General features: G+C 61.0%; 108 protein-coding genes and 1 pseudogene (2 of these 109 only partly in view). 53 read left to right on the forward strand and 56 right to left on the reverse strand.

Annotation, left to right across the window (positions count from 1 at the left end):
• On the forward strand, positions 1 to 1,166 hold the 3' portion of the coding sequence (locus tag QLG12_RS22485) for a lysozyme inhibitor LprI family protein (protein WP_282475253.1). The gene continues 202 nt to the left of window position 1, outside the view; 1,166 of the gene's 1,368 nt are visible here — the last part of the coding sequence; the start codon falls outside the window, past its left edge; the stop codon is at positions 1,164 to 1,166.
• Positions 1,167 to 1,218: 52 nt separating this feature from the next.
• Here QLG12_RS22485 and QLG12_RS22490 read toward each other — a convergent pair whose 3' ends face one another.
• On the reverse strand, positions 1,219 to 1,587 hold the full coding sequence (locus QLG12_RS22490; RefSeq protein ID WP_282475254.1) for a DUF6124 family protein: 369 nt from the start codon (positions 1,585 to 1,587) through the stop codon (positions 1,219 to 1,221).
• A 587-nt stretch (positions 1,588 to 2,174) separates the two neighbouring features.
• Here QLG12_RS22490 and QLG12_RS22495 point away from each other — a divergent pair.
• Positions 2,175 to 2,558 (forward strand): SCP2 sterol-binding domain-containing protein, encoded by a 384-nt coding sequence (locus tag QLG12_RS22495; RefSeq protein WP_096817262.1) that lies wholly within the window; start codon positions 2,175 to 2,177, stop codon positions 2,556 to 2,558.
• A gap of 71 nt (positions 2,559 to 2,629) precedes the next feature.
• On the opposite strand, the gene QLG12_RS22500 is transcribed toward QLG12_RS22495, so the two are convergent.
• The 6 genes from QLG12_RS22500 to exbB form a co-directional block, all read right to left on the reverse strand.
• Positions 2,630 to 4,030, reverse strand: a complete 1,401-nt coding sequence (locus QLG12_RS22500) for an aminoacyl-tRNA deacylase and HDOD domain-containing protein (RefSeq protein ID WP_282475255.1) — start codon at positions 4,028 to 4,030, stop codon at positions 2,630 to 2,632.
• A gap of 79 nt (positions 4,031 to 4,109) precedes the next feature.
• Positions 4,110 to 6,185 (reverse strand): ATP-dependent DNA helicase RecG, encoded by a 2,076-nt coding sequence (gene recG / locus QLG12_RS22505; RefSeq protein WP_282475256.1) that lies wholly within the window; start codon positions 6,183 to 6,185, stop codon positions 4,110 to 4,112.
• Between the two features lie 9 nt (positions 6,186 to 6,194).
• Positions 6,195 to 7,124, reverse strand: a complete 930-nt coding sequence (locus tag QLG12_RS22510; RefSeq protein ID WP_064379831.1) for a hydrogen peroxide-inducible genes activator — start codon at positions 7,122 to 7,124, stop codon at positions 6,195 to 6,197.
• Positions 7,125 to 7,299: 175 nt separating this feature from the next.
• Positions 7,300 to 8,049, reverse strand: coding sequence for an energy transducer TonB (locus tag QLG12_RS22515; RefSeq protein ID WP_197868885.1), 750 nt, complete (start codon positions 8,047 to 8,049; stop codon positions 7,300 to 7,302).
• The gene (gene exbD, locus QLG12_RS22520; protein WP_197868884.1) at positions 8,046 to 8,474 is read right to left on the reverse strand and encodes a TonB system transport protein ExbD; all 429 of its coding nucleotides are present in this window, start codon (positions 8,472 to 8,474) and stop codon (positions 8,046 to 8,048) included. Before exbD ends, QLG12_RS22515 begins: the two co-directional genes overlap by 4 nt.
• A gap of 6 nt (positions 8,475 to 8,480) precedes the next feature.
• Positions 8,481 to 9,434, reverse strand: coding sequence for a tonB-system energizer ExbB (gene exbB, locus QLG12_RS22525; RefSeq protein WP_282475257.1), 954 nt, complete (start codon positions 9,432 to 9,434; stop codon positions 8,481 to 8,483).
• 188 nt (positions 9,435 to 9,622) lie between these two features.
• On the opposite strand from exbB, the gene QLG12_RS22530 reads away from it, so the two are divergent.
• Entirely contained in the window at positions 9,623 to 10,480 is an 858-nt protein-coding gene (locus QLG12_RS22530; protein WP_197868882.1) for an SDR family oxidoreductase, read from the forward strand.
• A 137-nt stretch (positions 10,481 to 10,617) separates the two neighbouring features.
• On the opposite strand, the gene QLG12_RS22535 is transcribed toward QLG12_RS22530, so the two are convergent.
• The 6 genes from QLG12_RS22535 to QLG12_RS22560 all read right to left on the reverse strand — a co-directional run bounded on the left by QLG12_RS22535 (position 10,618) and on the right by QLG12_RS22560 (position 15,927).
• Positions 10,618 to 11,358 carry a hypothetical protein gene (locus QLG12_RS22535; RefSeq protein WP_011336562.1) on the reverse strand — a complete coding sequence of 247 codons (741 nt, stop codon included), beginning with the start codon at positions 11,356 to 11,358 and terminating at the stop codon, positions 10,618 to 10,620.
• A 72-nt stretch (positions 11,359 to 11,430) separates the two neighbouring features.
• Positions 11,431 to 11,811 (reverse strand): RidA family protein, encoded by a 381-nt coding sequence (locus tag QLG12_RS22540; protein WP_003229509.1) that lies wholly within the window; start codon positions 11,809 to 11,811, stop codon positions 11,431 to 11,433.
• A gap of 24 nt (positions 11,812 to 11,835) precedes the next feature.
• The gene (gene spoT, locus QLG12_RS22545; protein WP_007954439.1) at positions 11,836 to 13,941 is read right to left on the reverse strand and encodes a bifunctional GTP diphosphokinase/guanosine-3',5'-bis pyrophosphate 3'-pyrophosphohydrolase; all 2,106 of its coding nucleotides are present in this window, start codon (positions 13,939 to 13,941) and stop codon (positions 11,836 to 11,838) included.
• Positions 13,942 to 13,998: 57 nt separating this feature from the next.
• On the reverse strand, positions 13,999 to 14,262 hold the full coding sequence (gene rpoZ, locus QLG12_RS22550; RefSeq protein WP_085731376.1) for a DNA-directed RNA polymerase subunit omega: 264 nt from the start codon (positions 14,260 to 14,262) through the stop codon (positions 13,999 to 14,001).
• A gap of 168 nt (positions 14,263 to 14,430) precedes the next feature.
• On the reverse strand, positions 14,431 to 15,051 hold the full coding sequence (gene gmk / locus QLG12_RS22555) for a guanylate kinase (RefSeq protein WP_011336561.1): 621 nt from the start codon (positions 15,049 to 15,051) through the stop codon (positions 14,431 to 14,433).
• A gap of 12 nt (positions 15,052 to 15,063) precedes the next feature.
• Complete coding sequence (locus tag QLG12_RS22560) at positions 15,064 to 15,927, reverse strand: YicC/YloC family endoribonuclease (protein WP_236192300.1); 864 nt, start codon at positions 15,925 to 15,927, stop codon at positions 15,064 to 15,066.
• A 267-nt stretch (positions 15,928 to 16,194) separates the two neighbouring features.
• Between QLG12_RS22560 and rph the strand changes: the two genes are divergently transcribed.
• Positions 16,195 to 16,917: a ribonuclease PH gene (gene rph, locus QLG12_RS22565; protein ID WP_003229494.1), complete on the forward strand. Its 723-nt coding sequence runs from the start codon at positions 16,195 to 16,197 to the stop codon at positions 16,915 to 16,917.
• Between the two features lie 29 nt (positions 16,918 to 16,946).
• Complete coding sequence (locus tag QLG12_RS22570; RefSeq protein ID WP_007954441.1) at positions 16,947 to 17,315, forward strand: DUF4870 domain-containing protein; 369 nt, start codon at positions 16,947 to 16,949, stop codon at positions 17,313 to 17,315.
• Between the two features lie 63 nt (positions 17,316 to 17,378).
• Here the strand turns inward: QLG12_RS22570 and QLG12_RS22575 are convergent, their stop codons facing one another.
• On the reverse strand, positions 17,379 to 18,158 hold the full coding sequence (locus QLG12_RS22575; protein WP_007920349.1) for an exodeoxyribonuclease III: 780 nt from the start codon (positions 18,156 to 18,158) through the stop codon (positions 17,379 to 17,381).
• A gap of 82 nt (positions 18,159 to 18,240) precedes the next feature.
• On the opposite strand from QLG12_RS22575, the gene pyrE reads away from it, so the two are divergent.
• Positions 18,241 to 18,885 carry an orotate phosphoribosyltransferase gene (gene pyrE, locus QLG12_RS22580; protein ID WP_011336558.1) on the forward strand — a complete coding sequence of 215 codons (645 nt, stop codon included), beginning with the start codon at positions 18,241 to 18,243 and terminating at the stop codon, positions 18,883 to 18,885.
• Between the two features lie 71 nt (positions 18,886 to 18,956).
• Here pyrE and argB read toward each other — a convergent pair whose 3' ends face one another.
• From argB to coaBC, 4 genes and pseudogenes are all read right to left on the reverse strand, one after another.
• Positions 18,957 to 19,862 (reverse strand): acetylglutamate kinase, encoded by a 906-nt coding sequence (gene argB, locus QLG12_RS22585; RefSeq protein WP_007954443.1) that lies wholly within the window; start codon positions 19,860 to 19,862, stop codon positions 18,957 to 18,959.
• Positions 19,863 to 19,886: 24 nt separating this feature from the next.
• Positions 19,887 to 21,263: pseudogene (locus tag QLG12_RS22590) on the reverse strand (phosphomannomutase/phosphoglucomutase); the annotation flags it as partial.
• 261 nt (positions 21,264 to 21,524) lie between these two features.
• Positions 21,525 to 21,980 (reverse strand): dUTP diphosphatase, encoded by a 456-nt coding sequence (gene dut / locus QLG12_RS22595; protein WP_011336556.1) that lies wholly within the window; start codon positions 21,978 to 21,980, stop codon positions 21,525 to 21,527.
• 5 nt (positions 21,981 to 21,985) lie between these two features.
• Entirely contained in the window at positions 21,986 to 23,194 is a 1,209-nt protein-coding gene (gene coaBC / locus QLG12_RS22600) for a bifunctional phosphopantothenoylcysteine decarboxylase/phosphopantothenate--cysteine ligase CoaBC (protein ID WP_197868878.1), read from the reverse strand.
• Between the two features lie 135 nt (positions 23,195 to 23,329).
• Here coaBC and radC point away from each other — a divergent pair, with 135 nt between their 5' ends.
• Positions 23,330 to 24,004 (forward strand): DNA repair protein RadC, encoded by a 675-nt coding sequence (radC, locus tag QLG12_RS22605; protein WP_197868877.1) that lies wholly within the window; start codon positions 23,330 to 23,332, stop codon positions 24,002 to 24,004.
• A gap of 36 nt (positions 24,005 to 24,040) precedes the next feature.
• On the opposite strand, the gene QLG12_RS22610 is transcribed toward radC, so the two are convergent.
• Positions 24,041 to 25,627: an ABC transporter substrate-binding protein gene (locus tag QLG12_RS22610; protein WP_236192297.1), complete on the reverse strand. Its 1,587-nt coding sequence runs from the start codon at positions 25,625 to 25,627 to the stop codon at positions 24,041 to 24,043.
• A gap of 445 nt (positions 25,628 to 26,072) precedes the next feature.
• Between QLG12_RS22610 and rpmB the strand changes: the two genes are divergently transcribed.
• A complete protein-coding gene (gene rpmB, locus QLG12_RS22615; RefSeq protein WP_003177273.1) occupies positions 26,073 to 26,306 on the forward strand; it encodes a 50S ribosomal protein L28 in 234 nt (77 codons plus the stop codon).
• An 11-nt stretch (positions 26,307 to 26,317) separates the two neighbouring features.
• Positions 26,318 to 26,473 (forward strand): 50S ribosomal protein L33, encoded by a 156-nt coding sequence (rpmG, locus tag QLG12_RS22620; protein ID WP_003177274.1) that lies wholly within the window; start codon positions 26,318 to 26,320, stop codon positions 26,471 to 26,473.
• 206 nt (positions 26,474 to 26,679) lie between these two features.
• Here the strand turns inward: rpmG and QLG12_RS22625 are convergent, their stop codons facing one another.
• Positions 26,680 to 27,042, reverse strand: coding sequence for a cupin domain-containing protein (locus QLG12_RS22625; protein WP_007954453.1), 363 nt, complete (start codon positions 27,040 to 27,042; stop codon positions 26,680 to 26,682).
• A 234-nt stretch (positions 27,043 to 27,276) separates the two neighbouring features.
• Here QLG12_RS22625 and QLG12_RS22630 point away from each other — a divergent pair, with 234 nt between their 5' ends.
• Both QLG12_RS22630 and QLG12_RS22635 read left to right on the forward strand, forming a co-directional pair.
• The gene (locus tag QLG12_RS22630; RefSeq protein ID WP_282475258.1) at positions 27,277 to 28,770 is read left to right on the forward strand and encodes an aldehyde dehydrogenase; all 1,494 of its coding nucleotides are present in this window, start codon (positions 27,277 to 27,279) and stop codon (positions 28,768 to 28,770) included.
• A 184-nt stretch (positions 28,771 to 28,954) separates the two neighbouring features.
• On the forward strand, positions 28,955 to 30,100 hold the full coding sequence (locus QLG12_RS22635) for an MFS transporter (protein ID WP_064379350.1): 1,146 nt from the start codon (positions 28,955 to 28,957) through the stop codon (positions 30,098 to 30,100).
• Between the two features lie 21 nt (positions 30,101 to 30,121).
• Here QLG12_RS22635 and QLG12_RS22640 read toward each other — a convergent pair whose 3' ends face one another.
• Positions 30,122 to 31,690, reverse strand: a complete 1,569-nt coding sequence (locus tag QLG12_RS22640) for a phospholipase D family protein (RefSeq protein WP_197868874.1) — start codon at positions 31,688 to 31,690, stop codon at positions 30,122 to 30,124.
• Positions 31,691 to 32,051: 361 nt separating this feature from the next.
• Between QLG12_RS22640 and QLG12_RS22645 the strand changes: the two genes are divergently transcribed.
• The 4 genes from QLG12_RS22645 (at position 32,052) to QLG12_RS22660 (ending at position 36,478) form a co-directional block, all read left to right on the forward strand.
• The gene (locus QLG12_RS22645; protein ID WP_282475259.1) at positions 32,052 to 32,702 is read left to right on the forward strand and encodes a DUF1120 domain-containing protein; all 651 of its coding nucleotides are present in this window, start codon (positions 32,052 to 32,054) and stop codon (positions 32,700 to 32,702) included.
• A gap of 101 nt (positions 32,703 to 32,803) precedes the next feature.
• Positions 32,804 to 33,514, forward strand: coding sequence for a fimbria/pilus chaperone family protein (locus QLG12_RS22650; protein WP_197868872.1), 711 nt, complete (start codon positions 32,804 to 32,806; stop codon positions 33,512 to 33,514).
• Positions 33,514 to 35,937, forward strand: coding sequence for a fimbria/pilus outer membrane usher protein (locus QLG12_RS22655; RefSeq protein ID WP_282475260.1), 2,424 nt, complete (start codon positions 33,514 to 33,516; stop codon positions 35,935 to 35,937). Before QLG12_RS22650 ends, QLG12_RS22655 begins: the two co-directional genes overlap by 1 nt.
• Positions 35,938 to 35,950: 13 nt before the next feature.
• Positions 35,951 to 36,478 (forward strand): hypothetical protein, encoded by a 528-nt coding sequence (locus QLG12_RS22660; RefSeq protein WP_197868870.1) that lies wholly within the window; start codon positions 35,951 to 35,953, stop codon positions 36,476 to 36,478.
• Here the strand turns inward: QLG12_RS22660 and QLG12_RS22665 are convergent.
• Entirely contained in the window at positions 36,475 to 37,896 is a 1,422-nt protein-coding gene (locus QLG12_RS22665) for a PLP-dependent aminotransferase family protein (protein ID WP_236192284.1), read from the reverse strand. The two genes, QLG12_RS22660 and QLG12_RS22665, sit on opposite strands and share 4 nt — an antisense overlap.
• A gap of 179 nt (positions 37,897 to 38,075) precedes the next feature.
• Between QLG12_RS22665 and QLG12_RS22670 the strand changes: the two genes are divergently transcribed.
• A complete protein-coding gene (locus tag QLG12_RS22670) occupies positions 38,076 to 38,321 on the forward strand; it encodes a DUF1127 domain-containing protein (protein WP_236192283.1) in 246 nt (81 codons plus the stop codon).
• Between the two features lie 141 nt (positions 38,322 to 38,462).
• Here QLG12_RS22670 and QLG12_RS22675 read toward each other — a convergent pair whose 3' ends face one another.
• The gene (locus QLG12_RS22675) at positions 38,463 to 39,773 is read right to left on the reverse strand and encodes an FAD-binding oxidoreductase (RefSeq protein WP_282475261.1); all 1,311 of its coding nucleotides are present in this window, start codon (positions 39,771 to 39,773) and stop codon (positions 38,463 to 38,465) included.
• Between the two features lie 146 nt (positions 39,774 to 39,919).
• Here QLG12_RS22675 and QLG12_RS22680 point away from each other — a divergent pair, with 146 nt between their 5' ends.
• The gene (locus QLG12_RS22680; RefSeq protein ID WP_007954485.1) at positions 39,920 to 40,273 is read left to right on the forward strand and encodes a YkgJ family cysteine cluster protein; all 354 of its coding nucleotides are present in this window, start codon (positions 39,920 to 39,922) and stop codon (positions 40,271 to 40,273) included.
• 2 nt (positions 40,274 to 40,275) lie between these two features.
• Here the strand turns inward: QLG12_RS22680 and QLG12_RS22685 are convergent, their stop codons facing one another.
• On the reverse strand, positions 40,276 to 40,764 hold the full coding sequence (locus QLG12_RS22685) for an Lrp/AsnC ligand binding domain-containing protein (RefSeq protein ID WP_003177284.1): 489 nt from the start codon (positions 40,762 to 40,764) through the stop codon (positions 40,276 to 40,278).
• A 155-nt stretch (positions 40,765 to 40,919) separates the two neighbouring features.
• On the opposite strand from QLG12_RS22685, the gene dadA reads away from it, so the two are divergent.
• The 6 genes from dadA (at position 40,920) to QLG12_RS22715 (ending at position 47,013) form a co-directional block, all read left to right on the forward strand.
• Positions 40,920 to 42,224 carry a D-amino acid dehydrogenase gene (dadA, locus tag QLG12_RS22690; protein WP_007954487.1) on the forward strand — a complete coding sequence of 435 codons (1,305 nt, stop codon included), beginning with the start codon at positions 40,920 to 40,922 and terminating at the stop codon, positions 42,222 to 42,224.
• A complete protein-coding gene (locus QLG12_RS22695) occupies positions 42,196 to 42,549 on the forward strand; it encodes a RidA family protein (protein ID WP_039765240.1) in 354 nt (117 codons plus the stop codon). Before dadA ends, QLG12_RS22695 begins: the two co-directional genes overlap by 29 nt.
• 95 nt (positions 42,550 to 42,644) lie before the next feature.
• Positions 42,645 to 43,718, forward strand: a complete 1,074-nt coding sequence (gene alr / locus QLG12_RS22700) for an alanine racemase (protein ID WP_197869037.1) — start codon at positions 42,645 to 42,647, stop codon at positions 43,716 to 43,718.
• 88 nt (positions 43,719 to 43,806) lie between these two features.
• Complete coding sequence (locus QLG12_RS22705; RefSeq protein WP_003229444.1) at positions 43,807 to 44,355, forward strand: cupin domain-containing protein; 549 nt, start codon at positions 43,807 to 43,809, stop codon at positions 44,353 to 44,355.
• Between the two features lie 182 nt (positions 44,356 to 44,537).
• Positions 44,538 to 44,954: a c-type cytochrome gene (locus QLG12_RS22710; protein ID WP_011336541.1), complete on the forward strand. Its 417-nt coding sequence runs from the start codon at positions 44,538 to 44,540 to the stop codon at positions 44,952 to 44,954.
• Positions 44,955 to 45,090: 136 nt separating this feature from the next.
• The gene (locus QLG12_RS22715; protein WP_282475262.1) at positions 45,091 to 47,013 is read left to right on the forward strand and encodes an acetyl-CoA hydrolase/transferase C-terminal domain-containing protein; all 1,923 of its coding nucleotides are present in this window, start codon (positions 45,091 to 45,093) and stop codon (positions 47,011 to 47,013) included.
• Between the two features lie 138 nt (positions 47,014 to 47,151).
• On the opposite strand, the gene QLG12_RS22720 is transcribed toward QLG12_RS22715, so the two are convergent.
• Entirely contained in the window at positions 47,152 to 47,724 is a 573-nt protein-coding gene (locus tag QLG12_RS22720; protein WP_007954497.1) for a xanthine phosphoribosyltransferase, read from the reverse strand.
• Positions 47,725 to 47,782: 58 nt separating this feature from the next.
• Positions 47,783 to 49,792, reverse strand: coding sequence for a DNA helicase Rep (gene rep, locus QLG12_RS22725; protein ID WP_011336539.1), 2,010 nt, complete (start codon positions 49,790 to 49,792; stop codon positions 47,783 to 47,785).
• Positions 49,793 to 50,056: 264 nt separating this feature from the next.
• Between rep and QLG12_RS22730 the strand changes: the two genes are divergently transcribed.
• Positions 50,057 to 51,727: a bifunctional diguanylate cyclase/phosphodiesterase gene (locus tag QLG12_RS22730; RefSeq protein WP_282475263.1), complete on the forward strand. Its 1,671-nt coding sequence runs from the start codon at positions 50,057 to 50,059 to the stop codon at positions 51,725 to 51,727.
• A 42-nt stretch (positions 51,728 to 51,769) separates the two neighbouring features.
• On the opposite strand, the gene QLG12_RS22735 is transcribed toward QLG12_RS22730, so the two are convergent.
• Positions 51,770 to 53,164 (reverse strand): NorM family multidrug efflux MATE transporter, encoded by a 1,395-nt coding sequence (locus QLG12_RS22735; RefSeq protein ID WP_236192276.1) that lies wholly within the window; start codon positions 53,162 to 53,164, stop codon positions 51,770 to 51,772.
• A 159-nt stretch (positions 53,165 to 53,323) separates the two neighbouring features.
• Between QLG12_RS22735 and QLG12_RS22740 the strand changes: the two genes are divergently transcribed.
• Both QLG12_RS22740 and QLG12_RS22745 read left to right on the forward strand, forming a co-directional pair.
• Complete coding sequence (locus QLG12_RS22740) at positions 53,324 to 54,244, forward strand: LysR substrate-binding domain-containing protein (protein ID WP_011336536.1); 921 nt, start codon at positions 53,324 to 53,326, stop codon at positions 54,242 to 54,244.
• Between the two features lie 181 nt (positions 54,245 to 54,425).
• The gene (locus tag QLG12_RS22745) at positions 54,426 to 56,402 is read left to right on the forward strand and encodes a methyl-accepting chemotaxis protein (protein ID WP_236192275.1); all 1,977 of its coding nucleotides are present in this window, start codon (positions 54,426 to 54,428) and stop codon (positions 56,400 to 56,402) included.
• 56 nt (positions 56,403 to 56,458) lie between these two features.
• Here QLG12_RS22745 and QLG12_RS22750 read toward each other — a convergent pair whose 3' ends face one another.
• From QLG12_RS22750 to QLG12_RS22770, 5 genes are all read right to left on the reverse strand, one after another.
• A complete protein-coding gene (locus QLG12_RS22750; protein WP_282475264.1) occupies positions 56,459 to 57,118 on the reverse strand; it encodes a DUF2290 domain-containing protein in 660 nt (219 codons plus the stop codon).
• 2 nt (positions 57,119 to 57,120) lie between these two features.
• Positions 57,121 to 59,277 (reverse strand): ATP-binding domain-containing protein, encoded by a 2,157-nt coding sequence (locus QLG12_RS22755; protein ID WP_282475265.1) that lies wholly within the window; start codon positions 59,275 to 59,277, stop codon positions 57,121 to 57,123.
• Between the two features lie 157 nt (positions 59,278 to 59,434).
• Entirely contained in the window at positions 59,435 to 60,931 is a 1,497-nt protein-coding gene (locus tag QLG12_RS22760) for a YifB family Mg chelatase-like AAA ATPase (RefSeq protein ID WP_282475266.1), read from the reverse strand.
• Positions 60,932 to 61,108: 177 nt separating this feature from the next.
• On the reverse strand, positions 61,109 to 61,279 hold the full coding sequence (locus QLG12_RS22765; RefSeq protein ID WP_170928908.1) for a hypothetical protein: 171 nt from the start codon (positions 61,277 to 61,279) through the stop codon (positions 61,109 to 61,111).
• An 839-nt stretch (positions 61,280 to 62,118) separates the two neighbouring features.
• The gene (locus QLG12_RS22770) at positions 62,119 to 62,379 is read right to left on the reverse strand and encodes an accessory factor UbiK family protein (protein ID WP_007920416.1); all 261 of its coding nucleotides are present in this window, start codon (positions 62,377 to 62,379) and stop codon (positions 62,119 to 62,121) included.
• Between the two features lie 398 nt (positions 62,380 to 62,777).
• Here QLG12_RS22770 and glnK point away from each other — a divergent pair, with 398 nt between their 5' ends.
• The 4 genes from glnK to sutA all read left to right on the forward strand — a co-directional run bounded on the left by glnK (position 62,778) and on the right by sutA (position 65,561).
• The gene (gene glnK, locus QLG12_RS22775; protein WP_002555808.1) at positions 62,778 to 63,116 is read left to right on the forward strand and encodes a P-II family nitrogen regulator; all 339 of its coding nucleotides are present in this window, start codon (positions 62,778 to 62,780) and stop codon (positions 63,114 to 63,116) included.
• Between the two features lie 37 nt (positions 63,117 to 63,153).
• Positions 63,154 to 64,491: an ammonium transporter gene (locus tag QLG12_RS22780; RefSeq protein WP_007951904.1), complete on the forward strand. Its 1,338-nt coding sequence runs from the start codon at positions 63,154 to 63,156 to the stop codon at positions 64,489 to 64,491.
• A 215-nt stretch (positions 64,492 to 64,706) separates the two neighbouring features.
• Positions 64,707 to 65,132 (forward strand): secondary thiamine-phosphate synthase enzyme YjbQ, encoded by a 426-nt coding sequence (locus QLG12_RS22785; RefSeq protein ID WP_011336526.1) that lies wholly within the window; start codon positions 64,707 to 64,709, stop codon positions 65,130 to 65,132.
• Positions 65,133 to 65,234: 102 nt separating this feature from the next.
• The gene (gene sutA / locus QLG12_RS22790; RefSeq protein ID WP_007951900.1) at positions 65,235 to 65,561 is read left to right on the forward strand and encodes a transcriptional regulator SutA; all 327 of its coding nucleotides are present in this window, start codon (positions 65,235 to 65,237) and stop codon (positions 65,559 to 65,561) included.
• A gap of 65 nt (positions 65,562 to 65,626) precedes the next feature.
• Here sutA and QLG12_RS22795 read toward each other — a convergent pair whose 3' ends face one another.
• The 6 genes from QLG12_RS22795 to QLG12_RS22820 are packed head-to-tail and all read right to left on the reverse strand — an operon-like array spanning position 65,627 to position 70,234.
• Positions 65,627 to 66,331: an HAD-IA family hydrolase gene (locus QLG12_RS22795; protein WP_197867119.1), complete on the reverse strand. Its 705-nt coding sequence runs from the start codon at positions 66,329 to 66,331 to the stop codon at positions 65,627 to 65,629.
• Positions 66,328 to 67,227 (reverse strand): tyrosine recombinase XerC, encoded by a 900-nt coding sequence (gene xerC, locus QLG12_RS22800; protein WP_103385881.1) that lies wholly within the window; start codon positions 67,225 to 67,227, stop codon positions 66,328 to 66,330. Before xerC ends, QLG12_RS22795 begins: the two co-directional genes overlap by 4 nt.
• A gap of 2 nt (positions 67,228 to 67,229) precedes the next feature.
• Entirely contained in the window at positions 67,230 to 67,955 is a 726-nt protein-coding gene (locus QLG12_RS22805) for a DUF484 family protein (RefSeq protein WP_282475267.1), read from the reverse strand.
• A gap of 13 nt (positions 67,956 to 67,968) precedes the next feature.
• Positions 67,969 to 68,799, reverse strand: coding sequence for a diaminopimelate epimerase (gene dapF, locus QLG12_RS22810; RefSeq protein ID WP_085606073.1), 831 nt, complete (start codon positions 68,797 to 68,799; stop codon positions 67,969 to 67,971).
• Between the two features lie 4 nt (positions 68,800 to 68,803).
• Complete coding sequence (gene lysA, locus QLG12_RS22815) at positions 68,804 to 70,051, reverse strand: diaminopimelate decarboxylase (protein WP_007951889.1); 1,248 nt, start codon at positions 70,049 to 70,051, stop codon at positions 68,804 to 68,806.
• A gap of 9 nt (positions 70,052 to 70,060) precedes the next feature.
• A complete protein-coding gene (locus QLG12_RS22820) occupies positions 70,061 to 70,234 on the reverse strand; it encodes a lipoprotein (RefSeq protein ID WP_007951888.1) in 174 nt (57 codons plus the stop codon).
• Positions 70,235 to 70,473: 239 nt separating this feature from the next.
• Here QLG12_RS22820 and cyaY point away from each other — a divergent pair, with 239 nt between their 5' ends.
• The 3 genes from cyaY (at position 70,474) to rnk (ending at position 71,574) form a co-directional block, all read left to right on the forward strand.
• A complete protein-coding gene (gene cyaY, locus QLG12_RS22825; RefSeq protein WP_007951887.1) occupies positions 70,474 to 70,806 on the forward strand; it encodes an iron donor protein CyaY in 333 nt (110 codons plus the stop codon).
• A gap of 4 nt (positions 70,807 to 70,810) precedes the next feature.
• Positions 70,811 to 71,035 carry a DUF1289 domain-containing protein gene (locus tag QLG12_RS22830; protein WP_282475268.1) on the forward strand — a complete coding sequence of 75 codons (225 nt, stop codon included), beginning with the start codon at positions 70,811 to 70,813 and terminating at the stop codon, positions 71,033 to 71,035.
• A 128-nt stretch (positions 71,036 to 71,163) separates the two neighbouring features.
• Entirely contained in the window at positions 71,164 to 71,574 is a 411-nt protein-coding gene (gene rnk, locus QLG12_RS22835; RefSeq protein WP_064379882.1) for a nucleoside diphosphate kinase regulator, read from the forward strand.
• Between the two features lie 6 nt (positions 71,575 to 71,580).
• Here the strand turns inward: rnk and QLG12_RS22840 are convergent, their stop codons facing one another.
• The 3 genes from QLG12_RS22840 to QLG12_RS22850 form a co-directional block, all read right to left on the reverse strand.
• Complete coding sequence (locus QLG12_RS22840; RefSeq protein WP_282475269.1) at positions 71,581 to 74,424, reverse strand: class I adenylate cyclase; 2,844 nt, start codon at positions 74,422 to 74,424, stop codon at positions 71,581 to 71,583.
• 194 nt (positions 74,425 to 74,618) lie between these two features.
• Positions 74,619 to 74,864 (reverse strand): TIGR02647 family protein, encoded by a 246-nt coding sequence (locus QLG12_RS22845; protein WP_007951883.1) that lies wholly within the window; start codon positions 74,862 to 74,864, stop codon positions 74,619 to 74,621.
• Positions 74,865 to 75,055: 191 nt separating this feature from the next.
• Positions 75,056 to 75,340: a hypothetical protein gene (locus QLG12_RS22850; protein ID WP_197867121.1), complete on the reverse strand. Its 285-nt coding sequence runs from the start codon at positions 75,338 to 75,340 to the stop codon at positions 75,056 to 75,058.
• Positions 75,341 to 75,463: 123 nt separating this feature from the next.
• Between QLG12_RS22850 and QLG12_RS22855 the strand changes: the two genes are divergently transcribed.
• Positions 75,464 to 76,123, forward strand: a complete 660-nt coding sequence (locus QLG12_RS22855; RefSeq protein WP_236192270.1) for a glutathione S-transferase — start codon at positions 75,464 to 75,466, stop codon at positions 76,121 to 76,123.
• Positions 76,124 to 76,251: 128 nt separating this feature from the next.
• Here QLG12_RS22855 and argH read toward each other — a convergent pair whose 3' ends face one another.
• A complete protein-coding gene (gene argH, locus QLG12_RS22860) occupies positions 76,252 to 77,646 on the reverse strand; it encodes an argininosuccinate lyase (protein ID WP_064379888.1) in 1,395 nt (464 codons plus the stop codon).
• A 473-nt stretch (positions 77,647 to 78,119) separates the two neighbouring features.
• Between argH and QLG12_RS22865 the strand changes: the two genes are divergently transcribed.
• From QLG12_RS22865 to QLG12_RS22895, 7 genes are all read left to right on the forward strand, one after another.
• Entirely contained in the window at positions 78,120 to 78,866 is a 747-nt protein-coding gene (locus QLG12_RS22865; protein ID WP_282475270.1) for a LytTR family DNA-binding domain-containing protein, read from the forward strand.
• A gap of 138 nt (positions 78,867 to 79,004) precedes the next feature.
• Entirely contained in the window at positions 79,005 to 79,946 is a 942-nt protein-coding gene (gene hemC / locus QLG12_RS22870) for a hydroxymethylbilane synthase (RefSeq protein ID WP_282475271.1), read from the forward strand.
• The gene (locus tag QLG12_RS22875; RefSeq protein WP_282475272.1) at positions 79,943 to 80,710 is read left to right on the forward strand and encodes a uroporphyrinogen-III synthase; all 768 of its coding nucleotides are present in this window, start codon (positions 79,943 to 79,945) and stop codon (positions 80,708 to 80,710) included. Before hemC ends, QLG12_RS22875 begins: the two co-directional genes overlap by 4 nt.
• Before the next feature lie 16 nt (positions 80,711 to 80,726).
• Entirely contained in the window at positions 80,727 to 81,869 is a 1,143-nt protein-coding gene (locus QLG12_RS22880) for a uroporphyrinogen-III C-methyltransferase (protein WP_282475273.1), read from the forward strand.
• Positions 81,866 to 83,104, forward strand: coding sequence for a heme biosynthesis protein HemY (locus tag QLG12_RS22885; RefSeq protein ID WP_282475274.1), 1,239 nt, complete (start codon positions 81,866 to 81,868; stop codon positions 83,102 to 83,104). Before QLG12_RS22880 ends, QLG12_RS22885 begins: the two co-directional genes overlap by 4 nt.
• A 219-nt stretch (positions 83,105 to 83,323) precedes the next feature.
• Entirely contained in the window at positions 83,324 to 83,875 is a 552-nt protein-coding gene (locus QLG12_RS22890) for a disulfide bond formation protein B (protein WP_085653943.1), read from the forward strand.
• A gap of 185 nt (positions 83,876 to 84,060) precedes the next feature.
• Complete coding sequence (locus QLG12_RS22895; protein WP_041475458.1) at positions 84,061 to 84,519, forward strand: Rsd/AlgQ family anti-sigma factor; 459 nt, start codon at positions 84,061 to 84,063, stop codon at positions 84,517 to 84,519.
• Positions 84,520 to 84,579: 60 nt separating this feature from the next.
• On the opposite strand, the gene QLG12_RS22900 is transcribed toward QLG12_RS22895, so the two are convergent.
• Positions 84,580 to 85,245 carry an FKBP-type peptidyl-prolyl cis-trans isomerase gene (locus QLG12_RS22900; RefSeq protein WP_197867126.1) on the reverse strand — a complete coding sequence of 222 codons (666 nt, stop codon included), beginning with the start codon at positions 85,243 to 85,245 and terminating at the stop codon, positions 84,580 to 84,582.
• A 192-nt stretch (positions 85,246 to 85,437) separates the two neighbouring features.
• On the opposite strand from QLG12_RS22900, the gene QLG12_RS22905 reads away from it, so the two are divergent.
• Positions 85,438 to 86,628, forward strand: coding sequence for an AlgP family protein (locus tag QLG12_RS22905; RefSeq protein WP_282475275.1), 1,191 nt, complete (start codon positions 85,438 to 85,440; stop codon positions 86,626 to 86,628).
• On the opposite strand, the gene QLG12_RS22910 is transcribed toward QLG12_RS22905, so the two are convergent.
• Positions 86,625 to 87,086 carry a TIGR02444 family protein gene (locus tag QLG12_RS22910; protein WP_197867128.1) on the reverse strand — a complete coding sequence of 154 codons (462 nt, stop codon included), beginning with the start codon at positions 87,084 to 87,086 and terminating at the stop codon, positions 86,625 to 86,627. The two genes, QLG12_RS22905 and QLG12_RS22910, sit on opposite strands and share 4 nt — an antisense overlap.
• 50 nt (positions 87,087 to 87,136) lie before the next feature.
• Here QLG12_RS22910 and QLG12_RS22915 point away from each other — a divergent pair, with 50 nt between their 5' ends.
• From QLG12_RS22915 to QLG12_RS22925, 3 genes are all read left to right on the forward strand, one after another.
• Positions 87,137 to 89,047 (forward strand): ATP-binding cassette domain-containing protein, encoded by a 1,911-nt coding sequence (locus QLG12_RS22915; RefSeq protein WP_108563533.1) that lies wholly within the window; start codon positions 87,137 to 87,139, stop codon positions 89,045 to 89,047.
• Complete coding sequence (locus QLG12_RS22920; RefSeq protein ID WP_011336505.1) at positions 89,047 to 89,628, forward strand: mechanosensitive ion channel family protein; 582 nt, start codon at positions 89,047 to 89,049, stop codon at positions 89,626 to 89,628. Before QLG12_RS22915 ends, QLG12_RS22920 begins: the two co-directional genes overlap by 1 nt.
• Positions 89,629 to 89,742: 114 nt before the next feature.
• On the forward strand, positions 89,743 to 90,375 hold the full coding sequence (locus QLG12_RS22925) for a LysE family transporter (RefSeq protein WP_064379910.1): 633 nt from the start codon (positions 89,743 to 89,745) through the stop codon (positions 90,373 to 90,375).
• A gap of 60 nt (positions 90,376 to 90,435) precedes the next feature.
• Here the strand turns inward: QLG12_RS22925 and QLG12_RS22930 are convergent, their stop codons facing one another.
• The 5 genes from QLG12_RS22930 to QLG12_RS22950 all read right to left on the reverse strand — a co-directional run bounded on the left by QLG12_RS22930 (position 90,436) and on the right by QLG12_RS22950 (position 95,167).
• Entirely contained in the window at positions 90,436 to 91,179 is a 744-nt protein-coding gene (locus QLG12_RS22930; RefSeq protein WP_064379912.1) for a hypothetical protein, read from the reverse strand.
• A gap of 3 nt (positions 91,180 to 91,182) precedes the next feature.
• On the reverse strand, positions 91,183 to 91,770 hold the full coding sequence (gene lpoB / locus QLG12_RS22935) for a penicillin-binding protein activator LpoB (protein ID WP_007951848.1): 588 nt from the start codon (positions 91,768 to 91,770) through the stop codon (positions 91,183 to 91,185).
• 36 nt (positions 91,771 to 91,806) lie between these two features.
• A complete protein-coding gene (locus QLG12_RS22940) occupies positions 91,807 to 92,181 on the reverse strand; it encodes a YcfL family protein (protein WP_064379914.1) in 375 nt (124 codons plus the stop codon).
• Positions 92,182 to 92,196: 15 nt separating this feature from the next.
• Positions 92,197 to 93,591 carry a hypothetical protein gene (locus QLG12_RS22945; protein WP_282475276.1) on the reverse strand — a complete coding sequence of 465 codons (1,395 nt, stop codon included), beginning with the start codon at positions 93,589 to 93,591 and terminating at the stop codon, positions 92,197 to 92,199.
• 202 nt (positions 93,592 to 93,793) lie between these two features.
• Entirely contained in the window at positions 93,794 to 95,167 is a 1,374-nt protein-coding gene (locus QLG12_RS22950) for a hypothetical protein (RefSeq protein WP_197867129.1), read from the reverse strand.
• Positions 95,168 to 95,318: 151 nt separating this feature from the next.
• Between QLG12_RS22950 and QLG12_RS22955 the strand changes: the two genes are divergently transcribed.
• On the forward strand, positions 95,319 to 97,214 hold the full coding sequence (locus tag QLG12_RS22955) for an FTR1 family protein (RefSeq protein ID WP_282475277.1): 1,896 nt from the start codon (positions 95,319 to 95,321) through the stop codon (positions 97,212 to 97,214).
• Positions 97,215 to 97,218: 4 nt separating this feature from the next.
• The gene (locus tag QLG12_RS22960; RefSeq protein ID WP_236192600.1) at positions 97,219 to 97,674 is read left to right on the forward strand and encodes a YaiI/YqxD family protein; all 456 of its coding nucleotides are present in this window, start codon (positions 97,219 to 97,221) and stop codon (positions 97,672 to 97,674) included.
• A gap of 128 nt (positions 97,675 to 97,802) precedes the next feature.
• On the opposite strand, the gene elbB is transcribed toward QLG12_RS22960, so the two are convergent.
• Positions 97,803 to 98,471: an isoprenoid biosynthesis glyoxalase ElbB gene (gene elbB / locus QLG12_RS22965; protein ID WP_197867131.1), complete on the reverse strand. Its 669-nt coding sequence runs from the start codon at positions 98,469 to 98,471 to the stop codon at positions 97,803 to 97,805.
• Positions 98,472 to 98,586: 115 nt separating this feature from the next.
• Here elbB and QLG12_RS22970 point away from each other — a divergent pair, with 115 nt between their 5' ends.
• Complete coding sequence (locus tag QLG12_RS22970) at positions 98,587 to 99,822, forward strand: sterol desaturase family protein (RefSeq protein WP_282475278.1); 1,236 nt, start codon at positions 98,587 to 98,589, stop codon at positions 99,820 to 99,822.
• On the opposite strand, the gene QLG12_RS22975 is transcribed toward QLG12_RS22970, so the two are convergent.
• Positions 99,803 to 100,459, reverse strand: a complete 657-nt coding sequence (locus QLG12_RS22975; RefSeq protein WP_064379925.1) for a DedA family protein — start codon at positions 100,457 to 100,459, stop codon at positions 99,803 to 99,805. The genes QLG12_RS22970 and QLG12_RS22975 overlap by 20 nt on opposite strands.
• Positions 100,460 to 100,666: 207 nt before the next feature.
• On the opposite strand from QLG12_RS22975, the gene hemB reads away from it, so the two are divergent.
• Together hemB and ppk1 are read left to right on the forward strand one after the other, a co-directional pair.
• Complete coding sequence (gene hemB, locus QLG12_RS22980) at positions 100,667 to 101,680, forward strand: porphobilinogen synthase (RefSeq protein ID WP_282475279.1); 1,014 nt, start codon at positions 100,667 to 100,669, stop codon at positions 101,678 to 101,680.
• An 18-nt stretch (positions 101,681 to 101,698) separates the two neighbouring features.
• A complete protein-coding gene (gene ppk1, locus QLG12_RS22985) occupies positions 101,699 to 103,924 on the forward strand; it encodes a polyphosphate kinase 1 (RefSeq protein WP_011336493.1) in 2,226 nt (741 codons plus the stop codon).
• Positions 103,925 to 103,990: 66 nt separating this feature from the next.
• Here the strand turns inward: ppk1 and ppx are convergent, their stop codons facing one another.
• The 5 genes from ppx to QLG12_RS23010 all read right to left on the reverse strand — a co-directional run bounded on the left by ppx (position 103,991) and on the right by QLG12_RS23010 (position 108,600).
• The gene (gene ppx / locus QLG12_RS22990; protein WP_064379928.1) at positions 103,991 to 105,493 is read right to left on the reverse strand and encodes an exopolyphosphatase; all 1,503 of its coding nucleotides are present in this window, start codon (positions 105,491 to 105,493) and stop codon (positions 103,991 to 103,993) included.
• 248 nt (positions 105,494 to 105,741) lie between these two features.
• Positions 105,742 to 106,479: an amino acid ABC transporter ATP-binding protein gene (locus tag QLG12_RS22995; protein ID WP_011336491.1), complete on the reverse strand. Its 738-nt coding sequence runs from the start codon at positions 106,477 to 106,479 to the stop codon at positions 105,742 to 105,744.
• The gene (locus tag QLG12_RS23000) at positions 106,466 to 107,116 is read right to left on the reverse strand and encodes an amino acid ABC transporter permease (RefSeq protein WP_011336490.1); all 651 of its coding nucleotides are present in this window, start codon (positions 107,114 to 107,116) and stop codon (positions 106,466 to 106,468) included. Before QLG12_RS23000 ends, QLG12_RS22995 begins: the two co-directional genes overlap by 14 nt.
• Positions 107,113 to 107,793 carry an amino acid ABC transporter permease gene (locus QLG12_RS23005; protein ID WP_011336489.1) on the reverse strand — a complete coding sequence of 227 codons (681 nt, stop codon included), beginning with the start codon at positions 107,791 to 107,793 and terminating at the stop codon, positions 107,113 to 107,115. Before QLG12_RS23005 ends, QLG12_RS23000 begins: the two co-directional genes overlap by 4 nt.
• A gap of 21 nt (positions 107,794 to 107,814) precedes the next feature.
• Positions 107,815 to 108,600: a transporter substrate-binding domain-containing protein gene (locus QLG12_RS23010; protein WP_197867133.1), complete on the reverse strand. Its 786-nt coding sequence runs from the start codon at positions 108,598 to 108,600 to the stop codon at positions 107,815 to 107,817.
• 256 nt (positions 108,601 to 108,856) lie between these two features.
• Here QLG12_RS23010 and QLG12_RS23015 point away from each other — a divergent pair, with 256 nt between their 5' ends.
• The 3 genes from QLG12_RS23015 to rho all read left to right on the forward strand — a co-directional run.
• Entirely contained in the window at positions 108,857 to 109,564 is a 708-nt protein-coding gene (locus QLG12_RS23015) for an FCD domain-containing protein (protein WP_007951828.1), read from the forward strand.
• A gap of 120 nt (positions 109,565 to 109,684) precedes the next feature.
• Complete coding sequence (trxA, locus tag QLG12_RS23020; RefSeq protein ID WP_064379931.1) at positions 109,685 to 110,014, forward strand: thioredoxin TrxA; 330 nt, start codon at positions 109,685 to 109,687, stop codon at positions 110,012 to 110,014.
• 248 nt (positions 110,015 to 110,262) lie between these two features.
• Positions 110,263 to 111,117: the 5' portion of a transcription termination factor Rho gene (gene rho, locus QLG12_RS23025; RefSeq protein WP_011336486.1), read on the forward strand. The gene runs 405 nt beyond the window's last position; only the first 855 of its 1,260 coding nucleotides appear in the window; it begins with the start codon at positions 110,263 to 110,265; its stop codon lies beyond the right edge, outside the window.

Consider the following 111,117-nt stretch of genomic DNA (forward strand, 5'->3'; position numbering starts at 1 on the left):
GATATCAGACCGATCCAGTTCTTGCCGCAAGCCAAAAGGCGACGGTTCAGGAGGCTCAGCGCGCTTGGATCAAGCTACGCGATACCGATTGCCAGATTGATGCGTTGGAGACGGAGCCGGGCTCTTCGGCGCATGTGGCAGCCGTGAACAATTGCATCGCCAGCATGAGCCGTGATCGGTCGGTGTTTCTGGACAATATCGCGTCCGATAGCGGTAGTGGCTCTGCATTTGGGCGTGGCTCGTGCCCGACGCAAGACTTCGCCCAGTTTCTTCCATACTTTTCCGCTAATGCCGAATCGCAAAAGCGACTGACTGCGCAAGCAGTGAAACTGTTGGTGTTGAAGGGGACGTCGGATATAGGACGGATAGTGACTCACGTCACGGCAGAGGTGGGGCGCGACATGGCGTTTCCCTTAATGGCTGTGGTGCCTGATGGGAAAGTCGAAGGGATAGAAATCGAGAAGGTGGATGATCGTCACGTTGACGTTGTGGATAAACGTGCCGGAAACAGCAATATCAAGATCTTCAACTTTTCGCGTAAGGCTTGCTGGACGCTTGAGGGGGTTGAGGATTGGTCGATTCCCGCAAAGGAGCTTTCTGTAGCTAGTACGCGTTCATTGAGTCGTGAGGAAAATTTCTGTTCACAGCGTGCGCAAGGATTTGCTGGCTTGGGTGGTCTTGAGCAATACCGTCTGACAGGAGAACTTTTTGAGGCTGCATTGGAAAATTATCTGTGTGCGGCTGCTTCGGGCGATCCTGTTTCCAGCGAGACTGCGGCTAGGCTGAGTCTGTCGGGTATGGCTCCGCAGTTGGAATACAGCAAAGTTGAAGCTCTTTTCAAAGCGGCAGCGGTTAATTCGCCAGGAGGAGCTGAGGGGCTGGCAAGCTTTTATTGTTTTGGCAATGACACGGCTGGAAGCGGACCCTGCCAACGGCCCGCTGATGTGGAGAAAGAGCTTATTCGCGCCAGCTCCATGGGATCAGCACATGCAATCGTTTCGCTCGGAGACTATTGGAAGAGCGGCGATCTCGGCGAGAAGGATATCCCTCGTGCCTTGGCTTGTTATCAACTTGCCGCCGATAAAGGCTACGAGTCAGGTCTCAGTGCTGCCAAGCGACTTCAGTCGGAAGTGACTGAGCCAATCGCTCCGAGCAAATGCTATTAGTACGATCAATTGACGAAGGGCGCTTAAAGCGCCCTTCGTCAGTTATGGGCTATCAACCCCGCGTTTGATACTCCCGAAACTCAATGTGATCGAGCGTGCCTTCCACCATCAGCCGCACGCCGTCCGCCATTCTGCTCAGGCCCAGTGCCATCGAGCGGCGGGGGCCGTCGAGGTCGTCGGCCAGGTTGGCGGCGAAGGCGCTGATGGACAGGAGGTCTTCGGAGGCGTTGGCCATTAGGGCTTCGGCGTCGGCGTTGGGGCAGAGGGCGAACAGGCCACCCAGGCGTTTTGGGCGTGGGGCGGTGGGTTTGAAATGGCGGTCGAGGGCGCGCTCGGCGGCTTCGTGGAGTTTCTTTGAATCGGGAGATTCGTAGGGGGAGGTTTCTGGGATTTCAGGAGGGTTGGGTGTTGGTTTGATCATGGATGTCATCCCTGGAGTTAAGACGCTGACACCGTTTCGCTTTGCACTTCGAAATAGGTGGCAGCTGTGCGTTGGTGTGCAAGACCGGTCCAGGTGCCCGGCAGACCCGAAGGTCTCCGACGCACAGCCGCCATAACGATCCGCGAGCATAGGAAAAGGCTCGGCGAAATGCCATTGCGATTGTGCACCTGAACCGGACTTGCACGTCCGAGTCACCGATTTTGCGGCGACACACAGAGGCTATCGGTGATGTCCAAGTTCGCCTAGTTCATGGGTATCCCCGCGTTTTGCGGGAAATTTCCCATAGGTTTGCGGGGGAGAAGATCAAAAGAGCGCCGCCTCCGGCAGCTCCTACAGGAATGTGTTTCTTCAGGTGTAGGACGGGGGGATGGTGTGACGCGGAGCGTCACGGGATGCATTCCCACGCAGAGTGTGGGAACGATCGGGTTCAGGGGTGGAAATCGTGACTTGGTAGTCATCTGGCAGGAAAATACCTACATCGTCTTCTATCAATCCAAGATAGTGGCGAATTCGTCCGAATCCCTTACACTCCCCCAGCCGTTCATTTTCCTTTTGAGGCTGTGCGCATGAAATTTCGTTTTCTTCTGTGGATGCTGGGTCTGTTGATGGGTAAGGCCAGTCGGACAAATCCTGCGTTCCAGCAGCAGTTGGGTGACAAGGATCTGGTGTTTCAGCTACAGACTCTGGACGGGAAAGTGGCGCGGCATTTCGTGGTGAAGGATCAGCGCATCACCAGCAAGTCCGGGGTGGTGGCGGAGCCGGCGTTTGCGATTGCCTTTAAAGACGCGGCGTTCGGGTTTGCCACGATGCAGGCCAAGAACAAGCAGTTGGCGTTCATGCAGGGGATTCAGGACAAGTCGATCCAGCTCAAGGGCAATCCGGCGCTGGTGATGTGGTTTCAGGGGTTGATGAAGTATTTGAAGCCGAGGAAGGCCAAGCCGAAGGCTTGAGTCCGGTGTGAACGATCAACAAAAAAGGCCCCACACTCGTTTGAGTGTGGGGCCTTTTTTATGGGCGCGAATCAGGCCTGGCTGAACTGCGAAGCCAGCTCACGCAACAGCACTTCCGCCTCAAGCACTTTGCTGACCACATCATTGGCCTTGTCGCGGCTCAAGCCAACACGTTCCAGCAGCGCATCCGGAATGTCTTCGTCCGGGCCGGAGCCGATGCCGCGACTGCGCAGCAGGCGCACGGCCAGGCAGACGAGGTTCGGGTATTCGGCGTAGGCGCCGTCGTAGTTCGGGTCGTGCTGGAAGCGCAGGGCGGTGGCCAGTTCGTCCGGCATGTCCCAGTAGCGCATCAGCCAGGAGCCGATCTGTTCGCGGCTGATGCCGAGCAGGTGTTGCTCGACGTAGCTGTGGCACAGGTGCGGGTTGACCTCCAGGTGGCGGCAGATCAGCGAGAAGTGCGGCGGGAACACGTGGGCCAGCAGCAGGTAGCCGAAGTTGTGCAGCAGGCCGGCGAGGTAGGTCAGGCCGGATTCCGGGCGCTGGGCGCGCGGCATGGCGCGGGTCAGGCCTTCGATGACGGCGGCGGTGTAGATCGACTGCTGCCAGTACGGCGTGGTGTGTTGTGGGTGGTCTTTCGGCAGGCTCAGGGTCTTGCCGAGGGCCAGGCCCAGCGCCAGGTTGATCACCAGATCGAAGCCCAGCACGCGGACGATCGCGTCTTCCACTGAACGGATCTTGCCCGGCGAGGCGTAGTACGGCGACGCCGCCCAGCTCACCACTTGCGCGGCCAGCGCCGGGTCGGTTTCGACCACGCCGGTGATGTCGTCGATGGTGGCGTTCGGGTCGACGCGCAGCTTGATGATTTTTTGTGCGGTTTCGGCCAGCGGCGGAATCTCGATGGTCGCTTCCAGACGCTGCTGGATGCGCCGCGCGGTGAACGCCTGCACGGCCTGGGTGATTTCCTCGCGGTCATCGTCCGGGCGGTCGAGGTTCGGGCGGATGCTGCTCAGGGCTTCGCCGAAGTTGGCGGCGCTGGCCTTGGTCAGCATGGTCTTGAAGTCTTCGCTGGCGATTTCCAGCAGCAGGCCCGGCTCGCCGGAGTTGATCAGCAACTTCGGCTCGCGCAGCAGGCTTTCTTCGTAGAGGCACGGCGAACTGGTCAGCGCCGGCAGGCCCGGCAGCAGGCTCAGGCTGTGTTTGCCGAGCATCTTTTCCAGGCGCTCGGTGGACACGGCGGTCAGGCGACGGCCCGTCAGCTCGGCGAGGCGGTTGAGATCCAGCAACTGGCTCTGTGGAAACAGCACCATCAGCGCACCGACCGCGTCGTCCAGCAACACGGCCTGCACTTTGCGCGAAGCATTGAGGCCGTGGTGGTCGAGTACCTCTTCGTAGGTGACGCCCAGCTTGTTGAGCAGCAGCCGAATAACAGACGGAGCGTGCGGGGATTCGGGGGCGAGAGCAGCTTCGGTCATGGTCTGTATCCGTTTTTGAAACAATTGCTGGAGTATAACCAGCTTGGTTGGAACGAGCTGTCAGAAACTGCGACGGTGCTCACACTTGGCCGTATTGCTGCCCGTGTCGCAGCCAGCGGTCGAGCAGCGGGCTGACGTGGGTGGGCCAGCGCTCGAGCAAAGCCTGGGCGGCATCGCGCACGGCAGGCAACAAATCGGCGTCGCGCATAAGGTCGGCGACCTTGAATTGCAGCAGGCCGGTCTGGCGGGTGCCGAGCATTTCGCCGGGGCCGCGCAGTTCGAGGTCTTTTTCGGCGATGACGAAACCGTCGTTGGTCTCGCGCATGATGCCCAGGCGCTGGCGGCCGATCTGTGACAGCGGCGGATGGTAGAGCAGCACGCAATAGCTGACCGCGCTGCCCCGGCCGACACGACCGCGCAACTGGTGCAGCTGCGCGAGGCCGAGGCGCTCGGGGTTCTCGATGATCATCAGGCTGGCGTTGGGCACGTCCACGCCAACTTCGATCACGGTGGTGGCGACCAGCAGTTGCAGGTTGCCGGCCTTGAATTCGGCCATGACGGCGGCTTTTTCGGCAGGTTTCATGCGGCCGTGGATCAGCCCGACTTTCAGTTCGCCGAGGGCGGCGGTGAGGTCTTCGAAAGTGGTTTCGGCGGCCTGGCAGGTCAGCTCTTCGGACTCTTCGATCAGCGTGCACACCCAATAGGCCTGACGGCCTTCGGCGCAGGCGCTGCGCACCCGTTCGATGACTTCGACGCGGCGGGTGTCGGTGACCAGCACGGTGTTGACCGGGGTTCGACCGGGCGGCAGTTCGTCGAGGATCGAGGTGTCGAGGTCGGCGTAGGCGCTCATCGCCAGCGTCCGTGGAATCGGCGTGGCGGTCATGATCAATTGATGCGGGCACATGCGCCCGCCGACGCCTTTCTGCCGCAGCGCCAGACGCTGCTGCACGCCGAAGCGGTGTTGTTCGTCGATGATCACCAGCGCGAGGTTCTTGAACTGCACTTCGTCCTGGAACAGCGCGTGGGTGCCGACCACCATCGGCGTGCCGCTGGCGATCTGTTCCAGCGCGGCGACGCGGTTCTTGCCCTTGAGCTTGCCGGCCAGCCACGCCACGTCGATGCCCAGCGGTTCGAGCCAGCGCTTGAAGGTGATGAAGTGCTGCTCGGCGAGGATCTCGGTCGGCGCCATCAGCGCGACCTGATAACCCGCCTCCAGCGCTTGCAGCGCGGCGAGGGCGGCGACCACGGTTTTACCCGCGCCAACGTCGCCCTGAATCAGCCGCAGCATCGGCTCGTGCTGGCTGAGGTCGTAGGCGATTTCGTTGCCGACCCGCTGTTGCGCGCCGGTCGGATTGAAGCCGAGGTTGGCCAGGTATTTCGCCGGCAGCTTCGTGGCTTTCGGCATCGCTGGCGCACGCAAGGAGCGCATGCTCTCGCGCAGGCGTTGCTGCGATAGCTGGTGAGTCAGCAGTTCTTCGAAAGCCAGGCGATGCTGGGCCCAGTGATGGCCGAGAGCGAGTTCGTCGACGTCGGCATCGGCGGGCGGGTTGTGCAGGTAGCGGATCGCATCGGCCAGCGGCGCCAGTTGATAGTCGCGGGCCAGTTCGGTCGGCAGCCAGTCGGGCAGGGTGGATGGCTTGAGCAGGGTCAGGGTCTGCATGCATAACTGACGCAGACGCGCCTGGGTCAGGCCTTCGGTCAGCGGGTAGACCGGGGTCAGGGTTTCATCCACCGGCGGCGGTTCGTCGCCGTTGATGGCGCGGTATTCCGGGTGGTAGATCTCCAGCCCCGAGGCGCCGGGCCGGGCTTCGCCGTAGCAGCGAATCCGCGTGCCGCGCTTGAGGCCTTCTTTTTGCGCGTTGCTGAAGTGGTAGAAACGCAGGCTCAAGCCGCCCGTGCCGTCCTGCAAGCGCACGACCAGGCTGCGGCGCCGGCCCATGACCACGTCGGCGCCGCTGACGGTGCCTTCGACCACAGCGTCCTGTCCCGGCCGCAACGCGCCGATCGGCACCACGCGGGTACGATCCTGATAACGCAGTGGCAGGTGGAACAGTACGTCCTGGAGGTTTTCCAGACCGACCTTGGCCAGTTTCTCGGCCATGGCTTCACCGACACCCTTGAGTGCGGTGACCGAGACCTGCGACAGCTCCGTCATGACGCTGGCTTAACCGGCCGTAACCGGCGCGGCAGGTTTGGCGACCGAGCACAGGCGAATGGAGTCGGCGAGGATCTCGATGGCTTTCGGCCGCGGGAAGCTGGCGCGCCAGGCGATGGCCACGGTGCGGAACGGCACCGGTGCCGACAGCGGGCGCACTTCGATCACGCCCGGAGCGTAGTGGTGGCTGTCCACCGCCGACAGCGGCAGGATCGAGATGCCCAGGCCGGACGCGACCATGTGACGAATGGTTTCCAGCGAGCTGGATTCCACTGTGGTGTGCTTGGCGCCGTCGTTGCCCTTGGTCAGGGTCGGGCAGGCTTCCAGCACCTGATCGCGGAAGCAGTGGCCTTCACCGAGCAGCAGCAGGCTCTTGTCGTTGAGCAGCGCGGCGTCGATGGATTCTTTCTGGGTCCACGGGTGCTGGGCCGGCATCAGGACGTAGAACGGCTCGTCGTAGAGTGGCAGGGTCAGCACATCGGCTTCGTTGAACGGCAGGGCGATGATGATCGCGTCCAGCTCGCCGTTGCGCAGTTTGTCGCGCAGCACGTGGGTGAAGTTTTCTTCGATGTACAACGGCATCTGCGGGGCGACCCGGTGCAGTTGCGGAATCAGGTGCGGGAACAGGTACGGGCCGACGGTGTAGATCGCGCCGACTTTCAGCGGGGCGGTCAGCTGGTTCTTGCCGGCCTGCGCCAGTTCGCGGATGCCCTGGGCCTGCTCCAGCACTTTCTGCGCCTGGGCGACGATGCCTTCACCGACCGGGGTCAGACGCACGGCGCTTTTGCTGCGCTCGAAAATCAGCACACCGAGTTCGTCTTCAAGCTTTTTCACGCCCACCGACAGGGTCGGCTGGCTGACGTGGCAACGTTCGGCGGCGTGGCCGAAATGCTGCTCTTGGGCGAGGGTAACGATGTAGCGTAATTCTGTGAGAGTCATAGCAAGCGTCCATGAAGATGCGGGCCAAGCATACCGGCTGCAATCGATAGACGCACGTTATCAGACTGAGTGATGAATGCGACACCGGGCAATGCCGGTTTGCCGTTTGCAGATATGACAAAGGCACCTTTCGGTGCCTTTTGGGCGGGATCGAGCCGTGTTCTGCCAGTGCAGATCAGCGGCGGCGTTCCAGCGAGTAAACAAACGGCGCAACAATTTCGATCGAGCCATTGGTCAACATGTCGGCCGGTGGCTTGGGCAGCGGTTGGGCGCGACGGATCATGTCCAGGGTGGCCCGGTCCAGATCGGCGTTGCCGGAGCGGCCCACCAGTTCGAACGACAATACATTGCCTTCGCCGTCGACCACGAAACGCAGCCGATTCAAGCCTTCCTTGCCCCGTGCCTGTGCGCTTGCCGGGTACTTCTTGTACTTCTGCAGATGCGCGAGCAGGGTGCCTTGCCAGCTGGCCTTGGCCGCCAGTTGTGCTGGCGAAGGGCCCGGTGCCGGCTGGGCGGATTTCTCCGTCGGCGCCTGGGTCTGCTGAGGCTCCGCCGGTTTTTCCTCGGAAGGTTTTTCCTTCACCGGCTCCGGTTTTTTCTCAACCGGTTTTGGCGGTTGCGGCTTTGGCTTGGGTTTTGGCTTCGGCTTGGGTACGGCAATCTCTGCCTTGGGAGCTTCGGCCAGTTTCGGGATCGGCAGTTCCTCAACCGGAGCCGGTGGCTGCGGTGGCGTGACAACTTTCGGCGGTGCGGGCGGTGGCGGTGCCGGAACCGGTGCCAGCTCGACCATCATTGCCTGCGGCGGCAATTCGATGGGCGGGCGGACGTTCCAGTTCAGCGCCAGCGCGATGGCCAGCGCGTGAACACCCAGCACCACGGCCAGGCTACCGCCGTAACGCGTCAGCTTATGGCGCGTCGTGATCATTTCTTGACTGCGCTCTCGAGTCCGACCAGACCGACCTTCAGATAACCGGCAGCGCGCAGGTTGTCCATCACGCTCATCAGGTCGCCGTAATCCACGCCTTTGTCGGCCTGGAAGAAGATTGTCGTGTCTTTCTTGCCTTTGGTCCGGGCGTCTAGCATGGCCCCGAGGGTTTCGGGCTTCACTTCGTCTTCGCCGAGGAACAGGCGCTGGTCAGCTTTCACGCTGAGGAACACCGGTTTCTCCGGCCGCGGCGCCGGTTTGGCGGTCGAGGCGGGAAGGTCCACCTTGATGTCCACGGTGGCCAGCGGAGCGGCGACCATGAAGATGATCAACAGCACCAGCATCACGTCGATGAACGGCGTGACGTTGATTTCGTGGTTCTCGGCCAGATCGTCGTCTGCGCCTTCTTTCAAATGCAGGCCCATGGCCGATTACCCCACTTTCACCATGTGCGGATGCGAGCTATTGCGCTCAGGCTGGTGGTCGAGGTCGCGGCTGACCAGCAGCAGCACCTGAGCCGACGCATCGGACACCTGAGCCTTGTAACCGGCGATGGAGCGGGCGAAGACGTTGTAGATGACCACGGCAGGAATCGCGGCCACCAGGCCCAGTGCGGTAGCCAGCAGCGCTTCAGCGATACCCGGTGCTACGACGGCAAGGTTGGTGGTCTGGGTTTTGGCGATGCCGATGAAGCTGTTCATGATGCCCCACACGGTACCGAACAGACCGACGAACGGCGCGGTGGAACCGATGGTGGCGAGGACGCCGGTGCCGCTGCTCATGTTGCGGCCACAGGCTGCCACCAGACGCTCGAGGCGGAAGCTGACGCGTTCCTTGATGCCCTCTTTCTCGCGGGCGTTGGCCGACAGGCGCATTTCTTCGAGGGCGTCGTGTACCAGCAGGTTGGCCAGGGTGCCTTCTTTCGCGGCGGTGGCGCTGGCTTCCTTGAGGGAGGCGGCTTTTTTCAGGTTGGCGATCTCACCGCGCAGGCGGCGTTTGGCGCCCATCAGTTCGAAACCCTTGGCGATCCAGATGGTCCAGGTGATGATCGAGGCGATGGCCAGGCCGATCATCACGGCTTTAACGATCACGTCGGCGTTCTGGTACATACCCCATGGCGACAGATCGTGGGCCATGCCCAGAGTGTTGTCGGCTTCGAGGGCTTCCGGTGCGTCGGTGGCGCTGGCGTCTACGGCCTGCACCGGGTCGGTCGCGGCAGGTGCGGCGGCCGGAGCGCTCTGCTCGGTGGCGGCTGGTGCAGTCGGGGCTTGTGCGTCAGCGAAAGCGGCGACCGGCGCCAGCATCAGGCTGAGCAGCAGGGCAGCCACGGCGCTCCAGGCGCGAGGTCGGTTGGTTGGCGAAGCGGAGTTTTGAATGCGTGTCATGCTGGCCGGACCTGAGATAGAAAAACGGTGATGCTCTTCCAGGCCTCGTGAGGCCGAGAACAAAAGTGGCATGCATTATTGCAAGTAATTCTTGTTAACAAAAGTAATAGAGTTGCTTTTTTTCCTTCATTGCTAGCCGCTCGTCCCTTGCCGAGGCTAGTCTGTCGCTTTCCGATGGGAGATTTTTGATGTCCGCGCCTTCTGTTTTGATCGCCGGTTGCGGTGATGTCGGCAGCCGTCTGGCCACGCAATTGCTGGCTGCCGGCTTCCAGGTCTATGGCCTGCGCCGTGATATTTCACGTTTGCCGGACGGCGTTATCGGTGTCGCTGGTGACTTGTTCAACGAGGATTGCCCGGCGACCTGGCCGGTGGGTGCCATCGATTACCTGGTGTATAGCGCGGCGGCGACCGATCACGATGAGGCCGGTTATCGCGCAGCTTATGTGCAGGGTTTGCAGCATGTGCTGGGTTGGCTGAACGATTACGGGCAGGAGCCGGAGCGGCTGCTGTTCGTTTCCAGCAGCAGCGTTTATGGGCAGCAGAACGGCGAATGGGTCGATGAAAAATCCGAAACCGTCGCCGCTGGTTATTCCGGGCGGGTGATGCTGGAAGCCGAGCAGGTTGCGCTCAACTCTGGCATTCCCGCGAGCATCGTGCGCCTGACCGGCATTTACGGCCCCGGCCGTGAATGGCTGCTGACCCAGGTGCGTCGTGGTTATCGCGTGGCGGTCGATCCGCCGCTGTATGGCAATCGCATCCATGCCGATGACGCGGCGGGGTTGATGGCGTTCTTGCTGGACACGGATCGCAAGGGTGTGGAACTGGATAGCGTTTACATCGGCGTGGACGATGCGCCGGCGCCGCTGGCCGAGGTGGTGGCGTGGCTGCGTGAGTATCTGGGTGTCACCGAATGGTCGGAAGACGAGAGCGTACGTCGCACCGGCAGCAAGCGTTGCAGCAATGCCCGGGCGAAAGCGCTGGGATGGGTGCCGAAGTATCCGAGTTATCGCGAGGGGTATGCCGCGATTCTTGAGGGCAAGTGCTGATTTTCAAGCGCAACAAATAATCGTGGGAGCGAGCTTGCTTGCGATGGCGGCATAACAGTCAGCATGAATGTTGAATGCTATGGCCTCATCGCGGGCAAGCCCGCTCCCACAGGGTTATATGCTGTTCTCAGGTGCAGTTACTGCTTTTCGAGCAACCACTTGCGCTCACCCGGGGTGAACTGCGGTTGTTCGTCCGCCAGCGCCGTGTTCACGGCCTGCAGGATTTCCAGCTCTTTGCCCTTGCGCACAAAGATCCAGTTGTTGCCCTGACCGTTCTGCTGCAACCACATGCTGTCGTTGCCGCTGCTCATCGACGCGCAATCGCCGGCGAGACACAGGGCATAGCGATCGGCGCCCGGCAGGCCGGAGACTTGCCCGTCCGCCTGGAATTGCACGGTGGCGCCTTCGCCCTGGCCGCTGGTGATCGTCCAGTTGCCGCCCAGATAAGCGGAATACAGCGCGCGTTCGAAGCTGGCGCCGATCGGTGCGCCTTCCGGAACCGGAATCTGTGCGCGGTCGAAGACCTGTTCCGGTTCGTTTTCATTGGCGACTTGTTGCAGTTGGCCGCCGTCACGTTTCAGCTCGCTGGCGGAGCTGCCATAGAAGTCGACTTTCCAGGCGCCGGACTGTTCGCCGAGCAAGCGACCTTCGACGTTTTCGAAACCGTTGGTGTAGCGGGCCTGACCGGCCTTGGTGTTGACGTCCCACTCCAGGTTCGGGCCGTAAGCCTGAAGCGCTTCGCGCAGGGGGCCGCCCTTGGCAGCGGCATCGATGGCGACCTGATTGATCCAGGTGCCGCTGATGTCACGGTCGGCAGGGTTGCTGGCGCAACCGCCGAGGAAAATGGCGAGCAGCGAGAGAGCAAGCGCTTTGCGCATGGTGGAATCCTTTCAAAACCTTTTCTTTACCGCAGAGCAGTCGGCGCGGCGTCTGAGGCCGCGCCGTGCGCATTACTCGATGACCAGAATGGCATCCATTTCAACCTGCGAACCCTTTGGCAGGGCTGCCACGCCGATGGCGGCGCGCGCCGGGTACGGCTGGTCGAAGTACTTGCCCATGATCTCGTTGACCTTGGCGAAGTGGCTCAGGTCGGTGAGGAAGATGTTCAGCTTGACGATGTCCTTGAACGAACCACCGGCGGCTTCGGCCACGGCTTTCAGGTTCTCGAACACCTGGACGGTCTGGGCTTCGAAGCCTTCGACCAGTTCCATGGTTTTTGGATCGAGGGGAATCTGACCCGACATGTAAACGGTGTTACCGGCCTTGATCGCCTGGGAGTAAGTACCAATGGCTGCCGGGGCCTTGTCGCTGGTGATAACGGTCTTGGTCATGTATGACTCCTTGTAATGTTTGAGTTATGCACGCATGCGGGTGATGCGGATCACCCCGGTCAGGGCGCGCAGTTTCTTGATCACGCGGGCCAGGTGCACACGGTCGTGGACGCTGACCACCAGTTGGACGACGCTGATGCGGCCATCGCGTTCGTCCATGCTGATTTTCTCGATATTGCCGTCGGCTGCGTTGACGCTGCTGGCCAGCAGGGCGATCAGGCCGCGCTGGTGTTCCAGCTCGACGCGCAGTTCGACGTTGAATTCGCCGGTGACATCCTTGGCCCACGAGAGCTGGATGCACTTTTCCGGGTTGTGGCGGATTTCGCTGATGTTGCGGCAGTTGTCCAGGTGCACCACCATGCCTTTGCCTGCCGACAGGTGACCGACAATCGGGTCGCCCGGGATCGGTGTGCAACATTTGGCGTAGCTGAGGACCAAACCTTCGGTGCCGCGAATCGCCAGCGGGCCTTCCGGGCTTGGCAGTTGCTCGCCTTCGCCGAGCAGGCGGCGCGCCACGACGTAGGCCATGCGATTGCCGAGGCCGATGTCTTCCAGCAAGTCTTCGATCAGTTCGAGGCGGTACTCGGTGAGCATCGCCTTCACGCGTTCGGCCGGAATCTGTTCCAGCGCGCTGTCGAAGCCATTGAGCACCTTGTTCAGCAGGCGTTCGCCGAGGCTGATGGATTCGGAGCGGCGTTGCAGTTTCAGCGCGTGGCGGATGTGAGTGCGCGCCTTGCCGGTGACCACGAAGTTGAGCCACGCCGGGTTCGGCCGTGCGCCGGGAGCGCTGACGATCTCGACCGTGGAGCCGCTTTGCAGCGGTTCGGACAGCGGCGCGAGACGACGGTTGATCCGACAGGCGATGCAGCTATTGCCGACGTCGGTGTGTACCGCGTAGGCAAAGTCGACCGCCGTGGAGCCTTTGGGCAGCTCCATGATCCGGCCCTTGGGCGTGAACACGTAGACCTCGTCCGGGAACAGGTCGATCTTCACGCTCTCGATGAATTCCAGCGAGTTGCCGGCACGTTGCTGCATTTCCAGCACGCCCTTGACCCACTGACGGGCCCGGGCATGAGTGCCTTTCGGCTGCTCGTCGCCGCTGGATTTGTACAGCCAATGAGCGGCGATGCCGTTATTGGCCATCTCTTCCATTTCACGGGTGCGGATCTGGATTTCGATCGGTACACCGTGCATGCCGAACAGCGTGGTGTGCAGCGACTGATAGCCGTTGGCCTTGGGGATCGCGATGTAATCCTTGAAGCGCCCCGGCAACGGTTTGTACAAATTATGAACAGCACCCAGCACGCGGTAGCAGGTATCGACCTTGTCGACGATGATCCGGAACGCGTAGACGTCCATGATCTCGTTGAAGGCCCGACGCTTGCCGCGCATTTTCTTGTAGATGCCGTAGAGGTGTTTCTGGCGACCGCTGACTTCGCCCTGGATGCCGTCGATGGCAAGGCAGTGGCCGAGGGATTCTTCGATCTTGTTGACGATTTCCTTGCGGTTGCCCCGGGCGCGCTTGACGGCCTGGTAGATCCGCGCGGAACGCATCGGGTGCATCGCCTTGAAGCCGAGGTCTTCGAATTCGATACGGATCGCGTGCATGCCCAACCGGTTGGCGATGGGTGCGTAGATCTCGAGGGTTTCCTTGGCGATGCGCCGGCGTTTCTCGCCGGACAGCACTTCCAGCGTGCGCATGTTGTGCAGGCGGTCGGCAAGCTTGACCAGGATCACGCGAATATCGCGTGCCATGGCCATGGCCATCTTCTGGAAGTTTTCAGCCTGGGCTTCGGCCTTGGTCTCGAAGTTCATCTGGGTCAGTTTGCTGACCCCGTCGACCAGTTCGGCCACGGTTTCACCGAACTGCGCTTGCAGCGCTTCTTTGGCGATACCGGTGTCTTCGATCACGTCATGCAGCATCGCGGCCATCAAGCTCTGATGGTCCATGTGCATGTCGGCAAGAATATTTGCCACGGCAAGAGGATGCGTGACATACGCCTCGCCACTGCGGCGGCGTTGGCCGTCGTGGGCTTGTTCGGCGTAGAAATACGCTCGGCGGACCAGGTTGACCTGGTCATTGCCGAGGTAGGTCGATAAGCGATCGGCGAGGGCGTCTATGCTCGGCATGATGTCTCCTGCCGTAGGCTGTGATCCCGCGCCGTGCTACGTCGACCAGGCATAGGCTTAGACGGCCTCGTTGGACTCGTCCTCGAACGCAGCGAAGACAGGGTCTTCGTGGACGATATCCTGCTCGGCGATGAACTCGTAGCTCATCAGGCCTTCAGCGATTTCACGCAGCGCAACAACGGTCGGTTTGTCGTTTTCCCACTGAACCAGGGGCTCTTTGCCGCCGGTGGCCAGTTGACGGGCACGCTTGGTAGAGAGCATGACCAGTTCAAAGCGGTTTTCCACGTGTTCTAGGCAGTCTTCAACGGTTACGCGGGCCATGGTATTCCTCGGAGCGAATGCAATATGCGCGCTGCCCGGTTGGGCGAGCGGACTCAACAGTTTAAAAAATCACCAGCGATTAGGGAAGCGCTGATTTTTTGACCAGACTCTTCAACGCGCTGCAAGCACCAATGTAAAGCCCTTGCAGCGGTTTTGGGAAGTGCTGTTTCAGCCCAGCAATTCAGCCAGCAATTTGCCGAAACGCACTTGCTGACGTTTCTGTTGCAGCTGATTGGCGCGGAAAATCGCCTTCAGATCGTCCAGCGCATGGGCGAAATCGTCGTTGATGATCAGGTAGTCGTACTCGACGTAGTGGCTCATTTCGCTAACCGCTTCACGCATCCGGCCGTCGATGATTTCGTCGCTGTCCTGGCCACGGTTGGTCAGGCGCTGGTGCAGGGCCTGCAGTGATGGCGGCAGGATAAAGATCGAACGGGCCTGCGGCATCAGCTTGCGCACTTGCTCGGCGCCTTGCCAGTCGATTTCCAGAATCAGGTCGTGGCCTTCGTCCAGGGTCTGTTGCAGGCGGCTTTGCGAGGTGCCGTAGAAGTTGCCGAAGACTTCGGCGCGTTCAAGGAAGTCGCCGTGCTCACCCATCTTCACGAACTCTTCGCGGGTCACGAAGTGATAGTTCACGCCGTCCACTTCACCCGGGCGCATGGCACGGGTGGTGTGGGAAATCGAGACGCGAATGTCCGGATTGGTGTCGGTCAGGGCCTTGACCAGACTGCTCTTGCCCGCGCCCGAAGGGGCGGAAATGATGTACAGGGTGCCGGTGCTGTGGGTCATGTCGGGGTAGCCTTACTCAATATTCTGCACTTGTTCGCGCATCTGCTCGATCAACACCTTGAGGTTGACCGCTGCCTGTGTGCTGCGCGGGTCGAAGGCCTTGGAGCCCAGTGTGTTGGCTTCGCGGTTGAGCTCCTGCATCAGGAAGTCCAGACGCCGACCGGCGGCCCCGCCGGATTTCAGCACCCGGCGAACTTCAATGATGTGGGTGCTCAGGCGATCCAGTTCTTCGGCCACGTCGCTCTTCTGCGCGAGGATGACCATTTCCTGTTCCAGGCGCTGAGGGTCCAGTTCGGCCTTCATGTCGGCAAAGCGGTCGAGGACTTTCTGACGCTGGGTGGCGAGCATCTGCGGAACCAGTTCGCGCAGGGTCACCACATCTTCCTCGATGGCGGTCAGGCGATCGTTGATCAGGCGGGCCAGCTCCGCGCCTTCGCGCTCGCGGCCGGCCTTGAGGTCTTTCAGAGCCTGATTGAACAAGGCCAGCGCCTCGGCGTTCAGCGCCTGCGGGTCGGTGGCGTCGGCGACCAGTACGCCTGGCCAGGCCAACACTTCCAACGGGTTCAGCGCCGCCGGATTCTTGATCAGGCCGGCAACCGTTTCGGCCGCGGCGACCAGTTGCGCGGCGCGCTCGCGATCCACCTGCAACGGCTTGCCGGTGCTTTCCTCGGTGAAGCGCAGGGTGCATTCCAGTTTGCCGCGCGACAGGCCCTGGCGCAGGGCTTCGCGGACGGCGCCTTCGAGGTCGCGGAACGACTCGGGCAGGCGCAGGTGGGGTTCCAGGTAGCGGCTGTTGACCGAGCGCAGTTCCCAGCTCAGGGTGCCCTGAACGCCGGCTTTTTCGACGCGGGCGAAGGCGGTCATGCTGTGCACCATGGGGTGACCTCGCGATACAGATCGGCGCGAATTGAAGCTCCGCAGCTCGATATCAATGAATGTAAGCCGACTGGCAGCAAAGGCGCAGGATTGTAGCGCAGTGCGGCAGATGCGCCCAAACACACGGTGTGACAAAGGGCTGCAGGCCGTCGGCAAAGCGCGTTTCAGGGCCTTCGGTCGTCGGCCGGATTTTTTAACGAGTGCCCAGGCGCGGTGCACGGCTCTATAATGCTCCGCAGTTTTCCGTCCCCAGTACAGGTATCTCCTATGAAACGTCCAAGTGGTCGCGCTGCCGATCAGCTCCGCTCGATCCGCATTACCCGCAACTACACCAAACACGCCGAGGGATCGGTACTGGTCGAATTCGGTGATACCAAAGTCATCTGCACCGTCAGTGTCGAGAACGGCGTGCCGCGTTTCCTCAAAGGCCAGGGCCAGGGTTGGCTGACCGCCGAATACGGCATGTTGCCGCGCGCCACCGGCGAGCGTAACCAGCGTGAAGCGAGCCGCGGCAAGCAGGGCGGCCGTACCCTGGAAATCCAGCGCCTGATCGGTCGTTCCCTGCGCGCCGCGCTGGACATGTCCAAGCTGGGCGACGTCACCCTTTACGTCGACTGCGACGTGATCCAGGCTGACGGCGGTACCCGCACCGCGTCGATCACCGGCGCCATGGTTGCGCTGGTCGATGCACTGAAAGTGATCAAGAAGCGCGGCGGCCTGAAAGGCGGCGACCCGCTCAAGCAAATGATCGGTGCTGTTTCCGTGGGCATGTACCAGGGCGAGCCGGTGCTGGATCTGGACTATCTTGAAGACTCCGCCGCCGAGACCGACCTCAACGTGGTAATGACCAGCACCGGTGGTTTCATCGAAGTGCAGGGCACTGCCGAAGGCGCGCCGTTCCAGCCTGAAGAGCTGAACGCGATGCTGGAACTGGCGAAGAAAGGCATGAACGAAATCTTCGAACTGCAAAAGGCTGCACTGGCCGACTGAGCAGGTTCGTAACCCTCAAGGAGGACGCGATGAGTGATGAGCAAGAGTTGCTGCCCAAGCCGAGCCAGGAGGTTCGCCAATGGGCCATGTTTTGTCACTTGTCCGCCTTGCTGGGGATCTGGATTCCGTTTGGCACGCTGATCGGGCCGCTGGTTCTGTGGCAGATGAAGCGCGAGACCGATCCGTTCATCGACGCCCAGGGCAAGGAAGCGCTGAATTTTCAGATCACTGTGGCGATCGCTTCGATGATCTGCTTCGTGCTGATGCTGTTGCTCATCGGGTTCGTGCTGTTTGGCCTGCTGGCCATTGCTGCGCTGGTGTTGACGATCATCGGCGGGGTGAAAGCCAACGAAGGTTTCCCGTACCGTTATCCGTTCACCTGGCGGTTGATCAAATAACGAACGATCGCCCACAAAAAAACCGACAGTGATGTCGGTTTTTTTGTGTCTGCGAAAGGCCGCTTAGATGGTCAGCGTCCAGTCGTAGTCGACGATCAGCGGCGCATGCTGCGAGAACCGTGGCTGACGCGGCAGGCGTGCGCTGCGCACGAAGCGCCGCAGCCCTGGAGTCAGGATCTGGTAGTCGAAGCGCCAGCCCAGATTCAACATCTCGGCCTGTTCGTTGTCCGGCCACCAGCTGTACTGGTCGCCTTCGCGGCTGACTTCGCGCAGGGCATCTACGTAGCCCATGTTGCCGACAATCTCGTCCATCCAGGCGCGTTCCGGCGCCAGGAAGCCTGGGGATTGCTGGCTGTCGCGCCAGTTCTTGATGTCGAGCTTCTGCTGCGCGACGTACAGCGAGCCACAATAAATGTACTCGCGACGTTTGCGCCGCTGTTTGTCCAGGTACTTGCCGAAATCGTCCATGAGCTTGAACTTCTGGTTCAAGTCCTCATCGCCGTTCATCCCCGAAGGAAGCAGCAAGGTGGCAATACTGACTTTGTCGAAATCTGCTTGCAGGTAGCGCCCGTAGCGGTCGGCCGTCTCGAAACCGAGACCGCTGATGACAGCCTTCGGTTGCAACCGCGAATACAAAGCCACGCCGCCTTGGGCAGGGACTTCAGCATCGCAGGCATAAAGGAAGTAGCCGTCCAGTTGGAAGGCTGGGTCATCCAGTTCAAAGGCGGAGGCACGGGTGTCCTGCAGGCAGATGACGTCGGCATTCTGTGCCTGCAGCCAACTGAGCAAACCGCGCTCGACTGCAGCCTGAATACCATTGACGTTCACACTGATGATCCGCATAAATGGCCCCAAAAATCGCGTGCGTGTATGATACACGGCGTCAAGCTAATTAGCTAAATCCGTGGTATTTGGGGTTTTTTTCATGCAAGCGTATCAGCGCGATTTCATTCGTTTTGCCATCGATCGCGGCGTTTTGCGCTTCGGTGAGTTCACCCTGAAGTCCGGGCGCACCAGTCCTTACTTCTTCAATGCCGGCCTGTTCAACTCGGGTTCCGCGCTGGCGCAGCTGGGTCGTTTCTACGCTGCGGCCATCGCCGAGAGCGGTATCCCGTTTGACGTGCTGTTCGGCCCGGCCTACAAAGGCATCCCGCTGGCGGCAACCACTGCCGTGGCACTGGCCGAACACCACAACCGTGACCTGCCATGGTGCTTCAACCGCAAGGAAGCCAAGGCCCACGGCGAGGGTGGCAGCCTGGTCGGCGCACCGCTGACCGGCGACGTGCTGATCATCGACGACGTGATCACCGCCGGCACCGCGATCCGTGAAGTGATGCAGATCATCGCTTCCCAGGACGGCGCCAAGGCTGCCGGTGTGTTGATCGCCCTGAACCGTCAGGAACGCGGCAACGGCGAGCTGTCGGCAATCCAGGAAGTCGAGCGTGATTTCGGCATCCCGGTCATCAGCATCGTATCGCTGAACCAGGTACTGGAATTCCTGGCAGACGACCCGCAACTCAAGCAGCACCTGCCAGCCGTTGAAGCCTATCGCGCCCAGTTCGGCGTCTGATCGCTTCTTCAAGGGCGAAAAAAGACCCCGCTCAGCCAGGCTGAGCGGGGTCTTTTTGTTTGCGCTATCGCTTACGGACGCTTGCGATTGCTGATCAGCGTACCCACGCCGGTATCGGTGAAGATTTCCAGCAGGATCGCGTTCGGTACGCGGCCGTCGATGATCAGCGAGCTGCCCACGCCGCCCTGAACCGCTTCCAGTGCACAGCGGATCTTCGGCAGCATACCGCCGTAGATGGTGCCGTCGGCGATCAGGTCGTCGACCTGCTGGGTGCTCAGGCCGGTCAGCACGGTGCCCGACTTGTCCATCAGGCCGGCGATGTTGGTCAGCAGCATCAGCTTCTCGGCCTTCAGCGCTTCGGCAACCTTGCCAGCCACCAGGTCGGCGTTGATGTTGTACGACTCGCCGTTCTCACCCACGCCGATCGGCGCGATCACCGGGATGAAGTTGCCTTTGACCAGCAGGTTCAGCAGTTCGGTGTTGATCCCGACCACTTCGCCCACATGACCGATGTCGATGATTTCCGGCTGGGTCATCTCCGGGGTCTGGCGGGTGACGGTGAGCTTCTTCGCACGAATCAGCCCGGCGTCTTTACCGGTCAGGCCAATGGCGCTGCCGCCGTGACGGTTGATCAGGTTGACGATGCTTTTGTTGACCTGGCCGCCGAGGACCATTTCCACCACGTCCATGGTCGCCGCGTCGGTGACGCGCATGCCGTCGACGAAATGGCTTTCAATCGACAGGCGCTTGAGCAGATCGCCGATCTGCGGGCCACCGCCGTGCACGACCACCGGGTTGATGCCCACGGCCTTCATCAGCACGATGTCGCGGGCGAAGCCGGTTTTCAGCTCCTCGCTTTCCATCGCGTTGCCGCCGTATTTGATCACCAGGGTCTTGCCGACGTATCGGCGGATGTAAGGCAGCGCTTCGGACAGGACCTTGGCAGTGTTGGCGGCGGCATCGCGTTCGAGGGTCATTCAGGGCTCCGGGTGAATCAGCAATCAGAACGGTAGTTGGAGATCAGGTGCAACGCGTTTCAGTTGGGCATGGAATACAGCCTTTATGCGCTGCAGTTCAGCCTCGTCATCGGCCTCGAAACGCAGCACCAGCACCGGTGTGGTGTTGGATGCGCGCACCAGGCCCCAGCCTTTGGCGTAGTCGACCCGCACGCCGTCAATGGTGGTCAGGTCGGCGCCTGGGCCCCACTGCGCATCGTGCAGTGCATCAATGATGCTGAATTTGCTCTCTTCGGTCACATGGATATTGATTTCCGGCGTGGAAATATCGTTCGGGAAGGTCGCGAACAGCTCTTCGGCCGAAGATTTTTCCTTGCTGAGGATTTCCAGCAGCCGTGCGGCGCTGTAAATGCCGTCGTCGAAACCGAACCAGCGCTCCTTGAAGAAAATGTGCCCGCTCATTTCGCCGGCCAACAGCGCGCCGGACTGTTTCATTTTCTTTTTGATCAACGAGTGACCGGTCTTCCACATTAGCGGCCGACCGCCATATTCCTTGATCAGCGGGATCAGGCGACGGGTGCATTTGACGTCGAAGATGATCTCCGCGTCCGGGTTGCGCGCCACCACGTCACGGGCGAACAGCATCAGCAGGCGGTCCGGAAACACGATGGTGCCGGTGTTGGTCACCACACCGACGCGGTCGCCGTCGCCGTCGAAGGCCAGGCCGATGTCGGCCTGGGTTTCCTTGACCTTGGCGATCAGGTCAACGAGGTTCTCAGGCTTGCCCGGGTCCGGGTGATGGTTCGGGAAGTTGCCGTCGACTTCGCAGTACAGCGGGATGACTTCGCAGTTCAGCGCTTCGATCAACTGCGGGGCGATCACGCCGGCCGCGCCGTTGCCACAGTCGACCACGACTTTCAGGCGCCGGGCCAGTTTGATGTCCTGGACGATTTCGGTGTTGTAGCGGTCAAGGATCTCGACCTGGGTCACGCTGCCGGTGCCGCTGCTCAGGTTGCCGGTCTTGAGGCGCTCGTGCAGGGCCTGGATCTGTTCGTTGGCGAGGGTGTCGCCGGCGATCACGATCTTGAAGCCGTTGTAGTTCGACGGGTTGTGGCTGCCGGTGAGCATCACACCGGATTTGCCGGCCAGCACGTTGGCGGCGTAGTACAGCGCAGGCGTCGGCACCAGGCCAACGTCGCTGACATGGCAGCCGCTTTCGGCGATACCGCGGATCAGTGCGGCAACCAGTTCCGGACCGGACAGACGGCCGTCACGACCGACGGACACGTTCGGTTCGCCCTGGGCCAGGCTTTGGGAGCCGATGGCGCGGCCGATCCAGTAGGCGGTTTCGGCATTGAGGAATTCCGGCACGGTGCCGCGAATGTCGTAGGCGCGGAAGATGCTGTCAGGAAGCTTCGGGGCGACTTGGGCGGGGGTGCTCATCTGCAAAAATGCTCCATCTCGAAAGTGGCTGGACACACCGACGATTATTCGACGGCAAGCTCAAACTGAAGGGTATGACGACGGTTTTCACAGAGAGTTCGTGGTGTGAAAGGGCCATGACGCCTTGTCCAGCGTGGTGTTGGCCTGCCAATGCGTTGATTTTCAGCGCTAAACCTTGCAGATGACATTTTGAAGTTTGTGGCGAGGAATACCTCCTCGCCACAACGGGTTTTCAGCCGATCACTTGGTGCCGGAATGGCCGAAACCACCCGTGCCGCGCTCGGTCTCGACGAACTCTTCAACCATTTCGAAGTGCGCCTGCACCACGGGTACCAGTACCAGTTGAGCCAGGCGCTCGCCGACCGGCATGGTGAATTCGGTCTGGCCACGGTTCCAGCAGGACACCATCAGCGGGCCCTGGTAGTCGGAGTCGATCAGGCCGACGAGGTTGCCCAGCACGATGCCGTGCTTATGGCCCATGCCCGAGCGCGGCAGGATCAGCGCGGCGAGGTTCGGATCGCCGATATAGACCGACAGACCGGTAGGAATCAGCACGGTTTCACCCGGTTTGATCACGATGTCCTCTTGCAGCATGGCGCGCAGGTCGAGGCCGGCGGAGCCCGGTGTGGCGTATTGCGGCAGCGGGAATTCGGTACCGATGCGTGGGTCGAGGATCTTGGCTTGCAAAGCGTGCATGTAAATTAAACCTGGTTCAGACGTTCGGCGATAAAAGTGACCAGTTGGCGAGCGATTTTGCCTTTGCTGGTCTGGGCGAAAACCGTGGCGTGCAGCCCACGGTCGATGACGCTGCAGGCGTTTTCTTCGCTGTTGAAACCGATGCTCGGGTTGGCGACGTCGTTGGCGACGATCAGATCGAGATTCTTGTCCTTCAGCTTGCGTGCAGCGTAGTCGAGCAGGTGTTCGGTCTCGGCGGCGAAGCCGACACTGAACGGACGGTCGGGACGGGTCGCGATGGTGGCCAGGATGTCCGGGTTGCGCACCATTTGCAGGACGAAGCCGTCGCCGCTCGTAGGGTCTTTCTTCAATTTTTGCGGGGCGACGACTTCCGGACGGTAGTCCGCGACCGCCGCCGAGGCGATGAAGATGTCGCAAGGGATCGCGGCTTCACACGCGGCGAGCATGTCGCGGGCGCTGACCACGTCGATGCGGGTGACGCGATCCGGCGTCGGCAGGTGTACTGGGCCGCTGATCAGGGTCACGCGGGCGCCGGCTTCCACTGCCGCTTCCGCCAGGGCGAAGCCCATTTTGCCGGAGCTGTGGTTGGTGATGTAGCGCACCGGGTCGATATTTTCCTGGGTCGGGCCGGCGGTGATCACCACGTGCTTGCCGGTCAGCGCCTGACGCTGGAAGCAGTCCGCCGCGAGCTGGGCCAGGTCGGTGGCTTCCATCATGCGGCCCATGCCGACGTCGCCGCAGGCCTGGCTGCCGGAAGCCGGGCCGAAGGTCTTCAGGCCACGGCTTTCAAGGAGTTGCAGGTTGGCCTGGGTCGCCGGGTCGCGCCACATGGCCTGGTTCATGGCCGGGGCGACCGCGACGATGGCGTCGGTGGCCAGCACCAGCGTGGTCAGCAGGTCGTTGGCGATGCCTTGGGCCAGGCGGGCGAGCAGGTCGGCGGTGGCCGGGGCGATCAGCACCAGATCGGCCCATTTGGCCAGTTCGATGTGGCCCATTGCGGCTTCAGCAGCCGGGTCGAGCAAGTCCAGGTGAACCGGGTGGCCGGACAGCGCCTGCATGGTCAGCGGGGTGATGAATTCGCTGCCGCCGCGGGTCATGACCACGCGCACTTCGGCGCCCTGATCGATCAGGCGGCGCACAAGGTCGGCGCTCTTGTAGGCAGCAATGCCGCCGCCGACGCCCAGAACGATGCGTTTCCGATACAGCCGCTGCATAGGTCTGCCTTTCAATTCGTTGGTGACATACGTGGCGAAACCCCCTCCCCAGGGTGAATTCGCCCGCAAAAAAGATGGGCTACGATATCACAGCGACCGCTACGGAACAGCGGCGCCCACAGACAAGGAATGTGTATGAGTATTCGCGATTGGCCGGCGGCGGAAAGGCCGCGGGAGAAGCTGTTGGAACAGGGCTCGGGAAGTCTTTCCGATGCCGAATTGCTGGCGATTTTTCTACGGACCGGCGTATCCGGTAAAAGCGCAGTGGATCTGGCGCGACACTTGTTGAATCAGTTCGGCAGCCTGCGTGCATTGCTGGAGGCTGACCTTGGGGCGTTCAGCGAGCAATTGGGCCTGGGGCCGGCGAAGTTTGCCCAACTGCAGGCTGTACTGGAGATGGGGCGGCGACATTTGGCCGAGCGCATGCGGCAGAAAACGGCGCTGGAGAATCCACAGGTAGTCCGCGATTACCTCAAGGCCATGTTGCGCCACGAGCCGCACGAAGTGTTTGGCTGCCTGTTTCTGGACTCCAAACATCAAGTGTTGACCTTTGAAACGCTGTTTCGCGGCTCGATCGACAACACCGCCGTGCATCCCCGCGAAGTGGTGAAGCGCTCGTTGGCCAATAACGCGGCGGCCGTGATCCTGTGCCACAACCATCCGTCGGGGAACAGCGATCCGAGTCAGGCTGATCGATTATTGACCAGGCGCTTGCAGAAGGCTTTGGAGCTGATCGATGTGCGGGTGCTCGACCACTTCATCGTTGGCGATGGGGAACCGTTATCGATGGCGGAGTGTGGCTGGATGTAGCTTGCAGCGACTGTAGTCGCTGCAAGCCGGGGCGGATTACTTGAGGGTGACCTTGGAGTAGTCCTGCCGCCCGAACGGGCTCACCGAGTAACCCTGCACGTCTTTACGCGTCAGCGCATATGCCGTCGGATGCGCCAGCGGCAGCCACAGCGCCTGCTGCTGGATCTGCGCCTGTGCCTGTTCGTACAGTTTGGTACGTACGCCTTGTTCGCTGGTGGTCTTGCCGGCGCTGATCAGTTTGTCCAGATCGGCGTTGCAATAGCGGGCGAAGTTGGTGCCGGACTTCACCGCCGCGCAGGAAAACTGCGGGGTCAGGAAGTTGTCCGGGTCGCCGTTGTCGCCAGCCCAACCCATGAACAGCAGGTCATGCTCGCCAGCCTTGGCGCGGCGAATCAGCTCGCCCCATTCGATCACACGGATTTCCGCCTGAATGCCGATTTCCGCCAGATCCGATTGCAGCAATTGCGCGCCGAGGCTTGGGTTCGGGTTGAGCAGGCTGCCGGACGGACGCGTCCAGATGGTGGTCTGGAAACCGTCCTTCAATCCGGCCTTGGCGAGTAGAGCCTTGGCCTTTTCCACATCGTGGACGTAGCCCGGCAGGTTTTTCGCGTAGCTCCAGGTGTTCGGCGGATACGGGCCATTGGCGGCTTCGGCGGTGTCTTCGAATACGGCTTTAAGGTAGTTGGCCTTGTCGAAGGCGAGGTTGATCGCCTGACGTACTTCCGGTTTGTCCAGCGGTGGATGCTGGCTGTTGATGCCGACGAAGGCGGTCATGAACGCGTCAGTCTTTTCGACTTTCAGCGTCGGCTCCTGCTTCGCGGCCTGTACGTCCAGTGGTTTTGGCGACAGGGCGATCTGGCACTCGTTGCGCCGCAGCTTTTGCAGACGCACGTTGGCGTCGGGGGTGATGGCGAAGATCAGCGGGTCCACCGCAGGCTTGCCGTGGAAGTAGTCCGGGTTGGCCTTGTAGCGGATCGAGGCGTCTTTCTGGAATCGGGTGAAGACGAACGGGCCGGTGCCGATCGGTTGGCTGTTGAGCTTGTCGGTCGCGCCAGCCTTCAGCAGCTTGTCGGCGTATTCAGCAGAATAAATGGAGGCGAAGCCCATGCTCAGGGTCGCGAGGAACGTCGAGTCCGGGTGGTCGAGAGTGAAACGTACGGTCAGCGGATCCAGTGCGTCGATCTTCTTGATCAGGCTCGGCAACTGCATCGACTGGGCGTGCGGGAAGCCGCTCTGGGCGACCTTGTGCCACGGGTTGGCCGGGTCGAGCATGCGGTCGAAGCTGAATTTGACGTCTTCGGCGGTCAGTTCGCGGGTCGGCTTGAAGTAGTCGGTGGTGTGGAACTTCACCTGCGGGTGCAGTTTGAAGACATAGCTCAGGCCATCGGTACTGACTTCCCAGCTGTCGGCCAGGCTCGGGACGACCTTGCCGCTGGCGGTGTCGAAATCCACCAGACGGTTCATCAGCATGTCCGCCGAGGCGTTGGTGGTGGTCAGCGAGTTGTACTGCACCACGTCGAAGCCCTCGGGGCTGGCCTCGGTGCAGACGCTCAGGGCGGCGGCCTGGGCCAGTGGACTCAGTAACAGCGGGGCGAAGAGCAGGGGGAGGGCAGCGAGGCGCATGGTCGGCTTCCTTTACAGATCGAAGGCCCATCTGCAAGTGCAGTCTGGAAAAGGCCTACCCTAGTGGTCGCGATTGCAAATGACTATCCCCTTTTTGCATTTCGGGGCTGCACGGTTGAGGATTTGTCCGAGGAGACGGCAGGAAAAGTCTCGGTAGCAGGTATGATCGGTTTTCCTCGACGAATGGTAAAAATTGCCGGCAGCCTTTGTCCAAGGCGCTTGCGACCGAAAAAAGCGGCTTTTTAGCCATTCTTTGCGCACGGAAAGTTGTTGCTCCGTGGTCTTTCTGGTATAAAGCAGCGCTCTTTTCTAGGGGCCCGGTTCCTTCGCTTGTAGGTGTAGCCGGTAAGACCTCTAAAGAATCGCGGCGCCTGGCGCCACAATGACTAGAGATTAAGCGGCCAACCCATGCCGGGTTGGGCATGTGGTTTTAGAGGGCTGAGGCATGTCTAGAGTATGTCAAGTTACCGGTAAGGGTCCGGTGACTGGGAACAACATTTCCCACGCAAACAACAAAACCCGTCGTCGTTTCCTGCCGAACCTGCAGCATCACCGCTTCTGGGTTGAAGAAGAGAAACGTTTCGTACGCCTGCGCGTTTCCGCCAAAGGCATGCGTATCATCGACAAGCGTGGCATCAGCGTTGTGCTGGCCGAGCTGCGTCGCGACGGCAAGGTTTAAGGGAGCTAATCATGCGTGAATTGATTCGTTTGATTTCGAGCGCCGGTACTGGTCACTTCTACACTACCGACAAGAACAAGCGTACTACCCCGGACAAAATCGAGATCAAGAAATATGATCCGGTTGTTCGCAAGCACGTGATCTACAAGGAAGGCAAAATCAAGTAATTGATTTTTCCCGACTTACGAAAAAGGCCCGTATCTCGCGATACGGGCCTTTTTTGTTGCCCAGGATTTTGTGGTGCCTGTGCGGGCCTCATCGCTGGCAAGCCAGCTCCCACAGGGGTAATTGGCGTTCACAAGATGTGTGCACACCGCCGAAATTGTGGGAGCTGGCTTGCCAGCGATTGGGGCCAGATCAGTCAACGAAAACCTCAAGCCTTCTGTTCGAAGATCACATAGACCTTGCGGCAGGCTTCCAGCACTTCCCAGGTGCCACGGAAACCGGCCGGGATTACGAAGCGATCACCGACGCGCAGGGTCTTGGCATTGCCTTCGCCGTCACGCAGCACCGAAACGCCTTGCAGGATCTCGCAGTATTCGTGTTCGGTGTAGTTCACCGTCCACTGCCCGACCGCACCTTCCCACACGCCGACACCCATTTGCCCGCAAGGGCTGTCGTACTGATTGAACACCGCTTGTTCGGGATCGCCCTTGAGCACTTTGGCCGGGTCCGGGCGATAGCGTTCGGCTTCGGTTGTGGTCAGGCTGATGTCGACGACGTTCTGGATGTTCATTGTTGTTTTCTCCCGTGATGACGGCGCGATGGCGTGAAAGGGCCAAAGTCTATGTTGATTAAATTGAACGCCGCAAGGCCGTATGGCGAGCTTGTGTCAAATATATTGAAACAACCCCGGCCGCTGGTTTAGGGTGGCGGATGCCTTGGGCCGAAAGCAGGCTGGCCGGGCAGTATTCCTGAGGACGACCGCGACGATCGCGGCGCTCGTATTGAACAAGAGGAGGACACTCGAATGACCACCCTGACTCGTGCCGACTGGGAACAACGCGCCCGCGACCTGAAGATTGAAGGCCGCGCCTACCTCAATGGCGAGTACACCGATGCCGTCTCCGGCGAGACCTTCGAGTGCATCAGCCCGGTCGATGGCCGTCTGCTGGGCAAGATTGCCAGCTGTGACGCCGCCGACGCCCAGCGCGCCGTGGAAAACGCCCGCGCCACCTTCAATTCCGGCGTCTGGTCACGCCTGGCACCGACCAAACGCAAAGCCACCATGATCCGTTTCGCCGGCCTGCTCAAGCAGCACGCCGAAGAACTGGCCCTGCTCGAAACCCTCGACATGGGCAAGCCGATCAGCGATTCGCTGTACATCGACGTGCCGGGCGCTGCGCAAGCCCTGAGCTGGAGCGGTGAAGCGATCGACAAGATCTACGACGAAGTCGCCGCTACTCCACACGATCAACTGGGTCTGGTAACCCGTGAGCCAGTGGGTGTGGTCGGGGCCATCGTGCCTTGGAACTTCCCGCTGATGATGGCTTGCTGGAAGCTCGGCCCGGCGTTGTCGACCGGTAACTCGGTGATCCTCAAGCCGTCGGAAAAATCCCCGCTGACCGCCATCCGCATCGCCGAGCTGGCAGTCGAGGCTGGCATTCCGAAAGGCGTGCTGAACGTGCTGCCGGGTTACGGCCACACCGTCGGCAAGGCGCTCGCTTTGCATAACGATGTCGATACCCTGGTGTTCACCGGTTCGACCAAGATCGCCAAGCAGCTGATGATTTATTCCGGTGAATCGAACATGAAACGTGTGTGGCTGGAAGCCGGCGGCAAGAGCCCGAACATCGTGTTTGCCGATGCGCCGGATTTGCAGGCCGCTGCCGAATCCGCCGCCAGCGCCATCGCCTTCAACCAGGGCGAAGTCTGCACCGCCGGTTCGCGCCTGCTGGTCGAACGTTCGATCAAGGACAAATTCCTGCCGATGGTGATCGAGGCGCTGAAAGCCTGGAAACCGGGCAATCCGCTGGATCCGTCCACCAATGTCGGTGCGCTGGTCGATACCCAGCAGATGAACACCGTCCTGTCCTACATCGAATCGGGCCACACCGACGGCGCCAAACTGGTGGCCGGCGGCAAGCGCATCCTTCAGGAAACCGGCGGCACTTACGTCGAGCCGACGATTTTCGACGGTGTGAGCAACGCGATGAAAATTGCTCAGGAAGAGATCTTCGGCCCGGTGCTGTCGGTCATCGCTTTCGATACCGCCGAGGAAGCGATCAACATCGCCAACGACACGCCTTACGGCCTGGCGGCAGCGGTGTGGACTCAGGACATTTCCAAGGCGCACCTGACCGCCAAGGCCCTGCGGGCCGGCAGCGTGTGGGTCAACCAGTACGATGGCGGTGACATGACTGCGCCGTTCGGCGGCTTCAAGCAGTCGGGCAACGGTCGTGACAAGTCGCTGCACGCGTTCGACAAATACACCGAGCTGAAGGCGACCTGGATCAAGCTGTAAACCGTTGAGGGAGCCTGCCGAGGCGGGCCCCCGAACGATACAAAGATCCCTGTGGGAGCGAGCTTGCTCGCGAAAGCGGTGTATCAGTCAGCACATTTGCTGAATGTGAAACCGTTATCGCGAGCAAGCTCGCTCCCACAGTCTTTTGTGGTGCACATAAAAATTATCCACAGGAGCGTGGAACATGCGTTGGGCGACGTATTTCGCCGTGTTGGCGTCTGTCTTGAGTGTCGGCCTGGCCCTTGGGGTCAGCATGCCACTGGTGTCGTTGCGCCTGGAGGGTTGGGGCTACGGCTCGTTCGCCATTGGCGTGATGGCGGCGATGCCGGCCATTGGCGTCTTGCTGGGGGCGAAGATCTCCAGTCATCTGGCCGCGCGTTTCGGTACGGCGAACCTGATGCGCCTGTGCCTGTGGGCCGGGGCGCTGTCCATCGGCCTGCTGGCGCTGCTGCCGAGTTACCCGATCTGGCTGGTATTGCGGCTGATGATCGGCGTGGTTCTGACCATCGTGTTCATCCTCGGCGAGAGCTGGATCAATCAACTGGTGGTCGAACACTGGCGCGGACGCCTGGTGGCACTGTATGGCAGCAGTTATGCGTTGAGCCAACTGTCTGGTCCATTACTGCTGGGTGCGCTTGGAACCGATCACGATTACGGCTTCTGGGTGGGTGTCGGTCTGCTGATCGCTTCGCCGTTTCTGCTGCTGGGCCGCAGTGGCGCGCCGAGCAGTGAGGCCAGCAGCGTGACCTTCGGCGATCTGTGGGGCTTCGCTCGCGAGCTGCCGGCCATCGCCTGGGCGGTGTCGCTGTTCGCGGCGTTCGAAGCGATGATCCTGACCCTGTTGCCGGTGTATTGCCTGCAACAGGGCTTCACCGCAGAGATTGCGCTGGCGATGGTCAGCACCGTGGTGGTGGGCGATGCGCTGCTGCAATTGCCCATCGGTGCGCTGGCCGATTATCTGTCACGGCGAACCCTGTTTACCGGTTGCGCCGTGGTATTGATGTTGTCGAGTCTGGCGATTCCGATGCTGCTCGACACTTTGCTGATCTGGCCGCTGTGGGTGCTGTTCGGCGCCAGTGCCGGTGGCCTGTTCACCCTGTCGCTGATTTTGATTGGCGAGCGCTACCGCGACGATGCGCTGGTGCGCGCCAACGCCCATGTCGCGCAGCTTTGGGGCGTCGGTTGCCTGATCGGGCCGTTGATGGCGGGGGCGGGCAGTCAGTGGATCAGCGGGCATGCGTTGCCGTGGCTGATGGCGGCCGGTGCATTCGGGCTGGTGATTCTGCTGTCCCGGCAAGGGGCATTCGGCAAAGTGCCGGAGCCCGCTTGATAAGCCGGCCGGAGCGGGCTGCTACAGCATCCGCTCCAGTCCCACGGTGGTGCTGAACCACGCATTGAACCGTCGCCACCAGTTGCCCGGCTCCTTGGTCAGGGTGTGCATCTGGCCGTTGTCCTCGGTGACCCACACCACTTTTCCATCCTGCAGTTTCGCCTCGTAACTCAGCGCCGGCGCCATGCCCTGCAAGGCTAGCTCACGTACGTGGGCAGCCAGTTCCGGGCTGTCGACCAGCACCCCGACTTCGGTGTTCCACAGCACCGAGCGCGGGTCGAAATTGAACGAGCCGATGAACGCTTTTTTCCCGTCGAAGATCATCGCCTTGCTGTGCAGGCTCGAATCCGAGCCGCGATAGGACTTGCTATAAAACAGGTGCGGGCCGCTGCCGTAATTATCCCCAGGCTGGCGCCGCAGTTCGTAGAGCTTCACGCCATGCTCCAGCAGCGCCTTGCGATACGGCGCATAACCGCCGTGCACCGCCGGCACGTCGGTGGCTTCCAGCGAGTTGGTCAGCAGGCTCACCGCTACGCCGGCATCAGCGCGGCCGGTCAGGTAGACCAGCCCCGGCTGTCCCGGCACGAAGTAGGCAGAAATCATCATCAGTTCTTTGTTGACGCCGGTGAGCTCCGGCGCCAGTTGGGTCGTCAGCAGCAGTTGCGGATCGGGTTCGCCCTTGGCCAGCACCTTGCTCGGCGCGTCCCACAGCGCCTGGTTCCAGGCCCAGATCAGCTCCTTGCGCCAGATGTCCATGCGCGGGTTGGTGCGGTAGGTCATCAACTGCTGATACAGCGCGTGATTCTGTTTGCGGGTTTCCTCCAGGGATTCCTCCAGGCGCGTGCGGGTGTTCTGCAGGTCTTTGGCCGTGGGTTTACTTGAGAGGAATTCGTCGATCGGCTTGCTCAGGGCGCTGTTCCAGTACTGGTCGAAACTGTGCCCGAGCTGCTCGGCGACCGGCCCGACACTGAGCATGTCGATATCGGTGAAGTTCAGGTTGGGCTCGGCATCGAAGTACTCATCGCCCAGATTGCGTCCGCCGACGATGGCCGCGCTGTTGTCCGCCAGCCACAACTTGTTGTGCATCCGCCGGTGTTGCAGCGACAGATTGAACAGCCGCCCGGCCGCCCGGGTCACGCCGGTGCTGCGCCCCAGGTGCAGCGGATTGAACAGACGGATCTGGATCTGCGGATGCGCCGCCAGGGTCGCAATGATCAGGTCGAGGCCGTCGCTGGTGGTGTCGTCCAACAGGATCCGCACCCGCACGCCACGATCGGCCGCCTTCAGCACTTCTTCCACCAGCATTCGCGTGCTGATGCCGTCATGGACGATGTAGTACTGCAAGTCGAGGCTGCGTTGAGCGTTGCGAATCAGCTCGGCGCGGGCGGTGAAGGCTTCGGTGCTGTTGGACAGCAGGCGAAAGCCGGACTGGCCCTTGTAGGGCGCCGCCTGGGCCTGGATCGAACGGCCGAACGCGGAGTCGGACGCCGGCAGTGCCTGGCTCGGGTCACGCGGAACATCAAGCGAAGCGCACCCGGTGAGCAGCAGGGCGGACAGCAGTGCAGGCGGCAGGAAGTGTCTGGAGCTCAAGTCGGGTCGTTCCGGGTGTGGGAAAGGTCAGGAGTATGGCACGGCGTACGCCGCCCGTTATCGGCCTAACCGTCAGGCCTTCCGATCTCTGAAACAGAGCGGCTGCCTGGTTCATGGCTGTGGGCTTTCAGGCGCACTGAAACTCGGGCCCTGTAGACATGGCGGTTCAAAGCATCCGGCCACGACAGCGTAGGACCCCGCCACCAGGCTCAAAGTGCCTATTAAACCAGTCGTGATTTCGCTGTTTAAGCGTTCCCGTTTCCTACAGATTTATCTCTCATAAGCCGCAATCATCAGCCCGCTTACTTACATACCAGGTTTGTAGGGATTGAACTGTCAATCAAATGGAAGATTACGGCTTATGAAAAAGACATACCGTCTTGCAGTACTGGCGGCGGCGCTGCTGCCAACAATGGCAATGGCAGAAAGCGTTGACCTGAATGTCATCGGCACCATTATTCCGACCTCCTGCATTCCGGCCTTTGCCGGTGGCGGCACGGTGGATCTGCGCAAGATTTCGGCGGCGGCGTTGAATACGACCACACAGACCCTGTTGGGCGGTCGCGATGTGTCCCTGCACATCAATTGCGACGCACCGGCCCCCGTGGAAGTGTCGGTGCGTGATAACCGGGCCGGCACCAAGTTGCCCGGCATCAGTGATGGTGCCGGTCAGAGTGATCCGGCACTGTTTTTCGGGCTGGGTGAAATCAACGGTACGCCTATTGGTGGTTTCGCCTTGCGCCATGGCATTCCGGAGACCGACGGCAATGCCCAGACGCTGCTGACCCGGACCCTGGCGGCCCCGGCATGGCGTGTGCCGACCAGCACGCTGGTCAGCAATGCGCCGCAGTTGTACTCGTGGGGCGCCAGCGCTGCGACCGGTCCGGTTGCGGCTCGTCATCACGGTTTCCCGATGCAGCTGCTGCCGATCATCGGCCCAAGCAACGCCCTGCCGATTGCCAACGAAATCCCGCTGGACGGCTCCGTGACGTTCGACATGTTCTACCTCTGATGACAGCGTCCCGGTGTCTCTCAGGCACCGGGACCGGCTGGCACACGCGAGCGCGGTCCGGTATTTGCCGGGCCGCATCCAGGATTTCACGGATTATCCCGATGCTCATTTCTTTCAAGTCTGCTCTCAAGACTGTCGCGCTGTGCCTGTTCGCATGGCTTTCAGTGCCGCTGGCCCACGCCGCCGGAATGGTTCCGCAGACGCCGGTGCTGTTGGTGGAGGAGGGTATGGGTGAAGCGGTCATGAATGTGCGCAATACCGATACGCGCCCCGCATTGCTGCACACCACCGTCGAGAATATCGAGGACAGCGACGATGTACTGCTGGTCTTTACCCCGCCCATCGCTCGTGTCGAACCGGACGGCATTCAGCAAGTGCGATTCATTCTGCAAAGTCAGCAACCGTTGAAGACTGAACGCCTCAAGCGGGTGATCTTCGAGGGGATCCAGCCGACCAGTGACGCCGCCGGAGCGCGGGTCACCCTCGGTGTCCGTCAGAACCTGCCGGTGATTCTGCGCCCCGCCGGATTGCCGGTGGAGCGCGAGCCCTGGAAGCGGCTGACCTGGTCAATAGATGCCGCTGGTGTGCAGGTCGTCAATCCGAGCCCCTATGTGGTTCGGCTGGCGAAAACCATTTTGCCTCTGCCGGGCACCCGCTCGGTTAACCTGCCGAAGACCTACATCTTGCCCGGCGAGCGACTGCGCGCCGATTTCCCCTTGCACGCCTCGGCTCAGACGATGGCAGTGAGGATTTTTCCGGCCACCACCTACGGCTTTGCGGTCGACCATTACGACGCGCCGGTTACTCGCTGATGAAGGTCTGCGTTCGTTGGGGCGTGTTGCTGCTGGCGGTCAACGGCACCGTGCTGGCGGCCGAGTCACTGGAGTTCGACGCTCAAGTGTTGAGGGAGCGCGGCATCGACCCTGCGCTGGCGGTGTACTTTCGTGAGGCGCCGCGCTTCGCCCAAGGCGAGCATTCCGTGGCGCTTGAGGTCAACGGACAGGCCAGAGGCCGTGTGCGGGTGTCGTTCAACGAGCGCGGAGAATTGTGCCTGCAACCCCAATGGCTGAACGCTGCCGGAGTACACCCGCCACCCTCGATGGCCAGGTTGCGACCGGAGCAGTGCACGACGTTGGTGGAGGGATTTCCCGAAGCGGTCGCGCATCTGGATCCGGGACGCGAACGGATTGATCTGCTGGTACCGACCGACCGTCTGATGCTGCCGGAACGTGCGCCCAACAACTTCGCTCATGGCGGAATGGCCGGCGTTTTCAACTACGACGCGTTGATGGTCGGCAGTCAGCATGAAGGCCAACACGACAGGTTTCAAAGCCTGGGCTCAGAGGTCGGCGTGAACGCCGGAGATTGGGTATTGCGCAGTCGGCAGTCTTACACGTCGACCTCCGGCAACTCGCGGTTCGAGCACCTGTATGCCTACGGTGCGCGAGCCCTGGAAGACGCCGAAGTCAGTCTGCAGGTCGGGCAATTGAATCTCGCGTCGACCTTGTTTGCCGGTGAACCATTCAACGGTGTGCAGATCCTGCCGGAAGCGGCATTCGCCCAGTTGCGAACGGCGCAGGACGGCGCGCGGGGGCAGGTGGAGGGTGTCGCGTATTCGCCGGCCCGCATCGAAGTCCGGCAGAACGGCGTGATGATCTACAGCACCATGGTGCCGAGTGGACCGTTCACGCTGCGAGCGCTGCCATTGCTGAGCAACCAGATTGATCTGGACGTGACTGTGCACGAGCAGGATGGGCAGGCGCGCCGCTTGCGCGTGCCGGCGGCCAGTCTCCACGAAGCGCAATGGGCCGGGCCGAGCGGGTTCAACTTCGCGCTGGGCACGGTGCGACGGCTGGGCTCGGACGACCGACAAACGCCTTCTTTCACGGCGTTCAGCAAGGATTGGGATTGGGGGCAGGCCACCCGACTGACCGCCGGTGTGCTCGCGGCAACCGACTACCTGTCGACAGGCTGGGGCCTGCAACGACAGTGGGCCGGCGGCTACGCACTGGGCGTGAAGCAGGTGCTGTCCGATGAGCGCTCCAGTGGCGAGGGAGGCAGCCAGACGCAGCTGACGCTGAGTGCGCCGCTGTCCGAGCAGCTGTCGACGAGCCTGGTTGCGGTGCGCCAGAGACGGAATTTTCGCACGCTGTCAGACACCGGCTGGAATCAGGCGCTTCACCGGGCTGAGTCTCCCGGTCGCGATCACCTGGTGTTTTCTCTCACCGGTTCGGTGGATCAATGGGGCGCGTTTGGAGCGACCTGGTCGCGATATTCGACCCAGGGTGAACCGTCGCAGTCGCGTCTTGGCCTGTCCTGGTCGCGTACATTGCCTGAGCGCATCAGCCTGTCGTTGAACCTGGAACGTGCTATCGGCGATACAGCGCCCGATCGCCTGGGCAATTCCGCTTACCTGACACTGGGAATGGCGCTGGGTGGCCAGCGAAGACTGCGCGGCTATTTGCGCCGTGATGATCGATCCGGCCTGCGTCGGGGCGTGGCCGTCAGTGACGTACTGGGTGAAAACCTGGCCTACAACGCCAACGCTGAATACCGCGATGAAGCGGCAGCGAGCTATGGCGTGCGCTTCAATGCCCTGCCGCGCTACACCAGCCTGGACGTTGGCGTCGCCCAGCGATCCGGGGCGACCGATTACGACGTGGGGCTGCGCGGTGGTGTGGCACTGCATCGCGAGGGCGCAACGTTGTCGCCCTATCCCCTGCGCGACACTTTCGGCGTACTCAAGGCCGGTGATCGATCGGGCGTGAAACTGAACACGCCTCAAGGACCGGTCTGGACCGATGGCTCGGGCCACGCAGTCGCGGCGAGCCTGCCGGCCTGGTCGACGGCACGGTTGGAAGTCGACCCGCTCAGCCTGTCGCGCAACGTTGAAGTGCTCGACGGGGTGAAGGAAGTGCAGCCCGCCCGTGGTTCGGTGCAGCATCTGGACTTCTCGCTCGTCACTGTCCGGCGATTGTTACTGAATGCGATGACCGTCGACCGGCAATGGCTGGCCAAGGGACTGAGCGTTCACGATGAACAGGGGCGCTACCTGACGACGGTCCAGGACGCCGGGACGATTTTTCTGCCCGACGCAAAAACGGGTCAGCGCCTGCATGTGCAGCTCCCAGACAACACGCGGTGCGTATTGCGTTTCCCGCTTCCCGAATCCCCTGAAGACAGCGCGCTCATCGAGCGGGTCGATGCCACCTGCGCGCCGGCCGAGCTGTCCTGAACGAGTGCATCTGATGAAATTTCTGCCGGTTTGGATCGTGTTGCTGTGCTTGGTATTTCAACCGGCGTCAGGCGCCGATACGTGTCAGTCGAGTCTGTCGCCCGCGAGCGTGAACCTGGGTAGCGCAACGCGCGCCGACCTGCTGCAACGCACGGCGCTTGATGGCCGGGGCCCGGGCTTTGGTTTGCGCAGTGTGCACTTGCGGGTGCACTGTCCCGACGTGCGTTTGATGCGCTGGGCATTTGTCGCGCCCCCCGCCGATCCGCAACGTTTCCGTTGGGCGGCGGGCACGTTGCAACTACGTATCGTGGCTGCTCGTGTCGACGGTGCGGCGGTGCACTGGCGCCTGGACAGCGGCCAACCGGTCGAAGGTGATTTCCTGCGACCGGGCATCCACGTTGTTCCATGGCGGGCGGACGCCGGTATCCAGGGCAGTCTGCTGGAAGTGGAGCTGGAGCTGGATGCGCGGGTCGATGACGCCTCAAGCCGCCCCGTCGATCCGATGCGGTTTGAAGGTCAGGGCGCCTTTATGGTGGATTAATCGGCCTCGGCCAACAGCTTGATCGCCGCCGCGCCGACCTTGCGCACGGCATCTTCGATCAGTGCTGTGGGTTTGGCCGCGTAGTTCATGCGCAGGCAATTGCGGTATTTGCCCGAGGCGGAAAAGATGCTGCCGACGGCAATCTGTACGCCCTGATCGTGCAGCGCACGATTCAGTTTCAGCGTATCGAAACCTTCCGGCAGTTCGACCCAGAGCATGAAACTGCCTTGCGGGCGGCTGGCGCGGGTGCCGGCCGGGAAGTAGCGCGTCACCCAATCAATCATCACGTCGCGATTGCGCTGGTATTGCGTGCGCATCCGCCGCAAATGCGGTTCGAAGTGCCCGGCCTTGAGAAATTCGGCGATGGCGATCTGCGGTTGAGGTGCCGTAGAGCCAGTGCTGATGTATTTCATGTGCAGCACGCGTTCGAGATAGCGACCGGGCGCGACCCAGCCGATGCGCAATCCCGGCGCGAGGGTCTTGGAAAACGAACTGCAGAGTAAGACGCGGCCATCCTCGTCGAAGGATTTGATCGTGCGCGGACGTGGGTAGGTGTAGGCCAGTTCGCCATACACATCGTCTTCGATGATCGCCACGTCGAAGCGCTGGGCCAGGTTGAGCAGGGCGCGTTTGCGCGACTCCGGCATGATGTAGCCGAGCGGGTTGTTGCAGTTGGGCGTGAGCTGGATGACCTTGATCGGCCATTGTTCCAGTGCCAGTTCCAGCGCTTCGAGGCTGATGCCGGTGAGGGGATCGGTGGGGATTTCCAGGGCTTTCATGCCCAGCCCCTTGAGGGTCTGCATGGCGCCGTGAAAGCTCGGCGAGTCCACCGCGACGATGTCGCCGGGCTCGCAGATTGCGTGAATGCTGGTGGACAGGGCTTCGTGGCAACCGGTGGTGACCACCAGATCGCTGGCGTTCAACTGGCAGCCGGAATCGAGCATCAGCCGCGCGATCTGTTCGCGCAGTTCGAGGGTGCCGTGGATATTGTCGTAATACAGACCGGGCATGTCCTGACGGCGGCTGATACGGGCCAGCCCACGCAGCAGCGGTTTCATCGTGGGTGACGAGATGTCCGGCATGCCGCGACCGAGCTGCACCACGTCCTTGCGCGGCACGGCGCGAATCAGTTCCAGCACCTGATCCCACTGGGAAATTTCCACCGGCCGTTGCGCCGGACGCCCCACCGCCGGCAGTTCCGGCAACTCGCGACCGACCGGCACGAAGTACCCGGACTTGGGTTTCGGCGTGGCCAGGCCGCTGTCTTCCAGCATCCGATAGGCCTGCTGCACCGTGCTCAGGCTGACCCCGTGTTCGACGCTCAGGGCACGCACTGATGGCAGTCGGTCACCGGGGCGGTAGAAGCCTTGTTCGATGCGGGTGCCGAGCAGTTCGGCGAGATTCACATAGAGCGTCATGACACTGCCTCGATGCAGATGATTCGTTAAACCAGTACAGATGCGGCGTAAATCGACAATTCAGTCGCAGAGACAGCAAATCTGTATGGAAATAATACAGATGTGTTGAATCTGTAATGCTTTTGCTCGCCCGCGCATCATGGAATCTCTGGCTACCCAAGTAAACAGGAGCAACGAAAATGAACGGCTTGAGCGATGTGCGGCTGACGTTACACAGTCAGGAACTGGAGGCAGGGCAACAGGACAATGCGCGCAACGAGAGCATGTGCAGCGCACCGTCCGGCCTGAGTCGCTGGGACCTGTTCTGGCACCGTCTGCACACGCGCAAGGCGTTGCTGCGCCTGACGCCGGACCAGCTCAAGGACATCGGGCTGACTCGGGAGCAGGCGCTGGAGGAGGGGTTGAGGCCCTTCTGGCGGATCTGAAACCTTCGTTGTCTATGCTGGCCTCATCGCTGGCAAGCCAGCTCCCACAGTAGTGGTGGTGTTCACAAAATCAGTGTCCACCACCGACCTTGTGGGAGCTGGCTTGCCAGCGATGGCGGCCTCAAGGACGCTACAAAATCATCAGACCAACTCTTTAAGGCGATGCCACAACATCCCCAACGCCAACAGCGGCGAGCGCAGATGCTTGCCGCCGGGGAAGGTGATGTGTGGCACTTTGGCGAACAGGTCGAAACCACCGCTGTGCTGGCCGCTGATGGCCTCGGCCAGCAACTTGCCCGCCAGGTGTGTGGCATTCACGCCGTGGCCGGAATAGGCCTGGGCGTAATACACGTTCGGCTGGTCGGTGAGCCGGCCAATCTGCGGCAGACGGTTGGCACCGATGCCGATCATCCCGCCCCACTGATACTCGATCTTCGCTGAGGCGAGCTGCGGAAACACTTCCAGCATTTTCGGTCGCATGTACGCAGCGATGTCCTTCGGATCACGTCCCGAGTAATGGCAGGCGCCGCCGAACAGCAGGCGACGATCCGCCGAGAGCCGGTAGTAATCGAGCGCCACCCGCTGATCGCAGACCGCCATGTTCTGTGGCAGCAGGGCGTGAGCCTGTTCCTCGCTCAGCGGTTCGGTGGCAATGATGTAGCTGCCGGCCGGCAGTACCTTGCCGCTGAGTTGCGGATTGAGGTCATTGAGATAGGCGTTGCAGCCGAGCACCAGGGTTTTCGCCCGTACCGAACCTTGCGCCGTATGTACGCGGACTTCGGGGCCGTAGTCGATGCGGGTGACCGCCGATTGCTCGAACAGCTTCACCCCCAATTGATGCGCCGCTGCGGCTTCGCCGAGTGCCAGGTTCAGCGGATGCAGATGCCCGGAACCCATGTCGATCAGGCCGCCGACGTAGCGTTTGGAGCCGACTACGGTGTGCATTTCGTTCGCTTGCAGCAGGCGGGTTTCGTAGCGGTAACCGAGGCTGCGCAGCTCTTCGGCGTCTTCGGCAAAACCTTCAAGGTCGGAAGGTTTGTTGGCGAGGTCGCAGTAACCCCAGGTCAGGTCGCAGGGGATCTGAAATTTCTCGACGCGCTGGCGGACGATTTCCACGGCTTCCAGGCCCATGAGTTTCATCTGACGCACGCCGTCGGCGCCGATCACGTTGGCGAACTGATCGAGGCCGTGACCAACCCCGCGAATCAGTTGCCCGCCGTTGCGACCGCTGGCGCCCCAGCCGACCCGGTGCGCTTCCAGCAACACCACGCTCAAGCCGCGCTCCGCCAGCTCCAGCGCGGTGTTCAGCCCGGAGAAACCGCCGCCGACCACGCACACGTCCGCGAGCAGTTCACCTTGCAGCAGCGGATGGTCGGGTTGCGGCAGGCTGCTGGCGGCGTAGTAAGAGGCAACGTGGGGTTGGCTCGCGGAGGCGTGGGCGCGGGCATTCATGGGCGTCATCCTGAGCGGGGTGTCGAGAAAATTTGACGGAGCATAAGCCGCAGGCCCGAGGACGGGCAACATTGGTCGGCCCGTGGTGTCTGGATCACGGCTTTTGCGGCACAATTGCCGCCTATTCCGCTCCGGTTACCGCTGCAATGAGCTGCAACAGTCAGAAAATCCGCACCCTGCGTCAGCAGATTCCCACGTTCGAATGCGTGCCGGGCTGCCATGACTGCTGCGGGCCGGTGACCACCTCACCCGAAGAAATGTCCCGCCTGCCGCGCAAGACCCGCGCCGAGCAGGACGCGGCCATGGAAGAACTCAACTGTGTGCATCTGGGGCCAAATGGCTGCACGGTGTATGACGAACGACCACTGATTTGCCGGTTGTTCGGCACCACTCAGACCTTGCCGTGCCCCAACGGCCGGCGCCCGGTGGAGCTGATTCATCCACGGGTCGAGAAGCAGGTGTTCGAGTACATGGCCGAAAACCGGCAGGTGCTGGTCTGAGCTCAGTCCGGAATCGGCAGGCTCAGGCTCTCTTTCACTTCTTCCATCACGATGTAGCTCTTGGATTCGCGCACGTGCGGCAGCTTGAGCAGGATGTCGCCCAGCAGCTTGCGGTACGAGGCCATCTCGGAAATCCGCGCCTTCACCAGATAGTCGAAATCCCCTGACACCAGATGGCATTCCAGCACGTGGGGCAATTTCAGCACCGCGCGTCGGAACTCTTCGAAAGTGTCGCCGGATTTGTAGTCGAGGCTGATCTCGACGAACACCAGCAGACTACCCTTCAGATGCTGGGGATTGAGGCGGGCGTTGTAGCCCATGATGATCCCCTCGCGCTCCAGGCGCCGCACCCGCTCTGTGCATGGCGTGGTGGAGAGCCCGACCTTTTCGCCCAGTTCGGTGAATGAAATCCGTCCGTCCGCCTGCAGGATCCGCAAGATGTTGCGGTCGATCTTGTCCAGCTCACGTTTGGTCTGAGTGTTGGTACGCATAGGGGATGCGCCTCCGTGAAAAGGGTTTTTGCCGAGAATTGTCGCCAAATATAGGCGCTTATACAGTGAAAAGCACTGGCAAATCTTTTTTACACTGCGCGCATCATTGCTCTGACAACACACATGCGCGGCACGCCGCGATGAGGGATACAAAAATGCGCGTTATGGTCTTGGGTAGCGGCGTCATCGGTACCGCCAGTGCTTACTATCTGGCCCGTGCCGGGTTTGAAGTGGTGGTGGTCGACCGGCAGCCCGCCGCGGCCATGGAGACCAGTTTCGCCAACGCCGGCCAGGTCTCGCCGGGCTACGCCTCGCCGTGGGCTGCGCCGGGCGTACCCCTCAAAGCCATCAAGTGGCTGCTGCAACGCCACGCGCCGCTGGCAATCAAGGCCACCGCCGACATCGACCAGTACCTGTGGATGGCGCAGATGCTGCGCAACTGCACCGCCAACCGTTACGCGGTGAACAAGGAGCGCATGGTGCGTCTGTCCGAGTACAGCCGCGACTGCCTCGACGAATTGCGCGCCGAGACCGGCATCGCCTACGAGGGCCGCAGCCTTGGCACCACGCAGTTGTTCCGCACCCAGGCGCAACTGGATAACGCCGCCAAGGACATCGCCGTACTGAAAGAATCCGGCGTGCCGTTCGAAGTGCTCGACCGCGCCGGCATTGCCCGCGTCGAACCGGCGCTGGCCGGTGTCACCGACATCCTCGCCGGTGCTCTGCGCCTGCCGAATGACCAAACCGGCGACTGCCAGATCTTCACCACTCGCCTCGCTGAAATGGCCACCAAGCTTGGTGTGGAATTCCGTTTCGGTCAGGACATCCAGCGCCTCGACTTCGCCGGTGACCGCATCAATGGCGTATGGATCGACGGCAAGCTGGAAACCGCCGACCGCTACGTGCTGGCCCTCGGCAGCTACTCGCCGCAACTGCTCAAGCCGCTGGGCATCAAGGCCCCGGTCTATCCGTTGAAGGGCTACTCGCTGACCGTGCCGATCACCAACCCGGCCATGGCCCCGACGTCGACCATTCTCGACGAGACCTACAAGGTCGCGATCACCCGTTTCGACAACCGCATCCGCGTCGGCGGCATGGCGGAGATCGCCGGTTTTGACCTGTCGCTGAACCCGCGTCGGCGCGAAACCCTGGAGATGATCGTCAACGACCTTTATCCTCAGGGCGGCAATCTGGCCGAAGCGAGTTTCTGGACCGGCCTGCGCCCAACCACCCCGGATGGCACGCCGATCGTCGGCGCCACCCCGTTCAAGAACCTGTTCCTGAACACCGGTCACGGCACCCTCGGCTGGACCATGGCGTGCGGCTCCGGTCGCTTGCTGGCCGACCTGATGGCGAAGAAAAAACCACAGATCAGCGCTGAAGGCCTCGATATTTCCCGTTATGGCAACACCACCCAGGAGTCCGCAAAGCATGGCAATCCAGCGCCAGCTCACCAATGAGCGCATGAGTCAGATCGTCAGCCACAACGGTACGGTGTATCTGTCCGGGCAGGTCGGCGATGACTTCAACGCCGGTGTCGAACAGCAGACCCGCGACGTCCTCGCCAACATCGAGCGTTTGCTTGATCTGGCCGGTACCGACAAACAGCACCTGCTGTCGGCGACGATCTACCTGAACGACATCGAGGCGCATTTTGCCGGCATGAATTCGGTGTGGGATCAGTGGCTGCCAAAGGGCGCCGCCCCGGCCCGCGCCACCGTCGAAGCGAAGATGGCCAAGCCGAGCATCCTGGTCGAGATCTCCATCGTCGCCGCGTTGCCGTAACCCGTTGCAAAGATCCCTCTCCCGGTGCTGTTGGCGGTTCACGCCGTCAGCCAGCGCCGGTTTTTATTCCCATGACCGCCAAGAAGTCTGCTGCCATGCGTCCTGCCCGTGCCCTGATCGACCTTCAAGCCCTGCGTCACAACTACCGTATCGCCCGTGAAGTCACCGGTGCCAAGGCGCTGGCGGTGATCAAGGCCGATGCCTACGGCCATGGCGCGGTGCGTTGCGCCCAGGCGCTGGAGGCTGAAGCGGACGGCTTCGCGGTGGCATGCATCGAAGAAGCCCTGGAGCTGCGTGCTGCCGGGATTCTTGCGCCGGTGCTGTTGCTCGAAGGCTTTTTCGAGGCCGACGAGCTGGCGCTGGTCGTCGAGCACGATTTCTGGTGCGTGGTGCATTCGCTGTGGCAGCTCGAAGCGATCGAACAGGCGACGTTGAGCAAACCGATCACTGTGTGGCTGAAACTCGATTCGGGCATGCACCGAGTGGGCCTGCATCCGAAGGATTACCCGGCGGCTTACCAGCGTCTGCTGGCCAGCGGCAACGTGGCGAAAGTCGTGCTGATGAGTCACTTCGCCCGGGCCGATGAACTGCACGAGCAGAGCAGCGCCGATCAGGTTGCAGTGTTCGAAGCGGCGCGTCAGGGCCTGGCAGCCGAAGTCAGCCTGCGCAATTCGCCGGCGGTGCTGGGCTGGCCACAGATTCACAGCGACTGGGTGCGCCCGGGCATCATGCTCTACGGCGCCACCCCGTTCGAAGAAGCCAACGCCGTGGCAGAGCGCCTGCAACCGGTGATGACCCTGGAATCGAAAGTCATCAGCGTGCGCGAATTGCCGGCCAGCGAACCGGTGGGTTACGGTGCGAAATTCATCACCGACAAACCGATGCGCATCGGCGTGGTTGCCATGGGTTATGCCGACGGTTACCCGCGTCAGGCACCGACCGGCACCCCGGTGCTGGTGGCCGGCCAGCGCAGCCGCATTCTTGGCCGGGTGTCGATGGACATGCTGTGCATCGACCTGACCGACGTGCCGCAAGCCGGCCTCGGTTCGACCGTCGAGTTGTGGGGCAAGAATATCCTCGCCAGCGACGTGGCGAAGTGGGCGGACACCATTCCGTACCAGATCTTCTGCAACCTGCGGCGGGTGCCGAGGCTCTATTCCGAGGGTTGAAGCGCAAGCGGGGCCCAAGTGTTGTAAATACTGAACGCTGTCGCCATGATAACGCTCAATATTTCTACAACATCAGGAGGCTCCAGCCTTGGACGTCGGTGAACGACTGCAATCGATCCGCAAGCTCAAAGGGCTTTCCCAGCGTGAACTCGCCAAGCGCGCGGGCGTCACCAACAGCACCATTTCGATGATCGAAAAGAACAGCGTCAGCCCTTCGATCAGTTCGCTGAGGAAAGTTCTGGGCGGGATCCCCATGTCCATGGTCGAGTTCTTTTCCGAAGAAATCCTGCAGGAAAAACCGACCCAGATCGTCTACAAGGCCAACGAGCTGATCGACATTTCCGACGGTGCCGTGACCATGAAACTGGTCGGCCGCGCGCACCCGAGCCGGGCCATCGCGTTCCTCAATGAAATCTACCCGCCGGGCGCCGACACCGGCGAAGAAATGCTCACCCACGAAGGCGAGGAAACCGGGATTCTGGTGGAAGGGCGCCTGGAGCTGGTGGTGGGCCTTGAAACTTTTATCCTCGAAGCCGGCGACAGCTACTACTTTGAAAGTACCAAGCCGCATCGTTTCCGTAATCCGTTCGATGCACCGGCGCGACTAATCAGCGCAGCCACGCCGGCGAATTTTTAAACAAAGAGGCGCCAGGCCATACCGGCGAAGGCACCCGAAACGTTTTTCCACAGCGCGATATAACCCCTTCGACTTTGGGGTTGTTTCAGTGAAGCGGGCTAACCGCTATACTTGCGCCCGCCTGCGAACCGTGGCCGCAGGCGTGAATAGCCACCATTGAGGGTGAACGCGTGAACCTAATTATGAAAATGCTGGCTGCACCAGCAACCGTACTGGCCCTCTGGGCTGTCAGCGCTCAAGCTGCGACGAATGACGACATTGCCAAGCGCCTTGAGCCGGTCGGCCAGGTGTGTGTTCAAGGGCAAGAGTGCAAGGGGATGGAAGTCGCTGCTTCGGCAGGCGGCGGTGGCGGCGCCAAGACGCCGGACGAAGTGATTGCCAAACATTGCAACGCTTGCCACGGCTCCGGCCTGTTGGGCGCGCCGAAAATCGGTGACACCGCGGCCTGGAAAGAGCGCGCCGATCACCAGGGCGGCCTCGACGGCATCCTGGCCAAGGCCATCACCGGCATCAACTCCATGCCGCCGAAAGGCACCTGCGCCGACTGCTCGGATGACGAGCTCAAGGGCGCCATCCAGAAGATGTCCGGCCTGAAATAAGCCGCGCTTCTGACGAAAAAAACCGTCTTCGGACGGTTTTTTTGTGCCCGCGGTTCAGGCCTGAGGCTGTTCTTTGCAGCAAACAACCGGCAATCTCGGTCGTACCTCTATTCACGGAACGGGCAGGAGGCTTCAGATGGTGCAGTTGTGTTCGATCGAACAGGCAGTGGACGACGTACTGGCAAGGTTGCCGGCGCACATCCACATGGGCCTGCCGCTGGGGCTGGGCAAACCCAATCCCTTCGTCAACGCCCTGTACCGGCGGGTGGCCGGATTGCCCGAACGGCAACTGACGATCTACACCGCCCTGTGCCTTGGCCGTCCGACCCTGGGCGACGGTTTGCAGAAGCGCTTCATCGAACCCTTTGTCGAGCGGGTGTTTGGCGATTACCCGGAGCTGGAATTCCTCGCCGATCTGCGCCGCGACAGCCTGCCGGCCAACATCCGCATCGAGCAGTTCTTCATGCAGCCGGGCAGCCTGCTCAATAGCGCGACGGCCCAGCAGGATTACGTCAGCAGCAATTACAGCCACGCCGCCCGCGACATCAACGCCGCCGGCCTGAACCTGGTGGCGCAGTTGCTCGCCAGCAGCAGCGAACATCCGGATCGTCTTAGTCTGAGTTGCAACCCGGACATCACCCTCGATCTGTTCCCGATGATCGCCAAACGCCGGGCGGCGGGGGAGACCATTCTGCTGGTCGGCCAGGTGCACACCGAGTTGCCGTACATGCCGGGCGATTCGGAAGTCGACATCGACACCTTCGACCTGCTGATCGACGAAAAGGACAGCAGCACGCTGTTTTCCACGCCGAACATGCCTGTCGGGTTTCAGGATCACTTCATCGGATTGCACGCCAGTACGTTGATACGCGATGGCGGCACCTTGCAGATCGGCATCGGTTCGATGGGCGACGCGCTGACCGCTGCGTTACTGGCGCGGCAGGCCGACAACGCTGGTTACCAGGCCTTGCTGGCCGATGTGAACCTAAGCCAGTGGGCGCAGTTGATCGAACGCGAGGGCGGCATCGAGCCCTTCGCCAAGGGCCTGTACGGTTGCAGCGAGATGTTCGTCAACGGCTTGCTGGTGCTGGCGGACGCCGGGATCATCCGGCGCAAGGTCTACCCGGACGTGCAGACTCAGGAGCAGGCCAATGCCGGCACCCTCGACGAGGCGGCGCAAACCGACGGCATTTCAGTGCATGGCGGCTTCTTTCTCGGGCCGCGCAGTTTCTATGAGCGCTTGCGTGAGTTGCCGCTGAGCAAACGCCTCGACTTCAACATGACCCGCATCAGCTATATCAACGAGCTGTATGGTCAGGAAGAGCTCAAACGCCTGCAGCGTCTGGATGCGCGGTTCATCAACACTGTGTTCACCATGACCCTGCTGGGCGCCGGGGTGGCGGATCAACTGGAAGACGGACGTGTGCTCAGCGGCGTCGGCGGGCAGTACAACTTCGTCGCTCAGGGCCATGCCCTGCACGATGCGCGCTCGATCCTGCTGCTGCGCAGCTGGCGCGAATCCGGCGGCGATGTCAGTTCGAACATTGTCTGGGAGTACGGCCATTGCACGATTCCACGGCACCTGCGCGACATCGTGGTCACCGAGTACGGCATCGCCGATCTGCGCGGCAAGTCGGATGCGGCGGTGATCGAGGCGTTGCTCAATATCAGCGATTCACGCTTCCAGCAGGGCTTGATCGAGCAGGCGCAGAAGGTCGGCAAGTTGCCGAAGGATTTCCGTCTCGATCCACGCTTTACCGACAACACCCCGCAACGCTTGCAGGCGATTGCCGCACGGCATCCGAACCTGTTTCCGGAGTATCCGCTGGGTTGCGATTTCACAGAGGTCGAAAAGGATCTGTTGCGGGCGCTGAACTGGCTCAAGAGCAAGTTCAAGCTGACCGAGATTCTGGAACTGGGCAAGGCAGCGCTGGATGCGCCGGAGCCGTCGATGTTCCCCGTGCACCTTGAGCGGATGCAGCTTACGAACCCGGAAGGCCTGAAAGAAGACCTTTTCCAGCGCCTGCTTCTGACCGGCCTGAAGGCTACCGCGCAATAAAAAACAACAAAAAAACCTGTGGGAGCGGGCTTGCCCGCGATGGCGGTGTATCAGTCAACTTGGATGTTGAAGGATAGGTCGCCATCGCTGGCAAGCCAGCTCCCACAGGAATTGCGGTGTACTTGCGTCTTTCAGCCGTTACTCGATGAAAGTCACCACGCCATCCTTCAGCGATTTCACGCGAGCCAGCGACTCGACGCGGTAACCCTGCGAATCCAGTTCCGCACGGCCGCCCTGGAACGACTTCTCGATCACGATGCCCAGGCCCGCGACGGTGGCGCCGGCTTGCTTGATGATCGAGATCAGCGCCTGGGATGCCTTACCGTTGGCCAGGAAGTCGTCGATGATCAGCACGCGGTCGCTGCTGGTCAGGTGGCGCGGGGAGATGGCCACGGTGCTTTCGGTCTTCTTGGTGAACGAGTAAACGGTCGCCGACAGCAGGTTTTCAGTCAGGGTCAGGGACTGTTGCTTGCGGGCGAAGATCACCGGCACGCCGAGGTTCAGACCGGTCATGATCGCCGGGGCGATGCCCGACGCTTCGATGGTGACGATCTTGGTGATGCCGGAGTCCTTGAACAGCGTGGCGAATTCGTCGCCGATCAGCTTCATCAGGGCCGGGTCGATCTGGTGGTTCAGGAAGGCGTCGACCTTCAGGACCTGGTCGGAAAGCACGATGCCTAGTTCGCGGATTTTCTGGTGCAATGCTTCCATGAAGCTGTCCTCATTTGGCGCTTTGTGCGCCGAAGGTCTAGTAAAAAAGTGGTCAATTCTAGCGCTTTAACATCGCGCGTATATCAGCCAGTGCGCTGTTGCCCCGCACGGCTTTGACTTCGGTCGGTGTGTCGTCGTTGCCTTCCCAGGCCAGGTCGTCCGGCGGCAGTTCATCGAGGAAGCGGCTGGGCGCGCAATCGATGATCTCGCCGTACTGTTTGCGCTTGGCGGCGAAGGTGAATGCCAGGGTCTGGCGCGCGCGGGTAATGCCCACGTAGGCCAGGCGGCGTTCTTCTTCGATGGTGTCGGCTTCGATGCTGGAGCGGTGCGGGAGGATTTCCTCTTCCATGCCCATGATGAACACGTAAGGGAATTCCAGGCCCTTGGACGCATGCAGGGTCATCATCTGCACGCCTTCGGCGCCTTCTTCCTCTTCCTGCTGACGTTCCAGCATGTCACGCAGGACCAGTTTGCCGATGGCGTCCTCGACGGTCATTTCGCCGTCTTCGTCTTTTTCCAGGGTGTTCTTCAAGGCTTCGATCAGGAACCAGACGTTGCTCATCCGGTAGTCCGCAGCCTTGTCGCTGGAGCTGTTGGTGCGCAGCCAGTTCTCGTAGTCGATGTCCATGACCATGCTGCGCAGGGCGGAGATCGGGTCTTCGCCGGCGCACTGCTCGCGCACCTTGTCCATAAAGCGCTTGAAGCGCGACAGGCGATCGGTGAAGCGGCTGTCCAGATGTTCGCCCAGGCCGAGTTCGTCGGTGGCGGCGTACATCGAGATCTTGCGTTCGGTGGCGTAGTTGCCGAGTTTTTCCAGGGTCGTCGAGCCGATTTCCCGGCGCGGTACGTTGATCACCCGCAGGAAGGCGTTGTCGTCGTCCGGGTTCACGATCAGGCGGAAGTAGGCCATCAGGTCTTTCACTTCCTGACGCCCGAAGAAGCTGTTGCCGCCGCTCAGGCGGTACGGCACCTGATGGTGCTGCAGTTTCAGCTCGATCAGCTTGGCCTGGTAGTTGCCGCGATAGAGGATCGCGAAATCGCTGTACGGGCGGTCGGTGCGCAAGTGCAGGCTGAGGATTTCCATGGCCACGCGCTCGGCTTCGGCGTCCTCATTGCGGCAGCGGATCACGCGGATCTCGTCGCCATGGCCCATCTCACTCCACAGCTGCTTTTCGAATTCGTGCGGGTTATTCGAGATCAGCACGTTGGCGCAGCGCAGGATGCGGCTGGTGGAGCGGTAGTTCTGCTCGAGCATCACCACTTTCAGGGACGGATAGTCGTCCTTGAGCAGCATCAGGTTTTCCGGCCGTGCGCCGCGCCAGGCGTAGATCGACTGGTCGTCGTCGCCCACCACGGTGAACTGGTTGCGTTTGCCGATGAGCATTTTCACCAGCAGGTACTGGCTGGCGTTAGTGTCCTGGTATTCGTCGACCAGCAGGTAACGCACCTTGTTCTGCCACTTTTCGAGGATGTCGGCGTGCTCTTCGAAGAGTTTCACCGGCAGCAGGATCAGGTCGTCGAAGTCCACCGCGTTGAACGCCTTGAGCGTGCGCTGGTAGTGGGTGTAGACGATGGCGGCGGTCTGTTCCTTGGGGTTGCGGGCGTTTTCCAGGGCCTGGGCCGGCAGGATCAGGTCGTTTTTCCAGGCGCCGATCATGTTCTTGATCTCGTCGACGCCGTCGTCGCCTGCGTATTCCTTCTGCATGATGTCGGTCATCAGCGACTTGACGTCGGTTTCGTCGAAGATCGAGAAACCGGGTTTGTAGCCCAGTCGTTCATGTTCCTTGCGGATGATGTTCAGGCCAAGGTTGTGGAAGGTGCAGACCGTCAGCCCGCGGCCTTCACCTGGACGCAGCAGGGTGCCGACCCGCTCTTTCATTTCGCGCGCGGCCTTGTTGGTGAAGGTCATGGCGACGATGTACTGGGCACGGATGCCGCAGTTCTGGATCAAGTGCGCGATCTTGCGCGTGATCACACTGGTCTTGCCGGAGCCAGCACCGGCGAGCACCAATAGAGGGCCGCCGACGTAGTTCACGGCTTCTTGCTGCCGGGGATTGAGTCGGGACATACGAAAATTCGGGAGTCGTTGACGAAATGGGCCGGCATTTTAACAGGCTCAGCGATTTGTGCTGCTCTCTCCGACTTGTGACGCAGCACGCGATTCAAATTTGCCGGTTTTGTTACTTTCACGCAGGATGCGCGGTGATTTTGCGGCTAATGTTCTCATTCGTGACACAAAATAACGTTTTGCTTTCCGTTGTCGTTTGGTCATTGGTTGCCGCAACGGCATAATGCCCGCCGCCCACATCATTGCAGAGTCTAGGGAGTCAGCTTGACTACGCCTGTCGAACCCTTGCGTTTGCTGCTACTGGCCGAAGAGCCAGCGTGGACAGCGTTATTGCGCGAGTGTCTGGCTCCGTTGGGGAGCGCGGCGGTGCTGATCAGCGCGCCGAGCTGGGAGTCGGTCAGCAGCCTGTTCGAAGACAACCGCCATGCGGTGTTGTTGACCGTTCCCGCCTTGCAGCCGGCACCCGGCCGTTGCAGCCTGCCGACGGTATTGCTGCTGGAGCACGAACCGGCGACCGCGCCCGACGGCGTCAGTGACTGGCTGGTACTTGATGCCCTCGATACCGACATGCTTCGACGCTGCCTGCGGCATGTGCGCGAACGTGGCGTGCTGGAAAACACTTTGCAACGCCTGGCCGAACAGGATCCGCTGACCGGCATCGCCAACCGCCAGGGCTTCCAGACCCTGCTCACGGCCCGTCTGGCGGAAAACGACGGTCGCGGCCTGGCCCTCGGGCACCTCGATCTCGACAACTTCCGCCACGCCAACGACGCCCTCGGCCATCAGGCCGGCGATCGCCTGATCCTGCAAGTGGTGGCGCGGCTGAAAAGTCAGCTGGAAGTCGGCGATCAACTGGCGCGCCTGGGCAGTGACGAATTCGCCCTGCTGATCGACACCCGCCGAGCCCCGCAACGGGCGGAATGGATGGCCGAGCGCATCACCGAAGCGCTGGCTGAACCTTACTGGGTCGATGGCGAAAGCCTGCTGATCGGTTCCAGCCTCGGCATCGCCCATGCGCGGGCCCAGGGCGGCGCCGATCCGTTGATGTGGCACGCGCACATCGCCATGCAGCAGGCCAAGAGCACTCAGGGCTGCACCTTTCACATCTTCAACGAACGAATAAACCGCAACGCGCGGAGCATGGCCGACCTCGAAAGCGAGCTGCGCCGGGCCTTGCGCCGTGACGAGCTGGAGTTGCATTACCAGCCGCGCCTGAACCTGCAGGACGGTCAGATCGTCGGTCTCGAAGCGCTGGTGCGCTGGCGCCACAGTGAGCGCGGTCTGTTGCCACCCAGCGAATTCGTGCCGCTGGCCGAACAGAGCGGCCTGATCGTTCCGCTGGGTTACTGGGTGATTTCCCGGGCCCTGCGCGACATGCAGGCCCTGCGCGAGCACGGTCTGCCGGCGCTGCACATGGCGATCAACCTGTCGTTCCGCCAGTTTCAGGACAGCCAGTTGCTGCCGACGCTCAGTCGTCTGATCGCCGAGCGCGGTGTCGAGGCGCAGTGGCTGGAATTCGAACTCACCGAAACCGCCGTGATGCGCCGCAGTGATCTGGTCAAGCAGACCATGGACGCCCTGGGTCGCCTCGGCGTGCGATTTTCGCTGGATGATTTCGGCACCGGGTTCTCGTCGTTCGTGCACCTCAACAGCCTGCCGATCACCTTGCTGAAGATCGACAAGAGCTTCGTCGGCGGCATGGAGCAACGCGAAGAAAACCGCAAACTGGTGCACGCGATGATCAACCTCGCGCACAACCTGCACCTGGAAGTGGTGGCCGAAGGGGTGGAAACCCGGGAGCAACTGGATCTGTTGCGCGGGTTCGGCTGCGATCAGGTGCAGGGTTACCTGATCAGCAAGCCGTTGCCGTTGACGGAACTGATTGATTATCTGGTGGCTGATGCCAGTCAGCCGCCGCTGGGTGTTGTGGTCTAGCCTCAAATCCCTGTGGGAGCGAGCTTGCTCCCACAGTGAAACTCACTCGGGCTGAGCGATCTTGAAGCCTTGAGGTTGCGGCTCCAGTCGAATCATCCGCTTCATTTTCCATTCGAATGCCAGCGTCAGGCTCACCGCCGCGCAGGCCAGCCCCAGCGCCAGACCCCACCAGACGCCGGTCGGCCCCCAGTGCAGATGGAACGCCATCAGCCACGCCGCCGGCGCACCGATCAGCCAGTAGCAACCGAGCCCGACCAGAAACGTGGTCTTGGCATCCTTGAGCCCGCGAATACAGCCCATGGCAATCGTCTGCGTGCCGTCGAACAGCTCGAACCACGCTGCCACGGCCAGCAGGCTCACGGCCAGACGAATCACTTCGGCAAACGCCGGATCGTTATGGTCGAGGAACAAACCGACCAGCTGATTCGGCAGTAACCAGAACACCATCGCAAACCCCAGCATCACCACTGCGCCGAACGCGATGCCGACCCGTCCCGACGTTCGCGCATCGTTCAATTGCCCGGCGCCGTAATGCTGGCCGACGCGCATGGTGATCGCATAAGACATCCCCGCCGGAACCATGAACGCCACCGAGACGATTTGCAGAGCGATCTGATGCGCCGCCAGTTGCGTGCTGCCCATGGTGCCCATGCACAGCGCCGCGAAAGCGAACAGCCCGACTTCCACTGCGTAGGTGCCGCCGATCGGCAGGCCCAGGCGCCAGAGCTCTTTGAGGTACTGGCGGTTCGGCCGCGACAGGCCCTCGCGCAACGGGTAGGCGTCATAGGCCGGATGCCGGCGAATATGCCAGGCCAGTGCCAGTGCCATGCAGCTGGCGACAATCGCCGTGACCAGGCCGATACCGGTCAACCCGAGTTTCGGCAGGCCGAACATGCCGGTGATCAGTGCGTAATTGAGCAGGAAGTTGGCCACCGTGCCGGCGAGGCTGATAACCATAACGGGTGTTGCCCGGCCGATGGCGCTGGTGAAACCGCGCAGGGCCATGAAGCTCAGGTAGCCGGGCAGGGCGAACGGCAAGGCGATCAGGAACTGCCCGGCGGCGTTGACGTTGGTCTCGGTCTGGCCGAACAGCAGGAGCACCGGTTTCAGGTTCCACAACAGCAATCCGGCACCGAGTGCCATCAGCCACGCCAGCCACAGCCCGGCCTGTGTCAGGCGAGCGGCACCGATGATGTCGCCGGCGCCCTGACGGATAGCCACCAGTGTGCCGACCGCCGCGATCACGCCGATGCAGAAAATCGACACGAACGAATAGCTCGCCGCGCCCAGGCCACCACCGGCCAGCGCTTCGGGGCTGAGACGGGCCATCATCAGGGTGTCGGTCAGCACCATCAGCATGTGCGCCAACTGCGAAGCAATCAACGGCCCCGCCAGCCGCAGAATGGCCCAGAGTTCGGTACGCACAGGACGCTGCATGGTGTTCACATCCTTATAAAAGAGGGGGGCAAGAGACCGTCGATTCTCAGGGTTTGGCGCAGGTTGCACAAAGGGATAAAAAGGATGGATGGCATGATTAAAACTCATCCTGCCGCGATTCTGCTAAGTTGACGCAATCCCGCCATTGGAGCGCTGTGCATGTCCCGTCGTCTTCCACCCTTGTATGCCCTGCGCGCATTCGAAGCGGCGGCGCGCCACAGTTCGTTCACCCGGGCGGCTGAAGAATTGTCGATTACCCAGAGTGCGGTGAGCCGGCATATTCGTACCCTCGAAGAACACTTCGCCTGCCGGTTGTTCCACCGCAGCGGGCGCAACCTGCAACTGACCGAATCGGCGCGTCTGTTGCTGCCGGGCATCCGCGAGGGTTTCGCCGCATTGGAGCGAGCCTGCAATACCTTGCGCGCCGAAGATGACATCCTGCGCATGAAGGCCCCGTCGACCCTGACCATGCGCTGGTTGCTGGCGCGGCTCAGTCGCTTCCGCCATTTGCAGCCGGGCAATGAAGTGCAACTGACCAGTGCGTGGATGGATGTGGATTCGGTGGATTTCAACAACGAACCCTTCGATTGCGCGGTGTTGCTGAGCGACGGACATTTTCCGCTGGACTGGGAAGCCAGTCTGCTGTTCCCCGAAGAGCTGATTCCGGTCGGCGCGCCGAACCTGCTCAACGATCAGCCCTGGGATGTGGCGCGACTGGCCAGCGCCGAGTTGCTGCACCCGACGCCGGATCGCCGGGACTGGCGTAGCTGGCTGGAGCACATGGGGCTGTCGGATCAGGTGTCGCTCAAGGGCGGGCAGGTGTTCGATACCCTGGAGCTGGGCATGATCGCGGCGGCCCGGGGCTATGGGGTGTCCATGGGCGATCTGCTGATGGTGGCCGAGGATGTCGCGCAAGGGCGCCTGAGTCTGCCGTGGCCGACGGCGGTCGCCAGCGGACTGAATTATTACCTGGTGTGGCCAAAGACCCGTCCTGGAGGTGAACGTTTGCGCCGCCTCAGCGACTTCCTGCAAAACGAAGTGCGCGCCATGGCGCTGCCGGCGGTCACACGCTTGAGCTGAATCGTTCGAGCCTGCACAATGCCGGCCTTTCGCCATAACCCTGTTTTTCGCTCAAGTATTCGGTTTCACCGCCGAATACGTGCATGTGGAACCGTCGTGCCGGTCTCCACGATTCACCCCCCATTAGAAAATTATCCGAGCTGCGATCAAGGAGGATCGGAAGTTCGGCCAGGAGCTGTCCATGTCTCAACCTCGCGCTCGGATCGCCTCGCAGCTGGGCCTCGCGCTCGCCGTGATACTGGCGATAGTCATCAGCGGCAGTACGGTGTTCGCTCTGCGTTCGCTGGACACTGCCAACCTCGCCACCCGTGAAGAACACCTGGCCAGCGAGGCACGCCTGCTCGCCGACCAATTGAGCACCTTCCACGGCACGCTGCGCGAAAGCACCCAGCGCCTGAGCGGGCTGTTCGAGAAGCGCTTCAGTGCAGGTCTGAGCATTCATCCGAGCGAGCCGGTGACCGTGGCCGGCACCCAGACGCCGGGCCTGCACCTGGGCAGCGAAGTGTTGAACAACAACTTCAAGGAAGTCGACGAGTTCAAACAGATGACGGCGGGTGTCGCCACGCTGTTCGTGCGCAGCGGCGAAGATTTCATCCGCGTCAGCACCTCGCTGACCAAACAGGATGGCACTCGCGCCATCGGCACCGTGCTCGATCACGCTCACCCGGCCTATGCGAAGTTGATGGCAGGGCAGGGCTACGTCGGTCGCGCTCTGCTGTTCGATCGCTCCTACATGACCCAATACACCCCGGTGCGAGACAGCAGCGGCAAGGTGATTGCGGTGTTGTTCGTCGGCTTCGATTACACCGACGCGCAAAACGCCCAGTTTGAAAACCTCAAGCGCTTCCGCATCGGCCAGACCGGCTCGCTGGCGCTGCTCGACGAGAAGAATCAGTGGCTGGTCGCGCCGGCGGGCGTGCAGGCGCTGGATCAAGCGATTCCTGTGGTCAACGATTTGGCGAAGGCGCCGGGTAAAGGCCGGTTCTGGAGCGACAAGTCCGAAGACTTCTACAGCATCGCCGTGCCGTTCGAGGGTGGTCCGTGGTCGGTGGTGGCGAGCATGCCGAAGGCCGAGATCCGCGCGGTGACCTGGAGCGTCGGCACCCAACTGGCCATCGGCAGCCTGCTGGCGATGTTGCTGGCGGTCGGCTCCGTGGTCTGGTTGCTGCGCAGCAAGCTGGCGCCTCTGGGGGATCTGGTGCGGCAGGCTGAAGCTTTGGGTGCTGGTGATTTGAGCGTGCGTCTCAGCGTGTCGAGCAACGACGAGATTGGTCAGCTGGCTCGCGCGTTCAACCAGATGAGCCAGGCACTGTCGACCATGGTCGAGCACATCCGCCGCGCTTCGGAAGAGGTCAACCGCCGGGCTCAAGCGCTGTCCGGTCTGTCCGGTGGCGCGTACGAAGGCATGGAGCAGCAGTCCGGCGAGATCACCAGCATGGCCGGCGCGGTAGAGGAGTTCTCCGCCACCTCGCTGAACATTGCCGACAACATGGGCAACACCCAGCGTCTGGCCCAGGAAAATGCCCAGCAGACCCAGATCGGTCGTACGTCGATGGAAGAGGCGTCTTCCTCGCTGGAGCAGATTGCTGGCGCACTGAACACCACCGCGACCGTGATCAATACGCTCGGTCAGCGCTCCCAGGAAATCGGCGGCATCGTCAGCGTTATCACCTCGATTGCCGAACAGACCAACCTGCTGGCACTCAACGCGGCCATCGAAGCGGCCCGCGCCGGTGAGCAAGGTCGCGGCTTTGCCGTGGTGGCCGACGAGGTGCGCAGCCTGGCCTCGCGAACCCGTCAGGCGACGGATGAAATTTCCAGCATGATTCACAGCATTCAGCAGGAAACCGGCAACGCCATCAGCACCATGGAGCAGGGCAACCTGCTGATGCAGGAAGGCCTGTCGCGTAACGCCAACGTCGCCTCGGCACTTGCCCGCATTGACGAGCAAAGTCGCTCGGCGGGTGAGCAGTTTGCCGCGATCACCACCGCGACTCAGGAGCAGAGCAGCACCGCGACTTTGCTCAGCAGTAACTTGCAGAGCATCGCGATGGCCAACAGCGAGCAGCGCGAAGTGGTGTCGAACCTGGCCATCACCGCCAAGGAGCTGGAAGGCCTGGCAGCCGACCTGCGCCAAGAGGTCGACCGCTTCCGTTGAGCTAGCTAGTCGAGTTTAAGGCCAAATTTAACGGCGTTAAATCTGGCCTTAAATATTTATAGAGTGATATGACCGATTGCTCTTTCGGAGTCGAAAATGGAGCTCTCAAAAGATTCATTGAATGGAGTAATTGAATCTGTATGCTTTTTAAAGGCGGTGTTGTAGAAATTCCGTAGTAGAAATGCTAGGAATGCGTAAGGCGTCACTGGAGCATTCACAGGAATTCTGCAATTCTTGTACTGTCCTAAAGTTAAATGAGATTTAGGGTGTTCAATTTCTCTATAAGTCCCTTCGGTTGAGTCGAAGTCGAATCTTATGGGAAAAACCACGATGTTCCTCATCACTATGTCCGCATAGATTTCATCATCTTCGTAAATTTCGGGATTGTTTTGATACTCGGTTAGATCCGGAGAAGGGAAGAATGCAAGCCTGTGGCGGGTAAGTGCCCCGCTTTCAAATTTGTACATAAGTTGTACTAAGGCGCCGTCGAGCATTTTTAGGTTGTAAGCATTTGTTCGAAGTAGCTCTTCATAAATCTCTTGATAGGGTTGGTTTTTTAATACAATGCTCAGGTCGCCGTGTCCGCTGTAACTTATCTCTTGTAGATCGCCATTGGTGACTAGCGATGGAAAGTTTTGGCTGTTACATAAGCCTAGGCCTATGAAATCAGCCGTTAAGCGTGCTACTTGATTTCTTATTATTTCCGGTGTTGGCATTGTTAGCTTCCTTTGTTTAACAATGCGCGCAGGCGCTCAAGTTGGTCCTCTGGAAGATCGTCAAGAAAAACTTTCCCTTGCTCGATTTCGTCCAGAAGCGTTGCTACGTTGCCCTGAACTTGTTTTATTTTGCCTTTTACTTCTGACGACATGTCTCTGTTGACAATGTTCAAGTTTGCCCTTTCGGCATCGGTGGGATACTTAAAGGCTAATTCAAATTTATTATTTTTTACCTGCTCGAATTCTTCGATAAGGTTCTGCATTTGTGACCCGATACCTAAGACCCTTACCCAAGCTTTACTTCTTGTCATTGCTGTAAACAACATGTTTCTCATCCTGGCGAGGCTGCCGAATGAGTAATAGCAATCCTGTGCGTTAATGATATAAACCATTCCAGCCTCATTACCTTTTGCTCGATATATTCCGGTGAAAACAACTGAGTCCTCATCGCTCTCGAAAAATACATCTTGAGACGTGTCGACGCCGGCGAGGTGGGAGTTAATTCCTCTCTCAAATAATAGTTTTCTCGCGGGCCCGACAGCGTCTCTGGTTTTGATTGGGTCGGGGTTGATTACGATTACATCGTCATAATTAAGTTCGTCTTTTGTTAGGTTTGACTGAATAGAATCCGCGAGCCAGATAGCTTGCTCTTCCGCTGAGTCAAATTTTACGAACTGAACTATATCATCGATATCAGAATGATCTTCAAGGAAGGCAGGGCTGCTGAATTCAGTTCGAGCAAGCCTTACATGAGCCCCATCTTCTAACGAGCCATCTTTTACTTCATAACCAACATCTTTCCAGAGTTGGCTTTGATCGAACATTTGTATCAAGCCAGTTCCAGTCTTACTATCAGCTTTCCTATATATGCCAAAGCCAAGTGCATGAGCGGTGGTCAGTACAGGGCGTGAGTTTCGATAGCATTTTTCTAAAATAATGTCTTGCTTAGGTTTGCCAGGGACAGGGTCTTCAAATTTTACTCTAGGCGAACTGTCAGGGTTTGTGCCAAAAATTTCCTCCGGTGCGGGGAGTGATTTTTCACTAAGACTTTGAAGTTCGTCGTATGCGTATACTAAGCGTTTTTCGGGGGTTAAGTATTCATAGCATAGTCGAAGAAACGCGGGAGAAAAATCCTGGGCTTCGTCAATCAAAATTACATCGTATAGTGATTTGACGTCAGACACGTCCTTTAGGGCTTTTTCGCAAGCACCTTCAAAGTCTCTATTTCTTCCATATTTATTTTTTGCGGTCTGGTAATCTAAAAACTCAATGCCATGCGTTTGGCAAAAGCTATAATACATACCATTTCTTTGAGCGCCGCCAGGGCCGCCCCAAGCATTTATTATTTGAAGGTTGTCCCAGTCTGGCTCTTCATTTGTATGCTCGATTACAAATGTATTGATGAGTCTTTTGAACTGGCCCTTAAGTGATCTGGTATTAAACGTTACTGCAATTTTCCACTCTGGATGTTGTGCGTGGAGGTAAGCCGCTTTCAAGGCTAAGACAATGGTTTTTCCCGAGCCAGCCAATCCTCGAATTCGTTGTACCCCTTGTACTGTTTCGATAACTGCACTGCCTTGAAGGTTATCGAGGTTGGCAACGGAGTCTTCAAGGTTTTTTAGAATGGCCCCTCTTGATGTTGTTGAGGAAGTTTCGCGCTTGCGCTTACCTTTTCTGATGGTTGAGATTGATTGTATTACAGCGAGAACGGATTCAAATATCTCTGTGTTGTCAAATTCTGGAAGTTCATCAATGAAGGCGTGGAGGCTTGTTGCGTTACAAATCGGATATTCGTCTTCTAATATTTCTGGGCGAATTGGGATTGCTGGTGCAAAAGTTATTACGTTTGGAGGTATCTGTAGCTTACGACCACGCATTAAACTTTTATGATTTCTCAGCTTGGCTTCGAGGGTGTTAAAACTATCGTCTTGCGCCTGCTCGTACCCTGACGAGTTTTTGCCTTCAATAAGGTTAAATAAAAGTAAACCGTGCTCTTTGCTTAGCCAAATTGCATCTACAGGATAAGGTCCTTCAGGTGTGCCTATAATTGGGTACCCAATGAACAGATGGCCATCATACTGAGGATTGTTCTGAAAGAACTCTGCAAGCTGTTGGCTGGAAACTGGTTTTTTTGTAGAACCCCAAATTATGTTTACCATAATTTACCTGCTATAAAATCAGAGATAATTTTTGATTAAAAATCGATATTTCAAGGCTACTACAGGCAGCGGAAAGCGGCTACTGCAATAGCTTCAGATTCTTCCTGCTACACAAGGCAGCTTTTCCGAAGAAATCCTGCATTTATATGAACGATTTTCAACTGACGGTCGCCGGCCGATACTGCAACGCTTCGGCCAGATGCTCGCGACTGATATCCGCACGCTTCTCCAGATCCGCCAGCGTCCGCGCGACCTTGAGCAACCGATGCGCTGAACGCAATGACAAGGTCAGCCTTTCGCACGCCGTCTCCAGCCAGGTTTCATCGGTTGTGGATAACTTGCAGTGCTTCTTCAGCCCCGGCAAATCGAGAAATGCATTGGCACAGCCCTGGCGTCTTTGCTGGCGTTCGCGGGCCTCGGCGACCAATGTGGCCGCGCTGGCGCTGTCCTCTCCCGGTTTCACCGCCGGGTTCAACGCTGTCGCCTCCCGCGCCACCGTCAGGTGCAAATCGATCCGATCGAGCAACGGCCCCGATAACTTGTTGCGATAGCGCTGCACCATGTCCGGCGTGCACGAGCACTTGCCGCTGGGCTCGCCAAGATATCCACAAGGGCAGGGATTCATCGCTGCCACCAGCTGGAATCGTGCGGGAAACCGCACTCGTTCCTTGGCCCGTGCGATGACGATGCAGCCGGATTCCAGCGGTTCGCGCAGAACCTCCAGCACCTTGCGGTCAAACTCGGGCAGTTCATCAAGAAACAATACGCCGTGGTGAGCGAGTGTGATTTCGCCGGGCTGCGGTTTTGAGCTGCCACCGACCAGTGCCGGCCCGGAGGCTGAGTGATGCGGCTGGCGAAACGGGCGCTGCGGCCAGTGGGTCAACGGTGCGCCGCTGGCGACGGATTGAATCGCCGCCACTTCCAGCGCTTCACTCTCGGCCAGCGGTGGCAGCAAGCCCGGCAAACGACTGGCCAGCAACGTCTTGCCCGTCCCCGGTGGCCCGCTGAACAGCAGGTTGTGGGCACCGGCGGCGGCAATCAGCAGCGCACGTTTGGCGGCCAGTTGGCCCTGTACCTCATTCAAGTCGGGATAGGGTTTGGCGGCATGGATCAGCCCGTCCGAGACATAAGGCTCGACCGGAGTATGCCCATTGAAATGCGCCACGACCTCCAGCAGATGATCCACCGCGATCACCCTCAGTCCCGAGGCCAGACACGCTTCCTCGGCATTCGCCCGTGGCACCACCAGCGTCCGCCCGGCCTTGCGCGCCGCCAGCGCCGCCGGCAACACCCCGCGCACCGCCCGCACGGCGCCGGACAACGCCAGTTCGCCAAGGCACTCCACGTCATCGAGCGTCAACGTCGGCACCTGCACACTCGCCGACAGAATTCCCAGCGCAATCGCCAGGTCGAAGCGGCCGCCATCCTTGGGCAGATCCGCCGGCGCCAGATTCAAGGTGATCCGCCGCGCCGGAAACTGCAGCCCGGAATTGATGATTGCACTGCGCACCCGGTCCTTGCTCTCCTTCACCGCCGCTTCGGGCAGGCCGACCATGGTCAGCGAGGGCAAGCCATTGGCGAGGTGAACTTCAACGGTGACAGCGGGGGCATCCACGCCAATCTGGGCGCGACTGTGGACGATGGCGAGGGACATGGTCGTTCCTTGAGTTGAATCGGGGGCCGCTTCCTGCGGTTTTTTAAGGGTAGTCGGGGAGGAGAGTGTTGGAGGGACGGCTGCCTGGGCAAACCTTCACTGGATGTTGCTGGAGTCGAAATGATTAATCGTCAGGCGTAAAAAAACCGCCAACCAGGCGGTCTTTTAATTCGGGATTCAGGTTCCGCCACCGGCGAGCCAGCCATCTGGCTCCAGTTCTTTGCCATAGGTCGCGGCGACCTTCAAAAAATTCCGCTGACTGGCAGAAATCGTATCGGCCAAACTGGGCCCTTCTACACGAAGCCTGGATGCAAGTAACGGCTGTTTTTTCCGCTTCTTCTGTTTCATAGACACCTCGTGTCTGTGTTCTGTTTGGATCGGGCCGCAGAAGGTAGCGAAGGCAGGGATACTCACGTAATCAGGCTTGGGGACAGTCCTTTTAGGACGGTACTTGCGTGAGTGTAGGACGTTGGTGTGGGCAGATTGAGGTGTGATACAGCTTGGGAGCTAAACAGTTGCTGTGACTAATCCTCAGAAAACCGATTGTTGCAACTATCTCGAGGCGAAAAAAAACCGCCTTGAGGAGACGGTTTTTAGTTGCAGGCTTCGGTGAGTCCAAGGCCTGCGCATCCTTAGTGGACACACTCGCGTATCCCGAGGTTATGCATGTTTGATCGTTGGCGCAAGCATCAGCGAAATTTTCGCCAACCAAGTGTGAGCTGGAATGAGGCATAACCCTCTCTTTGCCAGTACTCGATTAATGACTTGATACAACTTGTTTAAGTTGCTTTTCAAGGTCTGCCATACCATCCGCTGCGACGATGCCCACTCATCGAGTGTTCACAAAGTGTGGTCGGGAACATAACGATTTTCATGTTCCTCGACACGGTGTGAGACCCGTGCCGGTGTTGTTTTGGGGGATCCACACCCGGCCGCCTTGGTGGGCACACTCGTGTGTAGTCCCGAAGGTGTTCGTACGCCGGAAAGAGCATCGGAGGTTTGGCCCCACGCAAGGAGGGCCAAAATATGTCTAAGTTTCTTAAACATATGTGGCGCCTCGTCAGGATCGCGCTATGGGCTTTTCGCCTGTACGAGATTCTGCGAGACCGTTGGAATAATTCCCTGTAAGGATTAAACCGACGGAAACCGTTCCTGCCTCGGCAGGAGCGGTTTTAGCTTCTCGATATTCACTCAGCCGGCGGCGTCAGCTTCGCTTCCATCTCCGCCACCTTCGCCTCAAGGCTCTCCAGCCGGGCGCGAGTGCGCGCCAGCACGACCATCTGACTGTCAAACTCTTCGCGGCTCACCAGGTCCAGTTTGCTGAAGGCACTTTGCAGCAGCATCTTGAACTGGCTTTCGATTTCGGCTTTTGGCAAGGGCGTGTCGCCGCTGAACAGGCGGGAGGCGGTGCCGCTCAGGGCGTCGAGGAAGTCTTTGGGCGCGAGCATGGGATATGTCCTGGAAACAATGGCCGGCAGTGTATCACGCAGTGTCTATAGTCATTGGCGCAGGCACGGATGCACGCTTTTCGCGCAATGGCATGCACGGCCGCGCACCGTTGTTGTGCGTATCCCGAGTGCCATTTGGGTGATGGCATCTGCCGCAGCGGCCAAGGGATTGAAATCAGTGGTTTTTGGCGAGATGGCAAGCTTTCTGCTTAGTCACCTTCGACCCATGCACTGATGCAGTCGCTGTGACGAATGCAGTGCGGCAGACGGAGCGGGGAGTTTCGTCTGGAGCGGTTAGCTGGCGTCGACAACGAAGCGTTACAAAGCCAGGCACTGCGCTTAGACTTGAGTCGGGTTTGTTTTCCTGGGGCAAGTCCACCAATTCGGGAGAGAGTTTCATGAAGCTAGTCACTGCCATCATCAAGCCGTTCAAGTTGGACGACGTGCGCGAGTCGCTGTCCGAAATCGGCGTGCAGGGCATTACCGTTACTGAAGTCAAAGGCTTCGGTCGGCAGAAGGGTCACACCGAGCTGTATCGCGGCGCGGAGTATGTGGTCGATTTTCTGCCCAAGGTGAAAATCGACGTTGCCATCGACGACAAGGATCTGGATCGGGTTATCGAGGCGATAACCAAGGCTGCCAACACCGGCAAGATCGGTGACGGCAAGATCTTCGTGGTCAATCTGGAACAGGCGATCCGCATCCGTACCGGCGAAACCGATACCGACGCGATCTAAACGCCGCCACAAACCCAACGCCCCAGGAGAAAACAATATGACTCTGCGTAAATTCGCAGGGCTTGGAGCCCTGTTGTCTATCGTAATGCCCGGCCTGGCCATGGCGGCAGACGAAGTGGCAGCTCCAGTCCTGAACTCCGGCGACACCGCCTGGATGCTCACCTCCACAGCCCTCGTGCTGTTCATGACCATTCCCGGCCTCGCGCTGTTCTACGGCGGCATGGTTCGGTCGAAAAACATTCTTTCCGTGATGATGCAGTGCTTCGCCATTACCGGTCTGATCAGCGTCCTGTGGGTCATTTATGGCTACAGCATCGCGTTCGACACCACCGGCATGGAGCAGGGCGTCGTCAACTTCAACTCGTTCGTGGGCGGTTTCGGCAAGGCGTTCCTCGCCGGTGTCACGCCAGCGAGCCTGACCGGCCCGGCGGCGCTGTTCCCCGAGGCGGTCTTCATCACCTTCCAGATGACCTTCGCGATCATCACCCCGGCGCTGATCGTCGGTGCGTTCGCCGAGCGGATGAAGTTCTCCGCGATGCTGATCTTCATGGGCATCTGGTTCACCCTGGTCTATGCACCGATCGCGCACATGGTCTGGTCCGGCAACGGCGGCCTGATGTGGGACTGGGGCGTACTCGACTTCGCCGGCGGCACCGTGGTGCACATCAACGCCGGTGTGGCCGGTCTGATTGCCTGCCTGGTACTGGGCAAGCGCAAAGGCTTCCCGACCACCCCGATGGCGCCACACAATCTGGGTTACACCCTGATGGGCGCGGCGATGCTGTGGGTTGGCTGGTTCGGCTTCAACGCCGGTTCCGCTGCGGCCGCCAACGGCACCGCCGGCATGGCGATGCTGGTGACCCAGATCGCGACCGCCGCTGCTGCACTGGGCTGGATGTTCGCCGAGTGGATCACCCACGGCAAACCAAGCGCACTGGGTATCGCATCCGGCGTCGTTGCAGGTCTGGTGGCGATCACTCCGGCCGCGGGCACCGTGGGCCCGATGGGCGCCCTGGTGATCGGTCTGGCGGCGGGCGTGGTGTGCTTCTTCTGCGCCACCACCCTGAAACGCAAACTCGGTTATGACGACTCCCTGGATGCCTTCGGCGTGCACGGTATCGGCGGTATCCTCGGCGCGATCCTGACCGGTGTGTTCGCTGCACCGTCGCTGGGTGGCTTCGGCACCGTCACCGACATCGCTGCACAAGTCTGGATTCAGTGCAAAGGCGTCGGCTTCACCGTGATCTACACCGCGATCGTCACCTTCATCATCCTCAAGGTACTGGATGCCGTGATGGGGCTGCGCGTGACCGAGGAAGAAGAATCGGTCGGCCTGGATCTGGCACAACACAACGAGCGCGGCTACAACCTGTAAGCACGCGCCGCAAAAAACTTGCCCGGTTCGCCGGGCATTTTTTTGTCTGGAATTTGTCTCCCCTGATACAGCTGAAAGGATTTTTCGTACTGCTTTGGTCGTGTTTACGACGAGTGTTTTTCTGCGGCCAAAGGCTTACATCATTGAAGGAATATTAGGGCCTTTGTTTTTTTCCAGAGCGCGCTAGAATGCGCCCCGAACGTGCGGAGAACTGTATGTGGCAACAGACTCTGATAACCCTGCGGGCGCGGCCCCGGGGCTTTCATCTGGTGACCGACGAGTTGCTCGCCGGCCTGCCTGAACTCAAGGCATGCCGGGTCGGTCTGTTGCATTTGTGGCTGCAGCATACCTCGGCGTCGTTGACCATCAACGAGAACGCCGATCCGGCGGTACGTCGCGACTTCGAACGATTTTTCAATCGTCTGATCCCACAAGGAGCAGACGGCTATGAGCATAACGACGAAGGCCTGGACGACCTCCCGGCGCACTTCAAGGCCAGCGTGCTGGGCTGTCAGATCAGTTTGCCGGTAACGGCGGGCCGACTGGCACTGGGTACCTGGCAAGGCGTTTATCTGGGCGAGCACCGTGATCATGGCGGGGCCCGTAAAGTCCTCGCCACCTTGCACGGTGAAGGGGCATAAACCGTTGGTCACCAATGGTTACCGATTTTTTTCCGGCGACTTTCGACAGTCGTCAAAGCTGGTCTATAACTAATCTGCTTTTCGCAAGTCATGAGGTAGAACATGAGCGACGATGATCTGGAAAACGACGACCTCGAAGTAGGCGACGAAGACGAGGCCGAAGACGGTCTGGAAGCAGCAGCGGAAGACGTTGCTGAAGACGATGGCGGTGACGATACGCCGGCCCCGGCTGCCAAAGGCAAGGCCAAGGCTGCGGTGTCGGTCGACGAGTTGCCGAGCATCGAAGCCAAGAACAAGGAGCGCGATGCCCTGGCCAAGGCCATGGAAGAGTTCCTTGCACGCGGCGGCAAGGTGCAGGAAGTGGAGGCCAACGTGGTCGCCGATCCGCCCAAGAAACCGGACAACAAGTACGGCAGCCGCCCTATCTGAGGCGTGTCGCTCGCTTGCTGAAAAAGCCCGCCGTCGCTGCGGGCTTTTTCATGGGCGAAAGAAAGTTAGCCGCGGCTGTTCCAGCGGGCGAGCACCGCGGGCAGATCGTTCAGGCTACGAATCTCGGCATCCGGCAGGCGCTCCGCTTCCCAGACCTTGCCGGCCGGGTTGAACCAGATCGCACGCAATCCCGCTTGCTGCGCCCCGGCGATGTCGTCCCCCGGGTGGTCACCGATATGCACCGCCGCCTCGGCGCTCACGCCACCGCGCTGCAACGCTTCATGGAACAGTCGCGCATCCGGCTTGGCGATGCCGATGTCTTCGGCGCACAGCGCAAACTTGAAGTAGTCCGCCAGCCCGAGACGACGCACATCGGCGTTGCCGTTGGTGACCACACCGAGTGCGTAGTGTTTCGCGAGGGTTTCCAGGATTGGCTCCACCTCCGGGAACACTTCGATCTGATGCCGCGCATGCAGAAACACTTCAAAACTCTTGTCTGCCAGATCCGAAGCTTCGCCATGGGCGTATCCGGCTTCCTCCAGCGCATGGAACAGCACTCGTCGGCGCAGCGCGCTGATGCGGTGCTTCAATCCCGGCTCGTTGGCCAGCACCCGCTCGCGGATCGACCACAGATGTTCCACCGGCACCGCGCCCAGATTCGGCGCATGTTCGCTCAGCCATTCGCGCAAAACCGCTTCGGCGCTGACGATCACCGGGGCGGTGTCCCACAGGGTGTCGTCGAGGTCGAAGGTGATCAACTGGATGCTCATGAATCATCGCCTTTCATGCGTTTGGCCCGTGGATGGGCGCTGTCGTAGACCGCCGCCAGGTGCTGGAAGTCCAGGTGGGTATAGATCTGGGTGGTCTTGATGTCCGAGTGGCCGAGCAGTTCCTGCACCGCGCGCAGGTCCTGGGAGGACTCGAGCAAATGGCTGGCGAAGGAATGCCGCAGCATGTGCGGGTGCAGGTTCTGCCCCAGCTCGCGTTCGCCGGCCAGTTTGACCCGCACCTGAATCGCGCGCGGGCCAAGGCGTCGGCCTTGCTGGCTGACGAATACCGCGTCGTCCGCCGGGTTGGTCAGCGCCCGCAGCGGCAGCCATTGCTCCAATGCTTCACGGGCCTTTTTGCCGACCGGCAACAGGCGTGTCTTGCTGCCTTTGCCGAGCACTTGAACCATGCCGTCCGCCAGATCGAGCTGATCGAGATTGAGCCCGGTCAGCTCCGACAGACGCAGGCCGGAGGAATAGAACAGCTCCAGAATCGCCTGATCGCGCCGCGCGAGGAAATCGTCCTCGACCGCACCTTCAAGCAGTTGCAGGGCGCGGTCGGTGTCGAGGGTTTTCGGCAGGCGGCGCTCGCCTTTGGGCGGTGCCAGACCGGTGGCCGGATCGTGATCGCAGAGGCCTTCACGATTCAGATAGTGATAGAGCCCGCGCACCGCCGAGAGCAGGCGCGCCAGACTGCGCGAGGACTGGCCTTGGGCATGCAGGCGGGCGATCAGGCTGCGCAGGCGCTGGATGTCGAGCGCCTGCCAGCTGCCGATGTTCTGTTTGATGCACCAGCCGAGGACTTTATCGAGATCGCGCCGGTAGGCCGACAGCGTGTGCGGCGACACCTGCCGCTCACTGCGCAGGTGTTCGCAGTAAGCGTCCAGTTGCCGTTCCATGGTCAGCGTACCGAGCGCAGGGAGCTGTTGACCCGTGGCAGCACGCGACCCATGACTTCGGCGATGTAGCTGAGGAACAGCGTGCCGACCGAACTCTTGTAGTGCTGCGGGTCACGGCTGGCGATGGCCAGGATTCCGTGGATACCTTGATGGCTGACGGCGACCACGGCAGTGGAGCCGATCTGCTTGCGCTGCTCTTCGCCGAACAGGAAGTCCAGCTCATGTTCGCGCAGGCTGCCGCTGACGCTCTTGCCTTCGGTGAGCAGGCCGCCGATGGCGGTCTGCGCGTCGGCGTGGGTCACCCAGCGGCCAACCGGGGCCGGGTTGTCGCCGAGCAGGATCAGGCTGACGAAGGGCACCTGGAAATCCTGGCGCAGGCTGTCTTCGACGCTGATCACCACGTCTTCCAGGGTGGCAGCGTCCATCAGCGCAAGGATCAGGCGACGGGTCTTGTCGAACAGGCGATCGTTGTCACGGGCGACGTCCATCAGGTGCGAGAGACGGTGGCGCATCTCGATGTTGCGGTCGCGCAGGATGGCCATCTGGCGCTCGACCAGCGAGACGGTATCGCCGCGCTGATGGGGGATTCGCAGGGACGGCAACAGTTCTTCATGTTCGACGAAGAAGTCCGGATGAGCCTCCAGGTACGCGGCAACTGCTGCCGCCTCCAGGCTCTCGGACGCTGATTCACCGGACTGTCGGGTGGGTACCTGAGGCTTATCGGTCATGGCTTCTGCTCACTCAAAGACGCACTTGTCCTTCGTATACGCGCACTGCCGGGCCGGTCATCAACACCGGTTGGCCGGGGCCTGCCCACTCTATGGACAGACGCCCGCCCGGCAGGTCGATCAACAGTGGCGAATCCATCCACCCCTGACTGATCGCCGCTACAGCAGCAGCGCAGGCACCGGTGCCGCAGGCCTGGGTTTCCCCGGCGCCGCGTTCCCACACGCGCAGTTGCGCGCGATGGCGGTCGATGACCTGGAGAAAACCGACGTTGACCCGCGCCGGAAAGCGCGGATGGTGTTCGATTTTCGGCCCCAGTTCATGCACCGGTGCAGTGTTGATATCGCTGACCCGCAGCACCGCATGGGGGTTGCCCATGGACACCGCCGCCAGATCGATCGGCGTACCGTCGACATCGACCTGATAACTCAGGGCCTGCTCCGGCGCCTGGAACGGGATGTCCGCCGGCACCAGGCGCGGGGCGCCCATGTTCACGCCGATCTGGCCGTCGTTACGCACGTCCAGCTCAATGATGCCGCCCTTGGTCTCGACGCGGATCTGCCGTTTGGCGGTCAGGCGTTTGTCGAGCACGAAGCGGGCGAAGCAGCGCGCACCGTTGCCGCACTGCTCCACTTCGGAACCGTCGGAGTTGAAGATCCGGTAACGGAAGTCCACATCCGGATTGCTCGGCGCTTCGACAATCAGCAACTGGTCGAAACCGATGCCGGTGTGCCGGTCGCCCCACATTTTCGCGTGCTTGGGCTGAATATGTGCGTGCTGACTGACCAGGTCGAGAACCATGAAGTCGTTGCCCAGGCCATGCATCTTGGTAAAACGCAGCAGCATGGGGTCACTCCGGCAGCAGGCTTTCGCCGGCAAACAGCTCGGCCACGGTTTCGCGGCGACGCACTTCAAAGGCCTGATCGCCATCCACCAGCACTTCGGCGGCGCGGCCGCGGGTGTTGTAGTTGGAGCTCATCACGAAACCATAGGCACCGGCTGAATGCACGGCCAGCAGATCGCCTTCTTCCAGCGCCAGTTCACGTTCCTTGGCGAGGAAGTCGCCGGTTTCGCAGATCGGGCCGACGACGTCGTAGGTACGCGCAGCGGTCTCGCGTGGCTTGACCGGGGTCACGTCCATCCAGGCCTGGTACAGCGCCGGGCGGATCAGGTCGTTCATGGCCGCGTCGACGATGGCGAAGTCTTTGTGTTCGGTGTGCTTGAGGTACTCGACCTGAGTCAGCAGCACGCCGGCGTTGGCGACGATGAAGCGGCCCGGTTCGAACACCAGCGCCAGATCACGGCCGACCAGGCGCTCGCGCACAGCCTTGATGTAATCGGCGGCCAATGGCGGCTCTTCATCGCGATAACGCACACCCAGACCGCCACCGAGATCGATGTGGCGCAGGTGGATGCCGCAATCGCCGAGGCGATCGACCAGATCCAGCAGGCGGTCGAGGGCATCGAGGAACGGCGGCAGGGTGGTCAGTTGCGAACCGATGTGGCAATCGACGCCGACCACTTCCAGGTTCGGCAGGTGCGCGGCACGCACGTACACGTCTTCGGCGTCGGCGATGGCGATGCCGAACTTGTTCTCTTTGAGACCGGTGGAAATGTACGGGTGGGTGCCGGCATCGACGTCCGGGTTCACGCGCAGCGAGATCGGCGCGCGAACGCCCAACTCGGCGGCGACCACTTGCAGGCGCTCGAGCTCGTCGGTGGATTCGACGTTGAAGCAATGCACGCCGACTTCCAGCGCACGGCGCATGTCGTCACGGGTCTTGCCGACGCCGGAGAACACGATCTTGTCCGGGCTGCCACCGGCGGCCAGAACACGTTCCAGCTCGCCACGGGAGACGATGTCGAAACCGGCGCCGATACGCGCCAGGACATTCAGGACGCCGAGGTTGGAGTTGGCCTTGACCGCGAAGCACACCAGGTGCGGCATGCCGGCCAGCGCATCGGCGTAGGCCAGGTACTGGGCCTCGATGTGCGCGCGGGAGTAAACGTAGGTGGGAGTGCCGAAGCGATCGGCGATGGCGGACAGCGCCACACCTTCCGCGAACAGTTCCCCGCCACGGTAGTTAAAAGCGTCCATGGCGATCCCTTAGTAGACGTCGTGCTTGTGTGCCTTGGAGACAGGCTGCTTTTGCGAAGACTGGGCTTGCTCGGCCGGGTCCTGATCTTCATCGGGCAGGTACAGCGGGCCTTTTTGACCACAAGCCGAAACAAGGCAGGCAACCGCGACGAGCGCAGCAAGGGAAGAGATCAGGCGCTTCATGGCGAAATCCTTGAAAATGCGTTAATTGCGCCGGAGTATACCGGCCACCCGGCAGCTTGCCTATGCGACGGAACTCCCGTCCGGCGGGGCTCGGACTGCGGCGCGGAAACTTTTCCCGCGTGGCGGGTGGATATTTCGTCGCCGGGCAGGGCGCTTGGTCGTTATCCTTTGCAATCGGCTGGCAGCGTCCGTATCTTGCGGCGCTTGAGCCTGATCAGACATTTTTTGAGGTTGCCGCAATGAGTTTGTCCGAAGCCCGTTTCCACGATCTGGTCGATGAAACCCAGGAAAAACTGGAAGACATCTTCGACGACAGCGACCTGGACATCGACATGGAGAACTCGGCCGGTGTGCTGACCGTCAAGTTCGAAAACGGCACCCAGCTGATCTTCAGCCGTCAGGAACCGTTGCGTCAGCTGTGGCTGGCTGCCGTCTCCGGTGGTTTCCACTTCGACTACGACGAAGAAAGCGAGCGCTGGATGTGCGACAAGAGCGAAGAGCAGCTGGGCGAAATGCTCGAGCGCATCGTCAAGCAGCAGGCCGGCACCGAATTCGATTTCGAAGGCCTGTGATTCTGTGACTGATACTGCGCCTGCCCGTCCGCCGAAGCCGCTTTACAGCAACGTCAGCCCGGCCGTGCCTTCGCCGTGCACTGGCGTGTGCCGGCTGGATGAGCAGAGGGTCTGCCTCGGTTGCATGCGCCATGTCGAAGACATCCGCGAGTGGCGCTCGGCCGATGACGAGCGCCGCCGGGTGATTTGCGCGCAAGCGGCTCAGCGCCGGCAGCTCGCCGGAGCGTAGCTTGTATATTTTTTGAGCTGTGTTAGTGTCCGGAAACGCCTCAACCCATCGAGGCCTGGTGAAAACCCCGTCTTTTTTGGCGGGGTTTTGCTTTTTTTGTGTGCAGAAGAAAGGAGTCTGCCCGGATCATGACCGCACCTTCCATCACCCTTACCCGTCTGGACGTGCAACGTCTGGAGCGCCTGATCGACAGCCTGGATGACACGCTGCCGGGCGTGATCGCGCTGCAAACCGAACTGGACCGCGCCGATACCCTGGTCGGTCACGATGAAGTACCTGCCGATGTCGTGACGATGAATTCCCGCGTGCACTGCCGTGAAGAAAGCAGTGGCAAGGACTACCACCTGACCCTGGTCTATCCGAAGCATGCCAACGCCGACGAAGGCAAAATCTCGATCCTGGCTCCGGTCGGCAGTGCGCTGCTGGGCCTGAAGGTTGGTCAGCACATCGACTGGCCGGCCCCGGGCGGCAAGACCCTGAAACTGACTTTGCTCGAAGTCGAATCGCAGCCGGCCAACGGCGGTGATTTCCCGGAGTAACCCGCCTCAGACCTGCTCGAGCGCCTCGTTCAGAGAGCGTTCCAGGTCGGCCTTGTAACGCAGATACAGATTGCTTGAACTCTGCCCGTCACCGATCACACCCGACAGGTCCAGGTCGGTGATGTAGCAGCGGTAGCGCTCGCTTTCCCGGCGCTGCCCGACGATCTCCCGGGCGACCACGCTGAACAGCTGGTCGCCATGTTCCAGCTCGCTGAATTCCCGTTGATTGCAATACAGCGTGACCTGCACTTCGCCGGGCGCGGCCTTGCCGATGATCGCCTGTACGTCGTAGAACGGTTTATTGACCGGTGTCTGCGGTGCGGGGCGCATTTCGACCCGTCGCGCGCGTCCCGGTCCTGATGGCAATAACTGGTAATACAAGATTTCAAGGCTGGCAGCATGGCCCGAATCCATCGGCAGCAGCGCTTCGCGGCGGAACTGGATCGATTGCAGGAACCGCTGCAACGGCACCAACAGGCTTTGCTCGTCGTGATAGGGCAAATGCTGTTGCCACAGCGCATTGAATTCGTCGAGTACGTAGAGTTCGGCGGTTTGTTCGGTGATCCGGTAGAACACCTGAATGCATTCGGGCTGGCCCATTGGCAGGATCAACGCCAGATCGTGGTCTTCCAGTGCCATCGGATCCAGGTGCAGCGGGCTGTAGCGCGGCTGTTCCTCGCCCAGGTAATCGAGCAGCGCCGGCAGGGTGGCGAGGGCGACATGGCTGACCTGGCCCGGCACCAGTTCCAGCACGTGGTAATGCTGCTGCACCTGGATCAGGTAGCGGTGATTCAGGTCGCTGAGCAACAGGGTCTGCGCGGTGTCGACGATTTCTTCCACCCGGCGCGCAATGAATTGCGCGCGGTTGTGACAGAAACAGCGCACCCGCAGCGATGGCTGTTGCGGCCCTCGCGGCAGGTTGTTGAGGTAATCGCGCAGGCAGTCCATCAGGGCATGCGGGCCGTCGAAGCGGTTGACCAGCACTTCGTTCCAGCTGTTAAGCGTGACCTGATCCAGGGTCAGCACCAGATTCTCGCGCACGCCGGCGTAACTCAGCGAATCCGTGCGTTCGGTGGTCATCAGGATGTTCAGGTCGCGGTGATGCTTGAGCGGATCGACCCCGACATTCACCAGCATCAGCACTTCGCTTGGTACGGCGGCACGCAACAGCGGTTCTTCGGCAACGGTCGACAAGGGCAGGGCGATGCTCTGTTGCAGGCTGCCGAGCAGGTTGAATAGCTCGAACTCGCTCATATCGCTGGTGCCGGGGTGCAGCGCCAGTCGGGTGCTGCTGTCGATCACGCCGTTGCGGTGGCACCAGGTCAGCAGTTCCAGCAACTCGCGGCTGCGCTTGATCGGCGCGAAGTGTTCCCACTCCAGCGCCGTCAGGCTGCCGTTGTACAGGCCCCACTGGGTTTGGCCCGGTTCCTTTTTGTTCGGCGATTGCACCAGGGTCAGGGTGTCTTCGGCCAGATCCGGGGCGATGCCGGGGTTGATGAACTCGACCTTGTCGGCCTTGCGTTCGAACGCTGCGTACAGGCGCCGTCCGAGAACGTTGAGGTCGCGCTTGTTGATCAGGCTGACGGTCTGCTCGCTGCGGGCGAACTGGGTCAGAAAGCGGTAGCTGTAGTTCAGCTCGTTTACCAGCGCCCGGCGCTCGGCGCTGACCTGGCGGACTTTCCACTGGCTGCGGCTGTCGAGCAGCGCCAGTTGCCGCTGATCCCAATGCCATTCGCTGGCCAGTCTTTCCAGCAGTGAGCGCTGCCAGCTTTGGGTGCGGGTGTTGCCGGTGAGCTTGCGGTTGACCTTGAGGTACAGCGCCCGGCGTACCAGCTCAAGCCGTTCCGGCTCGTTGCGCGCAGTGAGGTATTCCTCGATCCGGCGGTAGACCACCATGTACGGGTCCAGCTCGTCGAGATCCAGCCGGTTGGCAAATACGGCCTGCTTGAAGCGCAGGCTCAGGCACTGCACGTGGGGATGTTCGCTGGCGTAGACCTCGGTCAGCAGCAGCTTGAGCACCGATTTGTAAGGCGATTCGATGCCCTTGAACAGTTGCCACAGCCCGGCGCCGACGAACTCGCCCGGCGGAATGTGCGCCATCGGCCCCAGGTCGAGGGTTTCATCGTTGCGGATGAAACGCTTGGAAATCAGGGTGTGGGTGTACGCATCGTAGGCGCGTTCTTCATAGACCGGCACCAGCCACCAGATCGGCGTGCGCCCGGCGAGCCAGATCGCGGTGCGGTAGAACTCGTCCAGCAGCAGGTAATGCTGGGTGGTGCCGCAATCTTCGGAGCTGAGCTGGGTGTCGCGCTCGCCTTTGACGAAACGCACCGGGTCGATCAGGAAAAAGTGCGCCTCGGCCCCCTGGCTGGCGGCCCAGGTTTCGAGCAACTGGCATTTCTTGCGCAGCTCGGCCAGTTCGCTGTCGCTCAGGTCGGGGGCGTGGCAGACCCACACATCCATGTCGCTTTGGTCGGCCTGGGCCAGCGTGCCGAGGCTGCCCATCAGGAACAGCCCGTGAATCGGCCGTGGCGGGTTGCTGCCGTGACGCGGCTTATAGGAGAACGAGCGCGTCAGCCGCTGAGCTTCGGCCAGCACATCGGCGTCGGGTTCGTAATTCGACAGCCCGGCCGGCGTACTGCCCGAGACATAGCCGGGCAGCAGCGGATGATTGACGTGGAAAAACAGTGGCAGCAGCGTGAGCACGCTTTGCTGGCGCGTCGACAGACCTTCCAGCGCCCGGTTCAGGCGGCCTTCATTGAGTTTCAGAAAACGTGCACGTAGCTGGCTGAGTACCTTGCGGTCGATGCCTTCGTCCAGGTCGGGGCGGATTTCATGGGTGCGGGTCATGTCGGCTCAAACCGGCGCGCAGGGCTCGGAGGCAAGGGGTCTCGGATGTCCGGGAGTTTAGCGCCTGAGCGGCAGGAGTTTTAAGCTGAATTTGTTTTTTGACGTCAGATTTCTATCGCGCGGCGATGGAGGACGTTCATGGCTGGCCCGCGGAAATCCCGTGGCAGGGGTTTCCGTGGGCAAAGTCGGGAGAATCAGGCGGTTTGCTGCTCTTTGAGAATCGTCAGTACGGTTTGCACGTTTTGTGCGGCATCGCGACCTAGGCTGGTCAGGTAACCGCCATCAGGCTGGTCTGTCAGTTCTTTTTCGAACAGGCGTTGTGCGGCGGCAATGTGCTTCGGGGCAGCGGTCTGATGAATTTTCAGACCTTCCTGGGAACTGTCCAGGTTGAAGAGTGCGAGGACTTCCAGTTCGGCAACCAACTCAGGGGTAAGCGACATAAGGACTCCAGACTTTCTAGGAATTGGACGACAGCGCCCCTAAGGTGAACCTGCCGGCGCGGCCTGTCCAGTGCGCGTATCAGGGTTTTTGTCCCGGGGTGGATTCCAGTGTAGTCAGGGGGCGGCAGAAGGCCGCGAAGATGGGTGACAAATTGTGTGGGAGCAGGCCTGCTCCCACAGGGCGGGGCCGTTTACTGCTTTTCCGCTGGCAGTTCCGGCAGTGCGCGCAGCGCGGTTTCGTACCATTCGGTATCGAACGCGCGGTCTTCGTCGAGCATCGCGTCGATTTCGTAGGCCAGCACGTGGGCCATCAGGTTCAGAATGTCGTCACGCTCGTAGCCGACCAGCGTCAGTTTGTTGAAGGTTGCCTTGGCCGCTGGCGGGTTGTCACTTTCGATCTGGTTCTCGATCGCTTCGATCAGCGTCGATTCGGTGAACTCTTCTTCATCATTGTCGATGTCAGTCGGCTCGCTCATGGCAGGCTCCTCAAGGAAAGGCGCCAGTTTACCCGCATTCAGCAGCGTGATGCTGCTGGCGCGAATCCCTGGTGCGATCTATAAACAGGCACTGCCCACCCCGCACGGCCTGGAGGCTATGTGATGTTCAAGCTCTATGGATTCTCCGTCAGCAACTACTACAACATGGTCAAGCTGGCGCTGCTGGAAAAAGGCCTGCCGTTCGAAGAGGTCACGTTCTACCCGACGCCTACGCCTGAGTCTCTGGCCATCAGCCCGCGCGGCAAGGTACCGGTGCTGGGGGCCGAAGGTGGTTACATCAACGAAACGATGGTGATGCTCGAATACCTCGAGAGTGTAGGTAAAGGCGTGCCGCTGCTGCCGACCGAGCCGTTTGCCCGCGCTCAGGTGCTGGCGGTAGCCAAGGAAATCGAGCTGTACATCGAGCTGCCGGCCCGAGCCTGCTATGGCGAGGCGTTTTTCGGCACGGCGCTGCCGGAAGCGATCAAGGAGAAAACCAAGGCTGAATTACTGCTGGGCTTTGCGGCGCTGGGCCGTCACGGCAAGTTCGCCCCGTATGTGGCGGGCGACAGCCTCAGCATTGCGGATTTGTACTTTCTCTACAGCGTCCCACTCGCGGCAGCGGTGGGGCACAAGCTGTTCGGGCTGGATTTGCTGGCGCAGATGCCGAAGGCCAAGGCGCTGCTGGAGCGGCTTGAGCAGAATCCGCACGTGCAGAAGATTGCCGCGGACAAGGATGCGGCGATGCCGGCGTTTTTGGCGATGATCGCAGCCAAAAAGTAGATTTTTTTTAGCGTTTTGAAACCAGTCATCGCGGGCAAGCCCGCTCCCACAGGGTTCCGCGTTGAATCACGATGATGTGTTCTACGCGAAATCTGTGGCAGCGAGCTTGCTCGCGATGTTTTTGGCTTTTAGCGGCTGGCGATCAGCGCCTGACCGCGGGCAACGGCAGCCTTGACCTGCGCCGGCGCAGTGCCGCCGATGTGGTCACGGGCATTCACCGAGCCTTCCAGGGTCAGCACGGCAAACACATCCTGCTCGATCTGGTCGCTGAACTGACGCAGTTCTTCAAGGCTCATTTCCGCCAGATCCTTGCCGGTGTCGACGCCGTACTTCACCGCGTGACCGACGATCTCGTGGCAATCACGGAACGGCAGGCCACGGCGAACCAGGTAGTCGGCGAGGTCGGTGGCGGTGGAGAAACCGCGCAGCGCCGCTTCGCGCATGATGGCGTGCTTTGGCTTGATCGCCGGGATCATGTCGGCAAAGGCACGCAGCGAGTCGCGCAAGGTGTCGGCTGCGTCGAACAGCGGTTCCTTGTCTTCCTGGTTGTCCTTGTTGTAGGCCAGCGGCTGGCCTTTCATCAGGGTCAGCAGGCCCATCAGGGCGCCGAACACACGGCCGGTCTTGCCACGTACCAGCTCCGGCACGTCGGGGTTTTTCTTTTGCGGCATGATCGAGCTGCCGGTGCAGAAACGGTCCGGCAGATCGATGAACTGGAACTGCGCACTGGTCCACAGCACCAACTCTTCGGAAAAGCGCGACAGGTGCATCATCGCAATGCTCGCGGCCGAGCAGAATTCAATGGCGAAGTCACGGTCGGACACGTTGTCCAGCGAGTTGCCGCCGACGGCGTCGAAGCCCAGCAGTTGCGCGGTGTATTCGCGGTCGATCGGGTAAGTGGTGCCGGCCAGCGCGGCGCTGCCCAGCGGCATGCGGTTGGTGCGCTTGCGGCAGTCGACCAGGCGCTCGTAGTCGCGGCTGAGCATTTCGAACCAGGCCAGCATGTGGTGCCCGAAGGTCACAGGCTGCGCGGTCTGCAGGTGGGTGAAGCCCGGCATGATGCTGGCAGCTTCACGCTCGGCCTGCTCCAGCAGGCCTTTTTGCAGGCGGGTGATTTCACTCAGGATCAGGTCGATCTCGTCACGCAGCCACAGGCGGATGTCGGTAGCGACCTGGTCGTTGCGGCTGCGGCCGGTGTGCAGCTTCTTGCCGGTGACGCCGATGCGGTCGGTCAGGCGTGCTTCGATGTTCATGTGCACGTCTTCGAGGTCGACGCGCCAGTCGAACTGGCCGGCCTCGATTTCGCCCTGGATGGTCTTCAGGCCATCGATGATGCTGTCGCGCTCGGCATCCGTCAGCACACCGACCTTGGCCAGCATGGTGGCGTGGGCGATCGAGCCCATGATGTCGTGGCGATACAGGCGCTGGTCGAAAGTGACGGAGGCGGTGAAGCGGGCGACGAAGGCGTCGACGGGTTCACTGAAGCGGCCGCCCCAGGACTGATTGGTCTTGTCAGTGCTCATGAATTCGCTCGTATCGGCTTGGAGAAAGAAGGCGTGAAACGCTGGCGCGGATAATAACAGGGTTGCCAATCCTGTCGCTGACACTGGTCGATACGTTTTTTTCTCATTCGGTACGCCATAGTCGTCGGCGTCCCCGGGGGATTTGCGCAAGGATATTTTCCGATTGAGCAATATCGCCCCGACGAGCGTCTACAGTAGGACATAGGGGTCGGATGGCCACGGATCGGGCAAAGATCCGGCCGCCGACTATAAGAAGAGAGAGGGGTGGGTGTATTGGCCATTGGCATACCCTGCGTAAAACGCAGTCAGCGACGGGCGTCGGGCGGTACGTTGCGGGTGTCGGCAAATATTGCCGGCCGACGTACGGCACTTTTTGGCGCTCACGCTAGTCTTAGCGTGGATCGCGGTGACGGACGTCACTCCACTTGTCTACGCTATCCTTGTGCGAGACTCACGCAGGAATCCAGCGCAATATGAATGTCCTGATCGTTGATGACGAACCACTGGCCCGCGAGCGACTCAGCCGAATGGTGAGCGAGCTCGAGGGGTACACAGTCCTGGAGCCCAGCGCCACCAATGGCGAAGAGGCGTTGGCACTGATCGACAGCCACAAGCCGGATATCGTACTGCTCGATATCCGCATGCCGGGCCTCGATGGCCTGCAGGTGGCTGCCCGTCTGTGCGAACGCGAAACCCCGCCGGCCGTGGTGTTTTGCGCAGGTCCCGATGAATTTGCCGTGGAAGCCCTGCAGGCCAGCGCCGTGGGCTATGTGGTGAAACCCGTGCGAACCGAACATCTGCAAGACGCCCTGAAGCGGGCCGAACGTCCCAACCGGGCCCAGCTCTCGGCCCTGACCCGTCCTGCCGCCGAAAGCGGTAACGGCCCGCGCAGCCACATCAGCGCCCGTACCCGCAAAGGTATTGAACTGATCCCGCTGGATCAGGTGGTGTACTTCATCGCCGACCACAAATACGTGACCTTGCGTCATGAAGTTGGCGAAGTCCTGCTGGATGAACCGCTCAAGGCGCTGGAAGACGAATTCGGCGAGCGCTTCGTGCGGATTCACCGCAACGCGCTGGTCGCCCGCGACCGCATCGAGCGTCTGCAACGGACACCGCTGGGCCACTTCCAGTTGTTCCTCAAGGGCTTGAACGGTGACGCGCTGATCGTCAGCCGCCGGCATGTGGCGGGCGTGCGCAAAATGATGCAGGGGCTTTAATCCGCGGGCTCCGGGCGGTTCTTCGTTCCTTTCACCAGGCACCGCAGGCCAGGGAGGCCACGCCGTATCTGATTCAGGTCAAAGTGGATTTGGCTGAGCTGTTATTATCCGCCGTATCTATTCAGTACGGATTGATCCATGTCCTCTCGCGAAATCCGCATCGCCACCCGCAAAAGTGCACTGGCCCTCTGGCAGGCCGAATACGTCAAAGCCCGTCTGGAAGCCGCCCACCCGGGCCTGCTGGTGACGCTGGTGCCCATGGTCAGTCGCGGCGACAAGCTGCTTGATTCGCCCCTGTCGAAAATCGGCGGCAAGGGCCTGTTCGTCAAGGAACTGGAAACCGCGCTGCTGGAAAACGAAGCCGACATCGCCGTGCATTCGATGAAAGACGTGCCGATGGATTTTCCTGAAGGCCTTGGTCTGTTCTGCATCTGCGAGCGCGAAGATCCGCGTGACGCGTTTGTCTCCAATACGTATTCCAGCCTCGATGCGTTGCCAGCCGGCAGCATCGTCGGCACGTCCAGCCTGCGCCGCCAGGCGCAGTTGCTGACGCGCCGTCCGGATCTCGAAATCCGCTTCCTGCGTGGCAACGTCAATACTCGTCTGGCCAAGCTCGACGCCGGCGAGTACGACGCGATCATCCTCGCGGCAGCGGGCCTGATCCGCCTCGGTTTCGAAGATCGCATCACCTCGGCCATCAGCGTCGACGACAGTCTGCCGGCCGGTGGTCAGGGCGCGGTCGGTATCGAATGCCGCAGCGCCGACACTGAAATCCACGCCTTGCTCGCACCCCTGCATCACGCCGACACCGCTGAACGTGTCACCGCCGAACGGGCGCTCAACAAGCACCTGAATGGCGGCTGCCAGGTGCCGATCGCCTGTTACGCCGTGCTCGAAGGCGATCAGTTGTGGCTGCGCGGTCTGGTGGGCGAACCGAGCGGCGGCAAACTGCTCAGCGCACAAGCCCGTGCACCGCGTACGGCAGCCGAGACGCTCGGTGTACAGGTTGCCGAAGACCTGCTCGGCCAGGGCGCTGACGATATTCTCAAGGCAGTCTACGGCGAGGCAGGTCACGAGTGACCGCCTGGCGCCTGCTGCTGACGCGCCCGGCGGAAGACTGCTCGGCGCTCGCTGCCGTGCTGACCGAACAAGGGATTTTCAGCAGCTGTCTGCCGCTTTTGGAAATCACGCCACTGCCGGCCTCTGACACAATGCGCGACACGATTGCGCAACTGCCGCGTTACAGCGCAGTGATCGTGGTCAGCAAGCCGGCGGCGCGGATCGCGGTGGATCTGCTCGACGCTCTGGGTATGGCGACGCCGACGATGCCGTGGTTCAGCGTGGGGGCGGCGACCGCCGCTATCCTTCGCGATCGCGGGCTGGATGTGAGCTTCCCCGAAGCGGGTGACGACAGCGAAGCCTTGCTGCAAATGCCGCGTCTGCTGGCGGCGGTGGCTGAGCCCGGCTCGCAGGTGTTGATCCTGCGCGGGGAGGGCGGACGCGAGCTGCTGGCCGAGCGCCTGCGCGCGCTTGGTGCTAGTGTCGAATATCTGGAGTTGTACCGTCGCGACCTGCCGGACTATCCGCCGCAGGAGCTGCCCCGCAGGATTGCAGCGGAACGCCTGAACGGGCTGGTGGTCAGCAGTGGACAGGGTTTCGAGCACCTGCGCCAACTGGCCGGCGACAGCTGGCCTGTACTTGCGCAGTTGCCGTTGTTTGTTCCAAGCCCAAGAGTCGCCGAGCAGGCACATGCCGCCGGGGCCCGAACAGTTGTGGATTGTCGCGGCGCCAGTGCTGCGGCCTTGCTGACGGCGTTACGGGAGCATCCCGTGCCCGTTCTCTAATGCAAAGGATGGATACGTGAGCGAAACAGCCTTGCCTAAAGATGACGTTCAACCTGTGATCGATGCGCCGGTTGATGCACCGCCACCGGCCGCGGAACCGCGCCGAGGCAACGGATTGGCCATTCTCGCGCTGCTGCTCGGCGCCGCCGGTGTTGCGGTGGGTGGCTGGGGTGTCTGGCAGGTGCGACATCTGCAGGTCAACACGCAAAATCAATTGAGTCAGGTTCAGGCATTGAGCGATCAGGCACAGACCCTGAAGCTCAATGAGCAACGACTGACCGAGCGCCTCGGGCAATTGCCCGGCGCCGATGAGCTTGCCGAACGCCAGCGTCTGGTGACGCAACTTCAGGGCGATCAGCAGCGCCTCAATCAACGTCTGGAAACCGTCCTCGGTGCCAGCCGCAAGGACTGGCGTCTGGCCGAGGCCGAGCACTTGCTGCGTCTGGCCAGCCTGCGTCTTTCCGCCCTGCAGGACATCAGCAGCGCCCAGGCGCTGGTCCAGGGGGCCGATGAAATCCTGCGCGAGCAGAATGATCCCGGCTCGTTCGCCGCCCGCGAGCAAGTGGCGAAAACCCTGGTGGCGCTGCGCAGTACCGAGCAGCCGGATCGCACCGGGCTGTTCCTGCGCCTGGGCGCCTTGCGCGATCAGGTCATCGGCCTCACCGAGCTGGCGCCGGAGTACAAGGATCGCGGCGATTCGCTGCTGGGCCTGACTTCCGATGGCGACGGCGCCAGTCGCTGGGCGCAATGGTGGGATCAGATCTCGCGCTACATCCGCATCGATTTCAACGCCGACAAAAACGTCCGGCCGCTGCTCGCCGGCCAGAGTCTGAGCCAGGTGCGCCTGGCCCTGAGCCTTTCGCTCGAGCAGGCGCAATGGGCCGCGCTCAACGGTCAGGCGCCGGTGTACACCCAGGCGCTGGCAGAAGCGCGTGACGTCCTCACGGGCAACTTCAACCCGGACAACCCGCAGAGCAAAATCATGCTCGAGCAGGTCGCGGAATTGAGCAAGCAGCCGGTTACCGTCAACACGCCGGATCTCGCCGGAACCTTGAGCGCGGTGCAGGCGTACCTGGAGCGCCGTAACGTCAACGCCGAAGAGTCGGTGAAACCCTTCGCCAAGCCGGCCGCCAGCACCGCGCAGGAGGCGACACCATGAAGCGCCTGTATGTGATCGTGTTTCTGGTGATCGCGGCGACGGCGGCCCTCGGCCTGGCGATTGCCGAGCATTCCGGTTACGTGCTGGTCGCCTACAAAAGCTTTCGTTATGAATCGAGCCTGTGGGCGACCCTCGCGTTGGTGGCGGTGCTGTGGCTGCTGGTCTGGGGCATCAAGGCGCTGGTCGAGCTGGTGCTGACCTCCGGCGGCGTGGTCAATCCATGGTCGCGCCGCAACCGCAGCCGTCGCGTGCAGGTGGCGATCGAGCACGGTCAGCTTGACCTGGCAGAGGGTCGCTGGGCCAGTGCCCAGCGTCATCTTTACCGGGCCGCCGAGGCCGAGCGTCAACCGTTGCTGTATTACCTGGGTGCAGCCCGCGCCGCCAACGAACAAGGCAACTACGAGGAAAGCGATCGCCTGCTGGAGCGCGCCCTCGAACGTCAGCCGCAGGCCGAGCTGGCGATCGCCCTCAGCCATGCGCAGTTGCAGACCGATCGTGGCGATACCGATGGGGCGCTGGTCACCTTGCAGGCGATGCACGAGCGCCATCCGCACAATGTCCAGACCCTGCGCCATTTGCAGCGACTGCATCAGCAGCGCGGTGACTGGTCATCGGTGATCCGCCTGTTGCCGGAGTTGCGCAAGGACAAAGTCCTTCCGCCGGCCGAGCTGACCGAGCTCGAGCGTCGCGCCTGGGGGGAGAACCTGTCCCTGGCGGCCCAGCGTGAAGAGGACGGTGCGGTCGGTTTGCAGTCGCTGAATCGGGCCTGGCAGCAACTGACGTCTGCCCAGCGTCAGGAACCTGCGCTGGTGCTGGCCTACGCCGAGCAGCTGCGCCAGCTGGGTGCACAGGTCGAAGCGGAAGAAGTGCTGCGCACGGCGCTCAAGCGCAAGTACGACAGTCATCTGGCGCGCCTTTATGGTCTGGTGCGAGGCAGCGATCCGGCGCGTCAGTTGCAGACGGCTGAAGGTTGGCTCAAGGATCATCCGGGTGATGCCAGCCTGCTGCTGACGCTGGGCCGTTTATGCCTGCAAGCCAGTCTGTGGGGCAAGGCGCGGGACTATCTGGAAAGCAGCCTGCGAGTGCAGCGCAATCCGGAAGCGTGCGCCGAGTTGGCACGTCTGCTGGCTCGACTGGGTGATACCGAGCGCAGCAACCTGCTGTTCCAGGAAGGTCTCGGTATGCTGGATGAACGCCTGCTGGCTGCGCCATTGCCTGTAGCCGTTCGAGCGTGATCAGAAAGGAGGAGCGTGCTCCTCCTTTTTTACCCGGTGACTGAATAGTTACCGGTAAATCTCCTCCTGAGCAAAGTCCTACATCGGACTACACCGAATCCTTCTGCGTCTGTCGGGATTTCCCTACACTTCTGGTGAAGTGTCGTCACTGACCTGCCTTGAAAGCCCAAGGCCCTTTCCTCTACCGTAACTGCCTGTCTTTATTGTTACGGATAAGCCATGTCGTTGGCCTGCTCACGTTCCCTGTTCTTTATGGCTTTCACTGCGGGGATTCTGGCCCTGGGAGCTTCCTATTACCTCGAATACGCAATCGGTCTGGTGCCCTGTAGTCTGTGCCTGGTCCAGCGTCTGTTCATGAGCGCACTCACCGTTTTTTGTGGAGTGGCGGCGATCCATGGACCTCAGCGTTTCGGTCTGTCCATGTATTGGATAACGGTGTTGCTGAGCAGTCTCGGCGGTATGACGGCGGCTTGGCGGCAAGTGTTGTTGCAAGGTGATTCGCTGCAGAGGCTGGCGCATTGCACGCCAGATCCCCAGGAATTGTTCAGCAGCCTGCCGTGGTTATGCGCACTGATGCGTATGTTCAATGACACTGCCGATTGCACGGAATTGTCCTGGACGCTGTTCGATCTGAGCATTCCGGAGTGGAGCCTGCTGTTCTTCGTGGGGATGTCGATCCTTGCCGCTTACCAGTTGCTGCGACAGGTCTGGATGGCTTTGCAGCGACCACTCAGCGGCCAACCGTCGCACCCGGCGCTGGTCAGGGATTAAACACTTGTATGAACTTTCTCTCCTGCGTACCTTGAAGCCATAGGCGTGCGGGCATAATCTGGCCCGCACGTGTCATTGGAATTATGTTGCTCGATGACGCTCTGCCCGGCCGCCTCTCAAAGCAATAGCCACAAGAAGGGGCGCGGGTGTAGGGCAGCATGACCCACAAGGGAAGAGAGATCGCCATGCTCGAAAGTTGTCAGAATGCTCAGGAACGTTGGGGTGGAGTTCATCTGCTGATCGACCGCTGGCTGCAGGAGCGTGAGGAATTGATCGCTGCCTATGACAGGCTGGGCGCCAAGCCTCAAGCGCTGTCCGAGGATCGAAAGCCCTTGCAGGAGTTCTGCGGCGTGCTGGTCGATTACGTCTCGGCCGGCCACTTCGAAATCTACGAACAGCTCACTGGCGAGGCCAAGGCGTTCAACGACAAGCGCGGCCTGGAACTGGCCGAGACGATCTATCCGCGGATCGATGTCATCACCGAAAAACTGCTCGCGTTCAACGACCTTTGCGATGAAGGCAAATGCGTTGCGGAGAAATTCAAGGAGCTGGGCGGTCTGCTCCACGAACGCTTCGAACTGGAAGACTGCCTGATCGAAGTGCTGCATACCGCACACAAGGAAGAGGATTCGGTTCAGGCCTGAATCGAAACTCGCAAGACACAGAAACGGTGCGCCCCAGGCGCACCGTTTTTTATTGGGCGATCAACTGGTCGCGCCGCGCAATTCCACTTCGAACACCAACGGTGTGAACGGCGCGATCAAGTCACCGGCACCGTCGGCGCCATAAGCCTGATCCGATGGGATCACCAGACGCCACTTCGCGCCGACCGGCATGTTCTGCAGCGCGGTGCGCCAGCCGGCGATCACACTGTCGAGATTGAACCACTGCGGCTGGGTGTTCTGATCGAACACGGTGCCGTCGGGCAGTCGACCGATGTACAGCACCTGCACTTTTCCATCCGGGCCGGCCTTCGTGCCATTCCCCGGCGTCAGCTCGGTCAACAGGATGCCGTCGGCCAGCTCCTTCACACCCGGTTTGGCTTTTTCGGCGGTGAGAAAACGCCGCTCGTTTTCCATCGCCGCTTCAGTCGAAGGCATGGCTGCCTGCTCGGCTGTCTGCGATTCGTGATCGGCCAGGATCTGCTCGATGCGCGCCTCGCTCAGTGCCAGCGGCTTGCCTTGATAGGCTTGTTGCAGACCTTCGATAAGCGCCTGGATCTGGAGCTGCGGCACTTCCTGACGCAGTCGTTCACCGAGGCTGGCACCGAGGCTGTAAGCCAGATCGTGGGCATCATTTGCAGTGGTTTTTTCGTCGGCCTGAACCACGGAAAAAATCATGCAGAGGGATAAAAAAAGGTAGCGCGACATGGGCACTCTCCATCCAGAATTGCGGTGGATTATGCCAGCGCGAACGTCTGCAACGGTGAACTGCTTTTGCCAATGCGCAGAAGTTTTTCGCAAGCCTGCAACCGAGTGCTTTCGATACTGTCAACATGCCCTAGCGGCGGTAGCAGCAGAGGTCTAGTATGAGCCGCACTCACGTCAGCCAGGAGGTAAACCATGTCGGCCACCAAGAAGCCTGTAAACACTCCGTTGCATTTACTCCAACAACTCTCGGGCAGCCTGCTCGAGCATCTGGAAAACGCTTGCTCCCAAGCCTTGGCTGATGCTGAAAAACTGCTCGCCAAACTGGAAAAACAACGCGGCAAGGCGCAAGAAAAACTGCACAAATCCCGCACCAAATTGCAGGACGCAGCAGCGGCCGGTAAAGCCAAGGCGCAGACCAAGGCCAAGGCTGCCGTGAAGGAACTCGAAGATCTGCTCGATGCGCTGAAGGAGCGTCAGTCCGATACCCGCAGCTACATTCTGCAACTCAAGCGCGATGCCCAGGAAAGCCTGAAACTGGCCCAGGGTGTCGGCCGTGTTCAAGAGGCTGTTGGCAAGGCGTTGTCCCTGCGTTCCGCTAAACCTGCAGCGGCGCCTGCGAAAAAAGCGGCCGCCAAACCTGCAGCGAAAACACCGGCCAAAGCGCCTGCGAAAGCCCCAGTGAAAGCCGCTGCAAAACCAGCCGCGAAAAAACCCGCAGCAGCCAGCGCTGCCAAACCTGCGGCGAAAACCACAGCGGCCAAACCAGCTGCCGCCAAACCGGCTGCTGCAAAACCAGCCGCCAAACCAGCGACGAAAACCGCTGCTGCGAAGGCGGCTCCGGCCAGAACCGCCGCTGCAAAACCTGCTGCCAAGCCAGCCACCAAAGTGGCCGCTAAACCAGCAGCAAAACCAGCCGTTAAAGCCGCCGCTAAACCAGCCGCTAAACCGGCCGCCAAAACGGCTGCTGCCAAGCCTGCGGCGAAAACCGCTGCCAAACCGGTTGCTGCCAAACCTGCTGCCAAAGCGGCGGCGAAACCAGCCGCCAAGCCTGTGGCAAAAGCGGCAACCAAACCCGCTGCAAAACCGGCGGCCAAACCGGCTGCCGCCGCGAAGCCTGCAGCAACCGCAGCCAAGCCAGCGACCGCCGCTAAAGCGGCTGCCAAGCCAGCAGCAAAACCTGCGGTGAAGAAACCTGCCGCTGCCAAGCCAGCAGCAAAACCAGCTGCAGCGAAACCGGCCACGGCGCCTGCTGCCAAACCTGCCGCACCGTCAACTCCGGCTGCGACCGCAGCTCCTGCACCCGCCACTACCTCGACCACCCCAACCACGCCATCCCCGGCGCCGGTGTCGGGCGTCGCCAGCAACCCTTCCAGCGCTTCCTAAGCGCCGGTCGCCGCGACGCGCAGCACTTGCAGCGCGTCGCGGTTCAGGTGGGCCGCAGGGCCGGCCAGTACTTCCAACCAGTCACTTGATTCCTTCGAATGACGCTTCCAGCCTTGCGCTGCGCCTTCAAGTCGCGACAGCAGCGCACGCTCCGCCTCCAGCTCCAATCCCTTGATCTGCTCGCGCATCCCCTTGAGCACCGGATCGGTGTCAGCCAGGGTTTTCCACTGCATGCGCAATGCGCGCAACGGTTGCACGACGTCCCGGTCCCAGGGCTCTGTCAGTTCCAGAAGCTGCCGCGCACGTGCCTCGTCGCAGTTCGCATCGCGTTGTTCCAGCCATGAACCGCACAGCATCAGGCACACATTGGCCCCCGCCGATTGCAGGCGCAGGCAAGCATCCTCCACGCCGGGACGGGCGTAGACGGCAAGGGCAAAGCTCCATAGGTCAGAGGACATCGTGCTACTCGCGCCAGTTGCGAACGAAGCTGGTAGACTCCGCCGCCATTATGATCCGACTTCAGAACCTGACTTTACAGCGTGGCCCGCAACGTCTGCTAGAAGACGCCGAGCTGACCCTGCACGCCGGCCACAAAGCCGGCCTCATCGGTGCCAACGGCGCCGGCAAATCCAGCCTGTTCGCCTTGCTCCGCGGTGAGTTGCACCCGGACTCGGGTGACTGCCTGTTGCCGGCCGACTGGCGTATCGCCCACATGCGCCAGGAGGTCGACACGCTTGAGCGCCTGGCGGTCGATTATGTGCTCGACGGCGACCTGCGTCTGCGCGAAGTACAGCGTGAGCTCGCGGCAGCCGAAGAGGCCCACGACGGCACAGCGCTGGCCCGTCTGCACGCCGAGCTCGACAGCGCCGACGGCTACACCGCCGATGCGCGGGCCCGCAAGTTGCTCGCCGGTCTCGGGTTCACCAATGAGCAGATGGATCGTCAGGTAGGAGATTTCTCTGGTGGCTGGCGGATGCGTCTGAACCTTGCGCAGGCTTTGATGTGCCCATCAGACCTGTTGCTGCTGGACGAACCGACCAACCACCTGGACCTCGATGCCATCATCTGGCTTGAAGAGTGGCTGAAAAGTTACCCCGGCACCTTGCTGCTGATTTCTCACGACCGAGACTTCCTCGATGAAGTGGTCGATCACGTGGCCCACGTCGATCAGCGCAAGCTGACGCTCTACCGTGGCGGCTACACCGCGTTCGAACGCGCCCGAGCCGAACGTCTGGCCCAGCAGCAACAGGCCTACGAGAAGCAGCAGGCACAGCGTGCGCACATGGAAAGCTACATTGCCCGCTTCAAGGCCCAGGCCACCAAGGCCCGTCAGGCCCAGAGCCGGATCAAGGCGCTGGAGCGCATGGAAGAGCTGTCGGCGGCCCACGTCGACTCGCCGTTCGACTTCGTGTTCCGCGAGTCGACCAAGATCTCCAGCCCGTTGATCGATCTGTCCGATGCACGTCTGGGTTATGGCGAGAAAACCGTGCTGGAGAAGGTCAAGCTGCAACTGACCCCCGGCGCGCGGATCGGCTTGCTCGGCCCCAACGGCGCGGGTAAATCGACCCTGATCAAGAACCTTGCCGGCGAGCTGTCGCCGCTGGCCGGGCGCCTGACTCGCGGTGAGAACACCGTGGTCGGCTACTTCGCCCAGCATCAGCTCGATTCGCTGGATTCCAAGGCCAGCCCGTTGCTGCACTTGCAGCGTCTGGCGCCGACCGAGCGCGAGCAGACCCTGCGCGATTTCCTTGGTGGTTTCGACTTCCGTGGCGCACGGATCGACGAACCGGTGCTGAATTTCTCCGGTGGCGAAAAGGCCCGTCTGGCCCTGGCGTTGATCGCCTGGGAACGGCCGAACCTGTTGTTGCTCGACGAACCGACCAACCACCTCGATCTGGAAATGCGCCTGGCGCTGACCATGGCGTTGCAGGAATTCAGCGGCGCGGTGCTGGTGGTTTCCCACGATCGGCATTTACTCAAGAGCACCACCGACAACTTCTTCCTGGTCGCGGACGGCAAGGTCGAGGAGTTCGATGGCGACCTTGAGGACTACGCTCGTTGGTTGGTCGAGTACCGTCAGCGCAACGCCCCGGTCAGCAACACACCGGTCAACCCGGACAAGACCGACAAGAAGGCCCAGCGTCAGGCCGCCGCTGCGTTGCGTCAGCAACTGGCGCCGCACAAGCGCGAAGCCGACAAGCTTGAAGCCGAGCTCGGCAAGCTGCACGAGAAACTGGCCAAGGTCGATGCCAGTCTTGGCGACAGCGACCTCTACGAGCCGGCACGCAAGAACGAATTGCGTGACCTGCTGGCCGAACAGGCCAAGCTGAAAGTCCGCGAAGGCGAACTTGAAGAAGCGTGGATGCAAGCCCTGGAAACCCTGGAAAGCATGCAGGCGGAGCTGGAGGCGTTGTCCTGATGGAAGCCTTCAAACTTCCATTGCCGGCGATGTGGGTCGAGCCGATCTGGCTCGGCGTGCAGATTCTGCTGATCCTGTTGGCCGGCTACTTCGCCCAGCGCGTCGTCGCCCGATTCCTGACTCGCCTGGGCGAGAAGTATCCGTTCCCGCCGCAGTTGCTGATGCCGCTGCGGGGTGGTCTGCGCTGGCTGATCATGGGCAGTGCGCTGATCTTCGTGCTGGAACGACTCGGGGTCTCGGCCACAGTGCTGTGGACCGCACTGTCGGGCTTCGTCGCGGTGGCGGCGGTGGCGTTCTTCGCCATGTGGAGTGTGCTGTCGAACCTGCTCTGCGCGATTCTGATCTTCACCGTCGGCCCGTTCCGTCTTGGCGATGTGGTCGAACTGGTCGACACCACCGACAAGCCGGGCGTTAAAGGCCGGGTGGTGGCGATCAATCTGCTCTACACCACGTTGATCGAGGCTGAAGAACTCGGTACCGGCAGCGCCATGGTGCAAGTACCCAACAGCCTGTTCTTCCAACGTTCGGTGCGACGCTGGCGCGGCACGGATGTCTTTCCTTCCAGCGGTTTCGAAAAGTGATCGGACGCCGGCCACGTTGGTCGGCGGCCACAACATCCGACAAAAAAACGGTAGTCATCCAGTCCAAACCGCATTAGTTTTGAGGATTGTCACGAGTCTGAGTCGAGGTGTGCGATGGAGCTTCAAACATGGCTGGCGTTTTTTGCCGCCTGCTGGGTGATCAGTCTTTCTCCGGGTGCCGGCGCCATTGCGTCGATGTCCAGCGGCCTGCAGTACGGTTTCTGGCGCGGTTACTGGAATGCCTTGGGCCTGCAGATCGGCCTGGCTATGCAGATTGCTATTGTGGGCGCCGGCGTCGGCGCGATCCTCACCGCTTCGGCCACAGCGTTTCACGCGATCAAATGGTTCGGTGTTGCCTACTTGGTTTACCTTGCGATCAAGCAATGGCGGGCACAGCCGATGGATATGAGTGACGACGCAGCGGTTCGGCCGATCGGCAAGCCGCTGGCTCTGGTGTTTCGTGGGTTTCTGGTGAACATCAGCAACCCCAAGGCCCTGGTGTTCATGCTCGCGGTGCTGCCGCAGTTCATCAATCCGCATGCCCCGTTATTTATCCAGTACGTGGTGATCGGTGTGACCATGATCGCGGTCGATCTGATCGTCATGGCCGGCTACACCGGTCTGGCGTCGAAGGTGCTGCGTCTGCTGCGCACACCGACCCAGCAAAGACGTATGAACCGCACCTTTGCCGGGCTGTTCATCGGCGCGGCGGCGTTCATGGCGACGTTGCGCAAAGCGGCCGCATAAAGCGTACAGGCACAAAAAAGGCGACCTTTTCAGGTCGCCTTTTTCGTTTCCGGCGGTTGATCAGCGCAGGATTACCGGCGCGGTATCTCGCGGCAGATTGTTGCGTTGCTGCGGCTCACGCGGCTGCTCGTAGCTTCCGCCGCCGAGCTGCATGCTCAGCTGTCCGGCCACGTCTTCGCCCAGCGCCTTCGACACGTCACGCACCACCCGCGGGCGGTTGAGCGAGATCCTGATGTCGCGGTGGTTCACCAGTTTGGTGTCCTGCGCTTCACCCATCGCCGTGAAGGCCGAAGTGATTTCGAAGGTCTTGGTGTTGATCAGGCTGAAATCGGCCACCAGCGTCAGGCCCAGTACGGCGGAATAGCTGTCGGTATTGGCCAGCTCGTTCACGTCCTGGGTGAAGTCGATGTCCGACACGGTGCCGAACAGCACGTAGTCGGCACCCTTGAAGTTACCGGCCTTGATCCGCTTGATCACGTCGTAGACGTCACCCTTGGACGACGCGGTGTACGGCGTGCCCTGCACCAGCTGGAACATGCCGGTACGCAGGATTTCACCCTTGATGTCGCCGGTGAATTTACGCAGTTCGGTCTGTTCGATATAGCTGGTGGTGGCTTCGAGTTCGTTGTAGCTCGAAGAACCGCTGGAGCTGTAGTAACCCTCACGGTAATTGTTCTGCGCAGAAACGATGTGGATGTATTGCTCCACACGTTCCTGATATGCCAGATCCGTCACCGCGACTTTCGGGGCCGCCTGCACGCTGAACGCGCAAGCCAGGGCCATCATGCCAATCCATGTGCGCATCGATTAACGCTCCGTGGTTTTGCGGATCTCTTTCTCGTCCATCCACTCGGCCAGACCGCTTTCAACGTCGATCAGTTGCAGGCTGAATTTGTAGAAGACGTCCTTGTAGTCGCTGCTGCGCTTGACGATCGAACTGATCGAACCTTCAAGACGGTATTTGGCGGCGATCATGTTGCCAGTCTTGGCCACGGTGCTCTTCTTGTACAGGCCGCTCTGGTTTTGCAGCTTGAGCTGGTCGACCTGGCTCTGCATCGCGGTGTTGTCGCTGGCGAAACGGGCGGTGCCGGACTTCATCAGCTGGGTCTTGATGCTGGTGGTGATTTCGCGAGTGTCGATGTATTCGCTGGTCTTGTTCTTCACGTCGTAGACCTGCACCACAGGGCGACCCTGCAGAATGCCGGACTGGGCCAGAGAACGGGTCATCGACTCGGCGATCATCTGCAGGTCGGTGGAACCGAACTCGTTGGTCACGGTTTCAACGGCCTTGGTGTCGCCGTAGCTGATGTTCTTGCTGCCCAGGGTCGGCGAAGTGTTGGCGCAACCGCTGGCCAGCAGGGCGAGGACGGCGATGAAGGAAAAGCGTGCAAACATGGGAATGCTCTCTGAATCGGGAATAGGGTGTCGGGCTTAAGGCGTCTTGAGTTCCAGACGGAAATCCACGGCTTTCGGCGTCGGGGCAATGCCCTGGATGAAGCTGGTCTGGGCGCCGTACATCATCTGGCTCTTCCAGACTTCTTCTTCGGCGATCGGGAAACCTTCCGCGCCGAGCCAGGCGAAGCGGTAGTAGAACGTCTTGTTGCTGTTGAGGGTGTTGCTCAACTGCACGTTGACGGTCATGAAGCCGTTTTCGCGAGCCACGCGCATCGCGCCGACCACGATGTGTTTCTGCGGGCCCATGGCCACGACCTTGCTCGCGGCACTGCCCGGCTCCGGTGGTGGCGGTGTGGCGCAACCGCTCGCCAACAGGGCGAGGGCGGCGACGGCGATGAGTTTGAAGCGCATGCAAAGACTCCGTTCTTAAGGTTGTTTGAGGCTGGCCACGGCGGTGGCGCCAGCGCTCGGGGTGACGTGGGCGGCGATGCCGGCAGCGAACACCTGATTGCCGACGGCGCGCAGGGTGATCACCTGGTAACGCTGGTCGACGGTGACCTTGACCTGAGAGCCACCGACGGCGCTCGGCAGAGTGACCAGGTGCTCACCTTTCTTCAAGCGCAGACGGACCACTTGTGTGGTGTCCGGCAGGGTACGCCACGTACGGGTATCGGCACCTTCGAGCACAGCTGAAGAAATACCCACCGCCAGACCCGCCAGCGGGTTGGTTTCGTTGATCTTCTTCTGCGCCACACCTTTGGTGATCGCGCGTACGGTGGTGCGCAGGATGATCCCCGGCATGTCATCGCGCAGGGCGCGGCGGGACATGGCGGTGGTGCTGTTCAGTGCGGTCAGGTCGACCTGTTGGCCATCGACGCCGATCTGCGCGAACGTCGCGGTGGAGGTGTCAGGCTTGATGATCGGGAACGACAGCGGAGTAATCACTACGTTGTTGGAGATTGGCAGCGGCAACGGCACGCGGATCGAATCGCGGGCCGGCGCCAGACCGCTTTGCACCACGATCAGGATGTCGCTGTCGTCGCTCTTGACCGGTTTGTCGAGATTGACCAGCGCCTGCTCCAGCAGCGGGGTGTTCGGGCGCAGCTCGGCAGCCTTGCGGTAGCCCGGCGCAGCGAGGTCTTTCTCGCCCAGGGCTTCATAGACGAAACCGGCCAGGTAATGGCTGAACGCACTCTGGTAGCTGTTCTTCAGGCCGACCACTTCCGGCGCGTCGAGGCTGGCCACCGGGTAGCCCTGCAAGTCCTTGTATTCGGTCTTGATGCCTTCCTTCTCGGCTTCCTCTTCGCTCTTGAGGTATTCCTTGTCGCGCAGGTCGGCGATCACCGCTTCACGTTCGTGCGTCTTCTTGATCGCGGTGCGGGCGCCGTCGAAGTCGTTGACTGCCAGCAGGTTCAGGGCCATCTGCGTGGTCAGCATGACTTTTTCGTAGTCGTAGCCTTCGTAGCGGCGCACCTTGTCGTTGACCAGGAAACTGCCGAACTGAGCCAGGTACTTGTCGGTGTCGAGCTTGACCGAATCTTCCCACTTGCCCACCACCTGGTCGGCGCTGGTCCAGGCATTCTGGCTGCCGGACAGATCGCCCTTGGCGCGCAGCAGTTCACCCTTCTCGAAGTAATAGAGCAGGTCCTTATCCGGGCCGGTGTTGTTCTTTTCCAGCAGGGTCAGGGCGGCGTCGACGTTGCCGGTAGCCAGTTGCTGGTTGGTCTGGGCCAGTTCGGAATCGTAGTTGCGAAACGCCGAACAGCCGGACAGCAGGGTGACAGCGCTGAGCGCGATCAGAGTGGGGGCGCGAAATGCCATGGGGTACTTCTTCCATGAGTAGCGACAGCCTCGGGTGCGGGTCGGGCTGCTGGGACCGATCGGCAGTGGCGCTGGCCTCCTGCCAATTCCTCATAAAAAGAGGAGCTTTAATGCCGCAACGCGATAGCGCGGGCGCGGCATTATAAGCGGGCGATGCTGGCCATGTAATAGCTTTTTAATTGCATCGTTTAGTTGGGTGCCATTACTTATCCGGCAATCTGGCATTGCCGATTACGTTGGCGATATCTCTCAGAACCCGCAGGTTGACCAGCTGGTGATCGCGATCAATGCGCAGGGTGACCGATGACGCTCCGGGTGCATTGGGCGCATTGAATTGATGATCGCCTTTCTTCAGCCGTATGCGTGCCACCAGTGTCTTGTCGGGAAGCGTGCGCCAGGTTCTGGTGTCGGCCTCCTCAAAGGGGTCGTGCTCGGTGACAACTAGTGAGGCCTTGGCCGGATTGCGTTCGTTTTCCTGGGCCTGGGAGATGGCGGCCATGTTGGCGCGGAACATCGCCCGGGAAATGATCGCCGGCATGTCATCGCGCAGCGTACGAAACGCCATGTCGGTGACGCTGTTGATCACGGTCAGCGGGCGTTTGCGGCCATCCACCAGGATGTGGTCGAACGCCGGTGTGACGGTGTCCGGCACCAGGATGGGAAACGAGATCGGCGCGGTAATGACCAGATTTTCATTGAGCCGCACCGGGATAGGCACCGTTACCGAGCTGCGGGCCGGCGCCAGACCGCTCTGGACGACGATCAAAACATCGCTTTCATCGTCCTTGGCCGGCGGTTTGTCGAGATTGCGCAACGCCTGTTCGAGGAAGGGCGTGTTCGGGCGCAACTCGATCGCCTGGCGATAGCCCGGTGCGGCCAGATCCCGTTCACCCAGCGCTTCATAGGTGAACCCGGCCAGGTAATGGCTGAAGGCACTCTGGTAGCCGTTCTTCAGTTCAATCACCGCCGGCGCATCCAGGGTGGTGACGGGATAGCCCTGCAGATCCTTGTATTGCACGACGATGCCTTGAGCTTTGGCCTGTTCCTCGAGCTCTTCATACTGGCGCTCCCGCTGGCGGGCGATCAGTGCTTCACGTTCGTGGGTCTTCTTGATGTCTGCCCGGGCGCCGTCGAAATCACTTTCACCCAATTGGTTGAGGGCCATCTGTGTGGTCAGCATGACCTTTTCGTAGTCATAGCCCTCGTAGCGGCTGAGCTTGTCGTTGACCAGCATGGTGCCCATTTCATAGGCAAACCGGTTGAGCAGCTTCATGGGGGCGGAAGGCACGGCTTCTTCACGCTGGAACACCATCCGGTCGGCGCTGCGCCAGGCTTTCTGGCTCTGTGGGCGTGCGTTGGCGAAGCTGAGAATCGAACCCTTCTCGAAGTAGTAGAGCAGGTCCTTGTCTTCCCACGGGTTGTGCCACTCCAGCACATCCAGGGCGCCCTGATAGTCGCCGAGCATCAACCGGTCATTGGTCTGCTGCATTTCCAGGTCGTAATTGCGGTAGGCGGCGCATCCGCTCAGTTGCAGGATCGTGCTGATGAATACCGGGAGTAGCAGGCGTTGGCGCATGGAGTGCAGCTCTTCCTGGAGCAGAGAGGCGAAAGGTGAAGGATTATAGGGGTGGGCAGTGGCCATGTGCCGGGTATTGGAGAGAAAGCTTGAGGGAATCGCGCTCGAAGTGAACAATATGTAACTTCGCATTTCCACTTGAGACTCATTCATGACTGCCGCGTCCCGATTTCTGGCCTGGCTGGTGTTCCCGTTGTGCGCCCTGAGCAGCTTCAATCTGCTGGCCGACACCGTGGAAGGCGCGCCGCAAGCGCTGCACCTGCTCGATTACATCAGCGCCGATTACCCGCCGACGGTAGAGGCAGGCAAAGTCATCGACGACGGCGAGTACCGCGAGCAGCTGGAATTCACTCAGGTGCTGCAGGGGTTGATCGCCGGCCTGCCGGCCAAGCCTGAGAAAGCGGCGCTGGAACAAGGCGTGACTGCCTTGCACACCGCGATCACGGCGAAACAGGACGGTGCAGACGTCGCCCGTCAGGCCCGGCAACTGGGGGCGAAACTGGCGGTGGCTTATGAAGTCAGCCAGGCCCCGATCATCACGCCTGATCCGACCCGTGGTGCGCCGCTCTACGCGCAAAACTGCTCGGTGTGCCACGGCGACGCGGGTGCCGGCGACGGCCCGGCGGGCCTCGGCATGACGCCGGCACCGGCCAATCTGCGCGACGCCGCGCGGATGGATCACCTGAGCCTGTATGCGATCTACAGCACCCTCGGCCAGGGCGTCGAAGGCACTGACATGCCGGCGTTCGCCGATCAACTGGACGACCGTCAGCGCTGGGATCTGGCGACCTATATCGCGCAGTTCAGCGCCGATCCGGCCACTGCCAAATCCGACAAGACCTACAACATCGCCGATCTGGCCCGCCAGACCCCGGTCGAGGTGCAGGCTGCCGAGGGCCCTGAAGCCGCCGCGATCTTCCGTGCGCAAAGGGCGCAGCCGCCGCAGGTCAAGCGTGGCCCGGCGCAGTTGCTCGACTACACCGCCGCGACTCTGGACAAGAGCCTGGCGGCGTACCGCGCCGGTGAGCACGATCAGGCCTATGACCTGTCGGTGGCGGCGTATCTGGAAGGCTTCGAACTGGTCGAAAGCTCGCTGGACAACGTCGACGCCAACGTGCGCAAGGACACCGAAAAATCCCTGATGGCCTATCGGCAATCGCTGCAGGACGGCTTGCCGGTGGAGCAGGCCGAGCAGCGTCTGGACGCGGCCAAGGCCAAGCTCAAGGAGTCTGCCGGCCTGTTGGGCAGCGATGGTCTTAGCTGGTCGTTGAGCTACATCTCCGGTCTGTTGATTCTGCTGCGCGAAGGTCTGGAAGCGATTCTGGTGCTGGCGGCGATCCTCGCGTTCCTGCGCAACACCGGCCAGCAATCGGCGGTGCGCAGCGTCAACGTCGGCTGGGGGCTGGCGTTGCTGGCCGGCCTTGGCACCTGGGCGCTGGCGGCCTATGTGATCGATGTCAGCGGCTCTCAGCGTGAATTGTTGGAAGGCGCCACGGCGCTGTTCGCCAGCGTCATGGTGTTGTGGCTCGGGGTGTGGATGCACGACCGTCGGCACGCGGCGGCCTGGCAGGATTACATCAAGCAGAGTCTGGTTGGCGGAGGCGGGCGTTTCGGGTTTGCGATCCTGGCGTTCTTCTCGGTGTATCGCGAGCTGTTCGAAGTGATCCTGTTCTACGAAACCCTGTGGCTGCAGGCCGGTCCTGCCGGGCACAACGCGGTGTTGGCGGGCGGTGCGACGGCGCTGGTGCTGCTGTTCGGTCTGGCGTGGGTGATCCTGCGCGGTTCGGCGAAACTGCCGCTGGCGCTGTTCTTCAGCATCAACGCGGCGCTACTGTGCGCGTTGTCTGTGGTGTTCGCCGGTCACGGCGTGAAGGCGTTGCAGGAAGCCGGGATCTTTGGCACGCGGCCGGTGGCGTTCTTCGATTTCGACTGGTTGGGGATTCATGCCGATGCGTATTCGTTGACGGCGCAGGCCGTGGCGATCGCGGCGATCATCGTGCTGTATGGCCGCAGTTGGGTGGCTGAAAAGCGCCGAGTGGCTGCTTGAGATGATGCGCGTATGGATCGATGCCGACGCCTGCCCGAAGATGGCCAAGGAGCTGGTGGTGAAGTTCGCCCTAAAGCGCCGCTTTGAAGTGGTGCTGGTGGCGGGGCAGCCGCAGAGCAAACCGGCGCTGGCGATCGTCAAGTTGATCGTGGTACCGAGCGGCCCGGATGCGGCGGACGATTACCTGGTGGAACACGCGGTGCCGGGCGAACTGGTGATCTGCAGCGACATCCCGCTGGCCGACCGGCTGGTGAAGAAGGGCGTTGCAGCGCTGGACCCGCGAGGCAAGGAGTTCGACGCGCAGAACATGGGTGAGCGGCTGGCGACTCGCAACCTGTTCACCGATCTGCGCGAGCAGGGCCAGGTCAGCGGCGGGCCGGCGCCGTTCGGTGACCGCGAGAAGCAGGCGTTTGCCAATGCGCTGGACCGGATCCTCACCAGGCTCGCCCGCACAACCTGAACACTACACAAATCCCTTGTGGGAGCGGGCTTGCTCGCGAAGGCGGTGTGTCATTCAACGAATAGTTGTCTGACCTGACGTCTTCGCGAGCAAGCCCGCTCCCACATTGGGTGTGTATTCGACCAAGATCAGGCGTCGTTTTCGTGGGTCAGTTCGAGGACGCGGTCGACCAGCTTGTTGATCCCGGAGGCCGCCTCACTGATCGTCTGCGCCAGCATGTACGCTGGGGTGGTCACCAGTTTGCGTGCCTTGTCTTCGACGATATCGGTCACCGCGCAGTCTTCATGGGTGGCGCCCATCTTGTTCATGGCGGCGGCCGTGTCGGCATCGTTGCCGATGGTGCAGGTCACGCCCGGGCCGTAGATCTTCGCGGCCAGTGCCGGCGAGATGCAGATCAGGCCAACAGGCTTGCCCGCTTCGGCAAAGGCTTCGGCCAGCGCCAGCACTTGCGGCTGCACGGTACAGCCGGCGCCTTCGATGGCGAAGTTCGACAGGTTCTTCGCCGCACCGAAACCGCCAGGCACGATCAGCGCATCGAAGTCCTCGACATCGGCCTCGCGCAGATCCTTGACGTTGCCCCGGGCGATGCGTGCCGATTCCACCAGCACGTTGCGCGACTCGGGCATTTCCTCACCGGTCAGGTGATTGATCACATGCAATTGCGCGATGTTCGGGGCGAAGCACTGTACCTGGGCACCGCGCTGGTCGAGGCGCAACAGGGTGATGACGCTCTCGTGGATCTCGGCGCCGTCGTACACGCCGCAACCGGACAGGATCACTGCAACTTTTTTGCTCATGGGTTTCTCTCCAGATTCATGGCGCTAAATGTCCTCTAATTTGTCGTTCGTTGCCATAGGATCAAGCCGCGGCTACACCTAGGATCTGTGCTACAGATTCCGACCAGGGCGCGTCATGAACTTCATCCTGTATGCGGTACCGTTTTTCTTCGTGTTGATTGCGGTGGAGCTCATCGCCGACCGTTGGCGCGGGGTGAGCAACTATCGCCTGGCCGATGCGGTGAACAGCATCAGCACCGGGGTGTTGTCGACCACCACCGGCCTGTTGACCAAGGGCGTGGGCCTGGTGACCTATGGGTTTGCCCTGGAGCATCTGGCGCTGTTCAGCTTGCCTGCGGACAGCGTCTGGGTCTGGGTGTTTGCCTTTGTCTTCTATGATTTCTGCTATTACTGGCTGCATCGCATGGGTCATGAACGGAACATTCTCTGGGCGGCGCATTCGGTGCATCACCAAAGCGAGGACTACAACCTTTCCACGGCCTTGCGCCAGACCAGCACCGGGTTTCTGCTGAGCTGGATCTTCTACCTGCCGATGGCCGTGTTCGGGGTGCCTTTGCTGGTGTTCGTCAGCGTTGCGGCGCTGAATCTGCTGTATCAGTTCTGGGTCCATACCCGGCACATTCCCAAGCTCGGCTGGTTCGAGTGGTGCTTCGTCACGCCGTCCAATCATCGGGCCCACCATGCACAGAACGCTCTCTACATGGATCGCAACTACGGCGGGGTGTTCATTATTTGGGACCGTCTGTTCGGCTCGTTCCAGGAAGAGGACGACAACGAACCGGTGATTTTCGGCGTGACCACACCGCTGGCAAGCTGGAATCCGTTGTGGGCCAACCTGCAGTTCTACGCGCAGCTGTGGGACGATGCGCGCCGTGCCGAGCATGTGTGGGACAAGATCCGCATCTGGTTCATGCGCACCGGCTGGCGTCCGGCAGACGTCGCGGCGAAGTTACCGATGAACAAGCCGGACCTGAGTCAGTTCCGCAAATTCGAAGTGCCGCTGAACAGCCGTCAGCAGTGGTACGTGGGGTTGCAGTTTGGCGTCTATGTGGCGCTGGGCAGTTATCTGATGAATCTGGAACACAGTCTGCCCACCCGTGCATTGGTACTGGGCTGGGGCGCGGTGGCGTTCGGTTTGTTCGTGTTGGGCGTGGCCCTGGAGAATCGCCCCTGGGCGGGCAAACTGGAAGTATTGCGGCTGGCATCGAACCTGCCGCTGGCGTGGCTGGCGCCGCTGGTCGGGCTGTGGCCGGCCAGCCCGGGGATATGGATCGGTCTGCTCTGTTACAGCCTGCTCAGCGGCATCGCGCTGTATGGCTGCCGCCAGCGACTTACTCGGCTGGCGTCTTAGGATCGGCGGCGTTGGTCATTTCGGTTTTGTGCCGTTCGGCCTTGGCCAGCAGCTCGGCCTGTTCTTCCTCGTAAACCTTTTTCGCCAGCCGGGCATTCTTGAACCGGCGGCGCAGCCACAGGCCCAGGCCGAGTATCAACAGCGCGCCCAGTACCCACAACTCATACTTCTTGATGCTGCCGAGCATGCCTTCGAGCACGGCGCCGAAATGGTAAGCAGCAGCAGCCAGTGCGGTGGCCCAGATCGCGGCGCCGATACCGTTGAGCAGCAGATAGCGTCCCGGCGGATAGCCCGAGAGGCCGATTGCCACCGGCATCACCGTGCGCAGGCCGTACACGAAGCGAAAGCTCAAGACCCAGATGTCCGGGTGCTTGCGGATGTGTTCCAGCGCGCGGTCGCCCATCATCTGCCAGCGCGGTTTGCGCGCCAGCAATTTGCGTCCGTGCTTGCGGCCCAGGAAGTACCACAGCTGATCGCCGGCGTAGCTGCCGAAGAACGCCACGACCACCACCAGTTTGATGTCCATGTATTCACGGAACGCGAGGAAGCCCGCGAGCACCAGGATGGTTTCGCCTTCGAAAAACGTCCCGAGAAACAGGGCAAAGTAGCCGAAGTCATGCAGAAATTGTTGGAGCATTGTCTGGGTGCTGGCGAAATGAACGCGCAGCCTAACCCTTCGGACACATTCAGGAAAGTGTCGAAATGTGTCTCGACGTGAACAATTCCTACGCTGAGAATGGAATGCGGCTACATGTCACGGGTCTCACACAACTGTCATCTGTTAGTCATAATGGCCGTCTATAACTGTCACGCTCGCCCGTTTGCGCGGGCTCAGGAGTCTGCCGTGAGCTTTACCCCAGCCAACCGTCTGTTCCCTGCCACCCGCCTGCGTCGCAATCGCCGTGATGATTTTTCCCGGCGGCTGGTGCGTGAGAATGTGTTGACGGTCGATGACCTGATCCTGCCAGTGTTCGTGCTCGACGGTGAAAACCGCCGCGAAGCTGTGGCTTCGATGCCGGGTGTCGAGCGCCTGACCATCGATCTGTTGCTTGAAGAAGCCGCCAAATGGGTCGAGCTGGGAATTCCGGCGCTGGCGCTGTTCCCGGTCACCCCGCCTGAACTCAAATCCCTCGATGCCGCCGAAGCCTGGAATCCCGAAGGTATCGCCCAGCGCGCCACCCGTGCGCTGCGTGACCGATTCCCCGAGCTGGGCGTGATCACCGATGTCGCCCTCGACCCGTTCACCACACACGGTCAGGACGGCATTCTCGATGAAGAAGGCTATGTGCAGAACGACATCACCGTCGATGCACTGGTCAAACAAGCCTTGTCCCACGCTGCTGCGGGCGCCCAGGTGGTTGCCCCGTCGGACATGATGGACGGCCGCATCCAGGCGATCCGCGAAGCGCTGGAGCTGGCCGGTCACGTCAACGTGCGGATCATGGCCTACTCGGCCAAGTACGCCAGCGCCTATTACGGCCCGTTCCGCGATGCCGTGGGTTCGGCGGCGAACCTGGGCAAGGCGAACAAGGCCTCCTATCAGATGGACCCGGCCAACAGCGACGAAGCCCTGCACGAAGTGGGCGCGGACTTGTCTGAAGGCGCGGACATGGTCATGGTCAAACCCGGCATGCCGTACCTGGACATTTTGTTCCGGGTAAAAGATGCCTTCAAAGTGCCGACCTTCGTCTATCAAGTTAGCGGCGAATACGCCATGCACATGGCGGCGATCCAGAATGGCTGGTTGAGCGAAGCCGTGATCCTCGAATCCCTGACCGCCTTTAAACGTGCCGGCGCTGATGGCATCCTGACTTACTTTGCTGTCCGTGCCGCTCAATTGTTACGAGAGCAGAAATAGCCCTCCCAGGAACATTCGATGAATACCGAAGGACTCACTGAAGTTGCCGTAAAAGACGCTCAACCCGTGGTCGAGCAGATTACCGAAACCCCGCCGGAACTCGAGCCTGCGCCACCCGCGCAGGCGGCAGAGCCTGTCGTGGCGGTTCCGGCGATCGCGATTCCCGGTCTGGATGACAGCAGCCTGTACATCCACCGGGAATTGTCGCAACTGCAGTTCAACATCCGCGTGCTGGAACAGGCGCTGGACGAGTCCTACCCGTTGCTGGAGCGGCTGAAGTTCCTGCTGATCTTCTCCAGCAACCTCGACGAATTCTTCGAAATCCGCGTCGCCGGCCTCAAGAAGCAGATCACCTTCGCCCGTGAACAGGCCGGCGCCGATGGCCTGCAACCGCATCAGGCCCTGGCCCGTATCAGCGAGCTGGTGCACGGTCACGTAGATCGCCAGTACGCGATCCTCAACGACATCCTGCTGCCGGAGCTGGAAAAGCATCAGGTGCGCTTCATCCGTCGTCGCCACTGGACGACCAAGATCAAAACCTGGGTGCGTCGCTACTTCCGCGACGAAATCGCGCCGATCATCACCCCGATCGGTCTCGACCCGACGCACCCGTTCCCGTTGCTGGTGAACAAAAGCCTGAACTTCATCGTCGAGCTCGAAGGTATCGATGCCTTCGGTCGCGACTCCGGTCTGGCGATCATCCCGGCGCCGCGTCTGTTGCCGCGGATCATCAAGGTGCCGGAAGAAGTCGGCGGCCCCGGCGACAACTATGTGTTCCTGTCGTCGATGATCCACGCCCACGCCGACGATCTGTTCCAGGGCATGAAGGTCAAGGGCTGCTACCAGTTCCGCCTGACCCGGAACGCCGACCTTGCGCTCGATTCCGAAGACGTCGAAGACCTGGCGCGCGCCCTGCGTGGCGAGCTGTTCTCCCGCCGTTATGGTGATGCCGTGCGTCTGGAAGTCGCCGACACCTGCCCGAAACACCTGTCGGACTACCTGCTCAAGCAGTTCAACCTGAGCGAGACCGAGCTGTATCAGGTCAACGGTCCGGTGAACCTGACGCGTCTGTTCAGCATCACCGGTCTGGACAGTCATCCGGAGCTGCAATACACGCCGTTCACGCCGCAGATCCCGAAACTGCTGCAAAACAGCGAGAACATTTTCAGCGTGATCAGCAAGCAGGACATCCTGCTGCTGCACCCGTTCGAGTCGTTCACCCCGGTGGTCGATCTGCTGCGCCAGGCCGCCAAGGATCCGCATGTTCTGGCCGTGCGCCAGACCCTGTACCGCTCTGGCGCCAACTCGGAAATCGTCGATGCGCTGGTGGATGCCGCGCGTAACGGCAAGGAAGTGACGGCGGTCATCGAGCTGCGTGCGCGCTTCGACGAAGAATCCAACCTGCAACTGGCCAGCCGTCTGCAAGCGGCCGGGGCGGTGGTGATCTACGGCGTGGTCGGCTTCAAGACCCACGCCAAGATGATGCTGATCCTGCGCCGCGAGCAGGGCGAGATCGTGCGTTACGCGCACCTCGGCACGGGTAACTACCACGCCGGCAACGCCCGCCTGTACACCGACTACAGCCTGCTGACTTCCGACGACGCCTTGTGCGAAGACGTCGGTAAACTGTTCAGCCAGTTGATCGGCATGGGCAAGACGCTGCGCATGAAGAAGCTGCTGCATGCGCCGTTCACCCTGAAGAAGGGCATGCTCGACATGATCACCCGCGAGACGCAATTTGCGCTCGACGGCAAACCGGCGCACATCATCGCCAAGTTCAACTCGCTGACCGATCCGAAGATCATCCGCGCGCTGTACAAGGCCAGCCAGTCCGGCGTGCGCATCGATCTGGTGGTGCGCGGCATGTGCTGTCTGCGTCCGGGCATCGCCGGGGTTTCGCACAACATTCACGTGCGCTCGATCATCGGCCGCTTCCTTGAGCACACCCGAGTGTTCTACTTCCTCAACGGTGGCGAGGAGCAGATGTTCCTGTCCAGCGCCGACTGGATGGAGCGCAACCTCGACAAGCGCGTCGAGACCTGCTTCCCGGTGGAAGGCAAGAAGCTGCTGACCCGGGTCAAGAAAGAGCTGGAGCTGTACCTGACCGACAACACCCACAGCTGGAGCCTGCAATCGGACGGCCGCTACATCCGCAACACGCCGACCGGCAACCAGAACCCGCGCAGTGCGCAGGCGACGTTGCTGGAACGGCTGGGTAGCCCGATTCTGCCGGTGAGCAGCTGACCGCAGGTTTCAAAGCCACAAAAAAGGCGATCCATCCGGATCGCCTTTTTTGTGCCTGCCCGTTACTCAATGCACGGTCAGGACAATCCCCACCCGCGTCAGCCACTCGGCCTCAAGCCCGAAATCCGCCTGGGTCAGCTGGTTTTCATCCAGCCAGTTCTCCGGGAATTCCACGTCGAGGTGGTTGCCATTGGCATGCAGCGTCACTTGCGGCATCGCCTGGGTGCCACGGATGTGGTGGAACAGGATGGCGAAACGCAGTAGCACGCACAGGCGGATCAGCTTGTCGCCGTCGTCGCCGAACTCGGCGAACTTGTCCTTGGGGATGTTGCGGCGGTGGCCGCGCACCAGCAGGGCAAGCATTTGCTGATCTTCGCGGGAGAATCCGGCGAGGTCCGAGTGTTCGATCAGGTAGGCGCCGTGCTTGTGGTAGTGGTAGTGAGCGATGTCGAGCCCGACTTCGTGCACTTTCGCCGCCCAGCCCAGCAGTTCGCGCCAGATGCCGTCTTCCAGTTCCCAGTCCTCTGCCACTTGATCAAAAGCATGCAGGGCTTTGCGCTCGACCCGTGCCGCCTGTTCCAGGTCGACGTGGTAGCGCTCCATCAGCGAGGTCAGGGTGCGTTCGCGCACGTCTTCGTGGTGATGGCGGCCGAGCAGGTCATACAGCACGCCTTCACGCAGCGCGCCTTCGCAGTGATCCATGCGTTGCAGTTCGAGAGCATCGAAGATCGCTTCGAGAATCGCCAGGCCCGCCGGGAAGATCGCCCGGCGATCCGGCTTGATGCCTTCAAAATCGATCTTGTCGACATCGCCGAGCTTGAACAGGCGACGCTTGAGCCACGCCAGACCTTCGGCATTCACTTCGCCGGTGCCGTGACCGCCGGCCTTGAGCGCCAGGCCGATGGCGCGGATGGTGCCCGAGGAGCCGATGGCTTCATCCCAGGTCAGGCGATGCAGGGCGTGTTCGATGCTCATGATTTCCAGCCGCGCCGCCGTGTAGGCCTGGGCGTAGCGGGCCGGGGTGATCTTGCCGTCCTTGAAATAGCGCTGGGTGAAGCTCACGCAGCCCATTTGCAGGCTTTCGCGCAGCAGCGGTTCGAAACGCTGGCCGATGATGAATTCGGTACTGCCGCCGCCGATGTCGGCGACCAGGCGTTTGCCCGGGGTGTCGGCGAGGGTGTGGGACACGCCGAGGTAGATCAGGCGGGCCTCTTCACGGCCGGAGATGACTTCCACCGGATGACCGAGGATTTCTTCGGCGCGGCGGATGAATTCGCCACGGTTGCGCGCCTCGCGCAGGGCGTTGGTGCCGACGATCCGCACGGCGCCCAGCGGCATACCGTTGATCAGTTGGGCAAAGCGCTTGAGGCAGTCGAGGCCGCGCTGCATGGATTCTTCGTTGAGCTGGCGCTCATCGTCGATGCCGGCGGCCAGCTGAACTTTTTCTCCGAGCCGTTCGAGAATACGGATTTCGCCGTTCTGGGCCTTGGCCACCACCATATGGAAGCTGTTGGAGCCCAGGTCGATCGCGGCGATCAGGGACAGATTCTTGGCTTGGGATTGCGGCATGGTCAGGGGGTCTCGGTCGATAACCCCGACATCGTGCCACGATCAAACGCTGCCGCCAACGCGCATGGTTCAAACCCTTGATTCAGCGCATAAAGTCTCAAGACCGCGGCGCGGCCATTCGCGGGCGAGCCCGCTCCCACAGGTTTTGTGTCGAACACAAAACCGTATCCCGTTAGAGAACCCTGTGGGAGCGGGCTTGGTCCGGGCGGCGATCCGACGATGAGGCCAGAAAAGCTCCTGAAGATCCTTCAGGCAGTCGCTTCCACGGTGCCAATGAAATTCGCCAGTTCCGGCGTCTGCGGATCGGCAAACAGCACTTTCGGATCGCCCACCTCGTGCACCTTGCCCTGGTGCATGAACACCAGTTTGTCCCCGACCTCCCGGGCGAAGCGCATTTCGTGGGTGACCATGATCAGCGTCATGCCTTCTTTCGCGAGCTGGCGGACCACGCTGAGCACTTCGTTGACCAGCTCCGGATCCAGCGCCGAGGTGATCTCGTCGCACAGCAGCACCTTCGGCGACATCGCCAGCGCCCGGGCAATCGCCACGCGCTGTTGCTGACCACCGGAGAGACGCTCAGGGAAGGCATCGAACTTCTCACCCAGACCCACACGTTCCAGCATCCGCCGCGCGAGTTCCTGCGCTTTGGCCTTGGGCACTTTCTGCACCACTTGCGGTGCGAGCATCACGTTTTCGCCCACCGTCAGGTGCGGAAACAGATTGAACTGCTGGAACACCATCCCGACCTTTTGCCGCAGGCTGCGCAGGTCGGCGCGGGCGGCGTCCAGGTATTCGCCGTCGACTTCAATCACACCGTCGTTGATCGACTCCAGACCGTTGAGGGTGCGCAGCAGGGTGGACTTGCCCGAGCCGCTGCGGCCGATGATCGCCACCACCTGGCCTTCCTCTACGCTCAGGTCGATGCCTTTGAGCACGTGGTGATCGCCGTAGTATTTGTGCAGGGCGGAAATTCTAAGCAGAGGCATGCAGTCTCCTTTCCAGGTAGCGCGCGCTGAGGGACAGCGGGTAGCAGAGCAGGAAGTAGCCCAGGGCGACGAGGCCGTAGACCATGAACGGTTCGAAAGTGGCGTTGGCGAGCATGCCGCCGGTCTTGGTCAGTTCGGTGAAGCCGATGATCGAGGTCACGGCGGTGCCCTTGACCACTTGCACCGAAAAACCCACGGTCGGCGCTACGGCGATGCGCAGCGCCTGCGGCAGGATCACGTAGCGCAGTTGCTCCAGCGGATTCAGCGCCAGGCTCGACGAAGCTTCCCACTGACCGTGGGGAATCGCCTCGACGCAGCCGCGCCAGATCTCCGCCAGATAAGCACTGGTGAACAGCGTCAGGGCAATCGCCGCCGCCATCCACGGTGAAATCTCCACCCCGGCCAGCGCCACGCCGAAAAACACCAGAAACAGCTGCATCAACAGCGGTGTGCCCTGAAACAGTTCGATCCAGGTGCGGGCGATGCTGCTGGGCAGCGGGTTTTTCGAGATGCGCATGATAAGGATCAGCAACCCGACGATCCCGCCGCCGATGAATGCCACCAGCGACAGCGCCAGCGTCCATTGCAGGCCGGTGAGCAGGTTGCGCAGGATGTCCCAGAACGTGAAGTCGCTCATTGGCTGCTCCTTGCGCTGCTTTTCGACAGGTAGCGCCGACCGAGCCAGTTCAACAGCTGACGGATCAGCAGTGCCATGCACAGATAAATGAGGGTGGTCAGGGCGTAGGTTTCAAAGGCGCGGAAGTTGCGTGACTGAATGAAGTTGGCGGCGAAGCTCAACTCCTCGGTGGCGATCTGCGAACACACCGCCGAACCGAGCATGACGATGATGATCTGGCTGCTCAGCGCCGGCCACACTTTGCCCAGTGCCGGCAGCAGCACCACGTGGCGGAACGCTTCGAAGCGGCTCATCGCCAACGCCGCCGCTGCTTCCAGCTGCCCGCGCGGGATCGCCTGGATGCCGGCGCGGATGATCTCGGTCGAGTACGCACCGAGGTTGATCACCATCGCCAGCACCGCCGCCTGCCACTCGGATATCTGCACGCCGAGGGACGGCAGGCCGAAGAAGATGAAGAACAGCTGCACCAGGAACGGCGTGTTGCGGATCAACTCCACGTACACGCCGAAGATCGTCGAGAACGGGCGGATGTTCCATGCCCGCACCAGCGCCCCGACGATGCCCACGCCAACCCCGAACAGCGCGCCGATGGCCGTCAGCTCAAGGGTGAACAACGCCCCGCGCAGCAGCAGGTCGGTGTTTTCCACCACCGGCAAGAAATCGAACTGATAGGCCATGAAAGTCTCCCGCGTCGCCGATCAGAGATCGGCCGGCAGCGGCTCTTTGAGCCAGGTCTGCGCATTTTTTTCCAGTGCGCCGTCAGCCTTGGCGGTGGTCAGGATCTCGTTGACCTTGCCCAGCAGCGCCGGCTCGTTCTTGTTCACGCCGACGTAGACCGGCGAATCCTTGAGCTTCACTTTCAACGCCGGTACGCGTTTCGGGTTCTTCTCGCTGATCGCGACCATCACTACGTTGCCGCTGGCGATCAGGTCGACCTGGCCTGCGAGGTAGGCGGCGATGGTCGAGTTGTTGTCTTCGAAGCGTTTGATGGTCACGCCTTCGGGAGCGACCTTGGTCAGCTCGATGTCCTCGATGGCGCCCCGGGTGACGCTGATGGTCTTGCCCTTGAGGTCGTCGAGGGTGCTGACGGCTGCCTCCGGCGGACCGAACACGGCGAGGTAGAACGGCGCGTAGGCGCGGGAGAAATCGATGACCTTCTCGCGCTCGGGGTTCTTGCCGAGGCTGGAAATCACCAGGTCGACCTTGCCGGTGGTGAGGAACGGGATGCGGTTGGTGCTGTTGACCGGGGTCAGTTCCAGTTTGACCTTGAGCTGGTCGGCCAGCAGTTTCGCGGTGTCGATATCGAGGCCGCGCGGTTTCATGTCCGGGCCGACCGAGCCGAACGGCGGGAAGTCCTGGGGCACGGCGACTTTCAAGGTGCCGCGTTTGACCACGTCATCCAGACCGTCGGCATGGGCGGGGGCCTGGCTCAGCATCAGACCGGCAAACAGGGCGGCGAGGAGGGCGCTGTAACGCTTCGTCATGGACAATCTCCGGATCGGCGGGAAGTGAATTCTGCGATCGGACAGAGCACGGGCCGTGCCAAAACGCCGATTTCGCTATGCAAAGCCACGTGTTTAGCGGGTTTATTCGGTCTTACTGGTCTGAACAGTCAGATCGGGTTTCGCACTGCGATAGCGCATCGACGCGCACCGTCGAACCCCGCTGGGGCACGACTTGCCTGATCTCTCGAATAGCATTAAAACTGGCCGCACCTTGGCTTGGTCCGTCTGGAAAACCATGAACTCGATCTCCCGCGCCGTACCCGAAGTGGCGCTGCAAGCGATCCGTAAACTGATTACCGAGCAGGGCTTCGGTCCGGGCGATGCATTGCCTTCTCAGCGGGATCTGGCGGTTCAACTGGGCGTCAGTCGCGCGTCGTTGCGTGAGGCGTTGTCGTCCTTGAGTGCGTTGGGTGTGGTCAGCATTCAGCCGGGCAAAGGCGTGTTCGTGCAGGCGCCGGTGGAATTGCCGCGCGGCGAGGGCGCGCCGGCCTGGCCGTTTGCCGCCCAGGCTTCGCCGCTGGAAATCTTTCAGTTGCGCTATGCGCTGGAAGGGTTTGCGGCCGGGCTGGCGGCGGTGACGTTGAGCACGTTTGATCTGGACGAACTGGAAGACAACGTCGCGGCCATGCGCGAGCAACTGCGCGCCGGTGACTTCGAGGCAGCGGCGAAACTGGATTTCGAATTCCACCGGCGGATTCTGCTGGCCAGCGGCAATCAGGCGATGCTGAGCATCCTCACCGCCAGCGCCGACATCTTTCTGGAGAGCCAGAAACTACCGTTCATCCGCGCCGAGCGGGCCATGGAAACCTGGCAAGAGCATCGCAAGATCCTTCGCGCACTGGCCCGTCGGGCGTCAGCCGCTGCACAGAAAGCCATGCAGGAACACGTGCGCAACGCGGCCCTGCGTACTGGAATTTCCTTCATCGCCCCCGCCAGCGCGTGACTTGAGCTATACCCAAACTCATCGAGTGCCATAGCAAGACTCAATCATCTGCGGCTTCCTGAACAAGGGAAGGGCGGCTATGATGGGCCACGTTTTTTTGCTTACAACCTGGAGAATTCCATGAGCAGCGATCTGATCAAACACGTTAGCGACGCTAGCTTCGAAGCCGACGTACTCAAGGCCGAAGGCGCTGTCCTGGTCGACTACTGGGCTGAATGGTGCGGCCCTTGCAAAATGATTGCTCCGGTTCTGGACGAGATTGCAGAGACTTACAAAGGCAAGCTGACTGTCGCCAAGCTGAACATCGACGAAAACCAGGAAACCCCTGCCAAGCACGGCGTACGTGGTATTCCGACCCTGATGCTGTTCAAGAACGGCAACGTGGAAGCGACCAAGGTCGGCGCTCTGTCGAAGTCGCAACTGGCTGCTTTCCTCGACGCCAACCTCTAAGCGTCGCGGTAAGGATTGTCCTGAAAAAGCCCCGCAAATTGCGGGGCTTTTTGCGTATTCAGGGCTAGACGCTCCGAAACTCAGGTGGTACATTCGGCCCCGCACTGGTTTCTCCACTGCCCCCTGCTAGCCGTCGCCGACGCACTCCTTTCGAATAAGTAAGCGATCCTGTCGCCTTCTCCGCGGCGCGGCCTCATTAAGCCAAAAGCTTAATTTCCCCCCTCCATAAATGATTACGTCATTCCTATATGAATCTGACTGAACTCAAGCAAAAGCCGATTACCGAACTGCTCGAATTGGCCGAACAGATGGGCATAGAAAATATGGCCCGTTCGCGCAAGCAGGACGTGATTTTCTCCCTGCTGAAAAAGCACGCTAAAAGCGGTGAGGAAATCTCCGGTGATGGCGTGCTGGAGATTCTCCAGGACGGCTTCGGCTTCCTGCGCTCCGCTGATGCTTCCTACCTCGCCGGTCCTGACGACATCTATGTCTCGCCGAGCCAGATCCGCCGTTTCAACTTGCGCACCGGTGACACCATCGTTGGCAAGATCCGTCCTCCGAAGGAAGGTGAGCGTTATTTCGCCCTGCTCAAGGTCGACACGATCAACTTCGATCGTCCTGAGAACGCGAAGAACAAGATTCTCTTCGAGAACCTGACCCCGCTGTTCCCGACCGTGCGCATGAAGATGGAAGCCGGCAACGGTTCCACCGAAGACCTGACCGGTCGTGTGATCGATCTGTGCGCCCCGATCGGCAAAGGCCAGCGCGGTCTGATCGTTGCACCGCCGAAAGCCGGTAAAACGATCATGCTGCAGAACATTGCAGCGAACATCGCCCGTAACAATCCTGAAGTTCACCTGATCGTGCTGTTGATCGACGAGCGTCCGGAAGAAGTGACCGAAATGCAGCGCACCGTGCGCGGCGAAGTGGTTGCCTCGACCTTCGACGAGCCGCCGACCCGTCACGTGCAAGTGGCTGAAATGGTGATCGAGAAGGCCAAGCGCCTGGTCGAACACAAAAAGGACGTGGTGATCCTGCTCGACTCCATTACCCGTCTGGCCCGTGCCTACAACACCGTGATCCCGAGCTCCGGCAAGGTGCTG

The organism is Pseudomonas sp. V88_4, assembly GCF_029967985.1.
Taxonomy (GTDB): Bacteria; Pseudomonadota; Gammaproteobacteria; order Pseudomonadales; family Pseudomonadaceae; genus Aquipseudomonas; species Aquipseudomonas glycinae.

Bases quoted from the DNA above. Each gene is read 5' to 3' on its own strand.
- QLG12_RS22490 (WP_282475254.1), bottom strand. From the start codon at position 1,587: ATGATCAAACCAACACCCAACCCTCCTGAAATCCCAGAAACCTCCCCC.
- QLG12_RS22495 (WP_096817262.1), top strand. From the start codon at position 2,175: ATGAAATTTCGTTTTCTTCTGTGGATGCTGGGTCTGTTGATGGGTAAG.
- QLG12_RS22500 (WP_282475255.1), bottom strand. From the start codon at position 4,030: ATGACCGAAGCTGCTCTCGCCCCCGAATCCCCGCACGCTCCGTCTGTT.
- recG (WP_282475256.1), bottom strand. From the start codon at position 6,185: ATGACGGAGCTGTCGCAGGTCTCGGTCACCGCACTCAAGGGTGTCGGT.
- QLG12_RS22510 (WP_064379831.1), bottom strand. From the start codon at position 7,124: ATGACTCTCACAGAATTACGCTACATCGTTACCCTCGCCCAAGAGCAG.
- QLG12_RS22515 (WP_197868885.1), bottom strand. From the start codon at position 8,049: ATGATCACGACGCGCCATAAGCTGACGCGTTACGGCGGTAGCCTGGCC.
- exbD (WP_197868884.1), bottom strand. From the start codon at position 8,474: ATGGGCCTGCATTTGAAAGAAGGCGCAGACGACGATCTGGCCGAGAAC.
- exbB (WP_282475257.1), bottom strand. From the start codon at position 9,434: ATGACACGCATTCAAAACTCCGCTTCGCCAACCAACCGACCTCGCGCC.
- QLG12_RS22530 (WP_197868882.1), top strand. From the start codon at position 9,623: ATGTCCGCGCCTTCTGTTTTGATCGCCGGTTGCGGTGATGTCGGCAGC.
- QLG12_RS22535 (WP_011336562.1), bottom strand. From the start codon at position 11,358: ATGCGCAAAGCGCTTGCTCTCTCGCTGCTCGCCATTTTCCTCGGCGGT.
- QLG12_RS22540 (WP_003229509.1), bottom strand. From the start codon at position 11,811: ATGACCAAGACCGTTATCACCAGCGACAAGGCCCCGGCAGCCATTGGT.
- spoT (WP_007954439.1), bottom strand. From the start codon at position 13,941: ATGCCGAGCATAGACGCCCTCGCCGATCGCTTATCGACCTACCTCGGC.
- rpoZ (WP_085731376.1), bottom strand. From the start codon at position 14,262: ATGGCCCGCGTAACCGTTGAAGACTGCCTAGAACACGTGGAAAACCGC.
- gmk (WP_011336561.1), bottom strand. From the start codon at position 15,051: ATGACCCACAGCACCGGCACCCTGTACATCATTTCCGCCCCTTCGGGC.
- QLG12_RS22560 (WP_236192300.1), bottom strand. From the start codon at position 15,927: ATGGTGCACAGCATGACCGCCTTCGCCCGCGTCGAAAAAGCCGGCGTT.
- rph (WP_003229494.1), top strand. From the start codon at position 16,195: ATGAAACGTCCAAGTGGTCGCGCTGCCGATCAGCTCCGCTCGATCCGC.
- QLG12_RS22570 (WP_007954441.1), top strand. From the start codon at position 16,947: ATGAGTGATGAGCAAGAGTTGCTGCCCAAGCCGAGCCAGGAGGTTCGC.
- QLG12_RS22575 (WP_007920349.1), bottom strand. From the start codon at position 18,158: ATGCGGATCATCAGTGTGAACGTCAATGGTATTCAGGCTGCAGTCGAG.
- pyrE (WP_011336558.1), top strand. From the start codon at position 18,241: ATGCAAGCGTATCAGCGCGATTTCATTCGTTTTGCCATCGATCGCGGC.
- argB (WP_007954443.1), bottom strand. From the start codon at position 19,862: ATGACCCTCGAACGCGATGCCGCCGCCAACACTGCCAAGGTCCTGTCC.
- dut (WP_011336556.1), bottom strand. From the start codon at position 21,980: ATGCACGCTTTGCAAGCCAAGATCCTCGACCCACGCATCGGTACCGAA.
- coaBC (WP_197868878.1), bottom strand. From the start codon at position 23,194: ATGCAGCGGCTGTATCGGAAACGCATCGTTCTGGGCGTCGGCGGCGGC.
- radC (WP_197868877.1), top strand. From the start codon at position 23,330: ATGAGTATTCGCGATTGGCCGGCGGCGGAAAGGCCGCGGGAGAAGCTG.
- QLG12_RS22610 (WP_236192297.1), bottom strand. From the start codon at position 25,627: ATGCGCCTCGCTGCCCTCCCCCTGCTCTTCGCCCCGCTGTTACTGAGT.
- rpmB (WP_003177273.1), top strand. From the start codon at position 26,073: ATGTCTAGAGTATGTCAAGTTACCGGTAAGGGTCCGGTGACTGGGAAC.
- rpmG (WP_003177274.1), top strand. From the start codon at position 26,318: ATGCGTGAATTGATTCGTTTGATTTCGAGCGCCGGTACTGGTCACTTC.
- QLG12_RS22625 (WP_007954453.1), bottom strand. From the start codon at position 27,042: ATGAACATCCAGAACGTCGTCGACATCAGCCTGACCACAACCGAAGCC.
- QLG12_RS22630 (WP_282475258.1), top strand. From the start codon at position 27,277: ATGACCACCCTGACTCGTGCCGACTGGGAACAACGCGCCCGCGACCTG.
- QLG12_RS22635 (WP_064379350.1), top strand. From the start codon at position 28,955: ATGCGTTGGGCGACGTATTTCGCCGTGTTGGCGTCTGTCTTGAGTGTC.
- QLG12_RS22645 (WP_282475259.1), top strand. From the start codon at position 32,052: ATGAAAAAGACATACCGTCTTGCAGTACTGGCGGCGGCGCTGCTGCCA.
- QLG12_RS22650 (WP_197868872.1), top strand. From the start codon at position 32,804: ATGCTCATTTCTTTCAAGTCTGCTCTCAAGACTGTCGCGCTGTGCCTG.
- QLG12_RS22655 (WP_282475260.1), top strand. From the start codon at position 33,514: ATGAAGGTCTGCGTTCGTTGGGGCGTGTTGCTGCTGGCGGTCAACGGC.
- QLG12_RS22660 (WP_197868870.1), top strand. From the start codon at position 35,951: ATGAAATTTCTGCCGGTTTGGATCGTGTTGCTGTGCTTGGTATTTCAA.
- QLG12_RS22665 (WP_236192284.1), bottom strand. From the start codon at position 37,896: ATGACGCTCTATGTGAATCTCGCCGAACTGCTCGGCACCCGCATCGAA.
- QLG12_RS22670 (WP_236192283.1), top strand. From the start codon at position 38,076: ATGAACGGCTTGAGCGATGTGCGGCTGACGTTACACAGTCAGGAACTG.
- QLG12_RS22675 (WP_282475261.1), bottom strand. From the start codon at position 39,773: ATGAATGCCCGCGCCCACGCCTCCGCGAGCCAACCCCACGTTGCCTCT.
- QLG12_RS22680 (WP_007954485.1), top strand. From the start codon at position 39,920: ATGAGCTGCAACAGTCAGAAAATCCGCACCCTGCGTCAGCAGATTCCC.
- QLG12_RS22685 (WP_003177284.1), bottom strand. From the start codon at position 40,764: ATGCGTACCAACACTCAGACCAAACGTGAGCTGGACAAGATCGACCGC.
- dadA (WP_007954487.1), top strand. From the start codon at position 40,920: ATGCGCGTTATGGTCTTGGGTAGCGGCGTCATCGGTACCGCCAGTGCT.
- QLG12_RS22695 (WP_039765240.1), top strand. From the start codon at position 42,196: ATGGCAATCCAGCGCCAGCTCACCAATGAGCGCATGAGTCAGATCGTC.
- alr (WP_197869037.1), top strand. From the start codon at position 42,645: ATGCGTCCTGCCCGTGCCCTGATCGACCTTCAAGCCCTGCGTCACAAC.
- QLG12_RS22710 (WP_011336541.1), top strand. From the start codon at position 44,538: ATGAAAATGCTGGCTGCACCAGCAACCGTACTGGCCCTCTGGGCTGTC.
- QLG12_RS22715 (WP_282475262.1), top strand. From the start codon at position 45,091: ATGGTGCAGTTGTGTTCGATCGAACAGGCAGTGGACGACGTACTGGCA.
- QLG12_RS22720 (WP_007954497.1), bottom strand. From the start codon at position 47,724: ATGGAAGCATTGCACCAGAAAATCCGCGAACTAGGCATCGTGCTTTCC.
- rep (WP_011336539.1), bottom strand. From the start codon at position 49,792: ATGTCCCGACTCAATCCCCGGCAGCAAGAAGCCGTGAACTACGTCGGC.
- QLG12_RS22735 (WP_236192276.1), bottom strand. From the start codon at position 53,164: ATGCAGCGTCCTGTGCGTACCGAACTCTGGGCCATTCTGCGGCTGGCG.
- QLG12_RS22740 (WP_011336536.1), top strand. From the start codon at position 53,324: ATGTCCCGTCGTCTTCCACCCTTGTATGCCCTGCGCGCATTCGAAGCG.
- QLG12_RS22745 (WP_236192275.1), top strand. From the start codon at position 54,426: ATGTCTCAACCTCGCGCTCGGATCGCCTCGCAGCTGGGCCTCGCGCTC.
- QLG12_RS22750 (WP_282475264.1), bottom strand. From the start codon at position 57,118: ATGCCAACACCGGAAATAATAAGAAATCAAGTAGCACGCTTAACGGCT.
- QLG12_RS22755 (WP_282475265.1), bottom strand. From the start codon at position 59,277: ATGGTAAACATAATTTGGGGTTCTACAAAAAAACCAGTTTCCAGCCAA.
- QLG12_RS22760 (WP_282475266.1), bottom strand. From the start codon at position 60,931: ATGTCCCTCGCCATCGTCCACAGTCGCGCCCAGATTGGCGTGGATGCC.
- QLG12_RS22765 (WP_170928908.1), bottom strand. From the start codon at position 61,279: ATGAAACAGAAGAAGCGGAAAAAACAGCCGTTACTTGCATCCAGGCTT.
- QLG12_RS22770 (WP_007920416.1), bottom strand. From the start codon at position 62,379: ATGCTCGCGCCCAAAGACTTCCTCGACGCCCTGAGCGGCACCGCCTCC.
- glnK (WP_002555808.1), top strand. From the start codon at position 62,778: ATGAAGCTAGTCACTGCCATCATCAAGCCGTTCAAGTTGGACGACGTG.
- QLG12_RS22780 (WP_007951904.1), top strand. From the start codon at position 63,154: ATGACTCTGCGTAAATTCGCAGGGCTTGGAGCCCTGTTGTCTATCGTA.
- QLG12_RS22785 (WP_011336526.1), top strand. From the start codon at position 64,707: ATGTGGCAACAGACTCTGATAACCCTGCGGGCGCGGCCCCGGGGCTTT.
- sutA (WP_007951900.1), top strand. From the start codon at position 65,235: ATGAGCGACGATGATCTGGAAAACGACGACCTCGAAGTAGGCGACGAA.
- QLG12_RS22795 (WP_197867119.1), bottom strand. From the start codon at position 66,331: ATGAGCATCCAGTTGATCACCTTCGACCTCGACGACACCCTGTGGGAC.
- xerC (WP_103385881.1), bottom strand. From the start codon at position 67,227: ATGGAACGGCAACTGGACGCTTACTGCGAACACCTGCGCAGTGAGCGG.
- QLG12_RS22805 (WP_282475267.1), bottom strand. From the start codon at position 67,955: ATGACCGATAAGCCTCAGGTACCCACCCGACAGTCCGGTGAATCAGCG.
- dapF (WP_085606073.1), bottom strand. From the start codon at position 68,799: ATGCTGCTGCGTTTTACCAAGATGCATGGCCTGGGCAACGACTTCATG.
- lysA (WP_007951889.1), bottom strand. From the start codon at position 70,051: ATGGACGCTTTTAACTACCGTGGCGGGGAACTGTTCGCGGAAGGTGTG.
- QLG12_RS22820 (WP_007951888.1), bottom strand. From the start codon at position 70,234: ATGAAGCGCCTGATCTCTTCCCTTGCTGCGCTCGTCGCGGTTGCCTGC.
- cyaY (WP_007951887.1), top strand. From the start codon at position 70,474: ATGAGTTTGTCCGAAGCCCGTTTCCACGATCTGGTCGATGAAACCCAG.
- rnk (WP_064379882.1), top strand. From the start codon at position 71,164: ATGACCGCACCTTCCATCACCCTTACCCGTCTGGACGTGCAACGTCTG.
- QLG12_RS22840 (WP_282475269.1), bottom strand. From the start codon at position 74,424: ATGACCCGCACCCATGAAATCCGCCCCGACCTGGACGAAGGCATCGAC.
- QLG12_RS22845 (WP_007951883.1), bottom strand. From the start codon at position 74,864: ATGTCGCTTACCCCTGAGTTGGTTGCCGAACTGGAAGTCCTCGCACTC.
- QLG12_RS22850 (WP_197867121.1), bottom strand. From the start codon at position 75,340: ATGAGCGAGCCGACTGACATCGACAATGATGAAGAAGAGTTCACCGAA.
- QLG12_RS22855 (WP_236192270.1), top strand. From the start codon at position 75,464: ATGTTCAAGCTCTATGGATTCTCCGTCAGCAACTACTACAACATGGTC.
- argH (WP_064379888.1), bottom strand. From the start codon at position 77,646: ATGAGCACTGACAAGACCAATCAGTCCTGGGGCGGCCGCTTCAGTGAA.
- QLG12_RS22865 (WP_282475270.1), top strand. From the start codon at position 78,120: ATGAATGTCCTGATCGTTGATGACGAACCACTGGCCCGCGAGCGACTC.
- hemC (WP_282475271.1), top strand. From the start codon at position 79,005: ATGTCCTCTCGCGAAATCCGCATCGCCACCCGCAAAAGTGCACTGGCC.
- QLG12_RS22885 (WP_282475274.1), top strand. From the start codon at position 81,866: ATGAAGCGCCTGTATGTGATCGTGTTTCTGGTGATCGCGGCGACGGCG.
- QLG12_RS22890 (WP_085653943.1), top strand. From the start codon at position 83,324: ATGTCGTTGGCCTGCTCACGTTCCCTGTTCTTTATGGCTTTCACTGCG.
- QLG12_RS22895 (WP_041475458.1), top strand. From the start codon at position 84,061: ATGCTCGAAAGTTGTCAGAATGCTCAGGAACGTTGGGGTGGAGTTCAT.
- QLG12_RS22900 (WP_197867126.1), bottom strand. From the start codon at position 85,245: ATGTCGCGCTACCTTTTTTTATCCCTCTGCATGATTTTTTCCGTGGTT.
- QLG12_RS22905 (WP_282475275.1), top strand. From the start codon at position 85,438: ATGTCGGCCACCAAGAAGCCTGTAAACACTCCGTTGCATTTACTCCAA.
- QLG12_RS22910 (WP_197867128.1), bottom strand. From the start codon at position 87,086: ATGTCCTCTGACCTATGGAGCTTTGCCCTTGCCGTCTACGCCCGTCCC.
- QLG12_RS22915 (WP_108563533.1), top strand. From the start codon at position 87,137: ATGATCCGACTTCAGAACCTGACTTTACAGCGTGGCCCGCAACGTCTG.
- QLG12_RS22920 (WP_011336505.1), top strand. From the start codon at position 89,047: ATGGAAGCCTTCAAACTTCCATTGCCGGCGATGTGGGTCGAGCCGATC.
- QLG12_RS22925 (WP_064379910.1), top strand. From the start codon at position 89,743: ATGGAGCTTCAAACATGGCTGGCGTTTTTTGCCGCCTGCTGGGTGATC.
- QLG12_RS22930 (WP_064379912.1), bottom strand. From the start codon at position 91,179: ATGCGCACATGGATTGGCATGATGGCCCTGGCTTGCGCGTTCAGCGTG.
- lpoB (WP_007951848.1), bottom strand. From the start codon at position 91,770: ATGTTTGCACGCTTTTCCTTCATCGCCGTCCTCGCCCTGCTGGCCAGC.
- QLG12_RS22940 (WP_064379914.1), bottom strand. From the start codon at position 92,181: ATGCGCTTCAAACTCATCGCCGTCGCCGCCCTCGCCCTGTTGGCGAGC.
- QLG12_RS22945 (WP_282475276.1), bottom strand. From the start codon at position 93,591: ATGGCATTTCGCGCCCCCACTCTGATCGCGCTCAGCGCTGTCACCCTG.
- QLG12_RS22950 (WP_197867129.1), bottom strand. From the start codon at position 95,167: ATGCGCCAACGCCTGCTACTCCCGGTATTCATCAGCACGATCCTGCAA.
- QLG12_RS22955 (WP_282475277.1), top strand. From the start codon at position 95,319: ATGACTGCCGCGTCCCGATTTCTGGCCTGGCTGGTGTTCCCGTTGTGC.
- QLG12_RS22960 (WP_236192600.1), top strand. From the start codon at position 97,219: ATGCGCGTATGGATCGATGCCGACGCCTGCCCGAAGATGGCCAAGGAG.
- elbB (WP_197867131.1), bottom strand. From the start codon at position 98,471: ATGAGCAAAAAAGTTGCAGTGATCCTGTCCGGTTGCGGCGTGTACGAC.
- QLG12_RS22970 (WP_282475278.1), top strand. From the start codon at position 98,587: ATGAACTTCATCCTGTATGCGGTACCGTTTTTCTTCGTGTTGATTGCG.
- QLG12_RS22975 (WP_064379925.1), bottom strand. From the start codon at position 100,459: ATGCTCCAACAATTTCTGCATGACTTCGGCTACTTTGCCCTGTTTCTC.
- ppk1 (WP_011336493.1), top strand. From the start codon at position 101,699: ATGAATACCGAAGGACTCACTGAAGTTGCCGTAAAAGACGCTCAACCC.
- ppx (WP_064379928.1), bottom strand. From the start codon at position 105,493: ATGCCGCAATCCCAAGCCAAGAATCTGTCCCTGATCGCCGCGATCGAC.
- QLG12_RS22995 (WP_011336491.1), bottom strand. From the start codon at position 106,479: ATGCCTCTGCTTAGAATTTCCGCCCTGCACAAATACTACGGCGATCAC.
- QLG12_RS23000 (WP_011336490.1), bottom strand. From the start codon at position 107,116: ATGAGCGACTTCACGTTCTGGGACATCCTGCGCAACCTGCTCACCGGC.
- QLG12_RS23005 (WP_011336489.1), bottom strand. From the start codon at position 107,793: ATGGCCTATCAGTTCGATTTCTTGCCGGTGGTGGAAAACACCGACCTG.
- QLG12_RS23010 (WP_197867133.1), bottom strand. From the start codon at position 108,600: ATGACGAAGCGTTACAGCGCCCTCCTCGCCGCCCTGTTTGCCGGTCTG.
- QLG12_RS23015 (WP_007951828.1), top strand. From the start codon at position 108,857: ATGAACTCGATCTCCCGCGCCGTACCCGAAGTGGCGCTGCAAGCGATC.
- trxA (WP_064379931.1), top strand. From the start codon at position 109,685: ATGAGCAGCGATCTGATCAAACACGTTAGCGACGCTAGCTTCGAAGCC.